Below are 115,343 nucleotides of genomic sequence, written 5' to 3'. Positions count from 1 at the left end.
AAGAAGCCTGCGAACCTTGTCTCTTTATTAAAACTTCTTCTGAAAAATATTCATCTAAAAAAATCATACGACCTTGTCTTTCCTTTTGGTTTCCTACAACACCCGATCTACTTGAGAAAAGACTGCGAAACCTTCTTTAGAAAAGCAAACGTCTCAAGAAAAAATAATCGTGCGGTTTCTGCCTTTCCTTTTGGCTTCGTACAATGCTTGATCTGCTTGGTAGAAGGTTTCTGAAATGTCTAACGCAGAGGCTGCTTCTGAAATCCCTGCCGAAAAGTAAAGGGTCAGTTGGGCGGTTTCTAATTTCAACTGTTCATTGCTTAAAAACAAATGGAATTCTTCAATAATTTTTTTCACAGCATCAGAAGTATTCTCTTTAAATAGGACTAAAAATTCTTCGCCGCCATATCGATAGACTTCGACTAAATGGGAAGGACTTTTCTGGTAGAGAAACGTCATCAGTTTTTCCGAAAAGAAGGATAGGGCTTGATTGCCGATTTGATGTCCATGGTGATCATTGATGCGCTTAAAATGATCTAAATCCATCATCACCACGACGAGCTGGTCCTTCTCAAGTAGCGCCAGCTTTGAAATATCCTCGTTCAGACTGCGGAAATTTTTCACCTTGGTCAACTCATCATAATTGCGTTCAATGATTTTTGTGTTGATTTTTTCCAGAAAATTTTTTTGATTCTGCAAATAATACTTCCATAAAGAAACGATCCCCACGGATCCAATGCCTAAAGACACCACATCCCAAACGCTAATTTCGCGGCGATAAAAAAGCAAGGCGTTGAGCATCGGCGAGACAACCGTAACGAAAATCGAAAATAGGTAAAATGCTGTGTGATTTGGTTGTCCATAAAATCTTTTCTTTAATAAGCCCGTAACGATTAAAATGATGTAATTTAATCCGATAATAAAGAGCATGGCTTCCCATTCAAATTTATTGATCAATGCAAAAAAGGTCAGCAAAATGACGGGTACTAACCCAACCAGATAGATTTTTTCTTTGAGAATGCCAAAATAATAAATAAAGATTGGAATCGTATATTCATACGCAACATAACCGATACTGTTCAAAGAAAATGATATAATAAAGTAGACTTGCGAAATAAACAAAACAATACCAATAAGAATTTTAAACGACAGGCGTAAATTCAATTCTTTGAAGTTCTTGATAAACAAATCATACGAAATGAGCAAGCTCACGACTAACACAGAATAGATCGCAGCATAAATCAGATGGACAAACACACTACTCCTTCTTTCTTTCATAGATTTTTCTTTAAAATCGTTCGCCCATGATTTTGAAAGGCTCGATTCTTTAACGATGCAGCGCACGAAATAAGCTTTTTTCCTGCACTTCATGAAACCAAAAATAAAGCGACCCCAGAAAGGAGCAGAAACCAATGTCTGAGAAAATAGAACAAGAACTCTTATCGATATTTCCCCAATTATATTTTGATGCCCAGCCTATCTTTCAAATGAAAGCAGATAGTCAGAAAGTGATTGGCTACGAATTATTATTGAGAAGTACCGAAAGAAATAGGTTTCCCCTTTCCTTCTTCCAGCAAGTAATCAAATACAAAAAATTACATACTCGTTTACTGCAGTGGTATCGAAATGAAATTTTCAGCTTGCTTCATCCGAACGAAGAAACAAAAATCAGTCTCAATATCCACCCGCAACAACTCAGCTATCCAGAAACCTTTTTGATGTTAGCTGATTTAGCTCCCTACCATGATCGTATTTTGATTGAGATCACCGAAGACGATACAGAACCTTCTATCGCTTGTGATCCCAAGTCCTTTCTTATGAACAAAATCAACCAAATAAAAAAGATGCGCTTTTCTGTCGCATTGGATGATGTAGGGACAGGCATTCATTCACTGACAAATATTGCACCGATGCTGGATAAAATCGATGTGATCAAATTTTCGCCTATCTCGTTGCGAGTGCTTTCCCAAAAGGAGATTTTCTTTTTGATCGACTTCTGGCGAAATATCGCCAGCAATCGTAAAATCCAATTTATTGTCGAAGGGGTCGAAACCTCGGATATCCATGAGTACCTACTTGAAGAAGAGATTTTTCTTCAACAAGGGTTTTATTTGGATAAACCTGCCCCAGCTGATCAATTAAAGCGAAAAAAATAGCCATCGCGTCGTTTATTTTTCTCACTATACGCGATTAAAAATAAACGATTATTAAAAAAATGAACAGATGCCCTTCAAATATAACACAAATAATTTTATTTGCAGAATTTTTGCTGATTCAGCATCGTTTTAACGGTGATTTCACATGAGAGAAAGTAGAAATCAAAGAAAAGACCTTTTTTTGATAGGTGAATAGACAAAAAGCATTCAAGAATGAAGCGACCCCCAAAAGTTAGACCAAAAAATCTAACTTTTTGGGGTCGTTATTTGTATGGCAAAATATCCTTTTGAATTAAAACTAAAAATCGTTAAAGAATATCTTAGTGGCGTGGGCGGATATCGGTATCTTGCCAACAAATACGGTATTTCAAGCAAGTCTCAAGTAAGTAATTGGGTGAATGCCTATCGTGAATACGGAGAGGAAGGTCTATTGAGAAAGCATCAAAATCAGAAATATTCTGTTCAATTTAAGTTAAATGCGCTAGAGTTATATCAAACAAGTGAGATGTCCTATCGAGAAGTTGCTAGCACTTTAGAAATGAACAACCCTGCGCTTATTGCCAATTGGATGCGTAATTTCAGAGAAGCAGGTATTGAGGGGCTCTCAAAAGAGAAAGGGCGACCACTTACTTTGACTAGAAAAAAAGAAAACAAAAAAGAAAATACAACAACTGAAGAACGCGAGCGTATCAAGGCATTAGAAAAGCAAGTCCGATCCCTTCAAATTGAGAATGCCTTTTTAAAAGAGTTGAGGAAGCTGCGAAAACAGGAAGCCCAGCAAAGACGCAAGAATCAATCGCACGAATCATCGCCAGCCTCCGAGGATCATTCAAACTAGTTGAGCTTCTTGAAACATTGAAATTTCCTAAAGCAACCTATATGTATTGGCAGAAACGGTTTGACAGACCAAACCCAGACCAAGAAATTGAAGAAAAAATGCTTGAAATTCGCAAAGAGCATAAAGACTATGGCTGTCTGCGACTAAAAAAAGAATTAGAGAATCAAGGGATTCATGTCAATAAAAAGAAGATTCAACGCCTGATAAAAAAACTAGGTATCGAAGTAAAGTCTTACACTCGAAAATCTCGACGGTACAATTCTTATCGTGGGAAGGTTGGTACTGTCGCCAAAAATCGTATTCATCGTCGGTTTTATACAAATATCTGTCACCAAAAAATTACAACTGATACCACAGAGTTTAAGTATTATGAAGTAGACACCACAGGTGTCGTTCGTCAGAAAAAGCTGTATTTAGATCCTTTCATGGATTTCTACAATAGTGAAATTCTATCTTATCGGATTTCTGAAAAACCAAACGCACTAGCCATAATGGAAGGATTAGAAGAAGCAATCCAGATGACAAATGATTGTCCATTTCGTAGAACCTTCCATTCAGATCAAGGATGGGCCTATCAAATGAATGCTTATAAGAATAAATTGAAGCAGCATAAAATCTTCAAGAGTATGTCTCGTAAAGGGAATTGTTTAGATAACTCACCTATGGAAAACTTCTTTGGTTTATTAAAGCAAGAGATTTTTCATGGAGAAGTCTATCGGAGTTTAGATGAATTGAAAACAAAAATTGACCAATATATCTATTATTACAACCATAAACGCATCAAAAAGAAATTAAATTGGCGAAGTCCGGTTCAGTTTCGAGAAGCTGTAAAAACAGCTGTCTAACAGTTAATCTTATCGTACAAAAAAGGAGTGGATTTCTCCACTCCATAAAAGTCTAACTTTTTGGGGTCACTACAATGGTAGTTGACACCTGGATCATAGCCCATCTGGATGTACTTCACCACTTTTTGTTCTACCACTTTCATCAAACCGCCATAGCCATAAAAAAATTCATCTTCCTCATGGACTTGTGGTGTCAAAAATATCTCGGTCATTGTTTTACTCAGTAATTGCCCGCACATCAATGCATGCCAGAATTTTTCTAAGTCTTCAACTGATACATAAGCACCGCCATCCGGTCCGCCCATGGCTGGGATGGAAAATATATTGGTTTTAAGTCCTGATTCCGTTTCAATATATCCTAATGCCGTATTGCGAGGCAACGTGTCTTGTGCAAAATAACCAGCATCTGTCACTTCTGCTTTTTCAAAAATATTCTTTTCAATATAGTCGGTAAAGTGCAAGCCGCTAACTGCTTCTACCACCATTCCTAAGAGGATGTACCCTGCATTGTTGTACTTGACCTTGCTTCCCACTGGATCAGCCATGGCTTTTCTCTGAAAAAGCGGCAAAAAATCACGGGGGGTTCTCACTCGATAGGTCGGCAAATCTTGCCAAAGTGCTTCAAAATCATCGGATACTTCTTCATCAAAATAGTCAGGGATACCAGAGGTATGTGTAAGCAAATGATGAACAGTCACAGCTGGATCAAAGTTTGGCAATACATCTGGAACACACTCCTGCAGTGTCGTTTCCAAGCTCAGTTTGCCTGCTTCAACTAATTGGCAAATGGCTAGTGCCGTAAAAAGCTTGCAACCTGAGGCAATACCAAAACGGGTATGGGCACGATTTGGCAATTTGTCTGCCTCGTTTGCATAGCCAAAAGTGCGATCCACCAAAACTTTGTCAGCTTTGACCACACGAATGTTGCCATAAAAAGCGTACTCTTTTTGCTTTTGTTCTAATCTCTTATCAATTAATTGGGTATTCATTTTCTCTTCCTCCGAATGTTTCGTACAAGGACAACTTGACGTCAACACCAGCCTACCCTTTTCATATTTGGAAACGCAACATCCTTATCTCCTCCTATCTGTTCAGGGTATCATAGAATAAAGCGCTTCACAATGGTGGTATCTTTGTACTTTGTGTGCAAAAATACCCGACCATTCTATCCATCTGTCATTTCATGAGCAATGACAACCTACTCGCTGTTTCTCGGAATTTTGCAAAAAAAACTATGTTTATTTTATGTTTTGTTCTAAATGCTGGAATAGCAATGATAGAGGGCTTATGCGATTTTTCGATTGATAGATGAACCGAGGGTTAGAAGAATAACTATTGAATAAAAAACGCGTGGCGCAAGTGGCGAATAGAAAAGACGAAAACAGACCAAATTCCTTTTTATAAGGATTTGATCTGCTTTCGCGTCGATGTGTTTAACGAAAAGTCATGATCGGCTACTAACCTTTATGCGAACAATTCCGTTTGATTACTAAACAACCATCAATTAATTGAAATGTTTCTTTGCACCCTTTACTTAAAAGTTAGGCCTTACGCGATTAGAATCTTGTAAGTAGCTTGCCACCTCTTCTTTTAAATCGTTAAACTCTTTTTTACTAGTAGTAATAGTCAAAATAAAATTGACCGCTTCATCTTGAGAAAAATTTGTCACATATTCATTAAGCTGCAAAAAAGTAATCATAGAAACTAAAGCGGTCCGTTTATTACCATTATGGAAAGGGTGTCTTTTTACTAAGTTAATTGCTAAAATTGATGCCTTATCAAAAATTGTCGGATATAATTCTTTGCCAAACACAGCTTGTGAAGGTTGATTTATTGCCATATCCAACGCACTTGCATCTTTTACACCAATCATTTCTCCTTTAGAATACTGTACAATTACTTTCGCATTGATTCTAATCACATCTGCCGCCGTCAAAAAAATCATAAGTCAACCAAGTCTTTTAAAGCTTTGTCGTATTGATCCATGACTGAATCTACGATTGAATCAATAGAAACTTCTTCAACCGCTTTAATCATTTTTACAGATCCATCCCGTTCAAAAACATAGCTGATTGATTCACCGGTCTGAACACCGATATACTCCTTTACTTCTGCAGGTATCGTTGTAATATCACTATTACCAGATCTTCTGACTTTATAATTTTTTGTTTTTTTCAATTTCTACCCTCCCAATGTATATACAAATGAATTTGTATATACATTATACAACAATAGATACATGCCGTCAAAATATGTCTTAAAGAGCATAACCTTCAACTCTATGATCCGACATACCAAAGAATAATCAATCCAATTTGAAAATATATTTCCTAATTTTTTTCCTACTCACCACAATTGTTGCGAATTCTTGATCACGCATTAAAACTCACTATAAAAAAACCGAAACAAAGAACTCACTCTCTGTTTCGGTCTTACTTCATTATTCAACATTCAACGAAAAATTTTTCTAACACTTCTTGCCTTTCATAGGCATGTGCCCATTTGTTCCACCTACCTATTCACTGAGACGGCCATTCGGTGATAGGTATGGCGCTTGCCTCTGATGGCGATGGATAGTTGCAAGATGTTCTCGGGATCAGCGGTCCCAGAAAAACCTGCATCTCCGATATGATGAAGGTCGCAGCCGGCACGTTTGCTAGTCAATGCCAAGGCACGGATCGTACCTGTATCTGCACCTTCCTGTGTAGTACCGATGGTGCCCATGACCAACTGCCCTTTTTGGTGAATAAAGGCTACAAGATCACTCATGTGTTGTTCACTCAGCCCAGGAATCGTGCCCGCAATGGGTACAAGAATAACATCGGCTCCAGCTTGAATGAACGCAGACGCAATTTCTTCATCTAACACGGGTTCATTGACACCAGCACCGTGCATTTTTCCAGCAATAATGATCCCAGAGAAAATGGCTCTTGCTTGTTTGATTGCCGCTGTGATCTCTTTATTTGAAACGCCAGTAGAAGGATTTCCTGTCAGACAGATAAAATCAAATCCAAGTGCTTCTGCACGAGCCATGTTTTTCTTTGTTGCCAAACGCCCAGTAGCGATAGTTGTCAGCTGTTCCATCTGCTCCGCACAATCGTCGACAGGCTCAAGATTGACCCCAATAGGCCGCCCCGTTAAGCATTGCAAAAAGCGAATGGGGTCATCCGTTGTCGGTAATCCTTTGATAGCGCCGTTTTCGCAATCAAATAGGTTCAGCAAAATCAAATCCGCCCCAAATGCAGCGACGAATTCAGCATTGGTGATTCCTCTAGACATCGGATCGATTTGGACATCATTTTCTGCTACGATCGTCCGCCCCGCACTTCCTCGGATACTTTCCAATAGCTGGTCTTTATCAAATGATTTAAAATCAGCTGCCGTGCAATTCAATAATCGTTTTGTCTCCATTTACTCCTCACTTTCTGAACCGAGTTCACTGGCTAATGTCCGATTATCCAGCATTTTGAAGAATGGATAATAGATGGCGATAGAAACCGTCAGATTCACCAGTTGTAAGATTGCCCCCGAAATATGTCCGCCTGTGGCTAGATAACCGCCGATGATTGGCGGCATCGACCAGGGAACCAAAACGACGGCAGGTTGGACGATCCCCATGGCAACTGTCGTATAAGAAATGATATAGCAAACGACCGGCGTCAGAATATATGGGAACAAAATCAATGGATTCATGACAACGGGCAACCCAAACATGATGGGTTCATTGACATTGAAAACCGTTGATGGAAATCCGAGTTTCCCCAACTCTTTTAAATACTTGCTTTTACTTCTGACTAAGAGCAAGATCGCCAAGCCCAAAATCACCCCACTACCGCCAATCCAGACAAAGGTATTCATAAAGGTATAATTGATGATATGCGGAATCGTTTCGCCGTTTTGAAAAGCGATTCGATTCTCATCGATCATTTGAATCCATGTCGGCTGCAAGACGCTCAAGACCAAGTCCCACCCGTGGATACCCACTGACCAAAACAATGACGTAAACATAATGGCAAACAGACCGCCTATAAAGCCTCCGCCAATGATCGACAATGGTTGTCCCACAAGACTGTACAGCAGATCATGAACATTCGTGTTACCGAATGATTCCACTAATAAACGAATCACCCAGAAAAGCGAGAGGCAAAAGAATGAGGGGATCAATGCAATAAAGGAGCGACTGACCGCCGGTGGAACGTTTTCTGGCATCCGAATCACGATATTCTTTTGTACGAATAATCGGAAAATCTCCGCCGTGATTAGACTAGTGATGATTGCTACGATCAGCCCGCGGCTACCAAGATAAGACATTTGAATGCCGCCATCTTCAATCGGAGTGACTAAAAGAAAAACCGAGGCTGCCAATACACCGGCAGATAAACCGCTGACGCGGTAAGTGGTTGCTAAACTATACGCAATAGCAAAGGAATTGAACAGCGCCATCACACCAAAGGTCACTTGGACGACAAAGTCTAATTTGCTGCGCCATTCCCCGCCAAAAATACTAGTAACAAATAGGTTAAAGCCTTCCCATGGAACGTTGGATAAAATAACAAAAATGGAACCGATAATAATCAAAGGCATCGTGGTGACAAGTCCATCACGGATAGCAACTAGATGCTCTTCACCGTCAATTTTCATTCCCCATGGCAGCATCTTTTCTTCCATAAATTTCTTTAACGAATCCTTCATAAGCTTCCTCCTTAACCTTAAAAGATCGCTGAAAGAGTGCGTTCAGGTATCTTTTCGAAGTGTGAATAGAAACCAAGGCTTACCACCTTCAAGAACCTAGGATTGAAGTGCTGATCGCCACAACGCTATTGCTATGAACACAGTAAGAACGCAAGGCTTTGGATTTCTCAACTATGACTGCCTATTTTCCATGCAACTGTTCTCAACTGATCTTCATACCTGTTATTCGCCGCAAACGATCCTGCGCATGAACCGTTTCAAACGACAAAAAAGGCATTGGACAAGATTGTCCAATGCCTTTGGCGATCAACTATGGCAACTTGATTGGTCATCCGTCTTAAGGGTGTGACTGATCAGGGCCTCGTAAATCTGTTGGCGCAGAGATACGAGGTGCCTATTTTTTTGGTTTCTATTCGCTTACATTTTATAGAATGTTTTTGGGAAAAGCAAGCGAACATCGTAACAAAATTGTAAATAATGGTCAAAAAAATAAAAAACTATTGTGATTTGTTCGATTGAAACAGAAAACAGTAATTGCTTTGCGTATTTATAAAAAAAGGAGGCCCGAATCATCCATGATTCAGTCCTCCTTTTCGCGCTAGACAAATACAAACAAAATTCCAGAGCAGATCGTACCTACCAATAGCCCACGAATACTGCCTTCTCCTTCATTGGGTAACTCAAATTTGATGATATTCACCAGCAAAGCGCCGGTGATCAAGGCTTCAATGATGACCACCAAATAGTAGGGCAATGAAACAAAGAGGGAGAACGCAGCTCCCGCGAAAATACTGAAGGAAAGCACAAAGCGGCCATATTTGTTATAGAGGGCACCATGATGGTGATAGAGCAGCCAATCGTTCATGAGAAAGTGCAAACCAAAGGCAATAAAGTAGGGCAAAATGTAAAAACGCTCTGATAGCGTATTGGCAATCACGATATAGCCGATCATGATATTGTAGATCACATGAAAAGCGATATCCGACCAAAAAAAGGCGTTTTTGGCACTGGTGATGTCTTTCTTTTCTAACACCATAAACGTCCGCTCATCGATTTTGTAGATCACGTAACTGAAGACTAAGCCAAACAAAACGATGCCATAGACCCCATGACTATAAAAAATCCCCGAATCCCAGCCAAATTCATCGATCAACACCGTTTGAAAATACGCCAAATGGGGCAATAGATGAACGATCGCATAGGAGATCCCTACACCAGCGGCAAAGGAGCTCATGTATTGCACGTTTAGTTTTCTGGATGAGATAACATTTGAAGATAGATGGATGAAGATAAACCCTAAAGTGATCATGCAATTCACAAAATTGTTTGTTAGATACGTCATTGTTTTCTCCTTCTTACATTCCGTTTGCGGCATCGTTTAAGCGCAATTTTCAATAACAAAGTCTTTTTAATTGGTTATTTTTGGTTATTTTCATAGAATATTCTTGTTTACTATACAGTAAGTGGGCTTGGGGGGCAATAGGTTTTTTAGGTTTTGGGGAGAAATATTTTTCATAGAAAATGACCTTCATTGTTGCCGATTTTTTCCCGATAATCTTGTCTTCATTTTCGGATAGGATAATCTTGTTTTTGCTCTTGCAGACAGTAGGTCTAACTTCATTCTTTATAAAAAATTGGGCTTATTTGAAGTTATCTTCAAATTTCCGAAAAATTGTAACCAATTTGAAGTTATCTTCAACTTTCTCAATTATGACAGATTTTTGATGTTCGTAACCAATTACTGATGAATTCAGAAAGCCGTTGTTGCTCCTATTCCATCAAAAAAAGAAGCAAGAACTTGCAGCGTCCTTGCTTCTTTTTATTACAATTCATTATACTTCTTTTTCGAATCTTTACTTTCTTTCACCGAATACTTCATGTTGTTTTTTTCCAGCTTTTCTTTGATGATCTCATCAATATCAAGACCCAAATTGTCTGCCAGCATATAGGAATAAATCAGAACATCGGCAATTTCTTCTTTTAGATGTTCGAAATCTTGAGTGGCTTCTTCAGATGTTTTCCATTGAAAAATCTCCAACAATTCGGCGGCTTCGATGGAGATAGAAATAGCTAGATCTTTTTCATTATGGAATTGTCGCCAATTGCGATCATCTCGGAATTTATTGATCCGTTCCATTGAAGAGGGTTGGTTTTGCATGGTAGGACTGGCTCCTTTCGTTTTGTAGGGTTATGAGTTTTTGGCGCAGATTGGGATTGATTGCATAGATGTAAAGCCCTTTGATTGCTCGTTTCATTAATACATTCAATGAATTAAGGATGATCGTTTCTTTGGCTTTCTTCGTCAATTCTTGGTTCATATCGTCACGTCCCGTAAACGCCCCTTTGTCCTCATATTTATCGATATCGATGATAAGCTGGTCGGTCTCTGGATCGTAATCAACGGAAGGACCAATGACGACTCCTACATTGTTTAAATCAAAGCCTTGGACGGTGTAGATTGACCCGACTTCACTGATTGTATCTGGTCGCTCCGCCCATGTTCGCTTCGTATCGGTCGTATTCCAGGGCAGGTTGATCCCACCAGGTTCTACAAGATATGAAGCTCCGTCTTTCTTATGAACATAATCGAATGTTGAGATGATCCGTGACAGACCTTCCTTTTTATCGAGAGAAAAGATTTTATTCTTCAACGCATCATGGGTTTCCATAATCTGAAGCTCAAAAGATGCTGTTGATTCTGGAATCGGTGTTACACGTTTTTCTACGATATCATCGATCCATTGAATTATTTGTGGACTACTTTTCATTCTTAATTGATCTTTTAGCTTAAAGCGAGAAGCATTGTACCTTTTCTGAAACTGATCCAGTTTGTCCTGATCCCAGTAACTTTTGATTTTCAATACTTGCTTCGGATCAAAAATACAAATCGTGATTTTTGCTCGCTTGATAATCTCTTCTAGTTGGTTTTCATAGTGAAAACTGTTATAACTGTCTTTCTTCGTTAAAAGCAAATGGGCTTCATCCACAATAACGATGTCTGGGTGCAACTTCTGATTATCTGTTTTATTAATAAAAGAAGTTGGCTTTAACATATGATTCTTTTTTAAATTTGGCAAACTTTCTGCCATTGTATGATAGGTTTTTAACATCTCTGAATGGTTGACCAGCAAATAATTATCAGTGCCTTTTAATACAGACTCTGATTTTGTATAGTCTTGAAGGGTGTTATAGAGAGATGCCAATAAGACGCTCTTTCCCGTTCCAGCTTCTCCTTCGATCATCAAGACTTTTTGTATTTCATCCTGCTGAATCGCTTGTTTACAGTACTCAATGATTTCAAGTTTTATATCTAACTGTTCTGGCGTCAGTTCTTTAAAAGGGGATAATTTATATACATCTTTGTTGCGAATCGTATCGATTGAGTGCTTCGCCAACTGACGCCTTTGCAATTCTTCCCATAACTCTTGGAAGACCACTTCATCATAATACTCTTTTTCATAATACTGATGCATCTGCACCTGTCTTGTTTGACTGACGTTTTGTAACTGAAACTGCTCATCCCCAATGAAGTGATTGATCAAATTGGTTTCGATATTGTAGGTCGCTGATTGATTGAATTTTTCATGCCCAATCAGTAAGACTTCTTTAATTTCTTTGCGCTTAGAGTTATTCAAGTGCTGTTTCAATCGTTTGTTCACTTGAACCGTTTGACCAATGTACGCAACAGGTCTTTTCTTTTCATTTCGGTTGTAGAGTATGTAAACGACTGGGTACTGATCGATATATGCCGTCGTTATGCTAGATAGCTCACCTTTCTTGAAATGATGATCTTCTATGATTAGTTGGTTGGTCATATTTTAGATTCTCCGTTTAGTGTCTATTCCATTAAGGTTATTTATTTTAGTATATCATTGCATATTTTGCTCTTAAAGCATTAAAGACAAAATTGGTAATTTTTTGTTTTAGCAAAATAACCATTATCTAAAAAAATCGCTGTTGATTAATCTACTAATTTCGTCCAACGTGCATACTTTGCTAATGATTTAATAGACTAACCTATTATCCTGAAACTCTTTTCAAACGAATCCTCTCTAAGACGTTCTAAAATAAATAGCTGAAAATCCCATTTGACAATTCATTAAACATCCTCTGTTTAGGATATTTATAAATTGTTTATTAATTTAAAATAATTTATTTTTCAATATTAAAATAAATAAATATTTTATAATTTTAATTTGACTAAACCATTCAATATGCGATAATCATTTACGAAAGGATGATTTGATGAACCATACAGTTACCAGCCTAAGATATCTGCGGATCGCTCAAATTTCTTTATTAACATACTATATTTATTTAGCCTTCCATGACAATATTTTCAAAGCTATTCCATTACTTTTTATCAGTGGTATTTTAGATTCCGTATATCCGCCAGACTATGCAAACCAGTCATTTTGGTTTCCTTATAAAAAGAAAACGATATTTTTAAAAAACAACAATTTATTTTTGGAAGGAGCATTAGAAATCTTAATCATAATTGTTCTTGGTATTTTCCTATCTCTTGTTTTTTAAAGTAAAGGAACAACTTGTGATTGCTGGTTCCCTTTTAGCCAACGACTGAATCCTTTTTCTATTACTCACTACTTTTTATCCATTTGCTTATTAAATTAGATTTACCAAATAAATAACGAATCCTTCACTGTTGAGATGACGCTAGTATCTAGTCGAAAGGAAAGGTGATTTTTTATGAAAAGAATTTGTTTTGTCTTAGTTTTGAGCAATGGATTATCTTACACACCATTAACTCCAGGTGTTCTTTATCAAAGAGACACAAGCCTCAAAGACTATTTTTCACCGTTTTACGATGTTTCAATCAATTATCTGAGAGATAAAGATACTGTTGATTACTTGGTATTTCCTGAGCCATTCGCTCCTTTTGATAATGAAAATAACCTCCCCATCATAAAAGTCCCTTCTAAATTTTTTCTGACTAAAGACTTTGAAAAAATTAAGGATTACATTGATGACTACTTTAAAGAAAACGATGCTAAGTAATACTAATCTTCGATCGTTTTAAGCTCTTACTGATTGATACCGTTATCAATCAGTTTTTTTCTTCGATTTGCCAACTTCTTTTTGGACGAGAAAACAGTCCGAATATTCTAAAACTATTACTTTACGATAAAATTATTCCAATTATTAATAAGGTAGTATTTTGATGAACGAAAACAAAGGCATCTGTTACATCGTTATTATTCGTTTATTTTTTGCATATAGAAAAACAGACCAAATACTCAAATTTGGTCTGTCTGGCGTGGCTATTCATTATTGCTTCGCATATCCGTTACCATGACCCGGACTATAACTCTGTGCTTCTGAATCTGTAATCAACGTGAAGTTCTCTGGAATCTTTACTTGTCCATAGGTCTTGCCACTTTCGACCTTCAAGAACTTATACCCTGCAGGTGCTTGGTACCATTCGCCAACCAATGAAGGAGATGGGGTGGCTTGGTTGGCATTCGCCTGATTTGCTTCCTCATTAGCTTTCGCTTGCTCTGCGGCTTCTGCTTGTTCTTTGGCCTGTTTCTCACGCTCAGCTTTTGCAGCCGCTTCGGCTTCTTTCTTCTTATCAGCGATCCGTTTGTCACTGCTTGTCTTTGCACTGTCATATTGACTATCCAATGCAGCAAAGTCATCTTTTAAGGTACCTGGTGAGTAATCTTTCAACGCCAATGAATCTTCCAGAGTTGTTTTCGCAGTTGTAAGCTCTTTTGTTTCATCCTTCGTAAGATCACCATCATCAAGCAATAATGTTGTTTCTTTAATCAGTGATTTGGCTTTAAATTCATAGTCTTTGAATTCTTTAGCAGTCGCTTCTTGCTTTTGCCTGATGTTTTCAATCAGCTTCGCCGAATCACTCTGTCGTTCTTCAACAGCTGTCTTTTCATCTGCATCTTCGAAAAATGTTTGGTTGACTGCTTTGTTTTGCGTTAAGTCTTTTTTATCGCGCTCTGACAAATAGTCTTTTTTCAGCAATGTATCTGTTGCTTTGTTATCTTCTTTGAGCTTATCAACTAGAGAAATCAGTTCTTTTTGATGCCTCTCGACTGCTTTAGCCAGTGTTGTTACTTCATTTGCTAAAGACCTGACAGGTGTAATCTCACTGGTTCCAAATACCGTTTGATACTTCTCTGTGATTTCATTGATTTGCGTTTGATCATCTTTGGTAATAAACGCTTCATCGCTTTTTTTAGCCAACGCATTTAGTTGTGTTTTGATTTGGCTAAGTTCTGTTTTAACGGCATTGGCTTCTGCAGATGACACATTCTTTTCAACTTTTGCGAGCGTTGCTTCACTTTGCGCAATCAAATCCAATAAACCTTGTCTATTTTCACGATCCTTCACTTGATCAAACGAGGTCAATTCATGTTCTAATGTGCTTTGTTCATCTTCTGAGATAAACACTGATTGAAGCAATTTATTGATTTTTTGTTCTTGTTTTTCTTGCTGATCATAGACATCTTGGTAGGCATTTGCATTCACAGAGGTTGCAATGATCCCTGTCATTGAAAAAGCCAAAACAATCCCTAATAACTCTTTTCTTAATTTCATTCTTTCTCTCCTATTAGACCAACTCTTTATATTTGTTTATTCCTAATGCCCGAAATGTATCCAAAGTGATTTCCCCATTCTCTTCATCATCGGTCATATCGTTGAGGAACAAATAATACGCACGCAATTCATCCACTTTTCCATGGAAATATGACCGTTCCTTCTTGTCTTGCCATTTTTTTCTTCTGCTAACCAATCAAAAAGACCACTTGCTTCTTCTTGAGGAAGTTTATTGAGTTGTTGGTCAATAAAAAAGACAAGCGCTTCTTGTTGTAATAATTTTGGATTTGCTTTTCGCAAATATTTTTTTAATTGTGCATATGATTTACTTTCAACACGAGTTTTATTTGCATAAAAAAGAGCAGTGCTCATTCCCACCAAATAAACAAGCAAAGGATTGATTCTTACCACATCTAAAAAAACGATGAGGCTTGCTAGTAGGATCAATCCGATAGATACTACTATGACTTTTTTATAGTATTGCTTTTGTTTCTGATATTTATCCATAATATCTTGGTACTCTTTCATTTTTTTACCACCCTTATTTTATTTATTAACAAGATTATAATAGCCTTTACTTTCAGTCGTAGCAAGGTATATTTTGCGTTTCCACTGTCTTTTTCATAAAACACCTAATCCTTTTTGTCAGGTGATAAAAAATCCGAGATAAACCTTTACAATTTCGCCAATTTGCACATCCTGCGACTTATTCCACATTGACATAAGCTACCATAAACGATAGCATAAAAATGAAACCGTGTGCAAAATTAAATATAAGGTGTGTCCTCGTTGAATATGATCAAGTCTATCCTGCATCATAGCGGCAATTGGCTAAAGAATGTTTATTTCGGGCAAGATATTGCTTATCCGTTTATCCTCGCTCTTGTGTTACCCGTGATCCTCGATTAATTTTTTCTTGTGAGTTTTAATTTTGTCAATACAGCGATGATCAGCTCCGCTGGTACAGAAACAGTTAGTGTGGTCAGTATGGTTGGCAGTTTGCATTTCTTCTTGGTCAATACGTTTACTGCTGTCGGATTGGGTGGAACAGTCTTGATGGCACAATATTTCGCCAAAAAAGAGCGCAAACAACATAGCAAAGTGTGCAGTGGCACAGTCTACGGTACCGTCTTTTTGGCCTGTTCAGTCAGTATTTTGATTGCTGTTTTTCAGAAAGGTATCTTGCAGTTGTTATTCGGACAAGCAGAGTCGCTGGTTTTGGACCATGCCAAGATTTATTTGTTGGGTCTATTGGCCTCATACCGATTGCAAGCAATATTAGAAGGAACCAATGGCAGTTTGAGATGGATTGGCCACACGAAGGCCTCATTTAAAATTGTCTTTGCTAATGAACTTTGTCTACATTGTCTTCAATATTCTCTTTTTGCATGTATTAGGCATGGGGATGATTGGGTTGCTCTTTGCTGTCTACACATTGCGCATCAATCGCGGGCTCTTTATATTAAAGAAAGAAGACTTATGCATATTCGCATGAAAGTCATCAGCAAAGTGTTAAAGATCAGTATTCCCTTTGCTGCTGACTCTTTGTTTTTTTATGGCGGAAAAATCATTATCCAAACAATGATCGTCAGTTTTGGAACCAATGTGATTGCTACCAACGCGATTGCGTCTTCAGGGATTCAGATTTTAGAAATCATTCCTAGCGCCTTGGCCACATCACTTGTGCCAATCGTGGGCCAAAGTATTGGACGGGGCAATATTGCAGACGCCAAGAAGTTTACGAAGGCCTTTGTTTTGACTGGTATGGTGGCGTTTCTTGTGATTAACTTAAGTCTGCTGCCCTTCTTTTCATATGGGATGCGCCTGTTCAATCCGCCGGCAGTTATTGTTCCAGCGATTTATCGGCTTTATTTGATTGCCATCGTGATGCACTTTCTAACTTGGAGCATTGTCTTCATTTTGCCTGCTGCATTGCGCGCTGCTGGCGATACCAACTTCACGACCATCGCTTCGCTGCTTTCGATTTAAATTTTCCGGATTGGTATGGGGTACTTGGCTCGTATCGTTTTGTTTTTGGATTGACAGGGATTTATGTCGTGATGACCATCGAATGGGGCGTTCGGGGCCTGATTTTCTTGCTGCGATTTTGAGGGAAGAAATGGTATCAGCATACGTTGACGTAAGTGGTAATTGTTTTCACATGAAAAAAGGGCTCTATAATTTATGGGACTGATGAATCAGAATTGATTCTTCAGCCCCATTTTCATTTTAGATATTAAAAAACATATCGTTCTCTAGTATGATTAAATCACCACAAAATAAACAAACTGAGAGGACGATATGCTATATGAATGATTCTATCAAAAAATGCTGAGAATAATAGAGAAAGATTTGATGATTACAGAGGTCTCTTACGAGACCCTTCAGAAGAAAAAGACGTTGGTCGTCGATGCTGTTCTCTCGCCTACTCCTCGAGCTTGTAGAAGTTGTGGTTCTACTGTGGTAGATGGAAACGGGAAAGCAATTATAGTGAAAAATGGGAAGAAGGAAACGATTGTCCGTTTTGAACAATGCAATCATATGCCTTTGGTTATGCGCCTAAAAAAGCAGCGCTATACCTGTAAAAACTGCCGCACCCATTGGACTACTCAAAGTTATTTTGTCCAACCCAGACATTCAATCGCAAATCATGTTAGATATAAAATTGCTTCTTTACTGACTGAAAAAGTATCTTTATCTTTTATTGCGAAAAGCTGTCAGGTATCTTTGACCACCGTTATTCGTACATTGAAAGAGTTTAAAAGCTATTTGCCAAAGCAATCTAAGAAGATTCTCCCCAGAGTATTGATGGTTGATGAATTTCGCTCGCATGCTTCCATAGAAGATAAAATGAGCTTTATTTGCGCAGATGGCGAAACAGGAAAATTAATAGATGTTTTGCCTATGCGTAAATTACCTCGATTAACAAGCTATTTCTTAGGTTGTACCAATCCAGAAGAAGTAGAATTCTTGGTGACAGACATGAACGCCGCCTACTTCCAGCTCACCAAACGTGTTCTGCCAAATGCGAAAGTAGTGATTGATCGGTTTCATATTGTCAAACACATGAATCAAGCGTTCAATGAGTTGCGTATCCGTGAAATGAATGAACTTCGTAAAGCAGGACAGAAAAGCCAGGCAGAAAAACTGAAAAAGAACTGGCGCTTTTTGCTAAAAAATCGTGCAAACATCAACCATTATGAATACAAAACATGGAAAAGTTTCCGAGCACCAAAATACCCATTTCTTACTGAAGAAATGATGATTGATCGATTGCTTGAGTTTTCTACGCCCCTAAAGGAGGCGTATCCCATTTTTCATGAATTAGTTGAAGCCTTTCGAGACAAAGACCCTGACTTATTTTTCTCCTTATTGGCAGAACTTCCAGAAACGTTAGATGGTGGCTTTCGGGAGAAGCTTCAAAACCTTCTGACCTATGAAGAAGGCATTACCAACGCAATGATCTAACCTTATTCCACTGGAAAATAGAAGCGAAGAATACCCACATAAAGACAATGAAACGAGTATCCTACGGATTTAAATCATCCGAGAACATGAGAATTAGAATCTTTTTGATCAATCAAATAATCAATGTAAGATAACAAAAAATCTGAGCCAGAATGTAGTTCATTCTGACCCAGATTTGATTTTGCACAACTCATCAGTCCTTATTGACAAAGAGCAAAAAAAGCCAGAAACGCCTTCAAATAGGCATTTCTAGCTTATGCAATTCAATTACCCCACAGAACCTTCCATCTCATAACTAATTAACCGGTTCAATTCGACTGCGTATTCCATCGGTAATTCTTTGGTGAATGGTTCGACGAATCCCATGACGATCATTTCGGTTGCTTCGCTTTCGGAGAGGCCGCGACTCATTAGGTAGTATAGTTGTTCTTCTGAGATTTTGGAGACTTTGGCTTCGTGTTCTAGGGACACTTGGCTGTTGTGAATCTCATTGAATGGGATGGTATCGGATTTCGATAGGTCATCCATGATGATAGTGTCACACTCGATATGGGAGATAGAGCCTGCGCTCTTCTTGCCGAAGGTGACTTGTCCACGATAGTTTACTGCACCGCCGTCTTTAGAAATTGATTTTGAGACGATGGAGCTGGAGGTGTTTGGTGCGTTATGGATCATTTTTGCACCAGTATCTTGGATTTGGTTGGCACCTGCAAAGGCAATGGAAAGCATCGTGCCCCGTGCGCCTTTGCCATCAAGATACACACTTGGGTATTTCATGGTTGTTTTGGCACCTAGGTTGCCATCGATCCATTCAACGGTAGCACCTTCTAAGGCTTTGGCCCGTTTGGTTACTAGGTTATAGACGTTGTCTGACCAGTTTTGAATGGTGGTGTAGCGGCAGTAAGCGTCTTTTAGGGTGAAAATTTCAACGATGGCTGCGTGCAAACTATTGCTTGAATAGGTTGGGGCGGTACAGCCTTCAACATAATGAACGCTGGCGCCTTCGTCAACGATGATCAATGTGCGTTCAAACTGACCGGTATTTTCGGCATTGATCCGGAAATAGGTTTGTAATGGCACATCGACACGAACGCCTTTTGGTACATAGATAAAGGTACCACCTGACCAAACGGCTGAGTTTAAAGCAGCAAGCTTGTTATCGGTTGGTGGGACTAATTTTGAAAAGTATTGTTTGAACAGCTCAGGGTATTCCTTCAAGGCTGAATCGGTATCGGTAAAGACGATGCCAAGTTTTTCAAACTCTTCTTTCATGTTGTGGTAAACGACTTCTGATTCGTATTGAGCAGAAGCGCCAGCCAGGTATGCCCGCTCGGCTTCTGGAATGCCAATGCGTTCAAAGGTCTCTTTGATTTTTTCTGGTACGTCATCCCAATCACGGGCAGGACGATCACTTGGTTTTTGGTAATATTTGATGGCATCAAAATCGATGTCAGACAGGTCTGGGCCCCAGTTTTGCATGGGCATCTTGTTGAAGGCTTCAAGAGACTTCAAGCGGAACTCAAGCATCCATTCTGGCTCTTGCTTGACCCGTGAGATTTCACGGACGATGTCTTCGGTCAATCCTTCGCCGGTACTAAAAACAGGCTGCACGTCATCGTGGAAGCCAAATTTATATTCTTCTAATTCGGGTACACCCATGGTTCTCACTCCTTTTGTAGTGCGGTTGTCTATTCGCTGGTTTCTTCAGTGTCAGATTCATTGGCGTGGCTGTGACTGACAGATGCTTGTGTACTGTCGGCAGCAATGGCTTTTTCTAATGCTTTCCAAGCTAAAGTCGCACACTTGATGCGTGCAGGAAACTTCGCCACACCTCCAAGCATGGAAGCATCGCCTAAGCGATCGCTTTGGGGAATGTCGTTTCCTTGGACGAGCTCAGAAAACAAGCCTGATAGTTCACCAGCTTCTGCTAGTGTCTTACCGATAATCGCATCCCCCATCATGGATGCACTGGCGGTACTGATGGAACAGCCTTCGCCAGTAAACGCGATGTCTTTGATGGTGTCTCCTTCGACAGCGAGCTCCAAGTGGATCACGTCGCCACAGGTAGGGTTATTCAATTCGACTTTGTACGTTGAATCATCCAAGGTGCCCCGATGATGTGGGTGGCTGGAATGATCCAGAATGACTTGTCGATACAAATTATCTAATTTCGTTAGTGCCATGTTGGAAAAACTCCTTCGTCAGCTTGATGGCGTCAACCAGTCGATCGGCGTCCTCTCTTGTATTATACAGGTAAAAGCTGGCCCGTGCAGTCGCTGGGACTTGCAAATAGCTCAAGAGGGGTTGGGCACAATGATGACCTGCCCGTACCGCGATGCCTTCCATGTCTAAAGCGGTGGCAACATCATGAGGATGGATGCCAGCTAGATTAAAGGCGATCACTCCCGTGCGTTTTGCTGCTTCTTGGGGACCATAGATGGTCAAACCTTCAATGGCTTGCAGTTTGGGCAAAACGTAGGCAGCTAAGTCTGCTTCATGGGCGTGGATGTTTTCTAAGCCGATTTCTGTTAAGTAATCCACCGCTGCACCTAAGCCGATCGCGCCGGCAATATTGGGTGTGCCCGCTTCAAATTTCCACGGCAGTTCTTTCCACGTGCTTTCTTGCAGATGGACAAAATCGATCATTTCACCGCCAAATTCGACGGGCTCCATCTGATCCAGCCATTGCCGTTTGCCGTATAAGACACCGATGCCAGTTGGTCCGCACATTTTATGGCCAGAAAAGGCATAGAAATCACAATCCAGTGCTTGGACATCAACTGCCATATGTGGAACAGCCTGAGCACCATCCACCACCATGACGGCTTGGTGCTGATGCGCCAATTTGGTTAGCTCCGCAATCGGATTGATCACGCCTAAAACATTGGAAACGTGAGCGATCGAAACGATGGCGGTTTTGTCTGTGATCTGTTTCTTGGCATCTTCCATGTCCAAGGTGCCTTCTGGCGTCAGCTGGATATATTTCAAGGTAGCTTTTTTTCGGGCTGCTAATTGTTGCCAAGGGATGATATTGGAGTGATGCTCCATATAGGAAATCACGATTTCATCGCCTTCATTGACAAAACGGTCGCCGTAGCTGCGGGAGACCCAATTTAAACCAGTGGTCGTCCCTCGAGTAAACAGCACTTCCGCCGTTTCATTCGCATGGATAAAGCGGCGCACTTTTTCCCGTGCGCCTTCATAGGAATGGGTCGCCCGTTCTGCGAGGGTATGGACCCCACGATGAACGTTGGCATTGTCTTGATGGTAATAATCGGTGATCGCCTGCAGCACCGCCTCTGGTTTTTGCGTAGTGGCGGCATTGTCGAGGTAGATCAATGGTTCGTCATTTACGAGCTGATCCAAGATGGGAAACGCTTGTTTCACTTTTTGGGCATCGATCATGCGAGTAACTTCCCTTCGATAACGGCAACCAATTCTTGTTGCACTTCTTTGACTGGGATCGCGGTCAAGACGGAGCCTAAGAAACCACGAATCACCAAACGTTCCGCTTCTGCTTTGCGCAGCCCACGACTCATCAAGTAGTACATTTCTTCTGGATCGACCCGTCCCACACTGGCTGCGTGTCCGGCTGTTACTTCGTGTTCGTCGATCAAAAGGATTGGGTTGGCATCGCCACGGGCTTGGTCAGAAAGCATCAAGACCCGACTTTCTTGTTGCGCGTCCGCCCCTTTTGCTCCTTTTAAAATGTGTCCGATACCGTTAAAGGTTAAGACGCCGCGTTCTCTAATGACGCCGTGTTGCAGGATATGGCCAATAGAATGCGGTGCTTTGTTGGTAACACGGGTGTCGATTCCTTGTGTTTGACGCCCAGCACTGATTGCGACCGCTTTGACTTCCGAATGCGCGCCTTCGCCTACAAGATCAGAATCAAAGTCCGCCACGACGTCGCCGTCATTCATGACTCCGATCGCCCAATCTACCATCGCATCTCGTAATACGTAGCCGCGACGATTCATGTACGTAGTGATGTTGATACCTAACTGATCAATCGCAGAGAATTTGACCTTCGCACCTGCTTTGGCGATCACTTCCACTACGATATTGCCAGACAGTTTTTTCGCTTGGTCGCCTTTGGTTTGGAAACGTTCCAAGTAGCTGAACTCACTGTGCTCATCAGCAACGATCAAAATGTGTTTGAAGAAATGCGCTTGACTATTGCCATTGTGATAGAAAATCGCTTCAAGGGGTTCTTCGATCACCACGTTTTTTGGTACATACAAGAACATGCCGCTATTCATAAACGCCGCATGTGCTGCGGTCATTTTATCTTCATCCATTGGCACTGCTTTGGTCATGTAGTATTGATTGACCAACTCTGGTACTTCTTTCATTGCTGTAAACAAGTCAGTGAAGATCACGCCTTTGTCGATCAACTCTTGCGGTAATTGCTCAAAGATGGTGGTGTCATCAAACTGAACGAGGGTCGGATGGTTATCCATCGCGTCAAAGGCGGGAACTGCGCCTGCCACTTCTTCTTCTGACAAAGCGTACTCACCAGCAAGTGCTTGTTCGTCGATATTGAACAATGGCCAACGCTCGTAACGCACCCGCTCGATTTTTGGAAACGCAAGTTCATCCACTTTCGCAAGGGCTGCTTGGCGTAATTCCAACATCCATTCAGGCTCTTCTTTTAACGCTGAAAAAACGTTGACTTGTTCAAGATAATCCTGTAATTTTGCCATTTACCTTGCCTCCTTACGCTTCTTCTTCTTTGTAGTCGATCCCTAACTCTTTACTGATCCCAGCATAGCCTTCTGCTTCTAGGCGTTTGGCTAAATCTGCCGAACCGGTCATCACGACACGGCCTTCCATCATGATATGAACCACGTCTGGTGTGATGTAGTTTAACAGACGTTGGTAATGGGTGATGATTAAAGCGCCAAAGCCTTCGCCGCGCATTTCATTGACGCCTTTTGCTACGACTTTCAAGGCATCGATATCTAGACCAGAGTCGATCTCATCCAAAATCGCAAAGGTTGGCTCTAGCATCAACAATTGTAAGATTTCATTTCGTTTCTTTTCTCCACCAGAGAAGCCTTCATTCAAATAGCGTTCCGCCATTTCTTCGGGCATATTCAATAAATCCATTTTTTCATCTAATTTTTTCAAGAAATCCATGACAGAGATTTTGTCGTCTTCGTCACGTTTGGCATTGATCGCTGCCCGCATGAATTCTGCATTGGTGATGCCTGGAATTTCGCTTGGGTATTGCATCGCCAAGAACAGACCTAAACGAGCTCGCTCATCCACTTCCATTTCCAAGACGTTTTCGCCGTCGAACAAAATTTCCCCTTCTGTCACTTCATAATTCGGGTTGCCCATGATGGCAGCGGACAAGGTTGATTTCCCTGTACCGTTTGGTCCCATGATGGCATGAATCTCTCCAGTTTTTAACACTAAGTCAACGCCTTTTAAGATCTTTTTATCTTCGATTTGGACGTGTAGATTTTTGATTTCTAAAACTGACATTTCTTTCCCTCCAGTATCTTTTCTTTCTCACTATTTTAGACTAATTGAGAATGAACTTCAAACGCTATTCCCGACTTTTTTAAAATATTTCTAATCTGTACATTGGAATTATTATAAAGTATTACATAGAGATAGTACATGGTTATTGTCTGTAATGCTAGAAATTTTTTTGATTTGTTGTAAAAAAGAAAAAGGAATACGACATTGGCTGTCGCATCCCCTACCTTCACTTCTGCTGTGCCCATTCTTCTCGCAAGATGCCATACTTGATGGAATCATAATAGGTGCCTTCCCAGAAACGGACTTTGCGGATCTGGGCTTCTTTGGTCATCCCTAGCTTTTCTCCTAGTTTCATCATGCGGTGATTGCCCGACCACGTGGTATAACCGACACGCTGGATATGAGGCTGTGATTCAAACAACTCATTGATCCACTGGCGAATTGCTTGGCTGCCAATCCCTTGATTCCAAAGGGAAGCATCATAGATGGCTATCCCGAATTCCAACCACTGCTGCAAGGTATTGTCTTCCCAGTAAGCGGTCGCGATCCCCACGATTCTTCCTTGATAGCTGATCGCTTTACGTAACGGGTTGTCGATGCAGCTAGCACCAAACCCCGTTCGAAATTCTTCCCACGTCAACACGGGGTCTTGGAAATACGGTCCGTCCCATTTTTTCCATTCTAAATCTGCCTTAGGCCCATAGCTGATCGACCAAAGTTCAGCAATCATTTCTTCCGTAATCGGTTGAAGTGTGACTGTTTCTGCCATCTTCAAGCCCCCCTTTCTCCTAAAAAAAGTCGTCTCCTTTATTCGTAGACGACTTTCTTTCTATTTTATCTGAAATTTCCGTAAGTTTAAATAAAGGAGTCCGAAAAAAAGGACTGGAAAAAGAGTAAAGCCAAATTGCGGCTTCAAAATCAAGGCGACAAAAACGGCAACAAACAAAAAGGTTGCTAACAAACTAACAGGCCATTTTTTCAAAGTGAAGAAAAGTGCGGTACGCAGGACATCTTTCTTAGCGGCTTTTGGATTACGCACTTGGAAGTACCAAGCGTTGATACTTAGAGCTATGGAAAGCATCCCTAACAAAAGAAAGAAAGGAACGAGCCATTTGCCACTTTCAAATTGAACCGCAAACAGAATATCCACGATCGCAATGACACTTCCCAGCCAGCCGATGAGCCAATAGAGAAACCCGCGCACGGCAAAGGTTCGTAAAAAGTAGCAGAAATCTTTTACTGGATCGATGTCTTTGTGTTCTGCAAAGCGATCGATCGCAGCCAGGAGGCTGATCATGCTTGGCCCAATCAGCAAGAGTGCCAATGCAAACCAAAGGAGGTTTCTAGGATCGACTGCCAAGAACATTGCCGTGAGGGTGTAGGGTGTATTCACGACCCAAAAACTGATATTCAGGGCAAAGCCAATATATAGCCAGCGGAAGATCCGCATGTAAAGATTGTTTTCAAAGGTAGGTTTGGTAAACATGATTGATCACCTCAATTTTTCATTCCCGAAGTAGCGATTCCTTCTACGAAGTATTTTTGCATTGCTAAAAAGACGATCGCTACTGGCAAAATGGAGACCACAGATGCTGCCATGATCAGGGCGTACTCGGCATCATATAAGCCGACAAACATTTTCAACCCTAACTGAATGGTTTTGTTTTCGGTTGAGGAAAGGTAGATAAATGGTCCCATATAATCGTTCCATGTATTGACGAAGGTGATGATGGTCAGACTCGCTAAAGCGGGCTTCGTCAGTGGTAGAATGATTTTTCGATAGATCCCCCACTCACTCAAGCCGTCGATCCGCGCACTTTCACACAATGAATCAGGAATACTACTATAGTATTGTTTCAACAAAAAGACGCCAAAGGCACTGAAGGCTTGTAAGAGGACCAAAGACCAAAGCGTGTCTGTCAGCCCGAACTGGCGCATCATGATGAACTGAGGAATCATATAGGATTGCCAAGGAATCGCAATCGTACCGATGTATGTCAGAAACAACAGGTCGCGTCCTTTGAAATGCATCTTCGAAAACCCATAAGCCGCAAAGCTAGAGGTAAACAGTTGGATCAAGGTAATGATGATGCTCAAAAATGCTGTGTTCTTGAAAAAAGTCAGCAAAGGAATGCGATCCCAGATCACCGTATAGTTTTCTGGGTGCCAACTTTTTGGAATCCATTGGATCGGTACGCTAAAAACATCGTTATTGGTCTTAAAAGAAGCAGAGATCATCCAAAGAAACGGGATCAGTGTCACTAACGCGAGAAATGTTAATAAAAGAATCAAGGAGACACTGCCGACCGACAGCTTGGCTTTTTGTTTTGGTTTGGCTTGAACATTCTTTTTACTCAGTGTATTTTCCATCTGTACTCCCTCCTTACACCCGTTCTTGTCTTTGGTTCCACTTAAACTGGATCACCGTGATGCCCAAAACGATCACAAACAAGACCATGGCGATCGCAGATGCGTAACCAAAATTAAATTTCACAAACGCTTCGTTGTAAATTTGATACACCAAGACATTGGTGGCTCGACCGGGTCCGCCGGCAGTCATGACTTGGACCAAATCGAAGATCTTGAAACAGTTGATGACCAGCATGATCGAAACAAAGAAGGTCGTTGGTCGCAAGGACGGCAAAGTCACGTTGCGAAACTGCTGCCACTTGTTGGCGCCATCGATCGAAGCCGCTTCATACAATTCCTTTGGCACACTTTGTAACCCTGCCAAGTATAAGATCATGTAATACCCCATGCCACGCCAGACGCTGACTATGATGATCGCCGTCAAAGCCCAATCAGAGCTGGAGGTCCAACCAGGAGGATTTTCAATAAAAAATTTCAAAAACTGATTGATTGGTCCCATCGTTGGGTGAAACAACATGTTCCACACGACAGCGATCGCAACTAACGAGGTGACATAAGGAAAGAAGAAGGCAGTACGGAAAAACTTCATTCCACGTACTTTTTTATTCAATAAAATTGCTAAGCCTAAGGAACATACTAACGTCAATGGAACGACGCCAATCGTATAGAGAAAGGTGTTCTTTAACGAGATCCAAAAGGTGTCGTCCCCTAGCATTTTGCTGAAATTTTTCATTCCCACAAATTCAGGCGAACTAAAGGAATCCCATTCCATGAAAGCCAGAATCAATGAGAACACAACGGGCACTAAGGTAAATAAGAAAAAGCCGATAAAGTTTGGTGCAATAAAAGACAGCGCGGTTAGCGTATTTTTGCGTTTCAACTTATTGACTGCTTTTGATTTTGAGGTTATTTCCATATTTGTCTCCTGCTGCTTGCCAGCAGGCCCCCTTTCATTAATAAAGAGAAGGAACTTTTTTGCCCAAGTCCCTTCTCTCGTTAGGACTATTCGGTTTCAGATTTCACCCTTTTTTCCATATTCGCAATGCCTTCTTTTGGTGTTTCATCCCCTACAAGAATCAAGTCATGTTCTTCTTGCAAGATTTTGTCGATCGCTGGTCCATTTTCATCGACAGGAAACTCGATCGCGACGGTTTCTGGATTGAAGGCTTTTTTCGATACTTCATCGGCAGGCATGCCTTCACGGGAGAAATAAAGTTCATCAATGGCGTCAGTCTTATACGAAGGAACGACACCGACTTCTGCTAATACTTTGGCGCCTTCTTCACCAGAACAAAAGTCTAAGAATTTTTGTGCAGCTTCTTGATGTTTTGAATTTTTATTGATGGCAAAAGCAGTCGGAGAACCAAATGTCGTTACTTCCCCTTTTTCATTTTGCGGCATTTCCGCAATGCCCCACTCGACATCTGTCTTGCCATCGTCGATATTGGTCATCAATGCACCCATATACCAAGTTCCCATGTACATCATGGCTGCTTTTTCATTTTCAAATTGTGATTGATACGTAACTTTCGTTGATTTTGCTGTCCCAAAGTCCATTTGCGCCTTTTCGTCTTGCATCCGCAATGCACGATCATAATATTCTTCTAAATAGTCGTATTGAGGATCGATCAAGTTGGCGCCATTTTGGGCAGCTGCAATCGCTTGGGTAGTGGAACGCCACGTGTGTTGATACGCACCATAAATTTGTTCGTCTGGTTTTGTTAGCTGCTTGGCAAGCTCCTCATATTCGTCCCAGGTGATGTTTGATGGGTAGTCTAAGCCTGCTTCATCGAACATTTTTTTGTTATAATACAAGACCCAAAAATCCGTCCGATACGGTTGTGCATAGGTTTTGCCTTCTACGTCATACATGTCATAGCTTTCTTGCGCTGGGGCAATATCCAATGATCCGATATGGTCGGTGAGATCCACCAATTGGTCCCGCAACGCATAATTAGAGTAAGAAAGTAAATTTTTCATGGTCAAAATATCTGTCGTATCTCCTGAAGAGAGCATCGTCGTTAGCTTGGTATCATAATCATCTGAAGCAATATCGACAGGTTCAACGGTAATGCCTGGATTCGCTTCTTCAAAGGCACGGAATAGTTTTTCGAATTCAGGTGTCGTATCGTAATTCCAAGTGGTTACGGTCAATTTGATGTCGCCATCTTCAGAAGCAGCGGAATCATCTGTCGCTCCGCCTCCACACGCTGCCAAGGCTGCGATTGTCCCAAACATCGTTACTGCTAATAAACCTTTTTTCAAAAAGTGCATGTTCATTCCTCCATTAAACATTTTTTTAAAGGGTCGCCCCTAAAACTACCAATAGGAATACCAACTTTGTGACACCCGCATCAGCGCTTCCATGTAATAGTAATCGCCCCAGATCATGCATTCATCGACCCCTTTGAGGGAATTCTTGTCATAAACCCCATGCATCAAAAGTCCGTTTGATTCGGGATGGTCGATCGTTGTATAGTTTTGGGCTAACGACGCCAAGATCGCCAAGGCGTTTTCCTGATAGGCGGCTTGGTTTGGCTGCGTGATCGGTAAATGTTTCGCCAGTTCTAGCAAGCCACAGACTGCGATGGCGGCGGCCGAACTATCCCTTTCTTCCTGACTACCATCGTTAAACACTAAATCCCAATAACTGACCTTGTCCGCCGGTAATTCAGCAATAAAGTAATCCGCAAGGTCTTGAGCAGTCTTCAAGAAACTGGTATCACCGGTGTAAAGGTAACTCAGCGTAAATCCGTAGATTCCCCACGCTTGCCCTCTCGCCCAGCAGGAATCATCGGCATAGCCTTGTTGGGTATTGCCGCCGATCGCCGCTCCAGTTTCAACGTCGAAGTAATAGGTGTGGTACGTCGTGGCGTTGTCTCGCACGATGTATTTCTGGGTCTGCTTGGCATGAGCATAGGCTGCTTGTTTGTAGGATTCATCCCCCGTCATTTGGGAAGCAAAATACAATAGCGGCAAATTCATCAAGCAATCAATAATGATGCGCCCTCGTTGTTGCGGATCATCGAGATTGCCCCACGCTTGAATGATCTGGGCTTTGGGTGAGTAACGGGCCATCAATAGATCGGCGGCGGCAATCGCGAGTTTTTTCGAAGATTCCCGTCCGTTCACTCGATAGTCGGCAATCGCAGTCAAACTATACAAAAACCCGATATCATGGGTTTCTAGTCCAATTCTTTGGTCCAATCGTTCTTGGAAAGAGTGCAGTTGTTTTTCGATGGTTTCATCAAATTCTGTTGATCCCGTCAGTTCTTTACTCAAAAACAACATGCCAGTCCAAAAACTCGCCGTCCAATCATGGTTGGCTTCTGGTCGATAGACAAGCTGTTCACTTGCTGCAGGTGGGACCAACGTGTCAAAGGTCTTAGTATTCTTTCTTACTTGATTAACGGTGAAGTCGATTTGCTCGGCTACCCATTGTGATAGCTGTACGTCATAGCTGGTTTCCATTTTTTCCTCCTATTCGCTCAACCTGGATCATATGTCCGGATTGATTGATCGTAATGTTGTTTGTTGTCACTTCGACGGTCACTGCTTGTTCTTGTTCTTGTGGAAGCAAGCCGGTGACGAGGGAAACGAACAGGTGCTTTCCTGCTTGTCGTTGAGCAGTTAAATACGGCAGCCACGTTGCAGGATACAAGAGGTTCGTATTTGGCTCCGTTCGTATGACATCGCTCGTTTCATAGCCAGCGATCGCCTCGATTTTCGAATAGCCGATCGATGTTCGTACCGCAGCGCTGCTTGCGGTTTTTTCAGTGATGGCAGTTGCCTCTTTCGGTGATGAAAACCCACCCTCATAGAAAGAAAGGGCGCGCTGAGAATTGATCTCATGAATGCGAAGGTGACTGCCTATCAGTGGAATGATTGTTGTTTTTATCTGGACGTCTTCCCATGGATTCCATTCATGAATGATCCGATCAGGTAAAAGCTGATACTGGCGATCCAATCCTTTGGTGCGAAAGTAATGGTCATCTTCTGATAAAGCCAATGTGTTGTCATAATTTCCTTCATAAAACCAATAATTGCTCTTGGGCACGCTATTGCCAAACGTCGTTGAGTAGACAAATTTGCTATATTTGCTGCTGGCATGACTTTGATAGTTGATACATTGTCCTGCAGGAAACATCAAGGCATGGGTCAAGTCTTGATTGTGTTGATAAAAGTTCTTACTGATGGGATGAGCCAGTGTTCTTTCAGTGATCACTAATGGCGCTGGGGTGGCTTGCCAATAGGGATGCTCCTTTGGTACCGCTAACAAAAGAAAGATTTTTAACGCCCAATAAGGTGAACCTGGTGCATTGTAGCCTTCGGCAAAGATCAGATTCTGGTACGAATAGCCGACCGTCAGTATCCCTTCGGAAGTAAAAATGTCTTGCTGCATCCACTGATGCAGGTGACGACTGATCAACCCTTTGATCTCTCCCCATGGCAATGCTTCAACATCCGCAAAAACCAATGCGCTGAAGAAAGAAACTTGCGCAAAGCGATACGTCAAACTTCGACCAAAAGGAACGGCAGCTCCACCTGCTGCAAACCAATGCTTGAAGGTTTGAGCAAACTCGGTGGCTCGTTGTTTGAACTTCCTTCCCCTTTCAAGATCCTCAGGGACAAATCGACAGTACAGAAGACTATAGTAGTGGATCGCAAAAGATACATAGTAATCGATTTGAGTGGCTACTCCGTCACAGTACCATCCTTCCCCTAAATAAAAGGTCTCGATCAATGCCAAGTCAGCATCGATCTTTTCTTGGGAAAAGCTGCTGCCACAACGCTTCATGGCTACATTGACGAGAACCCGAAAGAAATGCCAATTGTTTGCGGGAATTTCTCGTTGATTGACTTGGATCAGCCACGCATGGAGATTATCTTTTTGGCGTTGGGAGAAAACATCCCACGTTTTTTCCTTGTTTAATAATAAAAAGGTACTTAGCGAAGCCATTTCCACGATTCGTTGGTCGAAGTCTTCCACAACACCCCAATAATCGGGACTCTCTGGATCTGTACTAGCAATAATTCCTGAGAGATAGGTTTCCATGAATGAATCTTCTTGCTGGGTTAGATAAGGCGCGAGTCCCCAAAGCGGTCGCAAGAACGCTTCAAGTTCCTGTACCTCTTTCTCATAGACAGTCCCATGGCTGCCTAAAGCCAAATGACCGGGACGACTGCTTGCAAAAGCGGGTTTGAGTTGATCCATGATCGTTTTGAAGCCGGCTGCTACATCTTCATAACTTTCAAATTTATTCTTTTTCAATTGCTGCAGCTTCTGTGATTGCATCCGCATCCTTCCTTTCAATCAATGTCGCTTTAATAAAACCATAATATTCTCCGTAGACCGTCACCACATCTTGCAGTTTCAGTTGTTGACTTTGTTCATTGAATACTTGGTACTGTCCAGCCACTGTTTCTAGAATAAATCGATCCCCTTTCTCAATGTCTGCTGTTTTCGCATCACTCTTTACGATGGTGCCAGATAGCTTCACGAATTCATGCAACGGGACGACACCTTGCGAAAAATCTTCGTCAGAATAACAAAGCGCTCGTTCTTTTAATTGCTTTTCGCTGCTTTGGGAAAATGCTTGCGTCTGCGTTGCTTCATTTGGAGAACAAGCAGTCAACCCCATAAGTAGACCCAGGATAAATAACGAATTAATCCACTTCATTCATGCCACCCTCATTTTTAAAACGCTTTCTTCATTTCAAATCATACTTTTTTTTAGGAAAATAATCAATAGTTTTTCCTAAAAAAAGTAAAATTTTTACTTGAGGGTAATTTCTCTCTTGGTTTTTTTACTAAAAAGAAATATACTGAAGAGGAGAAGCATTGGAGGAGGGATTCTATGGCTACGATTACCGACATAGCGACCATAGCTGAGGTATCAATATCAACCGTATCACGGGTTCTGAACTACGATCCTAGTCTTTCAGTGACCGAAGAAACCAAACGAAAGATTTTCGAGGCAGCTGAAAAACTAAATTATACGAAATACAAAAACAAGCAAAAGCAGCGTGAACTACCAGTGGATGTACCAAAAAAACACAACAAATCGATCGGGATCGTTCAGTGGCGGATGGATGATGAAGAATTAGAAGACATTTACTATATGTCGATTCGTTTGGGTGTGGAAAAACGCGCCGCCGAACTGGGTTGTGATCTGTTAAAAATCTCCAACCTTGATGAGTCAGTGATCCATTCCGTCGACGGCTTACTGGCAATCGGCAAGTTTACAGAAGAGCGGGTCAAGAAACTCCATGAGCTACACCCCAACCTCTGTGTGATTGGCAGTAACTTTCCGCTGGATGACTACGACTCTGTCAATACCGATTTTACGCAAGCAACGGAGTTGGCTCTTTCTCACTTGATGGGACTTGGTCATCAAAAAATCGCCTTTATCGGCGCCGAGGAAAGTCAAAATATGTATGGGTATCGGCGGTACAAAACGCCAACGGTCAACACCTATGTCGATATGATGCAGCATTATCAGCTGTTTGATGAGGATTATTTCATCGTGAAAGAAAATAGTCGGTTGGATGTCCAAACGGGGGAAGAATTAACGGAGCAGGCTTTGGCTTTGTGGCAAGACCGCTTGCCGACTGCGATTTTGGCAGCCAATGATGCCTTTGCGATCGGGGTCATCCATACGTTAACGGCTCATGGAATCAAGATTCCTGAAGACATCAGTGTTATGGGCATCAACGATATTTCGGTGTCCCGCTATGTCTCTCCACCCCTTTCTTCAGTCCAAGCATTTACTGAAGAGATGGGTGAAACGGGGTTAGAGCTACTCTATAACCGCATCGAAAATCCTGGGATCGCCAGACGCATCTTTTTAAGTACACAGCTGGTGATTCGTCAATCTACCGCAAAACCAAAAGAAGGCTGAGAAGCTGCGGTGTCTTCTTGCATTGATCAACGTCATTGCAAGGAAGCACCGCATCCTTCTCAGCCTTTTTTTATTTTAATGGTCGTTTTGATTTCTCCTGTCTGCTCAAGCGCGTGTTCGGCTTGGATCAAATACGCTTGTGCCTGTACACCATGGTGGTCTTGATAAGTGACTGGCTGTATTTGGATCTTATCACTGGTAAAACCAAGAACACAGCGTGCTTTTTTTGTCATTAGTTGAACGGTCTTATCTTGCACCATTGGTGGTATGTTCGTAATAAAGTTTTCCACCACAAGATTCTTTGGTTGGTGCTCGTCAAAGACAAAATGGTCTTCGATCGTTACTTGTTGTTGCGAGACAACGAAGCGCCGCTGGTATTCAGTGACCGCTGCTTTCGGATAGAACGCACTGAGGTCTAAGTCAAATTGCTGGTCATTAACCTGCAGCACCGTTGCTTCCTCGGCTGTTGGGCGTTGGGTGTGCTGGTTGATGATTGGCAGCGAATGACTGATTGCGGCTGCGGGAAAGTAGTGATAGCGCGTGTTCTCGTCAAAATACTCTTTGGTGTACTCCCCTGCACCAAGGTCCGTCAGAAACAACTCCTCTGTCGTTCCTAAGACAAAATGACCGACATCGAGATGATTGTGGCTTTCTTGATTGCTCCCCCCTTTGGCAGCAAAAAAAAGATTCTGCTGCACATCTTTTGCCATGAACCACTGCGCTTGTTCAAAATAGTGATGAAGCGAGGCATTCGTTTCTCGTGTGATCGCTTCGTTATGCCAATACAAATTTCGATAGCTGTGGGCAAACCGGTAGCAAGGATCAAAATCTAACGGACTGACCCCCGATAATTGGGGAACCGCCACGCCTAAATGCTCGTAGCAATAACTGACCAAGCCACTAGGCAGTTCGATCGCCGAATAATCAGAAAAAGGAATGTAATGCCCTGGAGAAATCATCGTGTAATAAGGAAAAGCGGCAATTTTTCTGGTTTTAGGCTGTTTTAGGTAGGTATCTTCTTGCAATACTTCTGCCAACAATTGCGCATAATACAGAAAATAACCAAACCCATACGCCCAGTAACCGACGCCTTCTACACAAGCCCCATCTTCGCCAAAGCTGTTGAGATAGCTTTGCATTGCAGTATCCAATCGTTTGATCATCCGCAATTGTCGCTCGCTTTTTTTCGGCAATACATAGAGCGCCGTCATTCCAAGACAGCCACCAATAACTGCGGACCAATTGTTCTCTTTTGTCTCCCACTCCCAGGTTTGCTCCTCGAAGGGTAAAAAAAGCCGTTGATCGATCTCATACAACACTCGTTCTGTGATAACTGGTGAAAGGTCTCCCCCAATCAGCATAAACAATTCCGCTAAGGATTGCCCAGTTTCAGCTGCAAAAAGATCGACTGTGTGGCGCGCTTGCGAAGAAAACTGGCCATCGACAATCGGCAGATGCGCTGGCAGACACCATGTATATTCATTGCAGATTTCCCAAATCACTTGCTCCAGCAGCACTTTGATCGCTGCCTTACGCTCCATTTCATAAGCAAGTCCTAAAACCACCAACATCCGTCGGCGGGCAAAATAATGGGATTCGAAGACAACACGATTCCCCGATTCGAGATACTCTTGATAGCCTTGATAAGGCAAATAGGGAATCTCACCAGTGTCAAGATAAGCCTGTGCCGCCTGTAAAATTTCTTCTTTTACATCTGCTGGATTCACGCGTTTTCCTCCTGAATGGAGCGTCCGAAGACTTCGATTTGGGTCAACGCTGGAAATGGTGAGGGATCGTCATTTTGGATCAGCTCATGCAATTTCACCCAAGTGACCGTTCGCGGCTGGAAAGAAAACCGTTGAGGCTGGCTGCTTTTGACCGTCTGCAAGATTTCTTGACTCCCATCGGAAAACGCCAACGTGACTTGTTGCCAATAGCTATCATGGGGAAAATCCGCCCGTAACGTAAGCGCACATTGGTCGATGCGGACCTCATGACCAAAGTCGATCGTCAAAGCGGCATCTGCTTGTTGATTGATCCCCCATGAGCCATAGGGATAATTGCCATGAGACGTATTGGCAAAAATGCCATCAATGGCGTTACAAGCGAAAAACGTCGCATCATCTCTTGTTTCAACATTGGCATGGGCATGCGGATAGGCACCTAAGAATTCTTTTTGATCATGAGGGTTTAAGGCGACGTTGCGGTAAGCCGCTAGTTCTTCTTTTGTTGCTACCCGCACACTCAAATAATGGCTTTTCCCAGCAAAACGGCCTTCTGGCGCGGCTTCTTTGGCATTTTCACTAAGATGTACGGGGTAGATCCACTCGTTGCCTTTGATGTACACCAAAGTAGTCGCCAGCGTTTCATCGAGTGTGACCCACACAAATTGTCCACTGCGTGAGAGCGAGACAACGATTTTATCTCCGTCCTCGTAACAATACTCTTGGGATGCCAACGTGACAAAGTCTTCCGCCGTCGCTTGAAGAAGGGTAGGTTCACTTTCAGGTGTTCGTTTGCCTTTTTTTACTTGATGCTTTTGGTCATAAATCGTTAAGGAAATCTGGGTCATTGCATGTAGCTCCTCTCATATTTTCTCCATTATAGCGATGTCGACAAAAAAATGTAACTGTTTCCAGCGATTTTTTACTATTTTTTTACTTAAAATCGAGAAATGCAACAGTTTCCATTTCTTTATTTTACTAAATAAAGTAAAATAACAAATAAAAGGAGCTGTTTGCATGAGAAACTTCCAAGAAGCATTAAGTAAGAACCCTCTTCGAACCAAAACCGATCTAGAAGAGGCCCTTGTTGATCTGGTCACTCCCGTATACGAATGTATGGCACAACAAGGAACTCCCGGGAGGGTCCACCTAGGAAATTCAGGAGCGGTGTACACTCAGGAAAAGAGTGACATCGAAGGCTTTTTACGGACACTCTGGGGATTAGGCCCATTGTTCAGCCAAGAAGAAGCGTGCCTTCGTTACCCAAAACTTTTTCAACAAGCCAATGCCGGGATCGTTGCAGGCACCACCCCGACCTCTCAGGAGTACTGGGGAAAACTGCATGACTACGACCAATTGTTTGTGGAAATGGGTGCCCTTGCTAGCTATTTGATTTTTACCAAACCCATCTTTTGGGATCTCCTCACACCAAGAGAGCAAACAAATCTCTTTGATTGGCTCAATCAGATCAATCAGCACACCATCCCTAAAACCAATTGGCTCTTCTTTCGGATTTTAGTTAATACCTTCTTTGAAATGGCAGCATTGCCTTTTGTAGAAACCACCCTTTTGGCTGATCAAGAAGAGATCGAGAGGTATTACTTAGCAGACGGCTGGTATTTTGATGGCTATGAAAACCAAATCGACTATTATATTCCTTTTGGGATGCAATACTACGGACTCCTTTACAGTGTTCTTACTTGTCGTTCCCAATGCCCGTATCAGTTTAGCTACCGTCAAAGAGCCGCTACGTTTGCGCAATCCTTTAAACAGTGGTTCACGAAAACCGGTGCGGCATTGCCTTTTGGTCGTAGTCTAACGTATCGGTTTGCGCAATCAAGTTTCTTTGCTGTCGGTGCTTTCGCCGATATAGAATATGAAGGCTTCACAAAAAATGAAGGAAAATATTTACTGTTACAAAACATGCGTTACTGGTTTCGCCAACCAATCTTTACGCAAGAAGGCTTTTTAAGTATTGGCTATGCCTACCCCAACCTAAATATGGCTGAAGGCTATAACGCACCAGGATCGCCTTATTGGGCTTTCAAAAATTTCTGTGTATTGGCCATCCCAGCGGATGCTGAATTTTGGACGCTTGAGGAGCAGATGCCAACCTTTGCCACACCGGTGCGCAATCCGCATAGTCGGATGCTTTTGGTGCATAACCAAGAAGGCACAGAATTGCAAGCTTTCACTGCGGGGCAACATTCCCACGAACATGCTCACGGCAATGCCAAATACGAAAAGTTTGTCTATTCGACAACGTTTGGGTTTAGCGTACCGAAAGCAACCGTTTTATTGAAACAAGGTGCCTATGATAATACATTGGCGATCTCAGAGGGGCAGACGGATTTTAAAACAGCTTTTGGTTACGAAGCCTTTGCGATTGAAGATGACTACGTCTATAGTCGCTGGCGCCCCTACGAGCAGGTCGTCATCGAAACCTTTGTGATTCCGATGTATCCTTGGCATCTACGTTACCATCGGATTTAAACGGATCGAAAGTTGCAACTGGTCAATGGCAGCTTTGCAGCACCAGCTGATGGTGCTGCGCTTTCTAGCAAAGAAGGCACCTTTTATCAAAGCTCGGTTGGCTGTGTCGGTATCAAAAGCTTCCCGACGCATCAAGAAGGTACCCTCTTGATGCCAGAACCCAACACGAATCTACTTTATAGTCGAACAGTCATCCCTCAAATAAGCAAAACCGTTCTCGCCGGACAACAGGAATGGCTCGTTGCGTGTTTAGGCAATGCCTTTTCTGATCAAATCCCACCCTTTGATGTCACTATCACAGCGGACAAAGTAGCAATGAGCCAAGGGGATCAGAGAAAAACCATTCAGCTTAGCTACTAGCAAAAAATTACTGGCAAATGCTAGTAGAAAAGCTACCGAAAACACCTTTCTGATTTACGGGATTGAAGAATGTCCCCCCAGAAGTTCGATTTCAGTCTAAGGTTTCAGCATCGGTACCTTCTGATCCCTCCGTCTCTATTGGCAAAAAGCAAAAAAATACTTGTACCACAAAACGGTGCTTCACGTATTGTGAAGTGCCGTTTTTTTGGTACAAGTGATTCATGTTTTGATCGACGATCAGTGCTTATTTCCCAAAAAGCTTTTGGAGAAACCCTTTTTTCTCAGGGACTTCCTTTGTTTCAGTCACCTGAAGCGGTCCAGTTTCCTTCACGACTTGCTGAAAGCCACGATTGTCTTGCAGCAACAGACCGTTTAGTTCCAGGATCCCAGACAGACTGCCAATCATCCGCCGCACTTCTCCCGCACTTTTGCCGAAAAAGCGCTGGTCGTCATTTGCTTCGGCTTCTTCCAAAATAACCAGCAGCTGCTGGATGCTTTGATTTTGTTCACCTAAGACGTACGACAACTGGTCAACTTCCACTGTTGTAGTTGCCGCTGACGGTACTAAATCTGTTACGAGCTTTAAGCTATCTAAATAATCCTTTAAGTCAAAAATGAACGTTTGTGCCGCTTCATTATTCATTAATTGGCTTTGACTCAATTTTCTTTGTAGCGCTTCCATTTCACTTGAACGTTTAGAAAGTTCGCTTACGATCGTTTCTGTATCCATACGCCACCTCCTAATGACATTGTCCCGTTTTCTCTTTCATCCGTCAAGAATTCGTCGGACTTTTTTCTGCGTTTTTACCGATCAGACCTGCCTATTGCTCCTGTTGGTACTTTGACGGTGCGCAGCCATAGCGCTTCGCAAAGAGCCGATTAAAATGGTTGATGTTTTGGAACCCAGATTGAAACGCCGCCTCTCGAATCGTTAGTGTTTCGTTGCTGCGTAAATAAAAAAACTTTTGAAACCGAGCTTGCAATAAATCTTCTTTGGGCGTGGTATGAAAAAATTGTTGATAGAGCTTATAGAATTGGCTTTTACCGATGGAAAGCTCTCGGCTAAACTGGTAAAAATCCCATTGCTGTTCGCAATTGACTAACATTTTCAACCGCATCGCTTGAAACAGTTGATAGTGTTCGTTTTGTGGTTGCGGGATGCTTTCTTCAAAATTGCGTTCAAGTAAGACCAATAGGTTTGTCATATACGCCGCGATCAATTCTTCCGTGTGCCGTTGTGGCAACAAGGATTCATGATTGATCTTTTGGATCAATTTGTTGATTTGTTGAATATTTTTCGGCTGGAACAGTTGATTACAAGGGATCGCATAGGTTTCTTCGATCACCTGATCCGTTTGAAACTCAACAAAGCTATTAAAAAAATCTTCTTTGCCACGATAATCTTGATAGACGGTTGGAGGAAAAAGAATGCAGCTACCTTTTTCACTAGTTTCTTGATGACCATCTTCAAAAGTGAAAACCATTGGAGACAACGTCAACACGAAAAGATAATGCTTTAAGCCAGAGGGGCGATAAATATGATCGGAAACAGCATTGTGCATTTGAAATCCTGAATAGGTTACGTTCAACTTCTCACTCCTTCCTACTTGTCTTTAGTATAAAGAAAACGGACAAAACGTCAATAGAATAAGACAGAATGTAGTGTTTATTTTCATGGACTATCGCTACAATGAAAGAAAAGAAAGGGGTTGCAAAATTGAAGAAAACTACGATGTATTTAGACAAACACTTTATTTTGGCACCAGTCGACGAACGGATCTACGGCTCTTTTGTGGAGCACTTAGGGCGCTGTGTGTACGAAGGGATCTATCAACCAGAAAGTCCTTTTGCCGATGAGCAAGGCTTTCGTCAAGATGTCGCTGCCTTGATCAAGCAGTTGAATGTGCCGATCGTCCGTTACCCAGGAGGCAATTTCGTCTCTGGGTATAAATGGGAAGATAGCGTCGGCCCTAAAGAGCAACGGCCAGCAAAAATCGATTTGGCCTGGCGGGTAATCGAAAGCAATCAGTTCGGCTTAAACGAATTTATGGATTGGACCAAACAAGTCAATACGGCACCGATGATGGCGATCAATCTTGGGACACGAGGAATCGAAGCAGCGAAAAACTTGATCGAATACACCAATTTAAAAGGCGGCAGCTATTATAGTGACCTCCGTCGTGCCCATGGGGTGGCCGATCCTCATGACATCAAACTTTGGTGTCTAGGCAATGAAATGGACGGTCCTTGGCAAGAAGGACATAAGACAGCCGATGAATATGGCCGGCTCGCAGAAGAAGCTGGCAAAGCGATGCGTTTGGTGGACCCAACGATCGAAACCGTCGCTTGTGGTAGTTCTTCTCTCACGATGCCGACCTTTGGCATGTGGGAAGATACAGTATTAAGTCATTGTTACGATCAAGTCGACTACATTTCCATGCACCAATATTATGGCAACCGTAACGGCGATAGCCAAGATTATCTAGCAAGCAATGTCGCAATGGATCAGTTCATCAGTCAAGTCGCAGCAATCTGTGATGCAGTGAAAGCCAAACGCCGAAGCAAGAAGACGATCAATATTTCCTTCGACGAATGGAACGTCTGGTATCACTCAAATGAACAGGATCAAAAAATTGAACCTTGGAGTCAACACCCACCACAATTAGAAGACGTCTATCACTTTGAAGATGCGTTACTCGTCGCAAGCATGATGATCACGATGCTTCATCACGCAGATCGCGTTAAAATCGCCTGCATGGCACAGCTGGTCAACGTGATCGCACCGATCATGACTTCCGATACTGCCGCTTGGAAACAAACGATTTTTTATCCCTATGAAATGATCAGCAACTATGGTCGCGGTCACGTGTTGCATAGTATTCTTCGAGGGGCTGATTTCGATAGCAGCCACGGAAAAGCTTCTTATGTGGATGCCATTGCGATCGAAAACGAAGATGACTATTTGACCTTTTTCTTAGTAAATAAGGATTTGCAGGATGCCAATGAATTCACTTGCGACTTGCGTCAATATGATTCATTGCAAATCGCTACCCATCAAGTCTTGCACCATCCAGACTTGCATGCCGTCAATACCGAAGCAACCCCGAACAACGTTGTGCCAGTCAATGGAAAAACAGCGGAATTGAATGACGGCATTTTGCGTGTCGTCTTGGAAAAACAAAGCTTCCAGATGCTACGCTTGAAGAAAAACGGCAGCAAGTAACGAGTATATCTGTTTAAGCAAAAAAAAGCAGCAGCCTTGGTGACATCCTGAAAAAGCGAGACTTTTACGGAGTGGAGAAATCCACTCCTTTTTTATGATCCCCCCTGTTCACTTGCTATTTTTCGCATTCTTAACTGATCTGGGCAAAAAGGCGGCAACTGCCAGCTTGTTTTTCAAAAAAAGAGACGACAAAAGAACACCCTGCGGCAGCTAAGATACCGCAGGGTGTTCTTGATTCATTGTTTAGCCGTTATAGGCATCAACGATGATTTGTTTCAATTCAGAGATTAGTGGTTCTTTTGGATTTGCTGTTGTACATTGGTCTTCATAAGCCAATTCAGCCATGCGATCAACTGTTGTATCTAGTGTTTGTTGAGTGACGCCTTGCGCTTTCAAGCTCATGTCGATACCCACAGATTGTCCTAATTCGTAAACAGCTGTTGCCAATGCTTCAACCAATTCAGCCGTTGTTTTGCCTTTAAGGCCTAAGAATTTCGCAATGTCTGCGTAATCTGTATCGGCACGGAAGAAGTCATATTTAGGGAACATTGCATGTTTTTGTGGGTCTTTGGCATTGTAACGGATGATGTGCGGTAAAAGAATCGCATTTGTACGTCCGTGAGGAATACCATATTCACCACCGATTTTGTGGGCTACTGAGTGACAAATACCTAGGAATGCATTGGCGAAGGCCATACCTGCCATTGTTGAGGCATTATGCATTTTTTCGCGAGATTCCATATCAGGTGTTTTCACTGATTTTTCTAAGTAGTCAAAGACTAACTTGATTGCTTGTAAGCTCAATCCACGAGTGTAATCAGATGCCATTACTGACACATAAGATTCGATCGCATGAGTCAAAACGTCCATTCCAGTGTCTGCTGTAACAGAAGCAGGTACTGACATTACGAATTGAGGGTCAACGATTGCAACATCTGGTGTCAATGCGTAATCAGCTAATGGGTACTTCACGTGTGTTTCACTGTCAGTGATAACCGCAAATGGTGTTACTTCAGAACCAGTACCAGACGTTGTTGGGATACAAACGAATTGCGTTTTTTCTGGTTTGTCGATCTTGTATGTCCGTTTACGGATATCTAAGAATTTTTGTTTCGCGCCGAAAAATGAAGTATCTGGGTGCTCATAGAACATCCACATGCCTTTGGCAGCATCCATTGCTGATCCACCACCAAGGGCGATCACTGTATCTGGTTTGAAATCAACCATCATTTTTGTTCCAGCGTAAACGGTGTTTGTTGATGGGTTTGGTTCTACGTCAGAGAAGACTTCGATTTTCACGTCATTTTTACGACGAGCAAGTACTTCACGAACCGTATCGCAATAGCCGAATTGAACCATACCAGGGTCACAAACGATCATGACACGTTCAACGTTTTCCATTTTCTCCAAGTACATTAGAGAGTTCTTTTCAAAGAAGATTTTTGGTGGCAATTTAAACCATTGCATATTATTTCTCCGTTTCGCTACAGTTTTCACGTTGATCAAGTTCACAGCAGAAACATTTCGTGATACAGAGTTTTTCCCGTATGAACCACAACCAAGTGTCAATGATGGAATCATTTCGTTGTAGATATTTCCGATACCACCTTCTGCAGATGGTGTATTAACTAAGATACGGCAAGCTTTCATGCGTAGGCCGAATGCTAATTGCAAGTCTTCGTTTTCAGTGTGGATCACCGCTGTATGGCCTAATCCGCCTAAATCAAGCATTGCTTCACATTTTTCGAACGCGTCTTCTGTGTTGTTTGCTTTGATCATTGCTAAAACTGGAGAAAGTTTTTCTCTTGATAGTGGGTAATCAGCACCGACACCGTCAAGTTCAGCGATCAATAATTTTGTTCCTTCTGGTACGTTGATGCCTGCTAATTTCGCGATTTCCATTGCTGAATGTCCAACGATTGCTGGATTTACGGCATATTTTCCTTCGTTCATCACGGCATCTTCAAGTTTTTGTAATTCTTTTGCTTTTACAACATAGACTTGATGTGCTTCAAATTCTGCTTTCACAGAGGCATAGACTTCTTTATCAACGATCACTGCTTGTTCAGAGGCACAGATCATTCCGTTATCAAAGGTTTTTGATACGATCAAGTCATTGACTGCTCGTTTCACTTTCGCTGTTTTTTCGATATAAGCAGGTACGTTCCCTGGTCCAACACCTAATGCAGGTTTACCAGTTGAGTATGCTGCTTTGACCATGCCAGCGCCACCAGTTGCTAATACGATCGCAATTCCTGGGTGGTTCATCAATAAGCCAGTCGCTTCGATTGATGGATGTTCGATCCATTGCACACAGTTTTCAGGTGCCCCAGCAGCGATGGCTGCATCACGAACGATACGTGCAGCTTCTGCTGAACATTTTTGTGCAGATGGGTGGAAAGCAAAAACGATCGGGTTACGTGTTTTCAAAGCGATCATTGCTTTAAAGATCGTTGTAGATGTTGGGTTAGTTGTTGGTGTTACCCCACAAACGACACCAACTGGTTCAGCGATTTCGATCAAGCCTTTTTGTTTGTCTTCATTGATCACGCCGACTGTTTTGTCATGTTTGATACTGTTCCAAATATATTCTGAAGCGTACATGTTTTTGATCGCTTTATCTTCATAGATACCACGGCCAGTTTCTTCTACTGCCATTTTAGCTAAAGGCATATGTTTGTCTAATGCTGCCATTGCCATTTCATGAACAATGTGGTCCACTTTTTCTTGATCAAAGCTTTCCATTTCTTTTAACGCCACATTTGCCTTCGTTGCTAAATCGTCAATCATTGCTTGTACGTCGATTGTCACTTCTTTTTCCAATGTCTTAGCCATTGTATGTCCTCCTAGTTTTTAAACATGTTTTGTTTGTTAACTACTTCACATACAGATCATACAACATCTTTTTTCGTTTGTAAATAGTTTTTGTGATTTTTTTCACAGTTTTATTAAACTCCCATTAAATTAAGCGTTTTCATCATTTCGTACTGCAATATTCCTTGAAAAAACTGTCCTAGGCAGTAAGAAAAATGAATGTGTTATATTGAACAATATCTAAATTATTTATAATGATTCGTGAACATGTGGCTTACTTAAAACGGACCATTCCGTAATCCGCTGCCCTTTCTCAATGAATTGCTTTTTACGTCCATACTCACAAGCTTTCAACACTAGCGGTGAGGCATTGGCGGCGTGAAATTGTTCCAGCGGCAAAAAGACACAGCCTAACGAATCTTGTCCATCAAACTGCGGGACATGTGAAATTGGTGCTCCTGCTGTTTCTTCGATTTGATAAAAAACACAGATATGATTGTTCATTGTTGTCTCTTTGTATCGCCAAGGATAGAGAAAATTAATTGTTCCTAATTGATGATAGCTAGTGACGGTCATGCCGGTTTCTTCTTTAAATTCTCGACACAGCGTGTCTTCCAGCAATTCACCTGCCTCCATGCTGCCGCCTGGTAAATCATAGCGGTTTTGATAAGGTCCCGCCTTCTTTTTGATGACGGCCAAGCAGTTGCCTTGAAACAAAATTCCATATACTCCAAATGCGGTATGGTACATCTTCTCAACTCCTTTTATTGATCATATATCTTCCAGAAGCAAGAAGCAACAGATTGCCAAGTTTGGCTTTATCCGCTGCTTTTGCATTTCTAGTCGATGAACCAAAAAGACTGCTGACGAATCCTCTATCGCCAGCAGTCTTCTATTAATTGCCTAATCGCCTGAAGGAAAAACCCCCGCTGATTCTTTAAATTCACGAATATCGGAAGCTGAAAGTACATTCAAGAAGGCGCATAGCAAGTGAATGGTTTGACGATAATCTTCTTTATGAATCACCAAGCGGGAAGAATGCATATAGCGGGTGGGGATCGACAGGGTCATTGCTGGGATGCCTTTCATTGCTTTATGGATATTGCAGGCATCGGTGCCGCCAACAGTCATAAAATCGTGTCGGAAAGATAGCTGCTGCTCAAAAGCGAGTTCTTCCATTTTTGCCACAAGACCGGGATTGCCGATCGTCAATGAATCAAGTACGGAAAGCACGGTCCCTCCGCCTAATGTCAATCCGCCCTGATCAAACAAGGTATCTTCAGCTGTCGTCACATCCAATGCGATCGCTAAATCCGGTTTGATTTGGTGTGCGGCCGTGCGTGCACCGCGAATACCGACTTCTTCTTGAGTTGTAGCAGCAAAATAAACATCCACTGCCAATTCTGAAGAAGCTAAGTTTTTCATTACTTCGATACAAGCTGCTACGCAAACGCGATCATCCCAAGCTTTACCCAGCAAAAAATCAGGATCATTCATTTCTCGAAACATCGTATGCGGCGTGACCATATCCCCAATGGCGATCCCCAGATCTTTTGCAGCTTCTGCTGAGGCCACACCGAGGTCTAAGTAAAAACGATTTGCCGGAATGACTTTGTTTTTCTCGTCTGTCGGCATACCATGAGGCGCACGGCTTCCGATGACGCCCACAAATTTCTCTCCAGATACTGTGGTGACACGCATTTCCTGTGCCGGCATGACGTGTCCCCACCATCCGCCTACCGGCAGAAGTTTTAGATAGCCCGCATCTGTGATTTCTTTTACCATAAAACCTACCTCATCCATGTGAGCAGAAAGCATGACTTTCGGTGCATTTTTCTGTGTGCTTTTTTTGACGAGGATCAGCGAACCTAAGGCATCATAGAACAAGTCATCAACATATGGCTGTGTATATGCTTTGACGATACGAGACACTTCTTTTTCCCGCCCGCCTATACCATCAGCTTCACTTAGGGCTTTCAGAAGCTGAATATCTATTGTTTGATTTGTCATTAAAATCGTCTCCTAGCGGTTTTCTTCTTTGAAAGATCGGATTGCTTCTTCGTCAAGCTCAGTCAAAAAACGCGCCAATGCTTGCAGTGCTGTTTCATAGTCGCGGCGGGCAACGACTTGAGAAGCAGTGTTCTTGTTTCGCACAGACAAACTCGCTAACAAAATAGGACATCCGGTACGCAATTTGTTGAACCAAGCCCCATCTGATGCTTCAAAGGAAAAATAACTCTGACAGGGCAGATTCGCAGTTTGACAAACTGCTTTCAACCGCTCCAGCGGCAAGCGATTTGGCAGAACGGTCGGATTGTAATACGTTAGCAGAAGGCCTTTACCCAAAAAACCTTGCTGATCTTCTTGTTCGTTTTGGTAATCCATTGCCTGGGCAGTATCAAGAACGATCGTAAAATCCGGCGCTGTTACATTGGCTGCTGTCTGAGCTCCTCTGGTACCGACTTGTTCCTGCACCGTACAGCCGATCATCAGATCGTAGGGCAATTTGACACTAGCAGCTGCCATTGTTTTGACTAAATCAATGGTTTGACTAACATTGATGCGCCCGTTCCAATTGGACGCAATCCATGCTTGTCCATTACTGGTTTCTTTCATTTTCGGCGCAAAGGTCACCATGTCGCCTAAAATGATTTCCTCTGCTAAAACCGCATCTTTTGATGAAAAACCAAAATCCAACAGTACTTCATCTTTTTGACTTTTGCCATGATTGTCTTTATCGATGCCTAAAACCACCCCAAAATACTTTTCACCGCTACGGGTGATTAGCCGAACTTCTTGCCCCAGCAAGCTGTTGGCTTCGATTTTTCCCATGATGAGTCCGCGGATCAGTCCATTTGCTTCGATTTTTTTCACGAAAAAGCCTGCTTCATCCATATGAGCGCTCACCAGCACTTTAGGAGCCGCCGGTCTTTCTGATCGAATGACGGCATAAATAGATCCTAGATTATCGTAGATGATTTCATCGCAATAAGGCGCATACTTTTTTGCCAGTAATGCGGCTATCGGCTTTTCTCGTCCGGAAACACCAGGTGTATAAACGACTTCTTCTAACTGACGCATTAATTCTTCCATATTCTCGCCCTTTCTAATAGCAGTGCTGTTCAGCGAAGGCAGTGATCTCTTGGTGTGCTGCTTTCATTTGGCAAAGCGTCAGCATATCATTCATTGCCTCGGTCAATCCAGTACCGCCTTTTTTCGGCATCTTCACGATAGTGACTTGGTCTTTATATGTTTCAATTGCCTGCTGGCACTCTGGCGACATGGCGGCAACTGCTGGGATCTGTACTTTTTCTTCAATGATCTGCGCTGTTTGGGCAGCCATCTCGCCATACTTTTCATAGTTGAAACAAGGTCCGCATAAGACCGCATCTGCTCCGAGTTTTTGAGCCATAGCAGCAATTTTTAGTGACGATTCTTTCGGATTTTGTAAATAATAGTCATCTCCGCAATAAATAGTGGCGAGAACATCGATTTCCTTTTGTTTCAGCAATTTCTCAAACATTTTGACTGATCCGATCGCCGTTTTTTGTCCGCCAAGCGGCTGATCACCATGCTCCTTGCCGCCTAATCCTGCTTGAATCTGATCTAATAGAAAAATAATTTTCATGGTTGCATCCTTTCTAAAGCAAATGATCGATGGAAAGATCATCAAAAGATAATTCCAAAGCGTCATTTTTGGCTTTTTCTGCTTCACGTTCTTCCTTCAGATATTGTTTGTCCAGCGTCATAATAAACGGATAATAGATCAAACACCCAATGGCTAACAAAACAAACTGCCAGATTGACGCTACCAGACTACCGGTACTCAAGTAGCCGGAAAAACCGATCGGAGTTGTCCATGGTAAAGATACCCCTGTTGTATAAGGAATCAATCCAAGATTCGTTACGAGAGTCGACAGCAAAAGATTGATCATCGGCACGGCAATAAAGGGAATAATGATAATTGGGTTCAATACGACCGGCAAGCCGAAAATGATTGGTTCATTGATCCCGAAAATCCCCGGCACTAGTGATAGTTTCCCTAATTCTTTGATTCGTTTTGATTTACAAAACAGCACCATGATGATGACTAGTGACAACGTCGAACCGCCGCCGCCAAAATTGGTAAAGAAGTTTGAAAATGGATCGGTAAAGATATTCGGTAACGCTTGTCCCGCTTGAAATGCATCTAGATTTTCCATCGTTAAAATACGCAAAATCGGTGAAAATACGGAATTGGCGACTGCTGGACCATTGATGCCGAAGAACCAGAAAATCGTACATGCCAGACTGTAAATCAATTGGGCAGTCAAGGTATTGCCCGCTCCCTTGAGAGGCATTTGCAAGACATTAAAAATAAAGTCATGTACGGTACCATACGCGGTCAATCCAAATAAAATGTTGATAATAAAGAATAAAAGCATAACGAGGGCACTCGGAATCAATGCGGCAAATGATTTTGTAACAGCAGGCGGAACCCCATCTGGCATTTTGATCGTCCACCCTTTTTTCGTTGTATAGGCATAGATTTCAACAGAAAGGATCGCTGTCAGCAAGCCGACAAAAATACCGTTTGTTCCTAAATGATTGAAAGAAAGCCCGCTTATTGGGTCCGCAACGCCTTCAACTACCAATTTATTCGGCGTTAAGATCAAAAAGGCGATGACGGCAACGGCTGCTGCTTGGATTGGGTCGGTCTTCTTTTCTCTTCCGTAGGCATAGGCTGTTCCTAAGCAGGAGAAAAAACCGACCGTATTAAAGACAGAACCGGAAACTCTAGTCACCCATGATTCCCACCCGCTGCCAAAAAGACCTGCCCAAAATTCTGACCATCCTGGTATCGGGAAATTGGCAAACAGCAAGAAGATCGAGCCAACGATTACCAGCGGCGTTGTGATTAAAAAACCATCGCGTACAGCGATCAAGACTTTATTTTGTCCGAGTTTGACTGCCAGAGGCATCAAAATATTTTCAATTTTATTGAACATTCCATTCTTCCTTTCATCTTGTGTCTTTCATGGTAAAGCTGGTTGATTCCTTGATCAGACTGGTGCTTTGATCCGTTTTTCATAAGCCTCCAACCATTCTTTCGTGATGGGTTCGATCACGGTTGTCTGCTCAGGTCCTGGTGTTGCCATAAAAATAGCAGGCTCTTGATTGGTGGTTGCGACACTAAAGGTAAATTCTACATTGGTTGCCACCCCCCAGCGACCCTGTTTATCTAAGGCGATCAGCGAGAAGGCGCCGGCTTTGCCGTAGCGCTTCTTCAATCGCGCTTCAAAGCCGTAAACGGCTTGATCACATGCTTCTTGCGGTGCTAGCCCTTCTCCCATCAAACGGACGATCTCGTAGGAAAGGCAGCCTTTCATCAAGTCTTCCCCTAACCCTGTGGCAGCGGCACCGCCGATTTCACTATCCACATAAAAACCAGATCCAGATAAAGGTGAATCGCCAACACGACCGCTTTTTTTCATAAATAAACCAGAACTAGAGGTTCCTGCTGCCATGCTTTGGTGTTCATCCAGCGCAACTACTCCCACTGTATCGTGGCCGTCATAGGGATCGAGGTTGTTGGCAGCGATCTCTGCTTTGCGCTTTTCCCAAATAGTTTTGGCTCGCGGTGTCAGCATCTCTTTGGGCTGGAATCCTTCGGCAAGCGCATAAGCGACCGCTCCTTGGCCGATCCGAAAACTATTAAATTTCTCCTCACTTAGGCTGCGTGCCACGGAAATAGGATTTTCCACATCGACGATCCCAGCGACGGCACCAATTTTGAAGGTATCACCATCCATGAAGGCAGCGTCCATTTCCAACACGCCTTCTTCGTTTGGCAGTCCGCCATACCCCACCGATTTATAAAATGGATAATCTTCCACTGCTTTAATGGCTGTTTCTACTGCATCTTGGCAGGAGCCTTGTTGCTCTAATATTGCTTTAGCAGCGAGCACGCCATCGTGTGCCATCCGCCATGTAGCAATCATTCCCCACATAACTATCCCTCCATTTTTCATAGCGCTTTCAAGTATATTCTATACGGTATATACTATTATGTCTATACTAAAAAAAAGAGTTTCTCAAAAAAATTGGAAAAACTCTTCTTCGTTCGTGTCTTCGCTTATTTTGTCAGTGCTTGTAAGCTGCGCAAATAAATTTCAAGATTCGTCCGTAGATCGGCAACCGCCATGTACTCATCTTGGTTATGAGCGATCCCTTTTTGCCCTGGAAAAGACGGACCAAAAGCAAGGATGTTTGGCATCTTGCGGGCATAGGTTGCTCCTGTAGTGGTCACGGGGGTTGGATCATTGCCCGTTACTTGGTGATAGATCGTCGATAGCTTTTGGATTTCGGGGGCATCTTTTGATCGGCAGAACCCTGGAATGCTGCGAAGGATCGTAAGGCTTGCCCCTTTTGGCAATGCCTTTTGCACCCCAGCGAGCACTTGTTCCTCCGTTACCGATACAGGATAGCGGAAGGCCACTTCTAACGCTAGTCCACTGGCGGATTTTTGGAGAACCACAGGGGTCAAGATCAATTTTCCTGAATCAGCATCTTCTAGTACCAAATCAAGGCCTTCGCCATAGTGCTGCTGGTGAAAACTTTGGGTGATCCACTGAAAAGCTGCTTGCAATGACGGTGTCGCCGCCAGTTGCGGTGCCGCTTGCTGCGCAAGTTTTGTAATGGCATTGTCCCCTAGCTCAGGGGCATTGCTAGGGGAGCGTTTGCCTAGTGCTTCAAAGGACTGGCTGCCTACGGTTACCGACAGGTGGTCTGGCACATGATCGCGGAATTGATCGCCAGAAAACGCAGCTAACAGCTGAGTTTCTTGGACGGGCAATGGAAAATCAAGTTGCACGTTGACGACACCCCGTTCGCCGTAAACCACTGGATACTTGCAGTCTGGCGTAAAACCAAAACGCGGTGGCTGCTCAACCGCTAGATAATGCGGGATATCCGACATGCCGCTTTCTTCATCTGTACCGAAAATGATCCGCAGCGGTAATTGCGGTTGATGACCAAGGTCTTTCAATACTTTCATGGCAAACAAACAGCTGATGATCGGGCCTTTGTTATCTAAGATCCCTCGGCCATAAAAGTTGCCGTCTTTTTCAGTTAGTGCAAACGGTGGGTAGCTCCAGCCAGAACCTGCCGAGACGACATCCAAGTGTCCTAACACACCGATATAGTCGGTATCCGTTGGTCCCCAATGGGCATAGCCGATCGCATCATCGATGATCGTTGTTTGAAACCCGTATGCTGCGCTTTTTTCCATGACGTATGCTAACACTTCTCGTGGTCCTGTGCCATAAGGCGCATGGGGTGCCGGCTCACCTTTGACGCTTGCGATCTGCATCACTTCGCTCAAAAGCGTGAGAAATTCTGACCAATTGGCTTCAATACTTGCTGTGAGTGGATCCATTGTCTTCACCTCTAAAGGATTGATTTTATTTTTGACGCACTAATGTATTTTTGAAGGTATATTTGTCTGCTCGGTAATAGGATATATCGTATAAGATCGGTTTGGCTGATGCGGAATAGGTCATCGAATGGACCAAAAGCATCGGTTCCTCTTGAGGCACCTGTAAAAGTTTCGCAATATCGGCAGGACTTTTCACAGCTTCCACCTCTTGATGGGAATAACCAATCTCGATGTTGGCTTCAATGACTTGATACAAAGACGACTCTAATTGAGCTTTCGTGAGTTCTGCGGTGTCTTCTTGAAGATAGCGTTTCAGTACGTAAAGATTTTCCACCGTCATCGGCTCATCATCAAAGTAACGCAAGCGCACCAAATAAACGATCGGTTCCTTGGCGTAATCGCCAAACAGCTGACCAATCTCTATCGGGAGCTCTTTGACGGTTTCGATATGCAAAACTTCCGTACGGGTCTTTTTCCCTTGGATTTTGGCGGTCTCGGTAAAACTTTGGAGCCCGCCAGAGCCGCTTTGGATCTTGGGCTGTTTCATGACATAGGTTCCTTTGCCTTTTTCTTTCACTAACAAATTTTGGCCAATCAATAGATCGATGGCTTTGCGCACCGTTAAACGGCTGCACTGAAATTCCTCTGCTAAATCATAATCGGAAGGAAGCTTTTGGCTCGTCACGTACGTACCTTCATGAACCCGTTGCGCAATCTGCTGGGCAACTTCTTGAAATACTGCTTGTTTTTTCAACGTCTCTCCTACTTTCTTTCACTTTGCTACCATTCATAAAACGATCGATTGGCACTGACGCCAGAAGAAACACTGACAAACGCTTGTTCATCGATTCCTTGGATCATGCCTTCGACGGTCTTGAGTTCTCTATGGGAAATGACCAGTAATAATAGTTTTTTCTGTTGATGATCAAATCCACCTTCGACATCGTTGATGACCGTGATGCCTCGCTGCAAGGCACATTGCAACGTCGTAATGACGGGTTCTGCTTTTTCTGTAACGACCAGCAGCTGTACACGCCGCTGCTTCAGGTTGACGTAGTCGACCATCCGCCCACTGATGAAGAAGGAAATGGCACTATAAAAAGCATAAGGCCAGCCAAAGATCAGCCCAGCTGCTAGCTGCAAACTGACATTGAAGCCGATAAAGAAACTGCCGATACTTCTACCAGTGGCTTTTTTCACTAAAATCCCTAAAATGTCAAGCCCACCCGTTGAAAAATCGTCGTTCAATGTCAAGCCCACCGACACCCCGTGCAGCACTCCGCCAAACACGGCACAGATCACCGGATCGGTCGTTAAAGCAATGACCGGAACCACCTTCATCATAACAGAAGACAGGACGACGGTACAAACCGTCATGATGGTAAATTCTCGATCGATTTTGACCCAAGCAACCGCTAACAATGGCGCATTAAAAAAAAGCACCAAAAGCGGGATCGAAAGCTGCAGATTCAACTGCTCATCTAAAAGCTGCGACAGCAATTGCGACAAACCAGTGATCCCACTCGCATAAATATTTCCCGGCAGCCAAAAGAGATTTAGGGCAATCGACGACAGCAATGCATAGATCAAAGCAACAAGCATTCGTTTTCTATAACGTGCCATGTTTTTCCTCCTCCACTTCGTTTTTAGTATATATCATTAAGTATATACTGTCACGCAGAAAAAGCAGGCGAAATGAGGGGAAAAACAGGAACGAACCAAGGTAAAAACACGCCAAAATCAAGGAGTAAAACGTTGGTATCAAAGGTTTTTTAAGATTTTTTTAAAGCGAGTAAATCACTTGAAATTCGCTAAAAAATGAATAAAATAAAAAGTGTAAAAACAAAAGAATAAAGAAAGGATGATTCTTATGACACATGAGATTGTGCCACGCCGCTCAGATTCATACAGTATGACACCTTTTGATTTCTTTGAAGATTTTGGCCGCAGTTTTTTTGATGGGTTTCCATCGAACCTGATCAAAACCGATATTCACGAGAATGACAAGGAATTTCTCGTTGAAGCAGAACTGCCTGGCATCCCTAAAGAAAATATTCAAGTAACCTATGAAAATGGGGTTTTAACGATTACGGGACAACACCAGACGGATCATGCGACCGAAGATGAAAAAGGACGTCTGGTTCGCAGCGAGCGCAGCTTGACAAGCGTTCGGCGGCAATACCTGTTAGAAAACGTCAAAGAGGATGAAATCAAAGCCTCTTACGCTGAAGGAATTTTGAAATTGACGTTGCCAAAAGACCAAGGCAAACAAGCGTCAAAGAAACTGATTCCCATCGAGTAACCAAGGCAATCAAAGCACCGCAGCAAAACGAGCGATCTCTGTTTTGCTGCGGTGCTTGTTTTATTTTAGAAACTGTCCGACTACTAAAAAAATGGGACTGTGACATAAGTCCATAGAAGAAAACCGCAAGAAATGACGAGAAATCGTTCATTTCTTGCGGTTTTTTGGGTAAAATAAAAAGGAGCACCGGTTGCCGCCAATGCCCCATCATTTAATCCTGAAAGGACTAAACAAAATGTATACTAATTATAACATGAATCAACTCACTTTGGATCTATCTACTTCATTTTCTCCAAAAGAAAATCATGTCGCCGTTTTTATCCATGAACTGGTCGAAGCGCTTCAGATTAATGACCCCTATCTTTTTGGTCGACCAAGAGAATATGATTTAGGTGCCATGTTGAAGTTGGTTCTTTTTGCGTATACGCGAGAAACCTTTACAAGTCGCAAGATTGAACGCTTAGCTGAAGAAAACCTCTATGCTCGCTGGTTGACGCAAGAACGGGTTCCAACTTATCGAACGATCGCCCGTTTTTGTGTATCTAACGATGTGCAGGAGTTGACCAATAAAGGCTTAGATCAGTTGACAGAGTATCTGCGTGCACGGAATCTGATTGATGATGCGTTGTTTATCGACGGTACAAAAATCTTGGCAGATGCGAATAAGTACAGCTTTGTCTGGAAGAAAAACACGATCCGATTCGATCAAATGAATCGCGAAAAACTGCTTACTATGATGACGGAACTAAGAGAAGCGTATGCCCTGAAACAGATTCCCGAAGGGACGTCCTTGACAGTAGACATGATAGATGAACTGTTAACACGGATGGAACTACGTCTGGAAGAACTAGAAAAAGAAGTTGAGGCAACGAAACGTCTTTCGCCAAATCCAGCGAAACAACAACGGCGAACGTTGAAAAGCCAAGTACGCAAATTAAATACAAAACGAGAAAAACTTCTGGAACATCAAACGCAGTTTTCTACTTATGGGACAAGAAACAGTTATTCAAAAACTGATCATGATGCGACATTCATGCGCGTAAAAGAAGACCCTATGAAAAATGGCCAACTTAAGCCTGCGTATAACCTGCAGATCGCTACTTGTAATCAATTTGTACTCGGCTACGATGTCTTTCAAAACCCAACAGACACTAAGACACTGAAACCATTACTGGAAAAGATGAAGATTGCACAAAAGTCCCCTCATTATTTGGTCGCCGATGCAGGCTATGGTTCAGAAAGCAATTACCGCTATATAGAAGATGAACTTCCCCAGCATACTGCACTGATTCCTTATGGAACGATGTTTAAAGAACAAAGCAAGAAATGGCAGACAGATGATCGGAAAGTAATGAATTGGGATTATGAGCCTAAGGAGGACTTTTACATCGACCCCAAAGGGGTACGATTCAATTTTCATGCTTACCGTCAACGAACAGATGCGGATGGCTTTGTCCGAGATTTTAAAGAATACCAAGCAGAAAAAACGGATGCGAACCAAGCGCTCATTCCTGAAGCCTTAACCCCAAAGGGGAATCGCAGAAAGATCACTGTAAATCCGTCTTGGGAATACCATAAAGAAAAACAAAAAGAGCGCTTATTAACGCCTGAAATTCAAAAAATATATGGTCGGAGAAAGATCGACGTGGAAACAGTCTTCGGATTTATGAAGGCTTGTTTGGGTTTCACTCGATACACGGTTCGGGGCTTAGAAAAAGTCAGAAAACAGACGGGTTTACTCATTACGGCAATCAATATGATGAAATTGACAAAAATAGGTACTTGAACTACCCAAAATGAATAAAAAAAACAAGGAGCACTCGAAAAATCACATGATTTTCGAGTGCTCCTTATATTTTGGAGAGCGTAACTAGTTAACTTATGTCACGCCCCCGTTTGTGCTTATTCTTTGGTTTCGTCTTGGATGCTCGTTGCGTCTTCGACATCAGCTGGTTCGATTTGTGTTTCAACGGATGCAACAGTTCCAGGTTTCACTGTGCGGATCGCTGAACGATCAAACTCTAAGAAAATTCCTTCACAGTCGATGATCACGGTGCTTTTTTCTGTGTTGACTTCAGAAAGAACGCCGTGGAGTCCGCCGATGGTTACGACTTCATCGCCAGCTTTCATATTTTCTAAAAGATTTTTACGCTCTTGCTGTTGTTTCTTTTGTGAACGACTCATAAAGAACCACATTGCCACTAAAGCAACCAGCATAAAGAGCATTGGTAAAGATTGTGCCATTTTTTTCACCTCGATTTATTTTCTTTCCTATAAGATACTTTATCAGAATTCCTCTATTATTCCCACCATTTTAGTAGAGAATGTTAGAAATTCCTCGCATTTTCCTTGTTGAACCCATACTCTTCAATAAAATGCTCACGGAACTCCAACAAGTTGTCATCCATGATGGCTTGACGGACATTTTTCATCAGATTCAATAAGAAGTAGACATTGTGGTAAGACGTCAAACGCATACCAAAGGTTTCATCACATTTGATCAAGTGGCGGATGTACGCACGAGAATAGTTTTTACATGTATAGCAATCACACTTCTCGTCAATTGGTCGAAAGTCACGGGCATATTGCGCATTTTTCACGACTAAACGACCTTTTGAAGTCATACAGGTACCGTTTCTTGCGATCCGTGTTGGTAAAACGCAGTCGAACATATCGACTCCGCGAATCACGCCATCGATCAAGGAGTCGGCTGCCCCAACGCCCATCAGGTAACGTGGTTTGTTTTCTGGAATCCAAGGGGTCGTAAATTCCAACACGCGATTCATTTCCGCTTTTGGTTCGCCAACTGACAGGCCGCCGATGGAATACCCTGGGAAGTCCATACTGATCAAGTCTTGGGCACTTTGCTTGCGCAAGTCTTCAAAGCCTGCACCTTGAATGATTCCAAACAAGCCTTGACGATCTGGATTGGCATGGGCTTTCAAGCCACGCTCCGCCCAGCGAGACGTCCGTTCCACCGATTTTTTGACGTAGTCATAGCTTTCATCAAATGGCGGACACTCATCAAAACTCATCATGATATCTGACCCTAATTTGTTTTGGATATCAATCGCTTTTTCAGGAGATAAAAACATTTTCGACCCATTCAAATGGTTTTTGAAATGGACACCTTCTTCGACGATGTTGCGCATTTCGGCTAATGAAAAGACTTGGAAACCACCTGAATCTGTTAAGATCGGTTGATCCCAATTCATAAATTTATGTAAGCCGCCTGCTTCTGCAACAATGTCTTCTCCTGGACGTAACCACAAGTGATAGGTATTGCTTAAAATGACGCCTGCACCCATTTCTTTCAACTCTTCAGGGGCAAGGGTTTTGACCGTTGCTAATGTGCCGACTGGCATGAACATTGGCGTTGGAAAGGTTCCGTGAGGCGTGATCAGTTCGCCTAAACGGGCACCGGTATGCTTTTCTTTCTTTATAAGACGATAACGAATGGCTGGTTCCGTCATTCATTTCCCTACTTTCTCTCTATACTCGATTAACTGTGCAACGCTATCTATGATAAGGGTTGCCCTTACATTTTGCAAGGAAGTTTAAAGAAACTAAGAGTATTTTCTCCTAGTCATGCGAAACATCTATTACTTTTTTTTGAAGATTTAGCGAAAGTTTGCTATCATGTTATTTATATTGAAGGGAGGTTTTTTGAAATGAAATCAAATAGAGAACTAAAAGCAGAAGCAAAAGCAATGCTGCGAGGACGCTGGAAAGACAGTGTTTTGATGTGTATTGTACCGACTTTGATCTCGATCGCTATCGCATTCGTCATTATCGTCCTTACTGTTATTCCATTGTATCAAAGCGGTATGTTCAATGATCTTGGTTCTACCGATGCAGTCAATTCCGCTAGCGGCAGTGGTGGCAGTGGCGGCGGCGGTTTGATCAGCGGTCTATTTTCTGCCTTATTCGGTGCTGGGATCTCTTGGACTTTCCTTGATCTTTTACGCGGTAAAAAACAGTCGATCCAACCCTTTTCTGATGTCTTTCGTGGCTTCAGTGGTGCTTTCGTGTTAGGGATCATCGTCATTTATATTCTGTCGACTATTTTCACGACGTTGTGGACGTTCCTGTTTATCATTCCTGGGATCATCAAAGCTTATTCTTATTCTCAAGCATATTTTGTCTTTTATGATACCTATGAAGAAACGGGCATGCGGCCAGATTTTCTCAGCTGCATCACAGGTAGCCGTCATTTAATGAGAGGCTACAAAGGGCAACTGTTCATCCTTGATCTGAGCTTCATCGGCTGGCACATTTTGGCCATCATGACAGCAGGAATCGGCTACTTATGGTTGACGCCATACATCAGTGCAACCAAAGCAGCGTTTTATGACAATCTGCCTAAACGAGCACTTGCTTAAAAGATCGGTTCGCCGGTCTTTTTTTTGAGGAAAACGACCTTTTTCTTTTGCAAACGCTTCCGTTTCGTGTTATAGTATACGTGTAAGGAAGGTAGCAACTCTGTTGGTGGTTTTCGTAAATATCGCAAACTCAATCTACTAAAAGTTGTTGAACGTACAAGTTTCACCTAGTACCAAACGTGTAAAGTAACAAGAAGAAAAACGTAACAAGGATCGAACATTTCCATATCGAAAAATGATACGTCTCATTTTGTATCGGAATACACGAAACATGTGTAAGTTTGTAAAGGAAAACAAATTTTCGAGAAACATTGCTTTGCATGGACCACAAAAAGCGACCACCACTTATACCTTCCTCTAGTAGTAAGCTGGGCGACAAAAAAGCAGTTCTAAAAGTTGAGAAATTGTTTCAACTTAAAGAGCCGCTTACGTCGCTCAGTTTTTTTGTTTATTTTAAGAACATCGCATCGCCAAAGCTAAAGAAGCGATACCGCTCATCGATGGCATGTTGGTAGGCAGAAAGTGTTAGGTCGCGTCCTGCAAAGGCACTGACTAACATCACTAAGGTTGATTTTGGTAAATGGAAGTTGGTAGAAAAAGCTTCCACGATTTTAAACTGATAGCCTGGCGTGATAAAAATACTCGTCCACCCACTATCGGCTTTGATTTGCCCATCAAACTTAGTCCCAATGGTTTCTAACGTACGGATCGAAGTCGTTCCGACTGCAACGATCTTGCCGCCATTTGCCCGAACCTCGTTCAATTGAGCGGCAGCTTCTTCTGTCAAACGGTAAAATTCGCTGTGCATCTCATGATCAGCGATATTATCGACACTCACTGGACGAAACGTTCCTAAACCAACGTGCAAAGTCAGATAAACCAGCTTGACGCCTTTTGCGGCGATCTGCTCCAGCAATTCTGGAGTAAAATGCAAGCCAGCAGTCGGTGCAGCAGCTGAGCCGTTTTCTTTGGCATAAACCGTTTGATAGCGGTCTGGGTCTTCAAGCCGTTCTTTGATATAAGGCGGTAACGGCATTTCGCCAAGTGATTCCAGAATCTCTAAAAAGATCCCTTTGTATTGAAAACGAATGATCCGGCCGCCGTGATCGAGCTCTTCTTCCACCACTGCCTCTAATCGTCCGTCGCCAAAGGTGATCTTCGTGCCGACTTTGGCTCTTTTGGCTGGCTTGATCAAGGTTTCCCACGTATCCCCTTCAATATTGTTCAGTAAGAGGATTTCTAAATGGGCACCTGTTTCTTGTTTTTCGCCATAGATACGAGCTGGTAATACCCGTGTATCATTCATCACCAAAGCATCCCCTGGTGCCAATTCATCAATGATGTTATAGAAGTGCTTGTCCTCAAATTTGCCAGTCTCACGGTCAACCACTAATAAACGGGAACTTGAGCGATCGCTTAATGGCGTTTGGGCGATCAGTTCTTCCGGTAATTCAAAATCAAAATCTTCAGTTGTAAGCATGTTGTTCCTCTCTTTCCCTAAATTCTTCTCTATTCTAGCATGTTTTTATAAAAATTGAAAAAACAGCTTTTTATTCTGCCCTTTCTTAGAAAAAAATAAAGAGACTGCTGCCAAGGCCTTCTGCAAAAAAACCTCCTTTTTCCCAATGAAAAATAACGGGGGATCTTCGCCGTTTCTTTTCTCTATGCATCGCTCCTTAATGTGGACTTGCTTCTGGCGCTATTTTCGGTTTTGTCTATACAATTATGAAAAAAATGGGCAGATTATTTGAATAACAAGGGACTTTTCGGCATACTTAGTACAGATTCTAAGCCATTATTCAGATTGCTTAAATAAAAATAGAGGTGACATCATGATTGAGTTTCAGCAGGTATCCAAAATTTACAAAGGTGGTAAAGTCGCTGTTGAAGATGTGAATCTTTCCTTTGAAAAAGGCGAATTCATTTGCTTCATCGGGACAAGTGGTAGCGGAAAGACGACTTGTATGCGGATGATCAACCGTATGACGGATCCTTCTAAAGGAAAAATCTTGATCAATGGAAAAAGCGTTACAGAGATCAACCCAGTGGAATTACGCCGTCAAATCGGCTATGTGATCCAAAGCATCGGTTTGATGCCTCACATGACGATTCGGGAAAATATTACATTGGTTCAAAAATTGTTAAAAGTCAGCCAAGAAGAACGCAACAAAACTGCCGAGCGCATGATCGATTTGGTGGAATTGCCGCGAGAAATGCTCGACCGCTACCCCAACGAATTATCTGGGGGCCAACAGCAACGGATCGGTGTTGTCCGTGCCTTGGCAGCTGACCAAGATGTCATCTTAATGGATGAGCCTTTTGGCGCACTAGACCCAATCACTCGTGATTCCCTACAAGATTTGGTCAAAGACTTGCAAGAACGGCTTGGAAAAACCGTCGTCTTCGTTACCCATGATATGGATGAAGCATTGAAACTTGCTAGCCGCATCGTGATCATGAGTGAAGGAAAAGTCATTCAATTTGATACACCAGAAAATATTCTGCAACACCCAGCAACACCGTTTGTGGAAGAATTGATCGGTGAAGACCGCTTGTTGCAAGCAAAACCTGACACAACGCCAGTTAAAGATGTGATGTTGAATACCCCGATCGCTATCACACCAGAAAAATCCTTACAAGAAGCGATTCATTTGATGCGGGAAAAACGGGTCGATACCTTGCTGGTTACCGACAATAGCAACGTGCTAAAAGGTTACATCGATGTCGAATCCATCGACCGCAACCGTGGCAAAGTTACTAGTGTCGGCGATATCTTGAACAAAGATGTCTTTTTCGTTCGTGAAACCGCCTTGTTGCGGGATACCTTGCAACGCATTTTAAAACGCGGCTTAAAATATGTGCCGGTAGTAGATGCCGACAAACATTTAGTCGGGATTTTGACCCGTGCTTCCTTAGTTGATATCGTTTATGACGTGATTTGGGGCGATGAGCCATCGATCATGGAAGCCATTGAGTCGGCGAAACCTGAAGAAACTGAGGAGGTCTAGCGCATGCAAAGCTTCTTTAATGAATATGGCAGCCAATTGGTCACCAAAAGTCTCGAACATTTGTATATCTCCTTTGCGGCTTTGCTCTTAGGGATTCTTGTTGCTGTACCGATCGGTGTGATCTTGACCCGTTTCCCCAAAGCAGCAACGATCGTGATCGGCATCACCAGTGCGTTGCAAACCGTGCCTTCTTTGGCACTATTGGCATTGATGATCCCGATTTTAGGTGTCGGAAAAGTCCCTGCTATCGTCGCTCTTTTCATTTATTCCTTGTTGCCGATTTTGCGAAACACCTACATTGGAATGAAAAAAGTCGATTGGAATTACCGTGATGTTGCCAAAGGGATGGGGATGACCAACTTGCAGTCGATCATCAGTGTGGAATTACCACTAGCGATCCCAACGATCATGGCAGGGATCCGCTTATCGGCTGTGTATGTTTTAGCCTGGGCTACCTTGGCTTCTTACATTGGTGCCGGTGGACTTGGTGATTTGATCTTTAGCGGACTAAACAACTACCAACCGCCTTTGATTTTTGCTGGGACGATTCCAGTGACGATCTTTGCTTTATTAGCTGACTGGTTACTGGGTTTGTTAGAATACAAACTGACACCAGCTGCCTTAAGGGGGGATGCGTAATGAAAAAAACTTCAAAATTAGCGCTGTTGTTTTCCTTAGGTGTCGCTTTACTGTCCGGCTGTTCCTTTCCCGGTTTAGCCTCGACTTCTGATGAGAATACCGTGGCGATCACAGGTGGGATCACTTCCGAAGCCCAAATTCTTGGCGCAGTGGTTGCAGGTATGGTCGAACACTATACGGATAAAAACACAACCGTCATTAACAACTTAGCAACAACGACCATCAATCACCAAGCGATGATGAATGGCGATGCGTCGATCTCAGCTGCCCGCTACACAGGAACTGACTTGACCACGACGTTAGGGTTGGAGCCAGAATCTGATCCGCAAGCCGCCTTTGACAAAGTCAAATCAGAATTTGAGCAACGGTACCAACAGACTTGGTTCCCTTCTTACGGCTTTGATAACACATATGTCTTTCTTGTCAGAAAAGATACTGCCGAAGAATACGGATTGGAAAAAGTCAGTGACTTGAAAGATGTCGCAGATCAATTGGTTGCAGGGGTCGATACCGCGTGGATCACACGGGTCGGCGATGGGTACGATGGCTTCCAGAAAGCCTATGGGTTCTCTTTCCAAAATATCCTACCGATGCAGATCGGTCTCGTCTATGATGCTGTTGATAACGGAAAAATGGATATCGTTTTAGGGTACTCAACCGACGGCCGGATCGGCAGTTACGATCTCGTGATGCTAGAAGATGATCTAAACTTCTTCCCGCCTTATGATGCCGCACCGATCGTCGATGACAAATTGTTGAAAGAAACACCTGAAATCGGCGATGCCCTGAACAAACTAGCAGGCAAAATCGATACCGAAAAAATGCAAGAATTGAATTACCAAGTGGATAATGACCTTCTAGAACCAACGGTAGTTGCCGAACGTTTCTTAGAAGAAAATAATTACTTCGAAGGAGAGTGACGAAATGGCAGACATGAATTTATTCCAACAATTTCTTTTCTATTTTCAAGAAAATGGCGGCTATGTTTTTGCTCAGTTCATTCGTCACTTCTTGATTTCAATCTACGGGGTACTTTTTGCCTCGATCGTCGGGATTCCAATCGGGATCTTGATTTCTAAAAAAATGCGTTTGGCAGATTGGGTGATTCGTTTCGCCAATATCATCCAGACGATTCCATCTTTAGCGATGATCTCGATTTTAATGATCGGCATGGGCTTAGGTGTGAATGTCGTGATTTTAACGATTTTCCTTTATTCTTTGTTACCGATCATCAAAAATACCTATACTGGCATGCGCCAAGTCGACCGCAATACGTTAGATGTCGGCAAAGGGATGGGGATGACTAGCTGGCAGCGATTGTATATGATCGAATTGCCATTGTCTGTTTCGGTGATCATGGCAGGGATTCGAAACGCCTTAGTCGTGGCGATCGGTATCACCGCTATTGGCGCTTTCGTTGGTGCTGGTGGACTGGGGGACATCATCATCCGTGGAACCAATGCGACGGATGGTGCATCGATCATCTTAGCCGGTGCTTTACCAACTGCCTTGATGGCGATCATTACGGATCTTGGATTGAGCTTTATTGAACGCCGCTTAGATCCAGCCAGCCGTACTTCACGCTAAACTTATTTGGAAAAAGCAAAAACCGTTGTGACCATTTATTGGTCGCAACGGCTTTTTTGGTTCGGTCATTTTTCAGGAAAGTATCGCTTCAGCCGCTTCCCTTCTTAGGGTTAACGCCCTGCTCTTTTTTTCTATTTATCCATTCCATATACTTCGACTTCATAGATTCGGGCTGCTGAGTCTGCTCCTTGTGTTGGTTTATCAATACTGATTTTTACATATTGCACCTTCTTGACGGCAAACGTATTGGTGCTAGTGCCAGCTTCATTTTTCAACGTTCGTGAAACTGGCTCATAGTCTTTGCCGTCTTCACTGACGAGCACCGTATACGCCCGCGTATTCATGTCTGGGCCTTCTCCACCAGCTTCCGCATGGGCGAGGCGTACTTCACTGACCGTTTGCGGTCGACCGAGATCGATCATCAACTCATGAGGCGCATTGCCTGTCGCACACCACTTCGTACTCAAATCACCATCGAGGGCAAAAGCTGGTGCTTCGGCATCATTGACAAACGATGAAGCAGTTGCTTCGGCATCTTTTGAAAGCAGCATTAACTCTTTTGGCGCATCAGCAGAAATCGTGATCAATCCCGCCATTTCCAGAGGGGTCTCTCCTGCTTCGTTTTTGGCAACAAGCGTGACTTTGTAGGTACCTGGTTCCGAATAGGTCACTTGGGGATTTTCTTCTGTACTGCTGGTGATATCGCCGCCTTCAAACGTCCATTCAAATGCTTCGGCATTCGCAGATGAGGTATTCGTGAAGGTGATCGTTTCCCCCGGTGCCGCTAAGGTTTTAGAGGCTGTAAAGGCTGCTTTTGGCAGCTGATTGTTCGGCCAAGTGATCTCCACCGTATCGGATAGCTTGCCGCGATTGCCATAGCGATCCACTGCCACCACCGCGAACTTGGTTTTCGTCCCTTTTGGTCGTTCAACGGCATTCAAATAGTGGTTGGTTGCTGGCGTAGCTGCTAAGAAAGAGCGTGAGCCTTAATCGTTCAATTGGTAGACCTCATAAACCGCAGCTGTCTTGTCCTTGGCAGCTTCCCACGTTAAACGGACACCCGCATAGTTGCCCTCTTCTTCATCAAAGAGCACATCCTCAACCGTCAATGCTTCGGCAGCGAATTTCTCCGCTTTCTGATCTCCGATCGTTAATTGCCCTAGATTCAACTCATAGACATCACTGGTATCTTTCGTGGTTATGTCATAACCGATCGCTGTCACTTCCCCTTTGATGTCTTTCAATGAGTAAGTGATCGTCGTCCAGTCTGTTGCGACCTCTTTGTCTCCTTTGATCGTTTGTGTTGAACCATCAGCTAAAGTCACGACCAAATCAAGAGCTGTCGGTACCGTTGCTTTGACAGTCGTCGTCAGCTTCGTCTTTTTCGTCACAGGAAATGCTATCTGATACAATGCCATGTGACTGGTACTGCCTTTTGTCATCTGTCCACGTAGTTTCAGTGCATTTCCGCCATTATAGGCCTCCGCATAATTGATTGATACAGCCAAATCATTGTCTTTTCCATGGTCAAAGACCCAACGATAGGTCGGCAAAACAGCTTGCAAACTTCGGTTGTTCCAATTGCGGCTGGACACTTTTTCTCCCTCGATAAAATAGTTGTAGCCATTCCCCAAACTAAAATTCGTCACAAAAGGCAGCTCTGTGATAGCGGTCTGTTCCAGGGCATACGTGGAGATCCCAGGCCACTCTGTCGCTTCTGGCAGCTGGCTTTCCCGAGGATCGCCCGTGTTATTGACCCAAAAAGCATTCTCTTTGCTTTGGAAATCATCCGGCGTACTAGCAGAAGAATAGGTCCAGCTAGGCACATACAGGCCCAATGAGGTATAAGGAACGCCTTTTTCATCCGTAAACAGATCCCAGCGCACAGGCGTTGAATAGCCATTTTCTTGTACATCGATCCCAGCAAAAAGATCGTAAGGATCGACACCGATTTCACGGGCTTTTTCATTGGAGGCCTTCAACAGCTCTTTGTCCGCCAGTTTGTCAGTGGTCCACCAGAAATTCAAGAACATACTATCTGCCAATGGGTTCATCTCTGCATCCACCAAATAGGCTTTGTTCTTATCCGTCAAAGCGTTTTGCCAATCCATTTTCCCATCACTCGTCATGGAATCATACCACATGATCTCTAAATGCTCGTCGGCTTGTTCTTTGAATTGGGCGATCAATTCTTGCATCGCTTTGGCGTGGCTTTCATTTAGTCCTTTACCATCAGCCCCCGATTGTTCGACACCTTCCGCTGCATCATCAAAACTAGTGACCGCCGTATCGGTTTCTTGATTGATGAACCAGCCATCAAAGCCATACGTATTGGCAACTTCGATCATCTTTTCTACGATCGGAAAATTGCCATCCTCATCCTTAGCTAAAAACGTATCTAGCCATTCCAGTTTCCCACCATGGGCAGTTTGCGGAAAGAAGATCGTTCCTAAAACCGGCACGCCATTCCTATGAGCAGCATCTGTCACATCAGGACTTGGTGGTACGATGATCCCTTCACCAGAAGAGCCGCCCCAATAAACCAATTGATCGATGTATTGCCAATAAGAAAAGACATTGGCATCAAAGGTATTGATCCCACGTGGTGCATTGCCGCTCGTACTGCTATTCATGATCGAAAGCGCCACGACTTTGTTTTCTGCCGTTTGCGTGTCATTCATCTTCGGCAACGTCTCTTTAGCTGCCCGCTGCGCTAATGGAACAACGCTGGTATTGTATTTCGCATCTGGATCTTTTTCAAAAGACCATGCCAACAAATCCTCTGGGAACCAATAAGACGACTCCGGTTGATTGTCCATCGCTTTTTCCAACGTACTTTTGGCTGTTTCTTGGTAAACGACTTTTCCAGTTGTCTTCGCCTCACTTTGGGTGCAGCCGCCGATTGCCATTGCCGCTGCTAACACCAACAAAGATGCGCCAACTTTACTGATTTTCCTTGTCACACTTCTTCCTCCTTGTTTTACATAAATCCGCCAACATTCCTACACTAAAACGATAACGCTCTCAAAGGTCGGAATATAGGAACAAATTAAAGAAATCATGCAACAAATCCAAGAAGGTTGAGTTTAGAAAAAAAAGAGCCTCCTTTTAGGGAAGCTCTTGGTCAACTAGCTAAAAAATCAGCTCTTCACACTTCATTCATAATGTGTCCATGCAGAATAAATTTCCACAACTTTATTTTCCTCATCAACTTTGTAAACCATTCGATGTTGCCTATTCAGCCTACGTGAATATCTGCCTTCATGTGTAGATCTCAGCTTTTCAAAAGACTGCGTGGGCATATATGGATCTTCCTTCAAGGCCTGAATCACTTCTTCAAACTGTTTTTTTAAATTCGATTGTTTGATTTTCCTTAGATCCACTTTCGCAGAGTTTTTGATTGTGACCGTATCACTCCTCATCAAAGAGCTTGCCAATCAATATCATCGATATCCGTAAAGCCACTGTCGTCTTTTTCGCGGTCTCGTACCTTTTCTAGAGTACCTGTTTGCTCAAGAAAAAGGGTTTCTTGAATCGCTCTCCAGTCTCCTAGCCCAATCAACACCGCATTGTTTCCACTTCGATCACTAATAATCTCAATTTCAGTATGGTTTTCATTTACATCTTTCAATAACTGATAAAAATTTTTACGAGCAGTGCTAGGATTCATCGTTGTTTTAGCCATTGCCACTCCTCCTTTTCTTGATATAATTATAGCGTACCTGATTGAGTACATCAAAAATACAATAACGTACTCATATACAGCGAACTTTCCCCGTTATTTTTACATAGAAAAAAAGAGCCTCCTTTTAGGGAAGCTCTTTGGCCCTGCTTACTTCTTACTCCTTTCCAACGAGCGGCAGCCAAACGCGCATTTCGCCTATGCCCCGATTGCCCCATAAATGGTATGGGATCAGTTGCCACGTACGAGGTATGACCGTTTCCGCTCGTTCTTCGTAAAGGGTTGTTCCCGACCATTCTTCGCTTTGGTAGCCTTTGATCGCCAAACGTAAAGTAGTTGGCAACAACGTATCCTCTTTCGAAAAGGTCGCCTCCAGCGCCTGGGGGTCGATGCGGCAACGCCAGAGTGCTTGACCATTGTCGGCTTCTTCTATGCAATACACGAAGGGGCCACGTTGCAATGCGACTTGATTGATGTCTTGAATAACTTGAGGATTCGCACGCAAGATTTGCAATGGTTGTTCAAAACGGATATTGGCCGTCACGTTTTCGACTGCCTCAAAGATGATTGCCTCGTTCGTCTCCAGCCATTCGTGTCCACTATCGATTTGAAACTTACTTAGTCCGTTAGGTTTGTGGATGATGAGCGTCTTTGGAATGCCTTGATAGCGAATCGTGAGGTCCTCTGTAAAAGGAAACCCGCCCGTTTGTTCAAACGTAAATTGATCAGGTTCTTCTAAACGGCTTGCTACAAATAAATTCACGTAAAGCTTCTCTTGATCGCAAGTGTAAACCAAGCGCTGCAGCGAAGCGACCATCCGCGCAAAATTCGGCGGACAACACGCACAACCGAGCCAATCGGGTCGTTGGGCTTTGACGTGACCTTTGCCAGGATTTTCTTGATCTCGTTGGGGATTGACCTCCAAAGGATTCACGTAGAAAAAGTGTTTGCCGTCAATTGCCGCACCAGAAAGGACGCTATTATACAACGCTCGTTCCATCGTCGCTAAATATTTTGGTTCATTGGTTAGTTTGAACAGCTCAAAAGAAAATTGGACCAATGCAATGGCTGCACAGGTTTCACAATACATCGTATCATTTGGCAAATCATAGGGACCGACAAAGGCTTCCCCGTGAACGGTTGAGCCGACGCCACCGGTCACATACATTTTCTTACAGGCGATGTCTTCCCAAATCGCTTCACAAGCATCGCTTAATGCTTGATCTTGGGTATGCTGGGCGACTTTTGCCATCCCGCTTGCCATATACAGCATTCGTACCGCATGACCTTTGGCTTCATGCTGCTTTTTAGGTTGATCGTAGGCTTGTAAATAGGTGAGGTCTACCCTTGGCGTTTCATCCGATAAGCCATCCGCTTGGTTTTTCAAGATTTCTTTTTCGTAAAAGGCAGGATCTTCCCCACGTACTTCAAGAAAGAAATCAGCTAATGTCAAATAGGTTTGTTTACCGGTGTATTCATACAAACGCACCAGAGCCAATTCGATCTCTTGATGGCCATCAGCACCTTGAATTTTTCCAGGCTCCCGCCCAAAATACGTGCAAATATTGGCGATATTTTTCTCTGCCACGGTCAGTAATTTATCCTTGCCTGTTGCTTGATCATAAGCGATAGCCGCTTCGACTAGATGCCCGGCACAATAAAGTTCATGACTGAAATACAGCTGACGGTATTTTAACTTCGGTCGGGTCAATTGAAAGAAGGTATTTAAGTAGCCATCCGCTTCTTGTGCAGCAGCAACTAAGTCAATCACTTCATCTACTATCTTTTCCAATTGCGGATCGCTAGTATTCAACAAGCTATACCCAGCCGACTCGATCCATTTGTAGACATCACTATCTTGGAAAAACCAGCCAAAATGTTCCCCTTCCATTTGCCCTGCAGCGATGCGAAAATTCGCCAATGCATGGCTTTTCCCAGCTGGCAAATTGGGATCTTCCCGTTCTGCTTGAACATCTACATCGATTTCATCATTTAGGACTTGGTATTGGTAAGGAATCGTTTCTTTGCGAACAAGCTCTTGGTATCCTTGCCAAAACTCGTCCGTGAGCTGGATCTTGTTTAATGCGAATTCTTTCATTACGTTCTCCTGTTCTTTTATTTTTTTATGTTTGATCATTCGTTTCATATTTACTTCATTAATAAAAAGGCCGGATCATCTCCTGTGATATGTTGCCCTGCCTCTTCTTTGATCGTTTGCTTATATAAGAGCTGGTAGGCTTTAGGACTCATGCCTTTTTTCTGTTTAAAGGTATTGGTAAAGTGCTGCCTACTGTTGAATCCTGCTTGAGCGGCAATTTCGACGATTGGCAGCTGACTATTGCTTAGTAAAAATGCTGCCTGCTTCAGACGCTCACTGGTGAGAAAATGGTTGACCGTCACTCCCAGTTGCTCATGAAAGAGTTTATGCAAGTAGGCTTTCGTAATCCCCACAGCCGCTGCGATTTGGGAGACTTGAATATCTTCATCAAAATGCTGTTGAATATAGTTGACCGCAGCGTTCACATAGCAATTGCCCCGTTTGGTTTCTTTCGTACGTAATGAAAAGGCTAATTCCATCAGCATCCGCTTAAACAAGAGCTCGATCGTAAATTGCCGTTCAGCAGACGGTTGCTCTTGAGTATCATCGATCATTAGCAACTGCAGCAATGACTTGATCGCTTGTCCAAATTGGCGGACATCGCGACTTTTCGCGTAAGGCTCATTCAATTGTACATTTCCTTTGATGTATGCAAAAACATCACGAACACAAAGGCCGGACGGTGTCTCACTCAGAAGAAATTCAATATTCAGTAAGGTGCAGGAATCTCCTTCAACGAGTAAGGCGTGTTCCACAAACGCATTTATGAAAACGAAATCATTTCTTTCCAGAACAATTACTTGATCTTGCACCTTTATCTTACACTTCCCTTTGGTCACAAACCTGATCTCACACGCTGGGTGTTGATGTGGATCCATGGAAAAACGCTCAAGGGCAACACTATAGTATGCTGTAATCTTCGCATAGTTTGTTTCTTGTGGAAACACCATTGATCAACTCCTTTTTCATTCGTTGACGATTTCTTTCTTTTTTATTGCTAGTAGACAAAACTTTCCCTCTCTTTTTTATTGCTTACTATACTATAAGAAAAACGTACTAGGAGGAAATCGATGTCTTTTTTACATTTTGCACAAACACCCCCAATGGGATGGAATTCTTGGGACTGCTATGGCGCTTCTGTAACCGAAGCAGAAGTGATCGCCCATGCTGATTTTATGGCAGAGCATTTGAAAGCTTATGGTTGGGAGTACGTCGTCGTGGATATTCAATGGAGCGAACCAGAAGCAAAGTCTACAAGGTACAATGATTTTTGTCCATTGTGTATGGACGACTATTCTCGCTTGATTCCTGCTGAGAACCGTTTCTCTTCAGCAAAAGATGGCGCTGGTTTCAAAAAACTTGGTGACTATCTGCATCAAAAAGGGCTGAAGTTTGGTATCCATATCATGCGCGGCATTCCACGACAAGCAGTTCATCAAAATACGCCGATCAAAGGAACGGATAAACGGGCACGGGACATTGCTATGAATTCAATCTGCCCTTGGAATTCCGATATGTATGGGGTCGATGTTTCATTGCCTGAAGGACAGCTTTATTATGATTCTTTGCTCGAATTATATGCTTCTTGGGGTGTTGATTTTATAAAGGTGGATGATATCGGCGATTCGAAAATTTACGGTGATGCCCATAAAGCAGAAATCAAAGCGATTCGCCGTGCGATCGATCGATCGGGTCGAGAGATCGTCCTTTCTTTGTCTCCCGGACCAGCTGCCCTCAAAAATGGTAGTTTCTTTCAAAATCATGCCAATATGTGGCGCTTGACGGATGACTTTTGGGATCATTGGGGCGCCCTTTACGCCATGTTTGACCGAGCAGCAGAGTGGGCACCTTTCGTCCGTCCAGGTAACTGGCCTGACTGTGATATGCTGCCGTTGGGTCATATCGGCATTCGGGCAGTTGATGGTGGCGGTGGTGATAGTTGGACACGTTTTACGGAAGACGAGCAATACTTATTGATGAGTTTATGGACGATCTTCCAATCTCCATTGATGTTCGGTGGTACTTTACCAGACATCGATCCCTTTACGTTACGTTTATTGACGAATACTGAAGTCTTAGAAATGTATCGAAGAATCCATACGAAAAAAGAGTTCTATCGTGATCAAGAGTGGATCATTTGGGAGGCGTTGAGCGACACAGCCGTCTACTATGCCATTTTCAATGTTTCTGATCAAACGCAAACCATCCCAAAATCGATCGCTGCTTTACTACCAATTAAAAGCGGCACTGAGTTATGGCAACAAAAAGAACAAACAATTGCCGATGCTGAGGTTCCTACTCATGGTGTCTTGTTACTCAAAAGCCCATTACAATAGTCCTCTCAATGAAAGCAACACAATGTGCTCGGCACATTGTGTTGCTTTTCTATTCATATGGTTCTTCCCCTCTCAACAAGGTACCTACTAGTCTTACAAACAACTCACCGTAACCATTTCCAGTTACACTTCATGAATCAAGTAACTCTGTTTTCCCTCTCGTAAAAAGATTGGTAAGGAATCAATTTGTGCCTGTGCGACAATCCATTGTCCACCTTCATAGATAGTTCCATCTCGAGCATCGGTCCATTTTTCTCCTGTTGGCAAGTATACCTCACGCTCAGTAGCATTCGCTACAACGATGGGCGCTACTAGAATATCAGAACCATAGAGATACTGTGTTGTCAGTTCCCATGCCTGGTGATCCTCTGGAAATTCATAAAAAGTTGAGCGAATGACTGGCGTCCCTTTTTCATGAGCTGCGCGCATCAATTCACGCGAGTAGTCCCGCATCAATTCACGAATTCCAATAAATTTTTTCATAATCTCATAGTTCTTTTCCCCAAACGCCCATATTTCGTTAGCTGCTCCGGTTTGCTCTGTTTCTTCACCATCTGCCTTGAAGATTTTTTTATGGGGAGTACGTGAACCATGCAATCGCATGACTGGACAAAAAGTCCCATATTGAAACCAGCGGATCAATAAATCTTGAAAATCTAGACTTGTCACAGAACCACCATGAAATCCGCCGATGTCACTTGTCCACCACGGGATGCCTGCTAACCCCATTTGCATGCCAGCAACGATTTGGTTGCGTAAGTCTTGGTAAGTCGAATGAATATCGCCGGACCAAACCAATGCCCCATATCGTTGGCTGCCCGCCCAAGCACAACGAACCAATTTGATTGAATGTTCTTTTTGTGAGGAGGCTTCTCCCTCATCAAAACCACGAACATACTCACGGGGGTAAATATTGCCTTTTTGCAGCACACTCCCTACATAATAACGATAGGAATCATAGTCATACGTACCAAATTCTGGTTCAGCCTCATCCAACCAAAACAAGCGAATGCCGTTATTGACATAATTTTTTGATACTTTCTCCCAGACATAGTTTCGAGCTTTAGGATTTGTTGGATCATAAAAAATGTTATTCCCATGAAACAACATCTGCACATCAATGCCGCGATCCGTTTTGACTAATAAGCCTTTTTCTTTCATCTCTTGAAAATTCTCACTACGCGTGTCGATTTGGGGCCAGATCGATACCATTAGCTCGATTCCATATTTATCTCGTACTTCTTCTGCCATCGCCTTGGGGTCTGGAAAGAAATTTTCATCAAAGCGAAAATCACCACAGCGCGGCCAATGATAATAATCGATCACTAGTACATCAACGGGAATGTTCCGCTCTTTGTGTTCCCTAGCGATCGCCACTACTTCCGCTTGTGTCGCATAGCGAAGTTTACATTGCCAAAATCCTAGACCATATTCGGGCATCATAGGTGCCCGTCCTGTCACTTGGCTAAATTGTTCTTCGATTTGAGCTGGTGTCTCTCCAGTAGTGATCCAGTAATCCAATTGCTTCGTACTTTCGGCACGCCATTCGGTCGTATTTTTACCAAAAGAGACCGAACCGATTGCTGGATTGTGCCAAAAAAAGCCGTATCCTTTGTTTGATAAATAAAAGGGGATCGAAGCTTGTGAATTTCGATGTGCTAATTCTAAATTACACCCTTTTAGATCAAAAATATCCTGTTGATATTGCCCCATACCATAGATTTTCTCCTCATGATTGGCTTCGAAAGTAGCTTTTAGTTGAAAATCTCCTCCAATAATCGACTTAAAAAACCGCGCCTTTTTCAAGAGCGCACCGCCAGATGCTGCTTCTTTCAAAATCACTTCGCCTTTTTGATTGTAAAAAGTGATCTTGCCATAGTTGTTCCAGCCTGACTCTTTGGTGACTACTGCGTGGATTTTTCCATTACCGATAGATCCTACATCCCCCTCAATCGCAACCTCGACCTTAGAATCTTGTGTTAATAATGCACAGCAGGATAAATCTAGTTCACCAGACGGTGCACTCACCACCCGCAAACTGTTCGTGCCCCAAGCAATAATGCGCACGACTTCATTTCCATTTTGAAATTCGAGGTAATTCTCACCTATTGAAAAAAACGACATTTTTGAACCCTCCTTTTTTTCAGTATAGCTGGATTACAGAGGGCTATCCTTCGATTTTATGGCGTGTTCTATCGTAATCATGTCATTTTTCCGATATTGTGTAGGGGTCTCACCAAACATCTTTTTGAAGCACACAGAAAAATGATTACTATTACAAAAACCGACAGCTTGAGCGATCGCCACCATGGTCAAATCAGTCTCTCGCAACAATTCTGCCGATCGGATCAAGCGATAATGATTTAGATAAGCCATTGGGGAAGTTCGAAATGATTGTTTAAAAAATCGTGTAAATTGCTCTTTACTTAAGGAAACAGAATCGGCCAAATCTTGTAATTGGATCATTTCATGATAATTACTATGAATATAAGATAAAACCATTTTTTCCCGTTTTTCTTGGAGGCGCTCGCTTGATTTTTTTGCTGGCTGGTCGGTCCCAACTTCTAATAGATATGACAAGAGTTGGATAACAATCCCTTTCAGACGTAATTCACGATAAGATGATTTCCCCATAAAGCATTGATCAAATAGTTGAAACAAGGTGAGACTTTGTTGACTTTTATCTGGAAAATCCACATAAGAAGTAACACCTTCTTGTATCAAAAAAGGATCGATTTGTTGGCTTTGAATTCTATCTGATTGTCGACTCGTGATTAATTGTTCAGAAAAAACGATACACGAAAAACGGCAGCTTTGTTGTGCGATTCGATAGGCAGTGTGTAAAGTATTGGGAGGAATCAGTACGATCGTATTTGCCTTAATCTTGCGTGAGACTCCATTAACGACTAATTCTAGCTGTCCTTGATGGACACATAAAATTTCGATTTCTTTATGCCAATGTGGCACAAAAAAGAATTCTCGCCAAACACTCACTAAATTAGGATAATATGCTAATGGGAAATCTTCCGTGCCATGGTTCGCAGCTTCATAATAAGCAAGCGCTGCAGGTTGATTTATTTTCATTGAATCACTCGCTCACTTTCCACTTTGTTAACAGTGTTTTTCGTTTAATCATAGCGTATCTACAACGATTATGTAAGCGTAATCAAAAAATAGTTTATCTGTTGATCCTTTTGACCAATTGAAACAAACAGGACAGCTACTTGACGAGCTGTCCTGTTTGTTCCCACATTCCTGTAGGACAGTTTTTCTTAGCTAAATTTGCGCGAAACCGATAAAAGCAGCCGCATTTGGTACAGGTATGATTCAATCGCAATGGACAAGTCTCACAAACAGCGATTCTCCTACTGACGATCTCCGGCGAAGCCAAGTCGCTTTCTAAAGAAAGTTGTTCTGCAATCAAGGATTCAATGTCTTCCTGTGCTGCTGCAGCAGCATCTTTCACTTCGCATCCTTTACAAGTCATGGGATCAGACTGTCAATGAGATCGTTAGAACACTCATTGCTGGCACCCGCAAGCTGACTTTGTTCTCTTCAACATCGTAAGCGGTGAAGTCTTGGATCACCACATCTTCAGGATGATCAAAATCATTGTGTGCGTTCATTTTGTCCCCCACGATATAACGAGCTTCTTTCACTTCATTGATCGCTGTTTCCAGGGAGAAGGTTAATTCTTCCGTGCCTTGTGTAGCAAAATTACAAACCGATAGATGGATCGTATCCTCTTTTTTCGAAATCGTATACGTAATGGTATCACTGCTAGTTCCATGGCTATCAATGGTTTCAGCATCTTGATGGACTTTGTACAAATCAAAGACATGATAGCTTGGGGTTTTCACCATTTGTTCGCCATCTGTCAAAATCATCGCTTGCAGGACGTTGACGGTTTGTGCGATATTTGCCATATGCACTCGCTTGGCATGTTTATGGAAAATATTCAAGGTGATCGCTGCGACCATGGCATCACGAATCGTATTTTGTTGGTATAAGAAGCCCGGATTCGTCCCAGGTTCTGCTGAGAACCAAGTGCCCCATTCATCAACAATGATTCCCACACGCTGTTCTGGGTCATACTGGTCCATGATCGCGCTGTGGCGGGTCAATAATTCATCCATGTAGGCTGCTTTTTCACAGGTCACTTGCCACTCTGCCTCATCAAATTCCAAGGCGCTCCCTTTTTCTTCCCAGCCCTGCGGATGAACGTAGTAGTGCAAGCTTAGGCCGTCCATCAACCAATGGGCGTTTTTCATCAGCGTTTCTGTCCAATGATAGTCTGCGACATTCGCTCCGCCAGCAACTTTGTAGATTTTTTTGTCACCGTATTGGCGGACATAGGTTTGATAGCGGCGATACAGATCCGCATAGTACTCTGGCCGCATATTGCCGCCGCAGCCCCAGTTTTCGTTTCCTACGCCAAAGAATTTCATTTCCCACGCATCTTCATGGCCATTTTCTCTGCGAAGATCAGCCATCGGAGAAATGCCATCCATCGTGATGTATTCCACCCATTCCGACATTTCTTGCACCGTTCCGCTGCCGACATTGCCGTTGACATACGCGTCACATTCCAGCTGCTTGATCAATTCAAAAAATTCATGGGTCCCGAAATGATTGTTTTCAGTCACGCCGCCCCAGTGAGTGTTGACCATGGTTTTGCGGTTTTCTTTAGGACCAATCCCGTCTTTCCAATGGTATTCATCGGCGAAGCAGCCGCCTGGCCAACGCAGCACAGGGATTTGAATGTTTTTCAGTGCTTCAACCACATCGATTCGCATCCCATTTTTATTTGGGATCTGCGAATCTTCTCCAACGTATAATCCTTCATAGATACAACGGCCTAGATGCTCTGCAAAATGACCGTAGATATATTTGCTAATCGTTGTTCCTGATTTTGTGTTTTGAATGTTAATCGTCATTGTTATACTCCTATTCTTTGATTCCCCAAATGGACTCATTATTATCGCCAATCGTTGAGAACGTTAATTTTTGCTGCTCAAACTCTGTTATTTCCTGAGTTAATAAAATTCCTTTGAAGGTCGCTTCTTCAAAAGTCAATGCCAAGTATCCCGCATCGTACGTCCAAGTTCCGGTCAAGTCACCAGTAACGCTTCCATCTTTTTGAAGCTCGATCGTCTGCGTTTTTAGCATGGTCGTTCCATTGTCGGTACCATGGTTAATGATTTCATAGCGCCCGATAATGTCATCTTCTGTCAAAGCATCCGCTACTTGTTCATTGCCTCGATACTCGTAGGGTGCTGGAACTGGCCAGCCTTCCTCATTCATATACATTCTGTTGACCCGCACTTCATGGGCTTCGGTTCCATTGTTAAAGCGCGTATGGTACACCAAGGACCACTGACCATTCTCATCGATGATCGCCGAATTGTGTCCCGCTGCTCGATACCCCATTTGTTGAAACGAGAATTGGTAGTTTCCAATCAATTTGATGCCGTAGTTTGAATTTTGGTCCCCTTGTTCTAAGATTGGGCTATTTCCTTGGGCATCAAGGTAAGGTCCTTCTGGTTTTTCAGCGCGAAACAGTCGCATATTGTAACCACCTTTTGCTGCTAAACCACCGTAAGTGACGAATAGGTAATAATAATCGGTTTCCTCATCATATACAATATAGGGACCTTCTCCTGATTGATGATAGCCGCCAAAAAGCTTGATCCCGAAATAGCGATCAATGATACGCCCATCTTCCGTCGTGCTATCTTCCCCAGGATACATTGGTTTTCCAGTGGCTGGATCAACTTCCAATAAAAAGATACCGCCAGACCAAGAACCATAGGTCATCCATAGTTTCCCTTCTTCATCATAAAACAACGCTGGATCAATGGCGTTTGGCGCATAATCGGTGTTATACGTCAGACCATCTTCGATCGCCCAGTTTTCACTGAACCCACTGATTTTCCCCTCTTTGATCAATTTGGCCAAATGGGTATTTTGATAGTTGGTATTGCGTTCACTACCATCTGTCGAATCTTTTTCTGTAAAGCCAGAATAGATCACGGTATCCGCATAGCTATAGGGTCCTTCGATCGTTTTAGCTACGGCCAATCCAATCGCTGAACGCCGCCAAGTAGAACTAGCTGAGTAGTAGAGCATGTAGGCTCCTTTGTCTCCATTTGACCATTCATAATCAGCATTCCAAATGACATCTGGTGCCCAAAGGCTGTAACCACCTTGTGAATCGGCATCATCATAGCCTGCCCATTCAAAAGTCTCAGCTAGATTTTCTTTTGTGTTACCATAGATCATATTGTCTTCCATTGATTCATATTCGTGAGTGAAAGGCACTTCCCAAGTTTGTAAATCTTCTGTTTTCGCTTGGGCGAGATGCGAACCAAATACGTAAAACAGCTCTTGGTCACCAACATGAATAGAAGTAATCGATGGGTCATGAATCGACACTCGATTTTTTGTCGTTGTTTCCCACTCCTTTTGTGAAAGTTGCTCAGCAGCATCTCCTGTTTGACAGCCAGCAAGAAATAAACTAGTAAAAAAAACGGACATGGTTAAACAGAGCATTTTTCTTTTTGTATTCATTTTTTCCCTCTCTTTTATCTATCCTTTGACTACACCGGGTTCGCCAAAATCAGGCAATCCATTTTTTTTCCAAGTAAACGGTTGGACATACGCATGTCGATTGGGATTTTCTAAAGGATTACTGTAATCATTTTTTTCTGGTCTTGCATGATACACTAAGATCTCTTGTTCCCCCTCCTCATCGACTGTAAAGGAGTTATGTCCTGGTCCGTATAGGGAATTTTGTTCAGAACTTGAAAAGACTGGTTCCTTCAACTTATGCCAAGAATACCCATTCAATAAATCACTATCCTCATCTGCCCACAACAGTCCCATCGCGTAGTTTTCATCCGTCGCACTGGCTGAATAAGTAATGATCACTTTTCCATTTCTAATCAAAGCAGCTGGTGCCTCGTTCACTTTGAAGCCAATTTTTTCCCATTCATAATAAGGAATGCTCAGCAGAATCTGCTTTCCTTTCAATGTCCAAGGATTTTCCATCTCTGATAAATAAAGATTGGAATTGCCTGGAATGTTTGGATCTGCTTGTGCCCAGACATAATACAATCGGTTCCTGTGTTCAAATACCGTAGCATCTAAACTGAAACTCTCAAATTGCGTCTTGATCTGTCCTTTTTCTACCCACTCGCCTGCAAAGGGATCTTCATTCGCATTTTCGATCGCAAACATCCGATGATGATGCTGATCATTTCTGACTTCTCCATGATCTGCAGCAGCAAAATAGATGTACCATTTTCCTTGAATAAAATGAATCTCGGGTGCCCAAATCAGTTCACTCATGGGGCCTTCGGCATGAGCCTTCCAGATGACTTTTACTTCACCGTCAGCCAGTCCTTTCAAGGTTTTCGCACGCCTTAATTCGATTTCCTGATATCCTGGTTTTGATCCAGTGAAGTAATAATATCCATCGGTATGCTTGTATATCCATGGGTCTGCACGTTCTAATACAATCGGTTCCAAATAATTTTCTGCCATAAATTCTACACCTTCTTAAATAATTCCATTTTCCGTTTTTAGTATTTTTATTGCTTTGTTTTTAGACATATACATCGTCGTAGCTAGTAAATAGAGGACGACACCGATCACATCATAGATGATCAAATGGATGATGACACAGGCGATCATCCAACGTATCGTTCCTTTGTTTATTTGTTTGTCTCGCATATTCTTCGCGTTGATCCAACTGATAACGCCCATCAAAATCGTCGCTAACGCAACGATCATAACTACCTTCGATATCATTCCTACCAGACTTGACTGCAAGTATTCATACTGATTTTGATTTTGAAATGCTGCGATCCCTTGTTCTTCAAACCAAGGATAATACCCAAACATCGTTACAAGACCAATACAGACATCCCAGACCGCACTGGCACGTAGTAAATTTCTTTCCAATTTTCGATTCATGATCTTCACTATCCTTTTATTCCTGCATTTAAGTTCATAGATTCAATGAAGTATTTTTGAGCAAATAGAAACAGCATGACGGTGGGAATGATCGCAATCAATGCCGAGCCCATCAATTGACCAATCATTCGGTAGTTGCCATAAATGTCTTGTAGTAATAGCAAACCGGCTGTGATCGGCATTTTACTAACATCCGTATACACGATCACTGGCCACAAGAAATCATTCCATGAACCTGTGAAAGAAAAGAGGCCTGCAACGATCAACACAGGTTTGATCAAAGGAACGATGATCTCTGCAAAAATGGTAAATTCATCTGCACCATCCATTCGTGCTGACTCGTCAAATTCAAGCGGGATACCTTTCATAAACTGTCGCACAAGAAAGATATTTCCCATCCCTGCTAAGCCTGGAATGATCATGGCAAGAGAAGAGTTGACCCAGCCGAAGGTTTCAATGATTTTGTAAGACGGGATCAAATTCACTACACCGGGAAACATCGAGATCCCCATCAAAAGATAAAAGATACGATCACGGTATTTAAACCGCATTCTGCCATAGCCATAAGCGGTCACTGAAACAACGATCACAACTAAAACAGTGTGCGTGACTGCGATAAACATTGAATTCCATAACCACTGCATAATTGGTGCAGTAGACGTATTAGTCAAAATCGCTACATAGTTATCTAATATCCAGTTTACGGGTAATAAACGAAATCCAGTGGAGACGATTTCGGTTTGAGAACGAAAAGAAGTGGCGAAGCTAAAAATCAATGGAATAACCCAGATGATACATAAAACGATCAGAAACAAATATGCGATGACCATACTAGGTATATGTTTCTTTTGTGTATTCATTTTTTTGCCCCCTTAAGTATTGCTTCTATCTAAAAGAAAATATTGAAATACGGACACACACATAATGATCAATCCTAAGATGACTGCCATTGCCGAAGCCATTCCTGCAATTGACTCTCCTTGACTAAAAGCCAGTGAGCGGATATACATCATCAATACAGTCGTGCTTTGGTTTGGACCTCCACCTGTCATCATCAAAGGCTGTGCAAAGACATTAAATGCTCCAGCAGTTGTCATCACGATCGTATATAACAGTGGAAAGCGAATAGATGGCAAGGTCACATTCAAGAATTTTTGGAATGCTCCCGCTCCGTCGATCTCTGCCGCTTCATAAAGGTCTTCATTGACACCCGCTAAAGCTGAGCGATAAATGATCATGTTACCACCGATCGCTCCCCAAATGCTGACAACAAAAATTAAGATCCAAGCATAGGGTTGTCGCGAAGCCCAAGAGAAATCGAACCCAAAAATATTATTGACGGCACCTAATCGAGAGTGGAAAATCAATGACCAAATCAAAGAACCTGCTGAAACAGAGATAAGACCTGGAATATATAGAATTGCTTGAAAAAGTCCTTTCAGCTTCACTTTTTTATGTTGCAATGCAGCTGCAATCATCAGTGGAATGATGATTTGTAACGGCACCATGATCAAAACGAAAATAAAGGTATTTTTCAAACCATTCCAAAATTGGGTATAGAACGTCGAGGAACTATCAAACAATAATGTTTTATAGTTGTTAAAACCGACCCAGACTGGATCAGAGATCAAATTCCATTGCGTAAATGAAGCATAAATACCATAGATCGTTGGAATACATACAAAAATAATAAAGAGTACCATGTGTGGTCCAATGAATGCGATCGATGCCCAGTTAATGCTCTTTTTTTTCATTCCTTTCATTCCCTTCTAAAAATTGGAAAAGGGGATAGAATTATCCCCCCTTCACTTATCTAGCTACTTCTGCAATCTTATCTTCGACATATTGTTGCATCGTTTCTAATCCTTCATCCATATCTAATTCACCGTAAGCGATATCTGTACTATAAACATCTAATGCTTCTAAGACATAAGAGAAATAAACGTAGTCAAAGATGTAAAGTGTTTCTTCTTCCTCTGGTGTAGAAGTAAAGAATGATTGTGGGTATTGTTGGTAATCATCACTTTCTAAAATATCTTTACTTGCAACGATTTGACCGGCTTTTGCCCATTCGATCGAGTTTGTACGAACGAATTCTAAAAATTGTGCGATTACTTCTTCTTTTTCTTCTGTTCTGCTTTCACTCTTCAACATGCCAAACATATGAGAAGCTGCTCGGTTGGTTGCGATGTCATCTGAAGTCGAATAAATATTTGTTACGCCCCAATTCAAGCCCTCAACCGCATCATGAGCGGTAGAAGTCCAAGTACCATCTGTTGATAAGAGTACGTTTCCGCCTTGGAACATCAAATACCCATCTTCTCCATAAGGTGTCATCAGGCCTGCATCTGTTAACGCTTTAATTCTTTCTAACGCTTCTTTCATTTCTGGCGTATTCACCGTCGGGTTCCCAGCATCGTCAGAAATCGCGCCGCCTAAGTTACGGATTTGCGCTAAGATAACCCAAGAAAGTAACGCATTATTTACGACATAATCGCCTTCTTCCATCTGCCCTGCTAATGACATCATTTCATCAAACGTCACGATGTTATCGTCTAACCAAGAAGTGACATTGTATTTTTCTAAAAGATCTTGATTGTAATACATGGCACTGGCATGGATATCTAATGGGATCGTATATTGAGTATCGCCGATTTTCCCTGCATTCCACGCCGTATCTAAATAATTGCTTTCTTCTAACTCAGGTTGATAAGAAACCAGACGATCAACCGGATCAATAATATCGGAATTGACAAATTCCTCTACTTTATAAGAATGCATCAAAGTCAAATCTGGAATCCCACTTTTAGAACTTACAACCGTACTTAATTTAGTGTACATATCAGACGTGATCACATGATTGATTGTATAATCGGAACCTGATTGTTCATTGAATTCATTTACGATCTGATCCATATAAGCGCCATCATCACCAGTAAGGGGTGACCAAAAATTAATCGTGTATTTTTCTTTTTCCGCTGCCTGATAACGATTAAAACCAATAAGGGCAACTGCAACGACTGCAACTAAAGCACCAATAATAATAAGTTTCTTCTTCATGTTTTTCCCTCTTTCATAGAAATTGAATTTTGGTCTTTGAAGCCGAACACGCCTATCCTCCTTCTCTTATTTGCTATCCCAGCATTTATAATTGCATTATTCATTTCTAGCGTTTGCAAACACTTTCAATTTACAAATAAATCATAACTTGATTTGTAATCGCTGTCAACAATATTTTGATTAATTTATTCAGGATAACATCTATATTAATTAATAAATATATTAATAACTAGCGAAATAAACAACGCTATTTACACAAATTAGCAAATATGTTAACATTCAAGTAAATCAAACAGTTTAAGCGGAGGTGACACGATGCAATTAGAAATCAATCAAGAAGCATTGCCTGTCTATGAGGCACTTGCCAGTAACGTACGAATCAAAATCATTCAATTGCTGGCTAAAAACAAGATGAATGTCAAAGAGTTGGCACAAGAGTTAGGCTTAAGCAGCGCCATCATTACGATGCACATCAAAAAATTAGAAGAAGCCAAAATCATCAAAACAGAGCGTGTGGGGCAAAAAAAGATTTCCAGTTTGAGAGTGGATCATATCGATATCAACTTTCCTGAGAAAATCTTTAATGCCTTTGATACGAAAGAAACGGCGATACCGATCGGTCATTATACAAATTATTCGGTAGAACCAACGTGCGGGCTTGCTACTTCAGCTGATTTTGTGGGAATGGTGGATGAACCGAAGTTTTTCATGGATCCCCGACGAATGGATGCCCGCATCTTGTGGTTTACGAAAGGATTTGTTGAATACCAATCGCCAAACTTCTTAGCAAGAGAAGAAAAACTGGAAATGATGGAGATTTCAATGGAAGTTTCGTCTGAATTTCCTTTTTCCAATAACAACTGGCCGTCAGACATCACCTTCAGCTTAAATGGTGTGGAGCTTGGTACATGGACTAGCCCAGGGGATTTTGCAGATATTCGCGGCAAGTATACACCGGATTGGTATCCAGACAATCTCAATCAGTACGGGTTATTGAAGACGATCCGCATCATGGATCACGGAACCTACATGGAAGGTGTTCCTCTTTCCGACATTACGATCAAGGATATACCTGCCTACGAAGATACGTGGCACTTAAAAGTGGAAGTCAAAGAAGATGCCGAGCATGTCGGCGGTTGTACCCTCTTTGGCAAGGGGTTTGGGAATTACGATCAGGATATCAAACTGAAAATGTTTTATAGCTAAAAAAAAAACGCTAGTCTTAGCGGCTGACCCAAACATTTCTTTTGGGAATCAGGTCGCTAAACTAGCGTTTTTGTTATTTCTTCAAATGGTAACTGTACGTACTTACAATGATGTTCTCACGCCAAGAGAGTCTGAAACGCAAGCGCAGGCTTGTTTGGTTGTGCAAAATATTTTGCCAGCGACGTCTTGGGACAAACTGTGGAATGATGACGGTCGTTGTGTAATTGTGTTTGGCTGCATTGCGGCTGACTAGATCCACATAACGCAAGATGGGATTTTCAATCGAACGATACGAAGAATGAACGACGGAGAAACGCACGTCTGGGAATTTTTGCTTAAATTCTTGTTCGATCTCTTTTTCTTTCTTCACATCTTCATCCAACGAGACGTGCATCGCCACGACATAATCACCAATCGATTGGGCATAGTTCAATGCGCCGATATTTACTCGGGTAACATTTCCGACGAGAACGATCACGGTATTTCCTTCATAGACATGCAGTGCTTCTTGTTTTTCCAATCGCAGCTGTTCTGCGACTTTTTTATAATGATCATGGATCTTGTAAAAGATATACAAGAGGATCGGCATGATAATGAAGAATGGCCAAATATCGCCTAAGCGATACACGAACAAGATGGCAATGATCGCAAAAGAAATCAAAGCCCCAATGATGTTGGCGATCGATTTAAAGAACCAGCCTTTGCCTTCTTTTTTCCATTTGACGACCATTCCGCTTTGAGATAGTGCAAAAGGAATGAATACCCCGATGGAATACAACGGAATCAAACGCTCGGTCGATCCTTGGAAGATAAACAATAGGACGATGGAACCAGCAGCCAAGGTGATGATCCCGTTTGAGTAGCCGAGACGATCCCCACGGTCTTGATACATGTGTGGCATATATTTGTCTTTGGCTAAGTTATACGCCAACACGGGGAAGGCGGAAAATCCAGTATTTGCGGCAACTGCTAGAATCAGCGCTGTGGCAAATTGCAAAACGTAGTACATAAACCCATGACCAAAAACAGCAGAGCCAATTTGAGATAGGACGGTCACTTCTGCTTCTGGTACGATACCGTACCAATAGTTGATAAAAGTGATACCGACGAAGAAGAACCCTAAGATCGCAGCCATGATCGTCAAGGTCGCAGCTGCATTTTTCGCCCGTGGTTTTTTGAAAAATGGCACCGCGTTACTGATCGCTTCGACCCCCGTCAAAGAAGAGGAACCTGATGAGAAAGCCCGTAAGATCAAGGCTACGGATACCCCAGGTACGACAGCTCCTGGCAGTGCGGTTGCATTCAACGGTTGCGCACCAGTTACGATGTTGTACAAGCCGACCACGATCAAGACTGTGATCACTGCGATAAAGGTGTAGACAGGAATCATTAAGAAGCTAGCTGATTCTCGCAGCCCTCGCAGATTCATCATCATGATCAAGAGCACGATCACGACAGAAATGGCCACTTGATGGCCGAACAACGCTGGCACAGCAGAAGTGATGGCTTCCGCCCCTGCTGAGACGGATACTGCTACTGTCAGCATATAATCGATCAACAGTGAGCCGCCGGCAATCAGGCCCGCATTTTTCCCTAAATTTTCACTACTTACTACATACGCCCCACCACCGTGAGGGTAAGCATGAATGATCTGACGGTAAGACAAGGTCAATGAAATCAAAAGAATAATAACAAAAGCAGCGATCGGTAATGAATACCAGATGGCAGCAGCGGAAAGTGCCACTAATACGACAACGATCTGCTCTGTCCCATAAGCAATCGAAGACAAAGCATCAGAAGATAGCAACGCAAGGGCCGCCGTCCGGCTCAGTTTTTGTTCATCATTCTCTGCGGATTTCAATGGACGTCCGACCAACAAACGTTTCAAATACTCCACTTTTCTACACTCCTTTTCATGAAAAAATCCTTCGTTAAACTTGTAACGATATCCTCACAAATATTGAATTATCAAGACTGTATGCTACTCTTGTAACCGCGAAAAGTCAATGAAAATCAGATGAAAAAACGCCCCTTTTTCCCTCTTTTGATTATTAGAAATTTCACGTGATGGCACAAAAGCAGAAAGAACAAATGCTCTTTCTGCTTTTCGATGTTAGTGGAAGAAATGACTTTCTTTGGAAATGTCGCTTAATTTCTTCGTAGAGTTGACTAGATAAGGATACGCGTAGGTACCGACGATCCCAAAGACCAGGAACAAAATCGTTAAAATAACCAATTGTGGCACGGCATTTGGCCAATAGATCCCGCCAGCTGATTCTCTTAACAGATTGACTGCATGGGTAAATGGCAGCAGCGGATTAATGAATTGGAAGAACTTCCCAGAAACTTGGATCGGGTAGTTTCCTCCCCCACCTGAGATGGAGAGAACCAAAATGATGATGGCGATCCCTTTCCCGAGGTTGCCGAACAGTCCTGCCAGTACGTAGACGATCATCATAAAGGCGAGTCCGACGAGTAATGCGAAGAAGACACTGTACACTGGATTGTGGACATCAACGCCTAATAAAAACATATTTCCTAGGGTCACGATCAAACTTTGGGCGACTGCCATCGTCAAGAACGTCAGCATTCGTGCCACAAAGGTTTCACGTTGGGTAAAGCGTTTTTTGTCTTTCTTCTCTAAATGATACTCCGTTGTAGCGACACTTGACAACAATAATGCCCCTACCCACAAACACAATGCGGTATAAAACGGTGTGCTAGCTGAACCATTGTTGGCGATTGGATAGATTTCATTGCTTTTTAATTCCACTGGTTGTTTGAAGAAGTCGGCTTCATCGGTGGCATCAAGTTTCAATAATTTGATGACTTCTCCAAGATCGACTTCATTTTCTCCTGCTCGGATCGCATCAGCGGCTTTGTGAATGCCTGCTTTGATACTCGGCCAATCGTTATTGATCAAATCGACAGCCGCATCCAAGGCTTTTTCAACTTCTGGCAGTTTTTCATCCACCATTGCCATCGTAGAGCTGATTTCTGATTTGATAGTTGGCCAATCGTTTTGCAAGAAGTTTACGGCCAGCCCTAATTTTTCTTCGACCACTGGCAATTCGTTGTTGTACAGGTCGGCTCCTTTGTTGATGGCATTGACGATTTCATCCATGTGACCATTCAGCATCGTATTGGCATCGTGCAATTCTTGCTTGATGGCAGGCAATTCTTTTTGGTATTTTTCCAAAATCGTCACGGCATTGCTGACCACTGATTTGGTGGAAGACAGCAACGAATCAAAATCGATCTCTTGGGCTTTTTTCAAGACATCTTCGGCGGTGGTGATGGTTTTGATTAGTTTGGTTAGAATGTCGTTGATGGTGGTGGTGATTGAATCAACATTGATGCTGTTCATGAGATTGGCAACGTTTTGAGCAGCTGCGGTAACTTGATCGAGATACGCTGTAATTTCATCAACAGACCCATTTTGAACAAGGTTATTCAATTGCGATAAGCGGTCAGATAAAACACCTAACGTTGTTTTGGCATTGCTTAGTTGTGCAATGATGCCTTCTAGGTCGGCGTTACTGCCAGAATTCTGAATATTGGTTAAAAAGGCAATCAAGGAATCCAAGGCGGCTTGTTGTTGTTGGATGTTCTTTTGAAAGTCAGTGATCGTTGCACTGATTGCTTGACGCTCTTCATCCGTTAGTTCATTGTCAGCCAGCGCTTGGCGAATCGTACTTGTTAGACCGGCAGTGGTGGTTGCCACTTGACTGATCGACTCAATCGTCACCTTCACACTGCTAGAAATACTTGGCAGGGCATCTTGCAATTGTTGCGCCCCATCTTTGGTTGCGGTGGCGAAGCTGGCGGCTTGGTCGCCTAGTTGTTCGATCTGTGGTAAAGCGGTTTGCACTTGTTCAATGACTTGCAGTCCTTGCTTGGCGGTGTCGATGCCGTCCGTCATAGTGCTGGCAATGTCATCGAAATCATCGTCGATCATCTTCAATTGTTTGCCAGCATTTTGGATCTCTGGGATCTTTTCTTGCAAGGTCAAAATGATGCTGGCTTCTTTCTTCAATGCAGGCAGCTTATCGTTTAGGCCAATCAATTTTTCCCCCATAGCATCCACTTGTGGGATATAATCGGTGAATTCTTCGGCTTTTGCGATCTTTTCTTTGATTTCTGGAAACTTATCGTGCAAGGTGACGATCTCTTTCGTATAGCCATCGATCGTAGCCAAATTGTCATCGGTGTCTAAGATCATCGATTTGACTTTGTTGATGCTGACTAAGTTGGAATCAATGTCATAGCCGATTTCATTGAAGACTTTGATCAACGTGGAGCTGGCGGTTTCAATAAAGTTTTGTGAGATTTCTTCTTGAAGGCTGCTGGCTCCTTTATCGGTGATTTTTGGTGCGATGGCGTTGATTTTTTGGTTGCTATAATACTCGATGGTCGGTTTTTCGATTTTCCCACTGGTAAAGCTGATCAGATCATCTGAAAAATCCGCTGGCAGATAAATACCCGCGTAATATTTTCCTGACTTGACCCCTTCTACTAAGTCCTCTTTTGAATCCAAGAAGCGCCAGCCCAACTGCTTGTTTTTATGGAGGGTGTCGATGACTTCATCACCGATATCGATGTGCTTGTCTTGAAATTCTGCCCCTTTATCCGCACTGTAAACGGCAATCGGCAATTCACTGGTGTTGCCGTATGGGTCCCAGAGGGCTTTGATATTGAACCACGCATAAAGCGAGGGTAAAATCATTAAGGCAATGATCAAAAATGCAGAGATTGGATTGCTGAAAATTCGCTTCCAGTCCAGTTTATATAAATAGAAAACATTCTTTAGTTTATTCATTTTTTCTTCCCCCACTAGTTCTTCGTCGAAGGATAATTTACCATTTTTTTCCCCTGCCGCCAACGGCTAGGATCGACCAAGAAAAGTCCTTTTGACAAATGGACGTTTTTGTCAAAATGAAACCCCTTTACTTTTTGTTTTTTTTCGCTTATTGTTAAACTTTCTTTAACTTTACCATGATGGCGAAAAACACACCACTCATATCCTTTGATCTGTTTTTTTACAGGTCTTTCCTATACAAAAAAAGCTTCCTTTTTCTGCAACGAAAAAGGAAGCTTTTTTAGGTATTATTTCAGTTGATCCTTTGCCAATAACTCATACACATACTTCAATGAGGTAGCTTCGCCATATAATTGAAGATCTGCTTTTTCCTCTGGGGAATAGACTTGATCAAAGCTTTGATCGGGAATCAGCACGACATCGATACCCGCACGTGTCGCGGCTGTTGCTCCCACAAGAGAATCTTCCATGACTAAAGCTTTTTCTGCTGCGACTTGCGCTTTTTCTAAAGTCAGCAAGTAAGGTGCTGGATCAGGCTTATGGGCGGAGACGTCATCGCCAAAGGTCTGATAGTCAAAAGCCTGCAACAAATCGAAATGCGCCAACAATTCAGAGGCTCTTTTTTTCATCGTCGAGGTGGCTAATGCCGTTTGGAAGCCTTTCTCACGAGCCAATGCGATGGTTTCTTTCGCATAGGGTTTGGTTTTGAAGGTGCCATCGGTTATTTGCTGGGCAATATAGACTTCCCGTTCTGCTCGTAATTCCTGCACCCGCTGCTGACCGCCTACGAGGTCGGCTAATTTAGTGGCAGTCTGTTGCCAACTTTGACCACGCCAACCAAAAATATCAGCGGCTGTAATCGGAAGCTCATACTTTTTAAATAGCGCCAACCACCCATCAAAATAGACTCTTTCGGTATCGACTAACAATCCATCAAAATCAAAAATCAAAAGTTCTTTCATAAACGCTCCTTCGTTTTGCTAAGATTTTTTCCTCACTCACTGGGGATCAAGACATCTCCCGACTTTTGTCAGCAGCTGCTTGTACTGCTTTGATGACAGCCGCCCGAAAGCCATTTTCCTCTAAGGTTTTGACTGCTTGGATCGTTGTGCCCCCTGGCGAGCTGACACGATCCTTTAAGACACCTGGGTGTTCCTTCGTCTCTAGTACCATCTTCGCTGCGCCTAATACCGCTTGAGCAGCAAATTCATACGCCATCGGACGCGGCATTCCTTCTGCTACTGCTCCATCTGCCAAAGCTTCGATGAACAAATACGTGTAGGCTGGTGAAGAACCGCTGACACCAATGACTGCATCGATCATGCTTTCTGGTACTTGCTCGGCTTTCCCTAGGCTTTCAAAAAGCTGTTTGACTTCGTTGGCTTCGGCTTCCGTCACTTGACCGTTGGGACTGATAGAAGACATCCCTTCCCCCACCAGTGCAGGGGTATTTGGCATGACCCGCACGATTTTGTGCGCACCAATGATTTCTTCCATTTGCGCGATCGTCACGCCCGCGGCAATGGATACTAGCAAATGCTCCTTGGTCAAGCCGTCTTTTAAATCAGCAAGCAAGCGGGGAAAGACAAAAGGTTTGACTGCTAAGACAAGGATCTCTGCTTTTTCGGTGACATCTGCCAGCTTAGTTGTCCCAGTGATCCCGGTTTCTTTTTCTAATTGTGCCAAAGTCGGCTCGTAGCGATGATTATAAACCAAGATCTCTGCTGGTTCATACAGGTTTGCTGCAATCAAGCCGTTGATGATGGCTTTTGCCATGTTACCGGCTCCTAAAAAGGCGATTTTTCTCATAGTTTTCACGCTCCACTTCTGATTTTGGTACCACTTTTTGCTAAAAAAGCCTAATCAATGACTAGGCTTCAAACTCGATCATATACGGATGCAAGGCGGTGTTATAGATCCCTTCTGTATATTCTACCACTTCTCCTTGTAGATCATACGAATAACGGGTTCGTTTCAAGGCAGCGACCTCTGACGTGATCATAAACTTCTGTTGCTCTTCGGTCAAGGTCGTTGCCACGAACGCATCTTGAAAGCGATCGATGATCATTCGATGTTCATCCAATAGGCGATACAATGATTTTTCTTCAAAGACCTCGATGGAGGTACCCTTTAGCTGCTTTGGCAAATGGTACTCATAGTAAATAAAGGGTTGGTGGTCAAAATAATACATGCGACGTAAACGCATGACTTCTTTGCCCATCAAGGAATACGCTGGGTGTTCAGGCGCAAGTTCAACTAATTCATAGCTGAGGTTTTTCTTCGTGTATTCCTTGCCAGTCTTTTCAAGCAATTGGCTAAACGTCGTGCCTTTTGACAGCTTGTTATAAGGGCGATTGCTTAAAACCGTCGTCCCACGTCCGCTGCGTTTTTCCACATACTCATCTGCCGCTAACAATTCGATGGCTTTGCGGACAGTGATCTTGCTGACATTGAAGGTGGCTTCCAATTCTGTTTCCGTCGGTAAAAATGAACCAATCGGGTAGCGACCCGACATGATGTCTTCTTTGAGCTTATCGGCAACATCACGGTAAAGAATGTGTTTGCGTTTCATTGCTATCTCGCCTTTCTCTCATTGGATTGGTCTTGTTCTCCTTATTCATCAAAGGTAGGAATGTCTTCTGGTTGCGGCTCGATCAAGACTTTCCGTGGCTTGCTGCCTTCAGAAGGGCCAACGACACCTTGATCTTCTAATTCATCCACTAACCGAGCCGCTCGGTTATAGCCGATGCGAAAACGTCGCTGCAAGAGAGAAACGCTGGCGGTCTGCATTTCCACCACAAGGGCTTTGGCATCTTCGAATAGCTCATCTTGCGGTTGTCCGCTGCTGCCGGTACTCGTTTCTTCCTCAGTAACCATCATTTTTTCTTCATAATTGGCTTCTTGCTGATCGGTCACGAATTCAACCACTCGTTCGACTTCTTGGTCGGAGATAAAGGCCCCTTGGACCCGAATCGGTTTGTTCTCACCCATCGGCAGATACAGCATGTCGCCGCGTCCCAGCAGTTTTTCGGCTCCGTTCCCATCAATGATGGTCCGCGAATCGACACCGCTGGAAACCGCAAAGGCCATCCGTGATGGAACATTGGCTTTGATGATCCCTGTAATGACATCCACACTTGGTCGTTGCGTTGCTAGGATCATATGGATACCTGCTGCCCGTGCCATTTGCGCCAAACGAATGATGGCATCTTCGACTTCGTTGCTGGCAACCATCATCAAGTCGGCTAACTCATCGACGATCACTACAATGAATGGCAAGATCGGACGATTTTCACCGTCTTCTAAATTCTTATTGATCACTAAATCGTTGTAGCCAGTAATGTTTCGGACCCCAGTTGCCGCAAATTTTTCGTAGCGCTCTTCCATTTCCTTGACCACTTTTTGCAACGCTTGCGCCGCTTTGCGGGGATTGGTCACGACAGGTGTCAAGAGATGGGGAATCCCATTGTAAACATTTAATTCAACCATTTTCGGGTCGATCATCATCAGTTTGACTTCATGGGGTTTTGCCCGCATCAAAATACTGGTGATGATACCGTTGATGGCTACGGACTTCCCGCTCCCGGTCGATCCGGCAATCAAGAGATGGGGCATTTTCGTTAAGTCTGCCGTTTGGACACGGCCAGAAATATCGCGTCCTAAAGGTACTTCTAATAGTTTATCTGGATGATCCGGTTGGGCTTCGATCACTTCTCGGAATGAAACCATGCTGACTGCACTGTTTGGAACTTCGATCCCAATCAATGATTTCCCTGGGATCGGCGCTTCCATCCGCACATCTTTGGCAGCTAAGGCCAAGGCGATATCGTCGGTCAACCCGACGATTTTGCTGACTTTGACCCCTACTGCTGGTTGAACTTCGAATTTGGTTACTGCTGGTCCTAAGCTGGCTTTGACGACTTTTGCATCAACACCGAAGCTTTGGAAGGTGGTTTCTAACACACCGATATTTTGTTCGATCTTTTTGTACTCGCTGCTTTGATCCGTTGAAGGGATCGAATCGAGTAATTGCGCTGAAGGCAATTCATAATCACGATTTTCAGCTTCTTCCGAAATCTCAAATTCCAATACTTCACCATCATCATCGAGGATCTCTCCGTCTTCATTGACCTTTTTGCTTGGTCCCGGTTTGTTTCCTGCTGGATGTGGTGCTTGAGCGGCCTCTGGTCCCGCCGCTTGCGGCAATTCCTGGAAGTGGTCGATGGGTACAAAGCTCAGCTGCTCTGGTTCAAAATCAGCTGGCGCTTGCATCTGTTGTTCTTTTGCTGATTTTTCGTCTTCTGTCATTGGTCGGACTTGATTCTTTTCTTTGATCTCCGCCATGACTGCTGCTCGTTCGGCTTCTTTTTTGGCTTCTTTCGCAGCTTGCTTCTCTGCTGCTCGTTCCGCTTTGCGGGCTTCTCGTTCGGCTTGCTTTTCTGGAGAGCCTTCTAACAACCGCTGCAGCTTGTCACCAGCTGCTTGCAGGTGCTCGACTAACTCGTGGCTGCTCATTTGGCTGAACAAGAACGCCCCGATCAGCATGAGTAAAACAGCGATGATGTAGCTGCCGATCTGGGAAACAAGAAAATAGGTCGCCCCATAGAGCATGGCGCCAATCATTCCGCCCCCGACATTTTGGGTCACTTGGCTACGCCGAATATCGCCTAACAGCGTCATCCACGTCGTTTGGAAGATATTGGCTTGTTCTCCCACCACATTACTAAAGATTTGCGCATGGAGGATGATCAGTAAACCAAAATACACCAATACACAGCCAATCACTCGCCGAATACTCTTAAAGCGAGCATCGGTCGTTTTGATCGCTAACCAGACACCATAAGCGGCTAGGGCAACACTCAAAAATTGGTACGTGTTTCCGCCAACGATCCGAAACCCGTTGGCAATCAAGGTTCCTAAAAAACCTAAATGGAAAAAGCCAAATATCGAAAACAAGACAAAGAGCAGGCCGACGCCGACCAGCATTAATTTCTCTTGCTGTTTTTGTTGTTTTTTTGTTTTGCGTTTCTTTGCGCGTTTTTTTTGCGCCATTTCTATCCCTCTTTTCATCTTTCCCTATTATAACGAAAAAAGAAGGCGAACAAAAGTTTTCCTGTGAGAAATTTTGGTTCGCTGTTGGAATTTAAGGAAAAAAGAGGATGTCTGCCAGATATAGCAGTGATCATCCTCTTTTTAGCTGCTGCACAAATCCAGCGACTGTATAGACAATCAGTCCCGATGATTCAAAATCAGCTGTATTGGTCGTTACTAGACTGTCGATTTGATTTCGCTTCGCACAAGCTGCTAAAACAGCATCCTCAAAATCTGTCATTGTTGAATCAAGCGCCTGAAGGCAATCTGCTTCCGTAACTGTTAAGACGGTATGCACTTGGATCAGTTTTTTGACTTCCCTCCGAGCATCGACTCCTGCTGCTCCATCGAGAATATAGAAAAGATCCGTTAAGGTACTTGCCGTAATCACGCCCTCGCAAAGTCCATAAATGGAACTGTTGTATATCTGTTTGATGGCTTCTTGATGTCTTTTAGACCCTCTTCCTAATAAATAGTCAAGGATCACATTGGTGTCAATCACGACTCGTTTGGCTTTGTATTTGGTCATGCTTATTTTATTCTCCCAGATATTTTTTCCTACGCCGTTCGTTTCTTACTTTTTTGATGTCCACAACGTCAGGTGTTTCAAATGAATCTGCTAAAATGCCTTGCAATGAATCGACTAAACGAAGTTTCTCCTCTGGGGACAACGCTCCTACTGACTGCTTTTCTGTAATAACTAACTGTTTTTTGCCATTGACTTCTTCTGCCAGTTCCATTTCTAGTTCAGAACCTACCTGGAGATCCAATTTCTGAATCATTTTCTTAGACAAGCGAACCCCCTGTCCGTTGCCCCACTTAATCAAATGAGCGGTCTCTTTATAATGTTCCACTAGGCTCCCCCCCTCTTAATCGGATTTTCCTTACTACCTATCATTATAACATGAGCAAGCATATGTATACACAAGTATATACTTCAATCGTTCCTTCTTTCCTTAAATACGCAAAAGAAATGAATGTATAAAAAAACACCAACTGCTAAGCAGCCAGTGTATCTTGTTGACTTGTTTTAGTTTGGTGTGACGTCTTCGCCAAACCACTTTTCAGAGATTTCAGCAAAGGTGCCATTGTCTTGCAATTCTTTCAAGCCATCATTGATTTTATCTGCCATGGCTTGATCGTCTTTACGCACACCTACAGCAAAATCTTCTGCTTCAAAGGGGCTTTCGATTTCGTTGAAGTCATCGGTTTTGCCTGTTTGAGTCAAATAATATTCTGCGTAGACGCGGTCGATCAAAAGACCGTCGATCCGACCGTTTTCTAGATCGATAAAGGCTTCATTAAAGCTGGCATACAAGGTTGCGTCATTGCCGTCTACGAGATCCTTCAAAACTTCCGGTTGGTTATTGAAGGTCTCATAACCAGAAGAACCTTCTTGGGCGCCTAAGACTTTGCCCTCCATATCATCAAAGCTAGTAATGCCGCTGGTTTTTGCTGTGACTAAGACTTGTTTGTTTTCCATATAAGTATCTGTAAACAATACTTTTTCTTCACGAGCTGCGGTTTTGGTATACCCGTTCCAGATCATATCGATGGTGCCATTGCTTAGTTCGGTTTCTTTCATGGACCAATCGATTGGTTGAAATTTGACTTTGGTTCCTGTTAGATCCAAAATCGCTGTGGCTAAATCCACATCAAACCCAACGATGTTGCCTTGGTCGTCTTTAAAGCCCATCGGTACGAAGGTATCGTCTAGGCCGACGATCACTTCTTCTTTGTCAGCGGCACTGGTTGTGGTGTCATTGCTGCTGCCACACGCCCCTAATAAAAATACACTTGCTGCTGCGATTCCCGTCAATAGTAATTTTTTCATTTTGTTCTCCCCCTTATTCTCCTGCTACTTTTAATAATTGATCACCGATATTTTCGGCAAAAACCAAATCATGGGTCACCACGATCTGGGTCACTCCTTCTTTTTTCAGATCCAAGATCAGCTGTTCGACTTGCTGTCTCAAGCCTGGATCTAAGGCGCTGGTAGGCTCGTCATAGGCCAACACTTTGGGATTCATCGCCATCGCTCGTGCGATAGCCACCCGTTGCCGCTGCCCCCCGGACAATTGGAAGGGATATTGGGCTAGTAGGTCACTTAATCCTAGTTTTTCTGCCAACTGTTCGGCTTTTGCTGTATACGCGGCCTTGTCTTGTTTTAGCACCATTTTTGGCGCCAAAGTGATGTTTTCAAAAACTGACAAGTGCGGAAACAATTGGAAGTCTTGGAAGACGACACCGACGACTTGTTCTTGTTCTTTTGTGTCGGTGGGATCAAAGGTTTTGCCATCCAGTAAAAAGCTTCCAGAATCGATCGTTTCTAAACCAGCCAGTGTCCGAAGCAAGGTGGTTTTCCCGCCACCGGAAGGACCGACCACCGCTAAGATACTGCCGTCTTCGATCGTCAAGTCTAGCTGATCGATGACTTTTTTAGCGCCAAATGACTTTGATACTTGTTTTAGTTCTAACATATGTGGTTCCTCCTAACGGTAATAGTCCAGTTTGGTCTCGATTTGTTTTAACAATAACGTAAAGACGCCCGTCATCACCAAGTAGATCAAGCCGACCCCAACTAACGGAAGCAAGGTACTGTCTCGCTCCATGGCGATTTTCCCGATTCGCATCACGTCTGACAATCCTAAGATGTAGACGAGGGATGTGTCTTTGACAAGATTGATGACTTCATTGCCGACAGATGGCAGGGTGATCTTGACGACTTGTGGGATGATGATTTTTTGGATCGTTTGGATCGGGGACAAACGCAAGACTTTCGCGGCTTCATATTGTCCTGCTGGAATCGATTGGATCCCTCCACGGAAAATCTCGGCAAAATAAGCAGCGTAATTGATAATAAAGGCGATCAAGGCTGCTTCAAAGCGGTCAAAGACGATCCCTAAGATCGGCAGACCGTAGAATACGAAGATCAGCTGTAGCAATAAAGGCGTTCCTCGCATCAACCATACGTAGACTTGCACGATCAATTTCAAAATACGCAGGCGACTGGCTAAAACAAAGGCCAACAAGATGCCTAAGGGAATGGACCCGATTAAGGTCAGTGCGAACAATTTAACGGTGATTCCAGTTCCTGAAATCAGTTGGGGCATAACATTGACTAAATACTCAAACATGGTGACTTCCTCCTTGATAGGTTTCAATTTCGATTAGCAGCGATACAGCTTAGCGACGGTTTGCTCCGACGCTTATGTGACGCTGGGCGTTGGCTGGTGAGGGGCAACTGGCAAATTTCATTTTTCTAAAAAAGAAAAACAAAAAAAGCGCACACTGGCATTTGCCAGAGGACGCTTGATACGTGGTTCCACCTCAATTTGCCTTTCCTTCACAGGAAAAGGCCTCGTGCAGTCCTTGTGATCCTACCACTTTCGGTTTTCGGTGAGATGCAAAAAAAGAGAAAAAAAACGTCCCCTAGCCATTACAGCTAAAGGACGTTATCAACGCGGTTCCACCTTTGTTTATCAGTGCTTCACAGCAACTGAACTCAGAAAGTCATCAATCAATGACTGCTGCTGTAACGGGCAAACCCGGTCTCTCCTACTTTTCTTTCGGAAAAACGACTCCAAGATGTGTTTCACAACCATGCGTTATCTCTTTGCACCAACCAGAGACTCTCTTCAAACAGCAAGCCTTGCTACTCTTCTTTTCGATGTCTGTTTCATTAAGTTGTGTCTTACTTTACTCGCTCTAAAAGAAAATGTCAAACATTTTTTCTGAAATTTTCGAAACTTTGTCGCATGCACCGATTTCGAAGGGAAGATTCAGGGAAAAGAAGACGCAGCTGCTTAACCGAAGTACGCTTCAGCTAAGGCTTGTCCTTGCTTGATTTTTGCCCATTGCTGTTCAGTCGAAAGCTCATTGCCGCAGTCACAAGAGGCAAAGCCGCATTGATGAGAAAGATAAAGCCGCTCCTTAGGAATGATTTGGCTGGCTTTGTCTAATAAAGCGATCACTCGCTCTTCATCGTCTAATGTGGCGGTTTTGCTGGATAATAAGCCTAAGACAACCTCCACTTCTGGACGGTCTTTCAGCGCTTCTAAAGCCGAGATATCACCAGCACGGTCATCGTCCCACTCTAGGAAAAAGCGGTCATAATGCTGATCACGCAAGAATTTTTCGGCGATCGCTTTGTAGGTACCGCTGGCGGCCGCGCGGCTTTGGTAATTGCCGCGGCAGTTGTGGGTCCAGACTTTTAATCCTAATTCGTGGGCGTAGTCAGCGACTTCGTTGTTGATCGCCACGAATTCATCGGCTAACGCTTCTAAGCCGTCATTGCCTTGGGTGAAGAAGCTCTTGTCATTGTCTTCGGCGAATAATTCCCATAAACAATCATCGAACTGAACGATCTCACCACCGGCTTCTCGGTATTCCTGCAAGAATTCCTTGTAGGCGTTAAGCAGCCCTTCCCGCAAGGCTTCTTTCGTTGGATACACCTGACCTTCACCAACGAGGTCGTTAAAGACAGTCAGCTCGGTAAAGGCGTGGGCAGCCCCCCAGACGGTGATTTTGACTGGCAGGTCGCCAGCTTGGCGTTTGGTTTCTTTAAATAACGTCAAGTAATGATGGTTTTTGCCAGATAATGGTTCTGTGATTCGGATGCCGATGTCTTTACGTGTCTCAAAATGTCCACCGTCCAAATCTTCAAAGGCATACCCATGATCGGAGATATAGCGTTCAACGCCTTTTAATCCCCAGAGAAAATCCAGGTGCCACATTGAGCGGCCATGTTCGCCGTCTGTGATGACTGTAATGCCGTGTTCTTTTTGCGCTGCAATGATGTCAGCGATCGCTTTTGCTTCCGTTTCTTGGTAGCCAGGAAACGCATCATAAAACGGGTAGCGGATATCCTCCCGATGCTCGATTTGATTTTTGTAGTCCAATAAATCTTGTGGTCGTAACAATGACCCCACAAGCTGAAATTTGTCTGTTGCCATATCCATTCCTCCTATACAAAGTTTTCAAAATTGTTAGATTTATTCTAGCAAACATCTTATACTATAGATAATACTTATAAACTTGTATATTCCATAGGCAATACCTATAACATAAAAAGGAGGTTGTATCCCATGCGTATCCAGCAGCTTGAATATTTGGAAAAAATCGTAGAAACTGGCTCTTTCAATGAAGCCGCCAAACAGCTTTTCATCAGTCAGCCCTCCCTCTCTCAAGCCATGAAAGAGTTGGAAAAAGAGTATGATCTGCAGCTGTTTTACCGCAGTAAATTAGGGGTGACCTTGACCGATGATGGCCGTTCCTTTCTCAACTATGCTCGAAATGTTTTAGACCAAGTCAATCTCTTGGACGAACGCTTTCGCAAAGACAGCCATCGCAAGCATGTTTTCAGTGTTTCCGCACAACACTATGCCTTCGTCGTCCACGCCTTCGTGGAGCTGGTCAAACAGTTAGGGGAAGATGAATTTCAATTCACCTTGCGGGAGACCCAGACACAAAATGTACTGGATGATATCCAGACGTTTAAGAGCGAATTAGGGGTCATTTATCTGAATGATTTCAACACAACGGTCTTGACCCGTTTGATCCACGAAAAAGACCTGCAATTCATTCCTTTATTTGAAGCCAAACCCCACGTCTTCATCGGCCGAGAAAATCCCCTGACTCAGAAAAAAAGCATCACATTAGCTGATTTGGAACCATATACCTATCTGTCGTACGAACAAGGGGAAACCAATTCCTTCTACTTTTCTGAAGAGATCTTAAGCACTTTACAGCGCAAAAAACACATCCGCATCAGCGATCGTGCCACGATCTTCAATTTGATGGTGGGTCTCAACGGCTATACCATCAGCTCTGGAATCATCAGCAGTGAGCTGAATGATGAAAAAATCGTTGCGATCCCTTTGGAAGTCGATGATGCGATGACACTAGGTTACCTAAAACACAAGAAAATGGAACTGAGTGAGATGGCTTTGGACTATCTCGCCTTGTTGAAGCAGCATATCAAAAACTACGGTTTCGACGTCTTTTAAAAAAAACGATCCGCAGACAGTCGGTCGGGCTACCTTAGTAAGGTGTCCCGACCCTGTTGCGGATCGTTTTGTTTCTTTTGTGCTTTTTTTGTTCTTAAACTGTCTTACGTTGGCGTTGTGGAGAATAAATCAACGCAATGGTTTCCATTCCCACTCTTCGACTTCGGCGATATCATAGCCGTTTTCTCGAATAAAGTCATGGTGATACGCAACGGTGTCTGCCATTTTTTGGGCAAAGTCCGTTGCTTTTTCTCCATAGACCCATTCGGCGGCGTCTTTGGCTAAGTGGAAGCGATCCAATTCAGAAAGGATCCGCATATCAAACGGTGTCGTGATGTCGCCATTTTCTCGGTACCCATGAATATGAAGCTGTTGGTTGCGACGGCCAAAGAAGATATCGCGAATCAGTCCTTCATACCCGTGGAAAGCAAACACGATCGGTTTGTCTTTCGTAAAGTAGGCTTCGAATGCTTCATCGCTCAACCCACGAGGATCGACTGCTGGACGACGCAATTTCAATAGATCAACCACATTGATGAAGCGGACTTTCAACTCTGGGAAGGCTTCAATCAGCAAGGAAACAGCGGCTAAAGCTTCCAAATTCGGTTCCGTCCCAGCAGCTGCGATCACAATATCGGGTTCTTGTTCTTCATCTGTCGATGCCCAGTCGATGACTTTCAAGCCATCTTTGACAAGCACTTTCGCTTCATCCGCCGAATAAAACTGCGGACGTGGGTGTTTTGAAGAGACCACTAGATTGATCTTTTCTTCAGAAGCGAGCGTTTCTGCCATGACAGCCATCAAGCTATTAGCGTCGGCTGGCAAGTAGACCCGCACAAAGTCGGCTTTTTTCTCTGCAATATGGGTCATGATCCCTGGATCTTGGTGGGTGTACCCATTATGGTCTTGTTGGAAGACCGTTGATGAAGCAATCAAATTCAATGAGGGGTACGGGTTGCGCCAGTCAAGATCATGGGCTTTTCGTAACCATTTGAAGTGTTGCGTGATCATAGAATCAACGACTCTTAAGAATGACTCGTAGCTGGCAAAGAAGCCATGACGACCCGTCAGCACATAGCCTTCCAAGAAGCCTTCTGCTTGATGCTCTGATAATTGTGAATCAATCACACGGCCCACTGAAGACAGCCATTCATCGTAATCAGGATGTTTTGGCTCCAACCATTGGCGATCCGTGACTTCAAACACATGGTTCAACCGATTGGATTTGGCTTCATCTGGGCCAAAGATGCGGAAGTTGTCAGGATTTTCTTTGATGATGTCACGGGCAAATTTCCCAAAGACCATCATGTCTTGGGCAGTCGTTTCCCCAGGTGTCTCAATCGCAATGGCATGTGCTTGCCAATCTGGCAAGCGTAGCGGTTGCGGATCGATCCCCCCATTGGTGATCGGATTGACCGCCATCCGTTGCTCCCCTTTTGGCGCCAATTCTTGAATCTCAGCTTTGATGCGGCCGTTTTCGTCAAAAAGCTCTTCTGGACGATAAGACTGCAGCCAATCCGTCAAAGCATCCACGTGTTCCATATGTTTCGCATTGACCGGGATCGGCACTTGGTGGGCACGGAAGCCCCCTTCAATCGGCTCGCCATCCCAGACTTTCGGTCCAGTCCAGCCTTTCGGTGTGCGAACGATCAAAACAGGCCAATGAGGCATAGCGGCTTCTTCCGCAGAACCTTTGCGGGCTTCTGCTTGGATCGCGTGGATCTGTTCGATGGCTTGATCCATTTTCTGTGCCAATTGCGGATGAACGGCTTCTGGATCGTCCCCTTCTACGAAATAAGGGGTCCAACCCATGCCTTCAAAATATTTCGTGAGATCTTGATCGCTTTTACGAGCCAAGATCGTTGGATTGGCAATCTTGGCGCCATTCAAATGCAAGATAGGCAAAATTGCGCCATCATTGACTGGATTGATAAAGGTATTTGAAAACCAGCTGCCCGCTAATGGTCCAGTTTCGGCTTCGCCATCACCGACCACTACTGCTGCAATGACATCGGGATTGTCTAAAATAGCTCCAGTAGCGTGGGCGATGGAATAGCCTAGCTCGCCGCCTTCATGGATCGAACCTGGCGTTTCAGGTGCCGCATGAGAAGCGATCCCACCTGGGAAAGAGAAGGTTTTGAATAGATGTTTCATCCCTGCTTCGTCTTGGGTGGCTTTTGGATAGATCTCGCTGTAGCTGCCGTCTAAATAAGCATTCGCAACCATGACTTGTCCGCCATGGCCTGGTCCTTCGATATAAAACATGTTTAAGTCGTACTTATTGATGACGCGATTGAGATGGGTGTAAATAAAATTTTGTCCTGCGATCGTTCCCCAGTGACCAATCGGATTCACTTTCAAATCTTTTTCTTCGATGGGGCGGCGCAATAAGGGATTGTCTTTCAAATAAATCTGACCAACGGAAAGGTAGTTGGCTGCTCGCCACCAAGCGTTCATTTTCTGATAATACTCTGGTGTATCGTAGGTTGTCTTCATTGTGCTCCTCCTTTTAGTCCATTGTTCCACTCTTACATAAAAGTCTATGCCCCCTATATTTAAAAGTCAATTTTGCTGATTGCTGGTGCTTTCAGGGGTCTGCTTATCCGCACTTTGCAGATAGAAGGCAAGAAAGCTTAAGAAAAACGCAAAGAAACCGCCGACCATCGCCAACGGTTTCTTTTGTGATTGGGTACTTATTTGATCGTTACGTATTCTAATGCCACAAGCTTCGCCCATGTTTCGATCTGATCAGAATTTAGGACAAGTGAGACGACGGTGTGATGGCCACCGCCTGTTTCGATCCACTGTTTGACGCCATCGTGGAAGTTTGGTTTTGGTGTCCACATTACTCGTGCAACCGGTAGTTTTGGTGCTTCTTCAGTTGGCTCAAAGGCATCGACTTCATTGATCAATAATTTGTAGTGGGTGCCAAAGTCTGCCATCGAAACCACGACACCTTCGCCGCCTTGGCCGTCAAAGACGAGTCGGGCTGGGTCTTCACGATCCCCCATCGACAATGGCGAAACCACGATTTTTGGTTTGTTGGCTGCTAATACTGGATCGACTTCCATCATGTGGGATTGCAAGATGGCTTCTTTTCCTGGTGTCAGCTCATAGGTATAGTCTTCCATAAAGCCAGTCGCCTTATTGTGGGCCATGATTTTCATCAAGCGGTCAATAGCGGCGGTTTTCCAGTCCCCTTCACCAGCAAACCCATAGCCTTCTGCCATCAAACGTTGTACAGCTAAACCAGGCAACTGCTGCATACCATATAGGTCTTCAAAGTTCGTGGTAAATGCCGTATAGCCGCCTGCTTCAAGGAAGCGGCGCAGACCGATTTCTTGTTTGGCTTGGGCTTTGACATGACGTGCCCATTCTTCTTTGTCGTAATCGCCATAATCGAAATCATACAGCTGGCTGTATTCTTCAAAGAGTCCATCGACTTCTTCGTCAGTCACCGCATCGACGACTTGAACCAAATCGCCGATCCCAAAATAATCAACGGTCCAGCCAAATTGGATCTGTGCTTCGACTTTATCGCCTTCGGTCACCCCAACGTTACGCATGTTGTCGCCAAAACGAGCGACTTTGATTTGGAAGCTTTCATTGTAGCCGACTGCCACGTCCATCCAAGCAGCGATTTCTTTTTGGATGGCTTCATTTTTCCAATAGCCGACAACGATTTTGTTTTGCTTTTTCAAACGAGCATTGATAAATCCATATTCTCGGTCACCATGAGCCGCTTGGTTCAAGTTCATAAAGTCCATATCGATGGTTTCCCATGGAATTTGTTCATTGTATTGAGTGGCAAGGTGCAGCAATGGTTTTTGTAATAATTTCGTGCCGCGAATCCACATTTTTGCTGGTGAGAAGGTGTGCATCCAGGTGATCACCCCAGCGACTTCATCCCGATAGTTGACTTCTTTCATGATTTTCGTAATCGTATCGGCAGTAACAGCGAGTTCTTGTAAAACGACTGGATAAGGCAGCTTTGAGCTGTCATTTAAGCTTTTGACCATTTCTTCTGCATGGTCCCGTACTTCTTGTAACGCTTCTTCTCCGTATAAGTGCTGTGATCCTACGACGAACCAAAATTCTTTTTTCCCGATTTCTAACATTCTACTTGCTCCTTTTTCGTTATTTTTGCCCGTAATAGGCATTTTCTCCATGTTTGCGTAAATAATGTTTGTCTAAGACCCGCTGCGGCAATTCGGGTGCGTAACTGTTCAGCTGACGCGTGATAAAATTCATCTTAGCGACTTCTTCTAAGACCACTGCGTTCATCACCGCCGCATCCGCCGTTTTGCCCCAGGTAAATGGTCCATGACCGTGAAGCAAGACACCAGGAATTTCTTCTGGCGTGATGCCGCGTTCCTTAAAGGTTTCGACGATCACCTGTCCTGTTTGTGCTTCATAGCCTTCATCGATCTCGGTTTGCGTCAAAAAGCGGGCACAGGGGACTGCTCCATAAAACGTATCGGCATGGGTTGTGCCCATCGCTGGCAAATCGAGTCCTGCCTGAGCCCAGCTCGTCGCCCAAGTAGAATGGGTATGGACGATCCCACCAATTTCTGGAAATGCTTTGTATAAAACGGCATGCGTTGGCGTATCGGAGGAAGGATTTTTCGCTCCTTCCACTACGTTGCCCTCAAAATCACAAACCACCATATCACTGGCTTGCATGGTTTCATAGTCAACACCGCTAGGTTTGATGACAAACAATTGCTGTTGGCGATCCACTGCTGACACATTGCCCCAAGTGTATTTGATCAATCCTTGCTTCGGCAATGCCAAATTGGCCTGAAAGACTTCTTCTTTTAATCCTTCTAACACAAAATTCCCTTCTTTCTTTTTAAATCAACGCATCGATTGCCGCTTGCTCGATCGGCAACCCTGCTTGGTAACGTTGGGTAAAGACGGTAAACCCCTGAATGTCGGCTTCTGTCGGGGCTAAGGTCACGCCGTGGTCATTTTTAAACACTTGATCTGTTAAGAATGCTGCCAAGGATTGTTCTGGCGTGTGACGGCGAAGGTACGCTGCTAAAAGGGCGATCCCCCAGGCGCCGCCTTCACCAGCCGTTTCCATGACCGTGACTGGGGCTTCCATGACAGCTGCCAAGACACGTTGGGCAACTTCTGGCGTTTTGAAGATCCCACCGTGACCAACGATTCGATCAATAGCGACGTCTTCGGCTTCCAGAATCTTCATCCCGATCTTCATCGCACCAAAGGCACTAAACAGATGTAAGCGCATGAAATTTGCTAAAGTAAAAGAACTTTCTGGCGATCGGACGAAAAGCGGCCGTCCTTCAGGGATCTTAGTGATATTTTCACCAGAATAATAGCCATAAGAAAGCATCCCGCCACAGTCTGAATCCCCTTTCAATGCTTCGTTGAATAAGGTCGCAAACAATTCTTCCGTGGAAAGTTTCATTCCAGCTGCATCGGCAAATTCGCGGAAAAGTTTGACCCAGGCATTGATCTCCGAGGTACAGTTATTCGTATGGACCATCCCCACCAAATCACCAGAAGGCGTCGTGACCAAATCGATCTCTGGATACACTTTAGTTAAGGGTTCTTCTAAGACGATCATGGCAAAAGCAGACGTCCCGGCTGAAACATTCCCGCTTCGCTGTGCCACACTATTCGTGGCAACCATGCCAGTGCCCGCATCGCCTTCTGGCGGACATAACGGGATGCCAGCTTGCAAAGTACCAGTTGGGTCGAGTTTTTTTGCCCCTTCTGCCGTCAATGTGCCGGCTGGTTCGCCTGCTGTCAACACTTGCGGCAAAAGGTCTTTGATCTGCCAAGGATACCCCTGACTGCTGATTTGTGCATCAAATTGCTGCAGCATATTCGCATCATAGTTTTTTGTCGTACTGTCGATTGGGAACATCCCTGATGCATCGCCGATTCCGATAACTTTTTCCCCTGTAAGCTGCCAATGGACATAGCCGGCTAAGGTAGTGAAAAAAGCAACCTCTGGGACGTGGGCTTCTTGATTCAAAATCGCTTGATACAAATGCGCGATACTCCAACGCTGCGGGATGTTGTATTGGAACAATGCCGTCAAGGCTTTTTCTGCTTCTTCCGTGATCGCATTGCGCCATGTCCGAAAAGGTACCAACAGCGTGCCTTGCTGATCAAAAGCCATATAGCCGTGCATCATTGCAGAAAAACCGATACTGCCGATCGTCGTCAAAGGTACCTCGAATTGCTGTTGGATGTTGTGCGCCAACTCTTGATAGCTGGCTTGCAGTCCTTGCCAAATCGCCTCTAGTGAGTAGGTCCAAATCCCTTGCTCCAATTGATTTTCCCATTCAAAGCTACCTGAAGCGATCGTCTGAAACTGCTCATCGATCAAGACAGCTTTGATCCGTGTCGAGCCTAGCTCGATCCCAAGAGACGTGCGCCCGTCAATAATTGCTTGCCTTACTTGTTGCGTCATCTTCTTATTCTCCTTTTTGGTTATTGACTGAACCGCGAACGATCAGCTCCGGTTCAAAATAAAAGCGTTGCGCTTCTGTTGCCTTACCTGTAGTGATCCATTGTGCCGCCAATTCCCCCATCGCTTCTTTCGGGTGAGTCAGTGTGGTGATCGTCGGTGTGGACAAGGTGCTAAGGAGCGAGTCATCGTTACCCACGATCGAAAAATCAGTAGGAATGTTCTTCCCAGCAGCCGTCAATGCTTGAATCAAGCGATGCGCGATCTCATCGTTGTAACAAACGATGCCTGTGACTTGATTATCGGCAGCCGTCAAGCGCTGGATCGCTTGTTCAATAACGGCTTCTTTCGTCTCCGTCGTATACGTCAAGACGTCTTCTGCTGCAAACGTCCGCTTGGCTTGGGTCAATGCTTTGACAAACCCTTTCATCCGATATTTCCCTTGTAAGTCATCGATTTTCGTGATCATCATCAACTGCTGATGCTGTTGTTCTAATAAATAATTGGTTGCTAAAAAACCAGAACGTGTATCGTTGACACAAATATGCGGCAAGTCTAGTTCTTCATAATAGGCATTGATCATGACGAGAGGAATCCCGGCTTCTTGGAGGGCGACATAATAAGCAAGATTTGGGTTGTACTGGCTGCTCTTCGTTGGCTCAACGATCAACCCGTCTACCCCTTGATCCATCATTTGCTGCAAGCACGCTCTTTCTTGCTCATGGTCATTGTTGGTTGATCCTAGAAGCAGTGAATAGCCTTGCTCCCGCAATGTCTGCTCCACGCCGCGCATGATCGAAGGGAAAATATAATCAGACAAATAGGTCATGATGATCCCAATCGTTTTGCGGTTTTTATGATTGACAGTCTCAGGTTTTGAAACGTAGGTGCCTGAGCCCCGTTCTTTTCTTAAATAGCCTTCATTGACCAAAACAGCGATCGCTTGGCGCACCGTGTGACGGCTATAATGAAATTCTTCCTGTAAGGTTGCTTCTGAAGGGATCGCATCGCCTTCTTGATAGGTGCCTAAGCGGATCTTTTCTCTTAAGATATCCGCAAGTTGTTCGTACTTATTCGCCATTTTAATCCCATCTTTCAAAAGTTGTCCGTACATCTAAGATACCAAGAAACCGCTTCCGTGTCAATTGCTGCTATGGCTTTTTTTCTAAAAAAACCTAACGAAAAGAAGGTAAATGATAAATTACCCTTATTTTCATCAGAATAAAACGAATCGAAATGATATTTGTTGTATAATTGAATAAAATGTTGCTTATTACGTTTAAGGAGGTAAGTATTTTGACGAGAACACCTAATGAAACCTACGAGGAACCCATTATTTTGTATTCAAAAAAATATCGAGAAAATCGCAGACATGATGCCAGCTGTCGTTGGCTCATTACGAAAAAAGGCGTCTGGATAAACAACACCCATCCGAAAATCCCAGATGAAAAGATCCCCATGGCAAAAATTGCCGATGTGGAATTACATATAGGCAAAGGTCTCTTAGTGGACTACCTCCGACTGCAGGTACCAGGTAATTCTCAATTGCTCTATTTCACCAATCGAATCGATGCCCAAAAAGCCTATGAATTTTTAACGGATCATTTGGCAGCACTTGGTGGGCAATCAGCCAAAAGTTACGTGGATGAAGAGGCTGGAAAAATCAAATTACTTTCCTATCATTATCGTGATGCTTGGGTCATTTCAGAAGATACCCTCACAATCATCAATTACAAGAAGAAAGCGAAACAGGTTCTGCAGATTCCCCAAATCACCAGTGTCAATCTGAAAGAAGTTGCTGAATCAGGTCTTTGGAAAGGCAATGGCTTTTTAGAATTGTATATTGGCGGCGGAGCGATCAGAGAAACCCATTCCTTCAGACGAATGGAACCGAATCACTCTCTTTGCTTTGCCGAAAAAGACCTGGTGATTGCTCGGATCATACAGCGCTACCTCACCAACTTCCCTCGGGAGCGGTCGGTCCCGTTAACGAACCCATCGCCGCCAGCTGCGAAGCCGACGGAAGCGCTCATTGCTGAACTACGCGAACTAAAAGTGCTGGTCGACGAAGGAATTTTGACTGAAGAAGAATTTGCATTCAAGAAAAAACAACTGTTAGGATTATAGAAGCAATCACTTCGGAGAAAAAAGCCGCCCTCCTGCCATGAGAAGGCAGAGCTTTCGGTGAAGGGCTGTGCTTTTTTCCTGGGAAAATTTTGAACGGTTTTTTTAGAACATGCTATACTAAATGAAGAATACGTAGAGTATCTCAAAGGAGGTCTTTCTCATTTTTTCTTTTAATGACATCAAAGCACGTTTCCCCCAGGCAACGTTGCATGACAAAGTTGCCACAACGAAGGATATCGAATCCATCGCATTCGGCAAAAAATATATTTGGCTGCCAACTGACCAATTAAGTGACAGTGAAAAATTGCTGATCCAACTGGGAAACGGCTCTTTGCAACCAGAAATCGATAACCGAAACCATCCATGGTATCCGATTTTATTTGAACATCAGCCCGTTCAAGAGCCGGAGTGGATTCGCCTGCTGCAAGTTCATTTCACCCGAACCATCGACTCTTTGCAATCCGAATGGCTCGCAGAGATTCAGCAAATGCTCCCTAGCGTGGTGGATCTTTTTTTCCTCACCGAAGACCATGCAGTGATCGTAGAAAAACAAGATGGTGCCAATTTGCCCATCGAAGATCTCGACGGCTTATTCGTCGCTTTGGATATGGATTTCGACTGCTATTCTCAGCTGTTCGTCGGTCCCTTCCATCATCCGCGCCACGATTTCACTACCTTATGGGCAAGTGAGTCTACCCTGTTCAAAAATGAGTTAAAAACGAAAACCACCAGTAAAAGTATGGATCTGCCCAAAGTGGTCTTCTCTCTTTTTCGCAACGGCTTTTCCGAGTATATTTCCTTGTTTCGTACCTTATATCTAGATTGGTTTGAAGAAGAGACCGAAACGATCATTCAATCACTGTGGCGCAATCAAGGCAATGCAAGCTCCACAGCCAAAGAACTGTTCATGCATCGGAATTCTCTCCTATATAAGATCGATAAGTTTCAAACACTGACACGTTTAAATTTAAAAAATATGGATGATCTGCTGCTTTGCTATTTATTGATCGATCAGTTCACCCATCAGAGCAATTAAACAACATGCACAAGAAAACGTTTTTTTCTTGTGCATGTTTCCGTTGCACCTTCGAAGCGTTTTCATTTATGATGTTCATGTAAACTAAATGGAAAGAGGTAATCCCAATGGTAGAAATGGCCTTAAAAAATATCCACAAAAAATATGATAATAATGATGCGTATTCGGTAACTGATTTTAATTTAGATATCGCAGATCGCGAATTCATCGTTTTCGTTGGACCTTCTGGTTGCGGAAAATCAACAACGCTTCGAATGATCGCTGGTTTAGAAGATATTTCTGAAGGCGAATTGAGCATCGGTGGAAAAGTAATGAACGATGTGGCACCAAAAGACCGCGACATCGCGATGGTTTTCCAGAACTACGCATTGTATCCCCATATGACTGTTTTCAACAACATGGCATTTGGTTTGAAATTGCGTAAATACGACAAAGAAGAAATTAAAAAACGGGTAGAAAATGCCGCTGAGATCTTAGGATTGACAGAATACTTAGATCGTAAACCAGCTGCCCTTTCAGGTGGTCAGCGTCAACGGGTTGCCCTAGGCCGTGCCATCGTCCGTGATGCCAAAGTCTTCTTGATGGATGAGCCGTTGTCAAACTTAGATGCGAAATTGCGGGTTGCCATGCGTGCGGAAATCGCAAAATTACACCAACGTTTAGAAACAACGACGATCTATGTAACCCATGACCAAACAGAAGCGATGACCATGGCTGACCGGATCGTTATCATGAAAGATGGCTTCATTCAACAAATCGGTTCACCAAAAGAAGTCTACAACACACCGAAAAACATTTTCGTTGCCGGCTTTATCGGTTCACCAGCAATGAACTTCTTCAATGTTACGTTGAAAAACGGTATGATCTCTGATGGACAAAGCTTGAACTTACGTATTCCTGAAGGCAAGAACAAGATTCTTGTGGAAAAAGGGTACGAAGGCAAACAATTAGTCTTTGGTATTCGTCCAGAAGATATTCACAGTGAACAAATCGCATTGGAAGCTTCTCCTGAAGCAACTGTACGTGCCGAAGTAGTCGTATCTGAATTATTAGGTGCAGAAACGATGCTTTATACACGCGTAGGTGCGACTGAATTTATCTCGAAAGTTGATGCTCGTGACTTCCACCGTCCAGGTGAAACAGTTGATTTGGCTTTCAACATCAACAAAGCACACTTCTTCGACAAAGATTCAGAAAATGTCATCACACTTCCTTAATTTGTAGTTACCATGCACTGTTCTCGGATTTGCCCCCTAGGCAGTCGCATTTAACTAATATCCACTTTTATTCCTTATTTGTATCCCCTAAAAACAGACAGTCAGCAGACTGTCTGTTTTTGGGTTTCGTTGTGTTTCCTACGAAACGCTTAGTTACGAACGAGAAACCAGAAGCGGTGTAAGCAGCTCATTTCCCCCCTTCTACCGCCCACAGCCTCGATGCTTTAAGTACGTGAAACACTCGCCCATCACTTGCCTTTAGACAACATACGCGTGGTGTCAGCTTCGTCCTCTTCCCCCTCAACTTCTCTTTTGTTTGTCTATGATGCGATGTCCTAAACACGAGAAAACGAACCAACGGGCTTGCCACGCATTGCTGCTTAAGAGGGGCTTTCTTGGCTAGTGTAGGCAAAAAAGCACCACAAAAAGAGTAGTGCTTGTAGGGGATGACAAGCACTACTCTGGGGAGCCTATTCAACTGCTGACCACCTAGCTTTTTGCCAAGCTGCTGGTTAGCGATCGTTTTGCAAGAGGGTCAGGCTGTCTGCAAGGACAGCTTCGCCATCTAACAACTCGTAATCTGTTTCTTTGATCAATTTATAAGGCACCGCTTTGACCATGAGAAAGTCTTTCAATCGATTGACTTCGTACTTCGACTGCGGACCGATCAGCAAGGCATCGACAGTCTGCTGCTGCAGGATCTGTTCAGCAATGATGGCTGGTGCCGAATAGATATGCACGGCTAATCCTTTTTCATCTGCAGCTCGCTGCATATTTTTCACTAAGAGACCCGTAGTGATACCTGCGGTACAAATCAATAAAATCGTCTTTTGTGCTTGTTCCTCCATAAACAGGCCCTCCTACGATATTTTCTTTTTCTTATTGTAGATATCCAACACGACGGCCAGCAGCAAAATCAATCCTTTGATGGCTTGCTGCCAATCGACACCGACTCCTAAGATCGACATCCCATTGTTTAAGACACCCATCACGAGCCCACCAACGATCGCGCCCATCACAGTACCAATACCGCCTGAGGTGGAAGCACCGCCGAAATACACTGCGGCCATTGCATCTAATTCCATTGACGTTCCTGCTTGCGGGGTGGCTGCGTTCAACCGAGCGGCTAAAACCAAGCCCGCCAAAGCTGCCATCATCCCCATGTTCACGAAGACCCAGAAGGTGATTTTCTTCGTCTTGATCCCAGAAAGTTCGGCTGCTTTTTTGTTGCCGCCGGTTGCATAGATTTGACGACCAGCAACGGTTTTGTTAGTCAAAAAGCCATAAGCAGCCACGATCACCCCTAAGACGATCAAAATGATCGGATACCCTTGATAAGAGGCAAAGATATAGGTAGCGCCGAGAAATACGACCGCAGTAAAGACGGCTTTAAAGGCAAATGCTGCCATTGATTCCACTTCAAAAAGATTTTTTTTGCGACGCTCACGGGTCCGCCATTGGCCTAAAATCAGGATGCCCGTGATCACTACACCTAAAATCATGGAAAGTAAATGGATCTGACCGCCTGCAATATCTGGCAAATACCCAGTAGAAATTTGTTGGAATGCCTTGGGAAACGGCGCCAATGATTGACCACCTAAGACGACTTGGGTCAGTCCTCGAAACATCAGTAAACCAGACAAGGTCACGATAAATGCTGGGATACCGACATACGCGACCCAGAAGCCTTGCCAGGCACCGATCACTGCGCCCATCAGTAAGCAAAGAGGCACTGCCAGCCAAGGACTGATGCCGTTATTGACCATTAAGACGCCTGCAATCGCACCGACAAACGCCATCACGGACCCTACGGATAAATCAACGTGTCCTAACAAGACGACCAAGAGCATACCAGCTGCCAAAACGAGAATATGACTGTTTTGCAACACGAGGTTGGTGATATTCAGCGGCCGCCAGAAAATCCCGTCGGTCATGAGCTGAAAGGCCACCAGCAGCACTGCTAAGATAATGATCATACTGTATTTGCTAAAGATTTCCAGTGCCTTTTCTTTCAGCGAATGGCTGCGTTCTTTTTTTAATTTATTGGTTGTTTCCATCTCAAACCCCACTCTCTTCTAATGTCATTAGATTCATCAATCGTTCTTGGTCCGCCTCTTCCCGCAGGACCTCGCCAGTGAAGCGGCCTTCGTTCATCGTATAGATTCGGTCACACATGCCTAATAGTTCTGGCAGCTCCGAGGAGATGATGCAAATGGCTTTGCCAGCTGCTGCCATCTCTTCGATGATCGTATAGATTTCGTATTTCGCCCCGACATCGATCCCACGGGTCGGTTCATCTAAAAATAAGATGTCTGGTGTGGTCATCAGCCATTTTGCCAAAACGACTTTTTGCTGATTCCCGCCGCTCAAGCTGCCGACGTTTTGATAGATCGAATTGGTTTTCGTCCGCATTTTTTTGCGGAATTCTTCAGCCATCGTGACTTCTTTTTCTTTATCGATGACCCCTTGGCGGCTGATTTTGGCAAGACTAGCAATGGTGGTATTCTCGCGAATATCCATCAGCAGATTCAAACCCAGCGCTTTTCGATCTTCCGACACATAGGCTAACCCATTTTTGATGGCGGTTGGCACGTCTTTGACAGAAATCGGTTGGCCGTCTTTATAGACTTCCCCCGAAATCGAACTGCCGTAGGAATGACCGAAGACACTCATGGCAAACTCTGTCCGTCCCGCACCCATCAAACCGGCGATGCCGATGATCTCTCCTTTGCGGATCATCAAGTTCAAATTCTCATTCACCACACGGGTATGGTCGATTGGATGATGGACCGTCCAATTTTTGACTTCAAAAAACGGTTCACCAATAGTGGGGTTCCGCTCTGGGTAGCGATTGGTCAAATCTCGGCCAACCATGCCGCGAATGATGCGCTCTTCAGAGATTTCGGCACCACTCAGCGTCTCGATCGTTTGCCCGTCACGTAAAATCGTGATGCGATCCGCCACATTGACGATTTCATTCAACTTGTGGGAGATGATGATCGAGGTGATCCCTTGGTTGCGGAACTCTTTGATCAGCTCTAACAGATTGGCACTTTCTTCTTCATTCAACGCCGCGGTTGGCTCATCTAAAATCAACAATCGGACGGATTTTGAAAATGCTTTGGCAATTTCCACCAGCTGTTGATGCCCGACACCGATTTGTGAAACCAGCGTATTCGGGTCTAATTTCAAGCCAACAATCTTTAAGAGGTTGTCTGTTTTCTTTTCGGTCAGATCCCAATCAATGATGCCGTGTTTGGCTTGTTCGTTTCCTAGAAAGATATTTTCTTTGATCGACAGGTAAGGACTTAATGCTAACTCTTGATGAATAATAACGATTCCTTTGTCCTCACTGTCTCGCAAATCTTTGAACTTGCATAACTCCCCTTCATAATAGATCTCTCCGTCATAGCTGCCGTAAGGATAGAGTCCGCTTAAGACATTCATCAGCGTGGACTTGCCAGCGCCATTTTCTCCACACAGTGCGTGGATCTCTCCTCGCTCGATCGAGAGGTTGACGTTATCAAGGGCGCGAACCCCTGAAAACTCTTTGACGATGCCTTTCATCATCAAAATATTATCTGCCATGTTCTTTCACCCTTTTCCTTTTTATGTAAAAGTGGTGCGCTGCCTTTGTAAGAAAAGCGGAAAGAACGAATATTGGGGATGATTCGTTCTTCCCTACTGCTTTCGGGGAAACTAGTATCTTTTCTCGCTGGATCAGCGCTTCTTGCTTAAATGCCTAGCTCTTCTTCTGTATAGTAATCGGTATCGATCAGTTCTTCTTTGTAGTTGTCGCTATCCACAGAAACGGGATTTGACAAGTAGGTTGGTACGACTTTGACGCCATTGTCATAGGTTTCCGTATCGTTGACTGGCACTTCCTCGCCATTGGTGATGGCTTCGATCATTTCGATCGTGTTTTTCGCCAACACCCGTGTATCTTTGAAAATCGTTTGGGTCTGTTCGCCCGCGATGATCGATTTCACCCCTGCCACCGTCGCATCTTGACCGGTAATCACAGGTAGTGGTTTATCGGAAGAACCATAGCCAACGCCTTTAAGCGATGAAATGATTCCTAGGCTGATTGGATCATAAGGTGAAAGAACGGCATCCAATGTTTGATCCGTATAGTTGGCACTCAACAAGTTGTCCATCCGAGCTTGCGCAGTTGAACCATCCCAACGCAAAGTAGCGATTTGGTTGAAGTTGGTTTGACCAGAAGGAACGACTAGCTGTCCGCTGTCAAAGTATTGTTGGAAGACCGAAAGGACCCCATTATAATTGATCAGTGCATTGTTATCATCTGGAGAGCCGCCGAATAATTCAATGTTAAATGGTCCTTCACCGTCTTTGAGACCCAATTTGTCTTCAATATAAGACGCTTGCAGCACGCCGACTCCAAAATTATCAAAGGTGGCATAATAATCGACGTATTCCGAGTTCATCAGTAAACGGTCATAGGCGATGACTGTGATATCTTCGTTATGGGCTTTTTCCAACACGTCTGTCAGTGCCGAACCATCGATCGAGGCGATCACTAAAGTATCAACGCCTTTGGTGATCATATTCTCAATTTGTGCCACTTGGTTTTCTACTTTGTCTTCTCCATATTGCAGGTCAGTTTTATAGCCGAGCTTCTCTAATTCTTCTACCATGTTGTCGCCATCTGCGATCCACCGTTCTGCCGATTTGGTCGGCATCGCGATCCCAACAAATCCTTTGTCTCCGTCACCGTTTGCCCCGCTGTCTGATCCATTCCCACAAGCTGCTAACAATCCGCCAACCAATAAGGTGGATGCTAGGACGACCAATTTACCAAAAGTACCTTTCATTGTGATCCCTCCATGTCTTTTTCTTACATTCTCAGTATAGCCAGTTAAGGAATCGCTTACATTTAGATTTTTTCGAGGTTTCTTGGATTTCTTGAGAAAAAACGACTCAGTTGCCCCCAT

97 protein-coding genes, 3 pseudogenes and 1 other annotated feature are annotated in these 115,343 nt (G+C 43.4%); of the genes and pseudogenes, 23 read left to right on the top strand and 77 right to left on the bottom strand.

What is annotated here, in order from left to right:
• Positions 1–153: 153 nt before the first annotated feature.
• The gene (locus IGK14_RS02435; RefSeq protein WP_228074223.1) at positions 154–1,278 is read right to left on the bottom strand and encodes a GGDEF domain-containing protein; all 1,125 of its coding nucleotides are present in this window, start codon (positions 1,276–1,278) and stop codon (positions 154–156) included.
• A gap of 134 nt (positions 1,279–1,412) precedes the next feature.
• Between IGK14_RS02435 and IGK14_RS02430 the strand changes: the two genes are divergently transcribed.
• The 3 genes from IGK14_RS02430 (at position 1,413) to IGK14_RS02420 (ending at position 3,839) form a co-directional block, all read left to right on the top strand.
• Positions 1,413–2,156, top strand: coding sequence for an EAL domain-containing protein (locus IGK14_RS02430; RefSeq protein ID WP_010748787.1), 744 nt, complete (start codon positions 1,413–1,415; stop codon positions 2,154–2,156).
• Positions 2,157–2,427: 271 nt separating this feature from the next.
• A complete protein-coding gene (locus IGK14_RS02425; RefSeq protein ID WP_016249831.1) occupies positions 2,428–2,994 on the top strand; it encodes a helix-turn-helix domain-containing protein in 567 nt (188 codons plus the stop codon).
• A complete protein-coding gene (locus IGK14_RS02420; protein WP_412059278.1) occupies positions 2,952–3,839 on the top strand; it encodes an IS3 family transposase in 888 nt (295 codons plus the stop codon). Before IGK14_RS02425 ends, IGK14_RS02420 begins: the two co-directional genes overlap by 43 nt.
• Here IGK14_RS02420 and IGK14_RS02415 read toward each other — a convergent pair.
• The 8 genes from IGK14_RS02415 to IGK14_RS02380 form a co-directional block, all read right to left on the bottom strand.
• The gene (locus IGK14_RS02415) at positions 3,836–4,828 is read right to left on the bottom strand and encodes a serine hydrolase domain-containing protein (RefSeq protein WP_016249829.1); all 993 of its coding nucleotides are present in this window, start codon (positions 4,826–4,828) and stop codon (positions 3,836–3,838) included. The two genes, IGK14_RS02420 and IGK14_RS02415, sit on opposite strands and share 4 nt — an antisense overlap.
• Before the next feature lie 545 nt (positions 4,829–5,373).
• Positions 5,374–5,784, bottom strand: a complete 411-nt coding sequence (locus IGK14_RS02410; protein ID WP_010748785.1) for a type II toxin-antitoxin system death-on-curing family toxin — start codon at positions 5,782–5,784, stop codon at positions 5,374–5,376.
• Positions 5,781–6,017 carry an addiction module antidote gene (locus IGK14_RS02405; RefSeq protein WP_010748784.1) on the bottom strand — a complete coding sequence of 79 codons (237 nt, stop codon included), beginning with the start codon at positions 6,015–6,017 and terminating at the stop codon, positions 5,781–5,783. The genes IGK14_RS02410 and IGK14_RS02405 overlap by 4 nt, the downstream gene beginning before the upstream one ends.
• A gap of 333 nt (positions 6,018–6,350) precedes the next feature.
• Positions 6,351–7,250, bottom strand: coding sequence for a DUF7916 family protein (locus IGK14_RS02400; protein ID WP_010748783.1), 900 nt, complete (start codon positions 7,248–7,250; stop codon positions 6,351–6,353).
• Positions 7,251–8,531 carry a PTS cellobiose transporter subunit IIC gene (gene celB / locus IGK14_RS02395; protein ID WP_010748782.1) on the bottom strand — a complete coding sequence of 427 codons (1,281 nt, stop codon included), beginning with the start codon at positions 8,529–8,531 and terminating at the stop codon, positions 7,251–7,253. It abuts the gene before it with no gap.
• A gap of 598 nt (positions 8,532–9,129) precedes the next feature.
• Positions 9,130–9,873 (bottom strand): hypothetical protein, encoded by a 744-nt coding sequence (locus tag IGK14_RS02390; RefSeq protein WP_010748780.1) that lies wholly within the window; start codon positions 9,871–9,873, stop codon positions 9,130–9,132.
• Positions 9,874–10,353: 480 nt separating this feature from the next.
• Positions 10,354–10,689 (bottom strand): nucleotide pyrophosphohydrolase, encoded by a 336-nt coding sequence (locus IGK14_RS02385; RefSeq protein WP_010748779.1) that lies wholly within the window; start codon positions 10,687–10,689, stop codon positions 10,354–10,356.
• Positions 10,652–12,346, bottom strand: coding sequence for a DUF2075 domain-containing protein (locus IGK14_RS02380; RefSeq protein ID WP_010748778.1), 1,695 nt, complete (start codon positions 12,344–12,346; stop codon positions 10,652–10,654). Before IGK14_RS02380 ends, IGK14_RS02385 begins: the two co-directional genes overlap by 38 nt.
• Before the next feature lie 430 nt (positions 12,347–12,776).
• Here IGK14_RS02380 and IGK14_RS02375 point away from each other — a divergent pair, with 430 nt between their 5' ends.
• Entirely contained in the window at positions 12,777–13,064 is a 288-nt protein-coding gene (locus tag IGK14_RS02375; RefSeq protein ID WP_010748777.1) for a hypothetical protein, read from the top strand.
• Between the two features lie 174 nt (positions 13,065–13,238).
• Positions 13,239–13,547, top strand: a complete 309-nt coding sequence (locus tag IGK14_RS02370) for a hypothetical protein (RefSeq protein ID WP_010748776.1) — start codon at positions 13,239–13,241, stop codon at positions 13,545–13,547.
• A gap of 270 nt (positions 13,548–13,817) precedes the next feature.
• Here the strand turns inward: IGK14_RS02370 and IGK14_RS02365 are convergent, their stop codons facing one another.
• On the bottom strand, positions 13,818–15,104 hold the full coding sequence (locus tag IGK14_RS02365; RefSeq protein ID WP_010748775.1) for a hypothetical protein: 1,287 nt from the start codon (positions 15,102–15,104) through the stop codon (positions 13,818–13,820).
• A 93-nt stretch (positions 15,105–15,197) separates the two neighbouring features.
• Positions 15,198–15,632, bottom strand: a complete 435-nt coding sequence (locus IGK14_RS02360) for a hypothetical protein (protein ID WP_438711539.1) — start codon at positions 15,630–15,632, stop codon at positions 15,198–15,200.
• Positions 15,633–16,022: 390 nt separating this feature from the next.
• Between IGK14_RS02360 and IGK14_RS02355 the strand changes: the two genes are divergently transcribed.
• Both IGK14_RS02355 and IGK14_RS02350 read left to right on the top strand, forming a co-directional pair.
• The gene (locus IGK14_RS02355) at positions 16,023–17,093 is read left to right on the top strand and encodes an MATE family efflux transporter (protein WP_230209419.1); all 1,071 of its coding nucleotides are present in this window, start codon (positions 16,023–16,025) and stop codon (positions 17,091–17,093) included.
• A gap of 319 nt (positions 17,094–17,412) precedes the next feature.
• Positions 17,413–18,706: pseudogene (locus IGK14_RS02350) on the top strand (ISL3 family transposase).
• Between the two features lie 133 nt (positions 18,707–18,839).
• Here the strand turns inward: IGK14_RS02350 and sufB are convergent.
• The 13 genes from sufB to IGK14_RS02285 form a co-directional block, all read right to left on the bottom strand.
• A complete protein-coding gene (gene sufB / locus IGK14_RS02345; protein ID WP_005232103.1) occupies positions 18,840–20,231 on the bottom strand; it encodes a Fe-S cluster assembly protein SufB in 1,392 nt (463 codons plus the stop codon).
• A gap of 29 nt (positions 20,232–20,260) precedes the next feature.
• Positions 20,261–20,755 (bottom strand): Fe-S cluster assembly sulfur transfer protein SufU, encoded by a 495-nt coding sequence (gene sufU, locus IGK14_RS02340; protein ID WP_005232105.1) that lies wholly within the window; start codon positions 20,753–20,755, stop codon positions 20,261–20,263.
• The gene (locus IGK14_RS02335) at positions 20,733–21,977 is read right to left on the bottom strand and encodes a cysteine desulfurase (protein ID WP_010748770.1); all 1,245 of its coding nucleotides are present in this window, start codon (positions 21,975–21,977) and stop codon (positions 20,733–20,735) included. Before IGK14_RS02335 ends, sufU begins: the two co-directional genes overlap by 23 nt.
• Positions 21,974–23,278, bottom strand: coding sequence for a Fe-S cluster assembly protein SufD (gene sufD / locus IGK14_RS02330; protein ID WP_010748769.1), 1,305 nt, complete (start codon positions 23,276–23,278; stop codon positions 21,974–21,976). The genes IGK14_RS02335 and sufD overlap by 4 nt, the downstream gene beginning before the upstream one ends.
• 13 nt (positions 23,279–23,291) lie before the next feature.
• A complete protein-coding gene (gene sufC, locus IGK14_RS02325) occupies positions 23,292–24,065 on the bottom strand; it encodes a Fe-S cluster assembly ATPase SufC (protein WP_005227367.1) in 774 nt (257 codons plus the stop codon).
• A 226-nt stretch (positions 24,066–24,291) separates the two neighbouring features.
• The gene (locus IGK14_RS02320; protein ID WP_010748768.1) at positions 24,292–24,834 is read right to left on the bottom strand and encodes a GNAT family N-acetyltransferase; all 543 of its coding nucleotides are present in this window, start codon (positions 24,832–24,834) and stop codon (positions 24,292–24,294) included.
• A 60-nt stretch (positions 24,835–24,894) separates the two neighbouring features.
• A complete protein-coding gene (locus tag IGK14_RS02315; protein WP_010748767.1) occupies positions 24,895–25,551 on the bottom strand; it encodes a hypothetical protein in 657 nt (218 codons plus the stop codon).
• A gap of 11 nt (positions 25,552–25,562) precedes the next feature.
• A complete protein-coding gene (locus IGK14_RS02310; protein ID WP_010748766.1) occupies positions 25,563–26,435 on the bottom strand; it encodes a carbohydrate ABC transporter permease in 873 nt (290 codons plus the stop codon).
• A 13-nt stretch (positions 26,436–26,448) separates the two neighbouring features.
• On the bottom strand, positions 26,449–27,351 hold the full coding sequence (locus IGK14_RS02305; RefSeq protein WP_154694148.1) for a carbohydrate ABC transporter permease: 903 nt from the start codon (positions 27,349–27,351) through the stop codon (positions 26,449–26,451).
• An 86-nt stretch (positions 27,352–27,437) separates the two neighbouring features.
• Entirely contained in the window at positions 27,438–28,709 is a 1,272-nt protein-coding gene (locus IGK14_RS02300; protein ID WP_086294521.1) for an ABC transporter substrate-binding protein, read from the bottom strand.
• Between the two features lie 45 nt (positions 28,710–28,754).
• A complete protein-coding gene (locus IGK14_RS02295) occupies positions 28,755–29,906 on the bottom strand; it encodes a glycoside hydrolase family 88 protein (protein WP_016609652.1) in 1,152 nt (383 codons plus the stop codon).
• The gene (locus IGK14_RS02290) at positions 29,890–31,731 is read right to left on the bottom strand and encodes a DUF2264 domain-containing protein (protein ID WP_010748762.1); all 1,842 of its coding nucleotides are present in this window, start codon (positions 31,729–31,731) and stop codon (positions 29,890–29,892) included. The genes IGK14_RS02295 and IGK14_RS02290 overlap by 17 nt, the downstream gene beginning before the upstream one ends.
• Complete coding sequence (locus IGK14_RS02285; RefSeq protein ID WP_010748761.1) at positions 31,694–32,116, bottom strand: hypothetical protein; 423 nt, start codon at positions 32,114–32,116, stop codon at positions 31,694–31,696. Before IGK14_RS02285 ends, IGK14_RS02290 begins: the two co-directional genes overlap by 38 nt.
• A 177-nt stretch (positions 32,117–32,293) precedes the next feature.
• Here IGK14_RS02285 and IGK14_RS02280 point away from each other — a divergent pair, with 177 nt between their 5' ends.
• Positions 32,294–33,337, top strand: coding sequence for a LacI family DNA-binding transcriptional regulator (locus IGK14_RS02280; protein ID WP_010748760.1), 1,044 nt, complete (start codon positions 32,294–32,296; stop codon positions 33,335–33,337).
• A gap of 59 nt (positions 33,338–33,396) precedes the next feature.
• Here the strand turns inward: IGK14_RS02280 and IGK14_RS02275 are convergent, their stop codons facing one another.
• Both IGK14_RS02275 and IGK14_RS02270 read right to left on the bottom strand, forming a co-directional pair.
• Positions 33,397–35,064, bottom strand: a complete 1,668-nt coding sequence (locus IGK14_RS02275) for a heparinase II/III family protein (protein ID WP_010748759.1) — start codon at positions 35,062–35,064, stop codon at positions 33,397–33,399.
• Complete coding sequence (locus IGK14_RS02270; protein ID WP_010748758.1) at positions 35,061–35,909, bottom strand: hypothetical protein; 849 nt, start codon at positions 35,907–35,909, stop codon at positions 35,061–35,063. The genes IGK14_RS02275 and IGK14_RS02270 overlap by 4 nt, the downstream gene beginning before the upstream one ends.
• Positions 35,910–36,078: 169 nt before the next feature.
• Between IGK14_RS02270 and IGK14_RS02265 the strand changes: the two are divergent.
• Positions 36,079–37,914 (top strand): annotated as a pseudogene (locus IGK14_RS02265) (DUF2264 domain-containing protein).
• A 244-nt stretch (positions 37,915–38,158) separates the two neighbouring features.
• Here IGK14_RS02265 and IGK14_RS02260 read toward each other — a convergent pair.
• Together IGK14_RS02260 and IGK14_RS02255 are read right to left on the bottom strand one after the other, a co-directional pair.
• On the bottom strand, positions 38,159–38,644 hold the full coding sequence (locus tag IGK14_RS02260; RefSeq protein WP_005227363.1) for a hypothetical protein: 486 nt from the start codon (positions 38,642–38,644) through the stop codon (positions 38,159–38,161).
• Between the two features lie 91 nt (positions 38,645–38,735).
• Positions 38,736–39,503, bottom strand: a complete 768-nt coding sequence (locus tag IGK14_RS02255) for an AraC family transcriptional regulator (RefSeq protein WP_010748756.1) — start codon at positions 39,501–39,503, stop codon at positions 38,736–38,738.
• Positions 39,504–39,604: 101 nt separating this feature from the next.
• Here IGK14_RS02255 and arfA point away from each other — a divergent pair, with 101 nt between their 5' ends.
• A complete protein-coding gene (gene arfA / locus IGK14_RS02250) occupies positions 39,605–41,137 on the top strand; it encodes an arabinosylfuranosidase ArfA (protein ID WP_010748755.1) in 1,533 nt (510 codons plus the stop codon).
• Between the two features lie 243 nt (positions 41,138–41,380).
• On the opposite strand, the gene adhE is transcribed toward arfA, so the two are convergent.
• From adhE to IGK14_RS02200, 10 genes are all read right to left on the bottom strand, one after another.
• Positions 41,381–43,972: a bifunctional acetaldehyde-CoA/alcohol dehydrogenase gene (gene adhE, locus IGK14_RS02245; protein ID WP_010748754.1), complete on the bottom strand. Its 2,592-nt coding sequence runs from the start codon at positions 43,970–43,972 to the stop codon at positions 41,381–41,383.
• Between the two features lie 228 nt (positions 43,973–44,200).
• Complete coding sequence (locus IGK14_RS02240; protein ID WP_010748753.1) at positions 44,201–44,701, bottom strand: NUDIX hydrolase; 501 nt, start codon at positions 44,699–44,701, stop codon at positions 44,201–44,203.
• 153 nt (positions 44,702–44,854) lie between these two features.
• A complete protein-coding gene (locus IGK14_RS02235; protein ID WP_010748752.1) occupies positions 44,855–45,961 on the bottom strand; it encodes a M42 family metallopeptidase in 1,107 nt (368 codons plus the stop codon).
• A 12-nt stretch (positions 45,962–45,973) separates the two neighbouring features.
• Complete coding sequence (locus IGK14_RS02230) at positions 45,974–47,044, bottom strand: M42 family metallopeptidase (protein WP_010748751.1); 1,071 nt, start codon at positions 47,042–47,044, stop codon at positions 45,974–45,976.
• 13 nt (positions 47,045–47,057) lie between these two features.
• Complete coding sequence (locus tag IGK14_RS02225) at positions 47,058–47,579, bottom strand: GrdB-related putative oxidoreductase (RefSeq protein ID WP_010748750.1); 522 nt, start codon at positions 47,577–47,579, stop codon at positions 47,058–47,060.
• 13 nt (positions 47,580–47,592) lie between these two features.
• Complete coding sequence (locus tag IGK14_RS02220) at positions 47,593–48,939, bottom strand: PTS sugar transporter subunit IIC (protein ID WP_010748749.1); 1,347 nt, start codon at positions 48,937–48,939, stop codon at positions 47,593–47,595.
• A gap of 54 nt (positions 48,940–48,993) precedes the next feature.
• On the bottom strand, positions 48,994–49,941 hold the full coding sequence (locus IGK14_RS02215) for a N(4)-(beta-N-acetylglucosaminyl)-L-asparaginase (protein WP_010748748.1): 948 nt from the start codon (positions 49,939–49,941) through the stop codon (positions 48,994–48,996).
• A gap of 125 nt (positions 49,942–50,066) precedes the next feature.
• On the bottom strand, positions 50,067–51,368 hold the full coding sequence (locus tag IGK14_RS02210; protein ID WP_010748747.1) for a Sapep family Mn(2+)-dependent dipeptidase: 1,302 nt from the start codon (positions 51,366–51,368) through the stop codon (positions 50,067–50,069).
• Positions 51,369–51,393: 25 nt separating this feature from the next.
• Positions 51,394–52,122, bottom strand: a complete 729-nt coding sequence (locus IGK14_RS02205) for a GntR family transcriptional regulator, LSA1692 subfamily (protein ID WP_005227344.1) — start codon at positions 52,120–52,122, stop codon at positions 51,394–51,396.
• Positions 52,123–52,148: 26 nt separating this feature from the next.
• Positions 52,149–52,991, bottom strand: a complete 843-nt coding sequence (locus tag IGK14_RS02200) for a YitT family protein (RefSeq protein ID WP_010748746.1) — start codon at positions 52,989–52,991, stop codon at positions 52,149–52,151.
• Between the two features lie 247 nt (positions 52,992–53,238).
• Here IGK14_RS02200 and IGK14_RS02195 point away from each other — a divergent pair, with 247 nt between their 5' ends.
• On the top strand, positions 53,239–53,670 hold the full coding sequence (locus IGK14_RS02195; RefSeq protein ID WP_005227339.1) for an Hsp20/alpha crystallin family protein: 432 nt from the start codon (positions 53,239–53,241) through the stop codon (positions 53,668–53,670).
• A 235-nt stretch (positions 53,671–53,905) separates the two neighbouring features.
• On the top strand, positions 53,906–55,456 hold the full coding sequence (locus tag IGK14_RS02190) for an IS1182 family transposase (protein ID WP_034695668.1): 1,551 nt from the start codon (positions 53,906–53,908) through the stop codon (positions 55,454–55,456).
• 116 nt (positions 55,457–55,572) lie between these two features.
• Here the strand turns inward: IGK14_RS02190 and yajC are convergent, their stop codons facing one another.
• Both yajC and tgt read right to left on the bottom strand, forming a co-directional pair.
• Complete coding sequence (gene yajC / locus IGK14_RS02185) at positions 55,573–55,914, bottom strand: preprotein translocase subunit YajC (RefSeq protein WP_005232170.1); 342 nt, start codon at positions 55,912–55,914, stop codon at positions 55,573–55,575.
• A gap of 83 nt (positions 55,915–55,997) precedes the next feature.
• Positions 55,998–57,143 carry a tRNA guanosine(34) transglycosylase Tgt gene (gene tgt, locus IGK14_RS02180; RefSeq protein WP_005227333.1) on the bottom strand — a complete coding sequence of 382 codons (1,146 nt, stop codon included), beginning with the start codon at positions 57,141–57,143 and terminating at the stop codon, positions 55,998–56,000.
• A gap of 198 nt (positions 57,144–57,341) precedes the next feature.
• Between tgt and IGK14_RS02175 the strand changes: the two genes are divergently transcribed.
• Positions 57,342–58,052, top strand: coding sequence for a DUF975 family protein (locus IGK14_RS02175; protein ID WP_010748743.1), 711 nt, complete (start codon positions 57,342–57,344; stop codon positions 58,050–58,052).
• Positions 58,053–58,500: 448 nt separating this feature from the next.
• Here the strand turns inward: IGK14_RS02175 and queA are convergent, their stop codons facing one another.
• A complete protein-coding gene (gene queA, locus IGK14_RS02170; RefSeq protein WP_010748742.1) occupies positions 58,501–59,532 on the bottom strand; it encodes a tRNA preQ1(34) S-adenosylmethionine ribosyltransferase-isomerase QueA in 1,032 nt (343 codons plus the stop codon).
• Between the two features lie 352 nt (positions 59,533–59,884).
• Here queA and IGK14_RS02165 point away from each other — a divergent pair, with 352 nt between their 5' ends.
• Genes IGK14_RS02165 through IGK14_RS02150 form a run of 4 tightly spaced genes read left to right on the top strand, consistent with a single transcriptional unit; the run spans position 59,885 to position 63,286 of the window.
• A complete protein-coding gene (locus IGK14_RS02165) occupies positions 59,885–61,060 on the top strand; it encodes a betaine/proline/choline family ABC transporter ATP-binding protein (RefSeq protein WP_005227327.1) in 1,176 nt (391 codons plus the stop codon).
• A 3-nt stretch (positions 61,061–61,063) separates the two neighbouring features.
• Positions 61,064–61,699 (top strand): ABC transporter permease, encoded by a 636-nt coding sequence (locus tag IGK14_RS02160; RefSeq protein WP_010748741.1) that lies wholly within the window; start codon positions 61,064–61,066, stop codon positions 61,697–61,699.
• Positions 61,699–62,619 carry an osmoprotectant ABC transporter substrate-binding protein gene (locus IGK14_RS02155; RefSeq protein ID WP_010748740.1) on the top strand — a complete coding sequence of 307 codons (921 nt, stop codon included), beginning with the start codon at positions 61,699–61,701 and terminating at the stop codon, positions 62,617–62,619. Before IGK14_RS02160 ends, IGK14_RS02155 begins: the two co-directional genes overlap by 1 nt.
• A 4-nt stretch (positions 62,620–62,623) precedes the next feature.
• The gene (locus tag IGK14_RS02150; protein WP_005227316.1) at positions 62,624–63,286 is read left to right on the top strand and encodes an ABC transporter permease; all 663 of its coding nucleotides are present in this window, start codon (positions 62,624–62,626) and stop codon (positions 63,284–63,286) included.
• Between the two features lie 131 nt (positions 63,287–63,417).
• Here the strand turns inward: IGK14_RS02150 and IGK14_RS02145 are convergent.
• The 5 genes and pseudogenes from IGK14_RS02145 to IGK14_RS02125 form a co-directional block, all read right to left on the bottom strand.
• Positions 63,418–66,249: pseudogene (locus IGK14_RS02145) on the bottom strand (endo-beta-N-acetylglucosaminidase).
• 192 nt (positions 66,250–66,441) lie between these two features.
• Complete coding sequence (locus tag IGK14_RS02140) at positions 66,442–66,708, bottom strand: Txe/YoeB family addiction module toxin (protein WP_010748738.1); 267 nt, start codon at positions 66,706–66,708, stop codon at positions 66,442–66,444.
• Positions 66,708–66,971 carry a type II toxin-antitoxin system Phd/YefM family antitoxin gene (locus IGK14_RS02135; protein WP_010748737.1) on the bottom strand — a complete coding sequence of 88 codons (264 nt, stop codon included), beginning with the start codon at positions 66,969–66,971 and terminating at the stop codon, positions 66,708–66,710. The genes IGK14_RS02140 and IGK14_RS02135 overlap by 1 nt, the downstream gene beginning before the upstream one ends.
• A 154-nt stretch (positions 66,972–67,125) precedes the next feature.
• Complete coding sequence (locus IGK14_RS02130; RefSeq protein ID WP_010748736.1) at positions 67,126–69,066, bottom strand: glycoside hydrolase family 127 protein; 1,941 nt, start codon at positions 69,064–69,066, stop codon at positions 67,126–67,128.
• 50 nt (positions 69,067–69,116) lie between these two features.
• Entirely contained in the window at positions 69,117–70,016 is a 900-nt protein-coding gene (locus IGK14_RS02125; protein ID WP_010748735.1) for a helix-turn-helix domain-containing protein, read from the bottom strand.
• A 120-nt stretch (positions 70,017–70,136) separates the two neighbouring features.
• Between IGK14_RS02125 and IGK14_RS02120 the strand changes: the two genes are divergently transcribed.
• A complete protein-coding gene (locus tag IGK14_RS02120; RefSeq protein WP_010748734.1) occupies positions 70,137–71,402 on the top strand; it encodes a glycoside hydrolase family 27 protein in 1,266 nt (421 codons plus the stop codon).
• A 123-nt stretch (positions 71,403–71,525) separates the two neighbouring features.
• On the opposite strand, the gene IGK14_RS02115 is transcribed toward IGK14_RS02120, so the two are convergent.
• From IGK14_RS02115 to IGK14_RS02070, 10 genes are all read right to left on the bottom strand, one after another.
• Entirely contained in the window at positions 71,526–73,526 is a 2,001-nt protein-coding gene (locus tag IGK14_RS02115) for a glycoside hydrolase family 31 protein (RefSeq protein WP_010748733.1), read from the bottom strand.
• Positions 73,527–73,559: 33 nt separating this feature from the next.
• On the bottom strand, positions 73,560–74,486 hold the full coding sequence (locus tag IGK14_RS02110) for an AraC family transcriptional regulator (RefSeq protein WP_010748732.1): 927 nt from the start codon (positions 74,484–74,486) through the stop codon (positions 73,560–73,562).
• 136 nt (positions 74,487–74,622) lie between these two features.
• A complete protein-coding gene (locus IGK14_RS02105; protein ID WP_034695322.1) occupies positions 74,623–74,889 on the bottom strand; it encodes a DUF6171 family protein in 267 nt (88 codons plus the stop codon).
• Positions 74,890–74,893: 4 nt separating this feature from the next.
• Positions 74,894–76,339 (bottom strand): alpha-N-arabinofuranosidase, encoded by a 1,446-nt coding sequence (locus tag IGK14_RS02100; RefSeq protein ID WP_010748730.1) that lies wholly within the window; start codon positions 76,337–76,339, stop codon positions 74,894–74,896.
• A gap of 10 nt (positions 76,340–76,349) precedes the next feature.
• Positions 76,350–77,972 (bottom strand): glycoside hydrolase family 43 protein, encoded by a 1,623-nt coding sequence (locus IGK14_RS02095; RefSeq protein ID WP_010748729.1) that lies wholly within the window; start codon positions 77,970–77,972, stop codon positions 76,350–76,352.
• Positions 77,973–77,990: 18 nt separating this feature from the next.
• Positions 77,991–78,947, bottom strand: a complete 957-nt coding sequence (locus IGK14_RS02090) for a glycoside hydrolase family 43 protein (protein ID WP_010748728.1) — start codon at positions 78,945–78,947, stop codon at positions 77,991–77,993.
• Between the two features lie 15 nt (positions 78,948–78,962).
• Positions 78,963–79,379 (bottom strand): hypothetical protein, encoded by a 417-nt coding sequence (locus IGK14_RS02085; protein ID WP_010748727.1) that lies wholly within the window; start codon positions 79,377–79,379, stop codon positions 78,963–78,965.
• A gap of 8 nt (positions 79,380–79,387) precedes the next feature.
• Entirely contained in the window at positions 79,388–80,239 is an 852-nt protein-coding gene (locus IGK14_RS02080) for a carbohydrate ABC transporter permease (protein WP_005227285.1), read from the bottom strand.
• Between the two features lie 12 nt (positions 80,240–80,251).
• Positions 80,252–81,142, bottom strand: a complete 891-nt coding sequence (locus tag IGK14_RS02075; protein ID WP_005227284.1) for a carbohydrate ABC transporter permease — start codon at positions 81,140–81,142, stop codon at positions 80,252–80,254.
• Positions 81,143–81,188: 46 nt separating this feature from the next.
• Positions 81,189–82,439, bottom strand: coding sequence for an extracellular solute-binding protein (locus IGK14_RS02070; protein ID WP_005227283.1), 1,251 nt, complete (start codon positions 82,437–82,439; stop codon positions 81,189–81,191).
• A gap of 315 nt (positions 82,440–82,754) precedes the next feature.
• Here IGK14_RS02070 and IGK14_RS02065 point away from each other — a divergent pair, with 315 nt between their 5' ends.
• Positions 82,755–83,645 (top strand): ArsR/SmtB family transcription factor, encoded by an 891-nt coding sequence (locus IGK14_RS02065; protein WP_005227282.1) that lies wholly within the window; start codon positions 82,755–82,757, stop codon positions 83,643–83,645.
• Positions 83,646–83,718: 73 nt separating this feature from the next.
• On the opposite strand, the gene IGK14_RS02060 is transcribed toward IGK14_RS02065, so the two are convergent.
• The 12 genes from IGK14_RS02060 to IGK14_RS02005 form a co-directional block, all read right to left on the bottom strand.
• Positions 83,719–85,542, bottom strand: coding sequence for an APC family permease (locus IGK14_RS02060; protein WP_005227281.1), 1,824 nt, complete (start codon positions 85,540–85,542; stop codon positions 83,719–83,721).
• Positions 85,543–85,758: 216 nt separating this feature from the next.
• Positions 85,759–88,464 carry a YhgE/Pip domain-containing protein gene (locus IGK14_RS02055; RefSeq protein ID WP_010748725.1) on the bottom strand — a complete coding sequence of 902 codons (2,706 nt, stop codon included), beginning with the start codon at positions 88,462–88,464 and terminating at the stop codon, positions 85,759–85,761.
• A 287-nt stretch (positions 88,465–88,751) separates the two neighbouring features.
• Positions 88,752–89,426: an HAD family hydrolase gene (locus IGK14_RS02050; RefSeq protein ID WP_005227279.1), complete on the bottom strand. Its 675-nt coding sequence runs from the start codon at positions 89,424–89,426 to the stop codon at positions 88,752–88,754.
• Between the two features lie 46 nt (positions 89,427–89,472).
• Positions 89,473–90,273, bottom strand: coding sequence for a pyrroline-5-carboxylate reductase (proC, locus tag IGK14_RS02045; protein WP_010748724.1), 801 nt, complete (start codon positions 90,271–90,273; stop codon positions 89,473–89,475).
• 61 nt (positions 90,274–90,334) lie between these two features.
• Positions 90,335–91,036 carry a GntR family transcriptional regulator gene (locus IGK14_RS02040; protein ID WP_010748723.1) on the bottom strand — a complete coding sequence of 234 codons (702 nt, stop codon included), beginning with the start codon at positions 91,034–91,036 and terminating at the stop codon, positions 90,335–90,337.
• A gap of 41 nt (positions 91,037–91,077) precedes the next feature.
• Positions 91,078–93,516: an FtsK/SpoIIIE family DNA translocase gene (locus IGK14_RS02035; RefSeq protein ID WP_010748722.1), complete on the bottom strand. Its 2,439-nt coding sequence runs from the start codon at positions 93,514–93,516 to the stop codon at positions 91,078–91,080.
• A gap of 130 nt (positions 93,517–93,646) precedes the next feature.
• Positions 93,647–94,084 carry a type II toxin-antitoxin system VapC family toxin gene (locus IGK14_RS02030; RefSeq protein ID WP_010748721.1) on the bottom strand — a complete coding sequence of 146 codons (438 nt, stop codon included), beginning with the start codon at positions 94,082–94,084 and terminating at the stop codon, positions 93,647–93,649.
• A gap of 7 nt (positions 94,085–94,091) precedes the next feature.
• Positions 94,092–94,409, bottom strand: coding sequence for an AbrB/MazE/SpoVT family DNA-binding domain-containing protein (locus IGK14_RS02025; RefSeq protein ID WP_010748720.1), 318 nt, complete (start codon positions 94,407–94,409; stop codon positions 94,092–94,094).
• A 176-nt stretch (positions 94,410–94,585) separates the two neighbouring features.
• On the bottom strand, positions 94,586–95,389 hold the full coding sequence (locus tag IGK14_RS02020) for an amino acid ABC transporter substrate-binding protein (RefSeq protein WP_010748719.1): 804 nt from the start codon (positions 95,387–95,389) through the stop codon (positions 94,586–94,588).
• A gap of 13 nt (positions 95,390–95,402) precedes the next feature.
• Complete coding sequence (locus IGK14_RS02015) at positions 95,403–96,035, bottom strand: amino acid ABC transporter ATP-binding protein (protein ID WP_010748718.1); 633 nt, start codon at positions 96,033–96,035, stop codon at positions 95,403–95,405.
• Between the two features lie 12 nt (positions 96,036–96,047).
• Positions 96,048–96,692 (bottom strand): amino acid ABC transporter permease, encoded by a 645-nt coding sequence (locus IGK14_RS02010; protein ID WP_010748717.1) that lies wholly within the window; start codon positions 96,690–96,692, stop codon positions 96,048–96,050.
• A gap of 308 nt (positions 96,693–97,000) precedes the next feature.
• Positions 97,001–97,235, bottom strand: a binding site (T-box leader).
• 126 nt (positions 97,236–97,361) lie between these two features.
• The gene (locus tag IGK14_RS02005) at positions 97,362–98,516 is read right to left on the bottom strand and encodes a cobalamin-independent methionine synthase II family protein (RefSeq protein ID WP_005227269.1); all 1,155 of its coding nucleotides are present in this window, start codon (positions 98,514–98,516) and stop codon (positions 97,362–97,364) included.
• Positions 98,517–98,642: 126 nt separating this feature from the next.
• Between IGK14_RS02005 and IGK14_RS02000 the strand changes: the two genes are divergently transcribed.
• Entirely contained in the window at positions 98,643–99,563 is a 921-nt protein-coding gene (locus tag IGK14_RS02000) for a LysR family transcriptional regulator (protein WP_005227268.1), read from the top strand.
• Between the two features lie 129 nt (positions 99,564–99,692).
• Here the strand turns inward: IGK14_RS02000 and IGK14_RS01995 are convergent, their stop codons facing one another.
• From IGK14_RS01995 to IGK14_RS01975, 5 genes are all read right to left on the bottom strand, one after another.
• Positions 99,693–102,059: a phosphoketolase family protein gene (locus IGK14_RS01995; protein WP_081116185.1), complete on the bottom strand. Its 2,367-nt coding sequence runs from the start codon at positions 102,057–102,059 to the stop codon at positions 99,693–99,695.
• A 197-nt stretch (positions 102,060–102,256) separates the two neighbouring features.
• On the bottom strand, positions 102,257–103,681 hold the full coding sequence (gene araA / locus IGK14_RS01990) for an L-arabinose isomerase (RefSeq protein WP_010748714.1): 1,425 nt from the start codon (positions 103,679–103,681) through the stop codon (positions 102,257–102,259).
• A gap of 19 nt (positions 103,682–103,700) precedes the next feature.
• Positions 103,701–104,396, bottom strand: coding sequence for an L-ribulose-5-phosphate 4-epimerase (locus IGK14_RS01985; RefSeq protein WP_010748713.1), 696 nt, complete (start codon positions 104,394–104,396; stop codon positions 103,701–103,703).
• Positions 104,397–104,415: 19 nt separating this feature from the next.
• Positions 104,416–106,011 (bottom strand): xylulokinase, encoded by a 1,596-nt coding sequence (locus tag IGK14_RS01980; protein WP_194186127.1) that lies wholly within the window; start codon positions 106,009–106,011, stop codon positions 104,416–104,418.
• Positions 106,012–106,015: 4 nt separating this feature from the next.
• The gene (locus IGK14_RS01975) at positions 106,016–107,122 is read right to left on the bottom strand and encodes a GntR family transcriptional regulator (protein WP_438711520.1); all 1,107 of its coding nucleotides are present in this window, start codon (positions 107,120–107,122) and stop codon (positions 106,016–106,018) included.
• 149 nt (positions 107,123–107,271) lie between these two features.
• Between IGK14_RS01975 and IGK14_RS01970 the strand changes: the two genes are divergently transcribed.
• The 3 genes from IGK14_RS01970 (at position 107,272) to IGK14_RS01960 (ending at position 110,388) form a co-directional block, all read left to right on the top strand.
• The gene (locus IGK14_RS01970; RefSeq protein ID WP_034695318.1) at positions 107,272–108,135 is read left to right on the top strand and encodes an SHOCT domain-containing protein; all 864 of its coding nucleotides are present in this window, start codon (positions 107,272–107,274) and stop codon (positions 108,133–108,135) included.
• Positions 108,136–108,340: 205 nt separating this feature from the next.
• On the top strand, positions 108,341–109,171 hold the full coding sequence (locus IGK14_RS01965) for a helix-turn-helix domain-containing protein (protein ID WP_010748709.1): 831 nt from the start codon (positions 108,341–108,343) through the stop codon (positions 109,169–109,171).
• Positions 109,172–109,278: 107 nt separating this feature from the next.
• A complete protein-coding gene (locus tag IGK14_RS01960; RefSeq protein ID WP_005227260.1) occupies positions 109,279–110,388 on the top strand; it encodes an ABC transporter ATP-binding protein in 1,110 nt (369 codons plus the stop codon).
• Between the two features lie 512 nt (positions 110,389–110,900).
• Here the strand turns inward: IGK14_RS01960 and IGK14_RS01955 are convergent.
• The 4 genes from IGK14_RS01955 to chvE form a co-directional block, all read right to left on the bottom strand.
• A complete protein-coding gene (locus tag IGK14_RS01955; protein ID WP_010748708.1) occupies positions 110,901–111,236 on the bottom strand; it encodes a PTS sugar transporter subunit IIB in 336 nt (111 codons plus the stop codon).
• Between the two features lie 12 nt (positions 111,237–111,248).
• Positions 111,249–112,445, bottom strand: coding sequence for a multiple monosaccharide ABC transporter permease (gene mmsB, locus IGK14_RS01950; protein WP_005227258.1), 1,197 nt, complete (start codon positions 112,443–112,445; stop codon positions 111,249–111,251).
• Between the two features lies 1 nt (position 112,446).
• Entirely contained in the window at positions 112,447–113,976 is a 1,530-nt protein-coding gene (mmsA, locus tag IGK14_RS01945) for a multiple monosaccharide ABC transporter ATP-binding protein (RefSeq protein WP_005231476.1), read from the bottom strand.
• 146 nt (positions 113,977–114,122) lie between these two features.
• Positions 114,123–115,223 carry a multiple monosaccharide ABC transporter substrate-binding protein gene (gene chvE, locus IGK14_RS01940; RefSeq protein WP_005231478.1) on the bottom strand — a complete coding sequence of 367 codons (1,101 nt, stop codon included), beginning with the start codon at positions 115,221–115,223 and terminating at the stop codon, positions 114,123–114,125.
• Positions 115,224–115,343: the final 120 nt, after the last annotated feature.

It is taken from the genome of Enterococcus sp. DIV0970a, assembly GCF_051711265.1.
Lineage (GTDB): Bacteria > Bacillota > Bacilli > Lactobacillales > Enterococcaceae > Enterococcus_D > Enterococcus_D casseliflavus.
Note: the sequence above shows the minus strand (reverse complement) of the source record. Positions and strands in the feature narration are given on the sequence as shown.

Bases quoted from the DNA above. Each gene is read 5' to 3' on its own strand.
- IGK14_RS02435 (WP_228074223.1), bottom strand. From the start codon at position 1,278: ATGAAAGAAAGAAGGAGTAGTGTGTTTGTCCATCTGATTTATGCTGCG.
- IGK14_RS02430 (WP_010748787.1), top strand. From the start codon at position 1,413: ATGTCTGAGAAAATAGAACAAGAACTCTTATCGATATTTCCCCAATTA.
- IGK14_RS02425 (WP_016249831.1), top strand. From the start codon at position 2,428: ATGGCAAAATATCCTTTTGAATTAAAACTAAAAATCGTTAAAGAATAT.
- IGK14_RS02415 (WP_016249829.1), bottom strand. From the start codon at position 4,828: ATGAATACCCAATTAATTGATAAGAGATTAGAACAAAAGCAAAAAGAG.
- IGK14_RS02410 (WP_010748785.1), bottom strand. From the start codon at position 5,784: ATGATTTTTTTGACGGCGGCAGATGTGATTAGAATCAATGCGAAAGTA.
- IGK14_RS02400 (WP_010748783.1), bottom strand. From the start codon at position 7,250: ATGGAGACAAAACGATTATTGAATTGCACGGCAGCTGATTTTAAATCA.
- celB (WP_010748782.1), bottom strand. From the start codon at position 8,531: ATGAAGGATTCGTTAAAGAAATTTATGGAAGAAAAGATGCTGCCATGG.
- IGK14_RS02390 (WP_010748780.1), bottom strand. From the start codon at position 9,873: ATGACGTATCTAACAAACAATTTTGTGAATTGCATGATCACTTTAGGG.
- IGK14_RS02385 (WP_010748779.1), bottom strand. From the start codon at position 10,689: ATGCAAAACCAACCCTCTTCAATGGAACGGATCAATAAATTCCGAGAT.
- IGK14_RS02380 (WP_010748778.1), bottom strand. From the start codon at position 12,346: ATGACCAACCAACTAATCATAGAAGATCATCATTTCAAGAAAGGTGAG.
- IGK14_RS02375 (WP_010748777.1), top strand. From the start codon at position 12,777: ATGAACCATACAGTTACCAGCCTAAGATATCTGCGGATCGCTCAAATT.
- IGK14_RS02370 (WP_010748776.1), top strand. From the start codon at position 13,239: ATGAAAAGAATTTGTTTTGTCTTAGTTTTGAGCAATGGATTATCTTAC.
- IGK14_RS02365 (WP_010748775.1), bottom strand. From the start codon at position 15,104: ATGAAATTAAGAAAAGAGTTATTAGGGATTGTTTTGGCTTTTTCAATG.
- IGK14_RS02360 (WP_438711539.1), bottom strand. From the start codon at position 15,632: ATGAAAGAGTACCAAGATATTATGGATAAATATCAGAAACAAAAGCAA.
- sufB (WP_005232103.1), bottom strand. From the start codon at position 20,231: ATGGGTGTACCCGAATTAGAAGAATATAAATTTGGCTTCCACGATGAC.
- sufU (WP_005232105.1), bottom strand. From the start codon at position 20,755: ATGGCACTAACGAAATTAGATAATTTGTATCGACAAGTCATTCTGGAT.
- IGK14_RS02335 (WP_010748770.1), bottom strand. From the start codon at position 21,977: ATGATCGATGCCCAAAAAGTGAAACAAGCGTTTCCCATCTTGGATCAG.
- sufD (WP_010748769.1), bottom strand. From the start codon at position 23,278: ATGGCAAAATTACAGGATTATCTTGAACAAGTCAACGTTTTTTCAGCG.
- sufC (WP_005227367.1), bottom strand. From the start codon at position 24,065: ATGTCAGTTTTAGAAATCAAAAATCTACACGTCCAAATCGAAGATAAA.
- IGK14_RS02320 (WP_010748768.1), bottom strand. From the start codon at position 24,834: ATGGCAGAAACAGTCACACTTCAACCGATTACGGAAGAAATGATTGCT.
- IGK14_RS02315 (WP_010748767.1), bottom strand. From the start codon at position 25,551: ATGTTTACCAAACCTACCTTTGAAAACAATCTTTACATGCGGATCTTC.
- IGK14_RS02310 (WP_010748766.1), bottom strand. From the start codon at position 26,435: ATGGAAAATACACTGAGTAAAAAGAATGTTCAAGCCAAACCAAAACAA.
- IGK14_RS02305 (WP_154694148.1), bottom strand. From the start codon at position 27,351: ATGGAAATAACCTCAAAATCAAAAGCAGTCAATAAGTTGAAACGCAAA.
- IGK14_RS02300 (WP_086294521.1), bottom strand. From the start codon at position 28,709: ATGCACTTTTTGAAAAAAGGTTTATTAGCAGTAACGATGTTTGGGACA.
- IGK14_RS02295 (WP_016609652.1), bottom strand. From the start codon at position 29,906: ATGGAAACCAGCTATGACGTACAGCTATCACAATGGGTAGCCGAGCAA.
- IGK14_RS02290 (WP_010748762.1), bottom strand. From the start codon at position 31,731: ATGCAATCACAGAAGCTGCAGCAATTGAAAAAGAATAAATTTGAAAGT.
- IGK14_RS02285 (WP_010748761.1), bottom strand. From the start codon at position 32,116: ATGAAGTGGATTAATTCGTTATTTATCCTGGGTCTACTTATGGGGTTG.
- IGK14_RS02280 (WP_010748760.1), top strand. From the start codon at position 32,294: ATGGCTACGATTACCGACATAGCGACCATAGCTGAGGTATCAATATCA.
- IGK14_RS02270 (WP_010748758.1), bottom strand. From the start codon at position 35,909: ATGACCCAGATTTCCTTAACGATTTATGACCAAAAGCATCAAGTAAAA.
- IGK14_RS02260 (WP_005227363.1), bottom strand. From the start codon at position 38,644: ATGGATACAGAAACGATCGTAAGCGAACTTTCTAAACGTTCAAGTGAA.
- arfA (WP_010748755.1), top strand. From the start codon at position 39,605: ATGAAAGAAAAGAAAGGGGTTGCAAAATTGAAGAAAACTACGATGTAT.
- adhE (WP_010748754.1), bottom strand. From the start codon at position 43,972: ATGGCTAAGACATTGGAAAAAGAAGTGACAATCGACGTACAAGCAATG.
- IGK14_RS02240 (WP_010748753.1), bottom strand. From the start codon at position 44,701: ATGTACCATACCGCATTTGGAGTATATGGAATTTTGTTTCAAGGCAAC.
- IGK14_RS02235 (WP_010748752.1), bottom strand. From the start codon at position 45,961: ATGACAAATCAAACAATAGATATTCAGCTTCTGAAAGCCCTAAGTGAA.
- IGK14_RS02230 (WP_010748751.1), bottom strand. From the start codon at position 47,044: ATGGAAGAATTAATGCGTCAGTTAGAAGAAGTCGTTTATACACCTGGT.
- IGK14_RS02225 (WP_010748750.1), bottom strand. From the start codon at position 47,579: ATGAAAATTATTTTTCTATTAGATCAGATTCAAGCAGGATTAGGCGGC.
- IGK14_RS02220 (WP_010748749.1), bottom strand. From the start codon at position 48,939: ATGTTCAATAAAATTGAAAATATTTTGATGCCTCTGGCAGTCAAACTC.
- IGK14_RS02215 (WP_010748748.1), bottom strand. From the start codon at position 49,941: ATGTGGGGAATGATTGCTACATGGCGGATGGCACACGATGGCGTGCTC.
- IGK14_RS02210 (WP_010748747.1), bottom strand. From the start codon at position 51,368: ATGGATCCACTCACAGCAAGTATTGAAGCCAATTGGTCAGAATTTCTC.
- IGK14_RS02200 (WP_010748746.1), bottom strand. From the start codon at position 52,991: ATGGCACGTTATAGAAAACGAATGCTTGTTGCTTTGATCTATGCATTG.
- IGK14_RS02195 (WP_005227339.1), top strand. From the start codon at position 53,239: ATGACACATGAGATTGTGCCACGCCGCTCAGATTCATACAGTATGACA.
- IGK14_RS02190 (WP_034695668.1), top strand. From the start codon at position 53,906: ATGTATACTAATTATAACATGAATCAACTCACTTTGGATCTATCTACT.
- yajC (WP_005232170.1), bottom strand. From the start codon at position 55,914: ATGGCACAATCTTTACCAATGCTCTTTATGCTGGTTGCTTTAGTGGCA.
- tgt (WP_005227333.1), bottom strand. From the start codon at position 57,143: ATGACGGAACCAGCCATTCGTTATCGTCTTATAAAGAAAGAAAAGCAT.
- IGK14_RS02175 (WP_010748743.1), top strand. From the start codon at position 57,342: ATGAAATCAAATAGAGAACTAAAAGCAGAAGCAAAAGCAATGCTGCGA.
- queA (WP_010748742.1), bottom strand. From the start codon at position 59,532: ATGCTTACAACTGAAGATTTTGATTTTGAATTACCGGAAGAACTGATC.
- IGK14_RS02165 (WP_005227327.1), top strand. From the start codon at position 59,885: ATGATTGAGTTTCAGCAGGTATCCAAAATTTACAAAGGTGGTAAAGTC.
- IGK14_RS02160 (WP_010748741.1), top strand. From the start codon at position 61,064: ATGCAAAGCTTCTTTAATGAATATGGCAGCCAATTGGTCACCAAAAGT.
- IGK14_RS02155 (WP_010748740.1), top strand. From the start codon at position 61,699: ATGAAAAAAACTTCAAAATTAGCGCTGTTGTTTTCCTTAGGTGTCGCT.
- IGK14_RS02150 (WP_005227316.1), top strand. From the start codon at position 62,624: ATGGCAGACATGAATTTATTCCAACAATTTCTTTTCTATTTTCAAGAA.
- IGK14_RS02140 (WP_010748738.1), bottom strand. From the start codon at position 66,708: ATGAGGAGTGATACGGTCACAATCAAAAACTCTGCGAAAGTGGATCTA.
- IGK14_RS02135 (WP_010748737.1), bottom strand. From the start codon at position 66,971: ATGGCTAAAACAACGATGAATCCTAGCACTGCTCGTAAAAATTTTTAT.
- IGK14_RS02130 (WP_010748736.1), bottom strand. From the start codon at position 69,066: ATGAAAGAATTCGCATTAAACAAGATCCAGCTCACGGACGAGTTTTGG.
- IGK14_RS02125 (WP_010748735.1), bottom strand. From the start codon at position 70,016: ATGGTGTTTCCACAAGAAACAAACTATGCGAAGATTACAGCATACTAT.
- IGK14_RS02120 (WP_010748734.1), top strand. From the start codon at position 70,137: ATGTCTTTTTTACATTTTGCACAAACACCCCCAATGGGATGGAATTCT.
- IGK14_RS02115 (WP_010748733.1), bottom strand. From the start codon at position 73,526: ATGTCGTTTTTTTCAATAGGTGAGAATTACCTCGAATTTCAAAATGGA.
- IGK14_RS02110 (WP_010748732.1), bottom strand. From the start codon at position 74,486: ATGAAAATAAATCAACCTGCAGCGCTTGCTTATTATGAAGCTGCGAAC.
- IGK14_RS02105 (WP_034695322.1), bottom strand. From the start codon at position 74,889: ATGACTTGTAAAGGATGCGAAGTGAAAGATGCTGCTGCAGCAGCACAG.
- IGK14_RS02100 (WP_010748730.1), bottom strand. From the start codon at position 76,339: ATGACGATTAACATTCAAAACACAAAATCAGGAACAACGATTAGCAAA.
- IGK14_RS02095 (WP_010748729.1), bottom strand. From the start codon at position 77,972: ATGAATACAAAAAGAAAAATGCTCTGTTTAACCATGTCCGTTTTTTTT.
- IGK14_RS02090 (WP_010748728.1), bottom strand. From the start codon at position 78,947: ATGGCAGAAAATTATTTGGAACCGATTGTATTAGAACGTGCAGACCCA.
- IGK14_RS02085 (WP_010748727.1), bottom strand. From the start codon at position 79,379: ATGAATCGAAAATTGGAAAGAAATTTACTACGTGCCAGTGCGGTCTGG.
- IGK14_RS02080 (WP_005227285.1), bottom strand. From the start codon at position 80,239: ATGAATACACAAAAGAAACATATACCTAGTATGGTCATCGCATATTTG.
- IGK14_RS02075 (WP_005227284.1), bottom strand. From the start codon at position 81,142: ATGAAAGGAATGAAAAAAAAGAGCATTAACTGGGCATCGATCGCATTC.
- IGK14_RS02070 (WP_005227283.1), bottom strand. From the start codon at position 82,439: ATGAAGAAGAAACTTATTATTATTGGTGCTTTAGTTGCAGTCGTTGCA.
- IGK14_RS02065 (WP_005227282.1), top strand. From the start codon at position 82,755: ATGCAATTAGAAATCAATCAAGAAGCATTGCCTGTCTATGAGGCACTT.
- IGK14_RS02055 (WP_010748725.1), bottom strand. From the start codon at position 88,464: ATGAATAAACTAAAGAATGTTTTCTATTTATATAAACTGGACTGGAAG.
- IGK14_RS02050 (WP_005227279.1), bottom strand. From the start codon at position 89,426: ATGAAAGAACTTTTGATTTTTGATTTTGATGGATTGTTAGTCGATACC.
- proC (WP_010748724.1), bottom strand. From the start codon at position 90,273: ATGAGAAAAATCGCCTTTTTAGGAGCCGGTAACATGGCAAAAGCCATC.
- IGK14_RS02040 (WP_010748723.1), bottom strand. From the start codon at position 91,036: ATGAAACGCAAACACATTCTTTACCGTGATGTTGCCGATAAGCTCAAA.
- IGK14_RS02035 (WP_010748722.1), bottom strand. From the start codon at position 93,516: ATGGCGCAAAAAAAACGCGCAAAGAAACGCAAAACAAAAAAACAACAA.
- IGK14_RS02030 (WP_010748721.1), bottom strand. From the start codon at position 94,084: ATGACCAAATACAAAGCCAAACGAGTCGTGATTGACACCAATGTGATC.
- IGK14_RS02020 (WP_010748719.1), bottom strand. From the start codon at position 95,389: ATGAAAAAATTACTATTGACGGGAATCGCAGCAGCAAGTGTATTTTTA.
- IGK14_RS02015 (WP_010748718.1), bottom strand. From the start codon at position 96,035: ATGTTAGAACTAAAACAAGTATCAAAGTCATTTGGCGCTAAAAAAGTC.
- IGK14_RS02010 (WP_010748717.1), bottom strand. From the start codon at position 96,692: ATGTTTGAGTATTTAGTCAATGTTATGCCCCAACTGATTTCAGGAACT.
- IGK14_RS02005 (WP_005227269.1), bottom strand. From the start codon at position 98,516: ATGGATATGGCAACAGACAAATTTCAGCTTGTGGGGTCATTGTTACGA.
- IGK14_RS02000 (WP_005227268.1), top strand. From the start codon at position 98,643: ATGCGTATCCAGCAGCTTGAATATTTGGAAAAAATCGTAGAAACTGGC.
- IGK14_RS01995 (WP_081116185.1), bottom strand. From the start codon at position 102,059: ATGAAGACAACCTACGATACACCAGAGTATTATCAGAAAATGAACGCT.
- araA (WP_010748714.1), bottom strand. From the start codon at position 103,681: ATGTTAGAAATCGGGAAAAAAGAATTTTGGTTCGTCGTAGGATCACAG.
- IGK14_RS01980 (WP_194186127.1), bottom strand. From the start codon at position 106,011: ATGACGCAACAAGTAAGGCAAGCAATTATTGACGGGCGCACGTCTCTT.
- IGK14_RS01975 (WP_438711520.1), bottom strand. From the start codon at position 107,122: ATGTACGGACAACTTTTGAAAGATGGGATTAAAATGGCGAATAAGTAC.
- IGK14_RS01970 (WP_034695318.1), top strand. From the start codon at position 107,272: ATGTTGCTTATTACGTTTAAGGAGGTAAGTATTTTGACGAGAACACCT.
- IGK14_RS01960 (WP_005227260.1), top strand. From the start codon at position 109,279: ATGGTAGAAATGGCCTTAAAAAATATCCACAAAAAATATGATAATAAT.
- IGK14_RS01955 (WP_010748708.1), bottom strand. From the start codon at position 111,236: ATGGAGGAACAAGCACAAAAGACGATTTTATTGATTTGTACCGCAGGT.
- mmsB (WP_005227258.1), bottom strand. From the start codon at position 112,445: ATGGAAACAACCAATAAATTAAAAAAAGAACGCAGCCATTCGCTGAAA.
- mmsA (WP_005231476.1), bottom strand. From the start codon at position 113,976: ATGGCAGATAATATTTTGATGATGAAAGGCATCGTCAAAGAGTTTTCA.
- chvE (WP_005231478.1), bottom strand. From the start codon at position 115,223: ATGAAAGGTACTTTTGGTAAATTGGTCGTCCTAGCATCCACCTTATTG.